Raw genomic sequence first — 80881 nt, forward strand, 5'->3', positions numbered from 1 at the left:
CTGACATCTGCTCACCCCGTCCAGCAGCGTGTCGCTGCGGACGCGATGAGGTGGAGTGCGTTATAGGGACAGAAAGCGACGTGGGCACGCGGGACGCCGCAGGCCCACAAGGATGGCGTCCCGCCGTACGCCGTCGTTACGCGTCGAGCTGATCCGGCTCCCGCTGCGAGGGTGCCCTCATCGGCTTCGTCAACCTGTGGGAGCGGGTTGGAGGTCGTAGAAGGTGCCGTCGCGGAGCATGGCGAAGAGCACGTCGGCTCGTCGTCCCGACGGCAACGGCACCACCAATGACAGCGACACGGGGAGCGACGGCGACCAGTGAACTACCCTCGTCCGGTGCTGGTCGTCACCTGCCTGAACGACCCCACCGCCGACGTGGTGATCAGCGAGCTGCACGACCGGGGCGTCCCGGTCGTGCGGTTCGACAGCGCCGACTTCCCGCACGCCCTGTCGGCGCGGCCACCATCACCACCGACGGCGTGGACGACACCCTGTCCACGCCCACCCGAACCGCCGAACTCTCGCAGACCCGCTCGCTCTACTACCGGCGGCCCTCCGGGTTCTCATACCCGCACCTCGACGAGCAGGACGCACGGTTCGCCGTCACCCAGGCCCGCTACGGACTCGGCGGCCTGCTGGCGTCCCTGCCCGGCTGCCTGTACGCCAACCACCCCTGGAGGATCGGCGACGCCGAGTTCGAACCGGCCGGCCTCACCGCGGCGGCGGCCGTGGGATTCCAAGTGCCGCCGACCCTCATCACCACGGAGCCGGACGCGGCCCGGGTGTTCATCAAGCGGTACGGCCCCATCATCTACAAACCCCTCGCGACACCTGACTACTTCGTGGACGGCGTCTCCAGCACCGTCAGGGTGGCGGAGGTGGCACTCGACGACATCGACGCGACGGTCGCCGGCACAGCGCACCTGTTCCAGCAGATGGTCGACAAGACCGCGGACGTACGCGTCACCGTCATCGGCGACCAGGTCTTCGCCGTCCGTATCGACTCCGCCCTGCTGAACTGGCGTACCGACTAAGCCAGTTGCGCTACACCCCCGTCACACCACCGCCGGCGGTCACCGACGCCCTGTACGCGTATCTGGCCCGGTTCGGCCTCGTCTTCGGCGCATGCGACTTCGCCGTCGACCGCGAGGGCCGTCCGGCCAGTGGTACCGGCTCGAACCGGAGACCGACCTGCCCATGCTCGCGGCCATGGCCGACCTCCTGGAGAGGAAACCCCGATGAGCGACCCGCACACCGCCGCCCTGCGCCGCGCGCTCGCCGACCAACTGGCCGACGGCGGCCACCTGCACACCCAGCAGTGGCGCACGGCCGTCGAGTCAGTGCCGCGGCACTAGTTCCTCCGCGCCGGGTTCTTCGAGCGGGTGATCGGACCGGGTCCTACCGCGTGGCGGCCGGTACTGGCGGAGACCCCTGACTGGCTGGTGCGCTGCTACAACGACGAGTCGTTCGTGACCCAGGTGGCCGGCACGATCACCCCGGCGGACATCCGCGGCGAGATCCTGCGCGAGCCCACGTCGTCAAGCACGCTGCCCAGTCTGGTCGTCCGGATGCTGGAGGACCTCCAGGTCGAGGGCGGTCACCGCGTGCTGGAGATCGGCACCGGCACGGGGTACTCCACCGGCCTGCTGTGCCACCGCCTCGGCGACGACCTGGTGACCTCGGTGGAGGTCGACCCCGAGGTGTCCGCCCGGGCAGCAGCGAGCCTCGGCGCGTGCGACTACTTCCCGGACCTCGTCGTGGGTGACGGTCTCGCCGGCCACAAGGACCGCGCTCCGTACGACCGGGTCATCGCCACGTGCAGCGTCCTGAACGTTCCATCCGCCTGGGTTGAACAGACCCGGCCGGGCGGGATCATCCTGGCCACGGTGACCGGCTGGATGCACGCCTCCGGCCTGGCCCGCCTCACCGTCCGCGACGACGGCACGGCACGCGGCCAGATCGAGGACGAGTCGGTGTCGTTCATGCTCGCCCGCCCGCAGGCGCCCCCGCCATTGGGCATGCTGCCGGACTTCGGCTCCGGTGAGGAGCGCCCGGCCCGGCTCGCTCCGACCATCCTGACCGAGCCGGCAGCCCGCTTCGTCGCGCAGCTCGCGGCGCCGCGCGCGCAGCGCCTCACGCTTCCCGGCCCGGACGGCACGGAACACATCCTGCTGGACGTGGACGCCGGCGCATGGGCTGCTCTCCGTCAGGAAGAAGAGCAGCGCTGGAGTGTCCGCCAGGGCGGTCCCGGCCGCCTGTGGGACGACGTCGAGGAGCACCTGCTGCGCTGGCAGACGGACGAGGCACCGTCGCTGGAGCAGTTCCGGATAGAGGTATCGCCCCGGGGACAGCGGGTCGACTGGACAGGAGCGGGAGCCTGACGCGCACGCCGCACCGACTGGCTTCCTGCCGTCAGGGCGCTCTCGTTCCGGCGGCAGGTTGCTCAGCGGACGAGGTCGGCGAGTGGCACGCCCAAGGCGTCAGCGATGAGGAGTACGAACGCGGTCGAGGACCCTGACGCGTACGCCGGTCTGCGACATCGAGCGTCATCGAAACGGCCTGTTCGTCCCGGTTCATCGCCCCGTACGGCAGCGTCGGCGCTGTTCGTCGACGCGTTCCGTGTACCCGCGGGCGTCCAGGAACTCCAGCAGCGGTACGGCGACCCGGCGGGTGGTGTCGAGGGCGCGCCGGGCCTCGCTGAGCGTGAACGGCTGGGGCAGCGCGCGCAGGACGGCGGCGGCGTCGGCGTCCGCGCCGGGCAGCAGCACGATCCCGTCGGCGATCCGGAGCAGGGCTCCCGCTGCCGCCGCCGCGGCCAGCGCGCGGCGGTCGAGGCCCAGTTCGGCGAGCCGCCCGGCCTCGGGGGCGCGGAACGGGGTACGGGCGAGGTCCCGGCGCAGGGCGTCCACGGCGGCGCGGACGGGTGCGGGCAGGGCGGGCCCGGGGCTGTCCGCGGGGTACAGCCGGCCCTGCCGCGCCCGGAGCCGGGGCTGTGCCGCCGCCAGCGCGTCGACCAGGGCGCGGTCGGGCAGGCCGAGCAGCCGGCGGGCCGCCTCGGTGGGCAGGCCGGGGTCCAGCGGGTGGGCGCGGGCGTGTTCCAGGACGTGGCCGGCCAGCCGGTCCTTGAGGTGGCTCCAGTGCGCCGCGTCGGCGAGCCAGTCCCCGGCGACGGGGTCGCCGGGTGCCGGGACGCCCATCGCCCGCAGGTCGGCGCGGCGGACGAGCTTGCGGCGGCGCAGTTCGGCGGCGCCGTCCGGACGGCCGGCCATCGTCTCCAGCTCGGCCGCGCGGGCCCGGCCGGCGCCGCGCCGGGCCAGCCGGGGCGGCCGTACGTCGAGGACGGTGACGCCGCAGGGCGGGCGGGTGCCGCCGGGTTCGCGGAGCACCGCGCGGTCGCCGACCCGGAGGGGCAGCCCCCGGCGCAGGGTGAGCCGGGCGGTGTCCGGGCCGAGCGGGCGGACGGTCACCGGTACGGCGGCCGTTCCGAGGTGCAGGGTGACGCACCGGGGCAGCTCGGCCACCGGCTCTCCGGTGACCCGTACGTCGGCGACCTCGGTGTTCAGCCAGCGGTCCGGGGTGAGCAGCACCTGGCCGCGGCCCAGGGTGGTGTCCCCCTGGCCGTGGACGTTGACGGCGACGCGGGCCACCGCGCCGACGGCCGTCCGCTCCTCGTGGAGGCTCTGGAGGCCGCGCACCCGCAGGACGGCCGATCCGTCCGGGGTGACCAGCCGGTCGCCGACGCGCAGGGTGCCGGCGCCGAGGGTGCCGGTCACCACGGTGCCGTGGCCCCGCACGGTGAAGGCCCGGTCGAGCCACAGGCGTACGTCGGCCTCGGTGTCGGGCGCGGGCAACTCGGCGGCCATCCGCGCCAGTTCGGCGCGCAGGTCGTCCAGTCCCGCGCCGGTGACCGCGCTGACCGCGACCTGGGGCACCTTGCCGAGGGAGGTGGCGGCCAGCCGCTCGACGGCGTCGGCGCGGACCGGCTCGGGGTCGGCGAGGTCGCTGCGGGTCACCGCGAGGACGGCGTGCCGGACACCGAGCGCGTCGAGGATGGCCAGGTGCTCCTGCGACTGGGGCTGCCAGCCCTGGTCGGCGGCGACCACGAACAGCACGGCGGGTACGGGGCCGACACCGGCCAGCATGGTCGGCACGAACCGCTCGTGACCGGGTACGTCGACGAACGCGAGGTGGTCTCCGCCGAGGCTGGTCCAGACGAAGCCCAGGTCCAGCGTGAGCCCCCGGCGCCGCTCCTCCTCGTACCGGTCGGGCTCCATCCCCGTGAGGGCCCGGACCAGCGCGGACTTACCGTGATCGACATGCCCGGCGGTCGCGAGAACGCGCATCACGCCTCCCTTCCGCAGGGGGCCGGCATCGTGCCCCTCGCTTCGCAGGGCGCCGGCATCGGGCCGTCGGCCGTGCCGCGGGGGCTCGGCAAGGAGCCGCCCGTGCCGCCACCGGGGGACGGCGTCGTACCACTCCCTTTGCCACGGGGCCTGGACGTGCCGTGCGCCCCGCCGTACCGACACCGCATCAGGCCGTCGGCCGTGCCACGGGCCTCCGGCAGCACGCCGCCCACTCCGCCACCGGGCCGTCGCAGGGTGTCACCCGTCGTTCCCCGCGGATCGCGCATCATGCCCGCCCTTCCACCAGGACCAGCATCACACCGTCCGCCCTTCCACGGGGACCGCGAACCGTGCCGTCCACGCCGGCCCGCTCTTGTGGGGGCGCCCCGGGTGCCGTGCGCCGCCGCGCGCCTCCCCCATCACCTCCCCCGTCACCTCCCCCGCCCTTCCGCCACCGGCCGCGCCGACCGCACGGCCTCGGCCAGCCGGTCGTCGTCCTCCGGGGGTACCGCCCTCAGGTCCAGCAGGCAGCGGCCCGTCTCCAGGCGGCCGACGACGGGGACACGGCCGGTGCGCAGCGCGGCGGCGTACGGTTCGGGCAGGGAGAGGGCGGCGCTGGGCAGGGTGACGCCGGGGGCACCTCCGCCGCCGACTGTCGCGGCGCTCTCGACGGCCAGGACGTCGATCCCGTCCGCGGCCAGCCCGGCGGCGAGCCGGCCGGCGCGGGCCCGGAGCCGGGCCGGGTCGGCGGTGAGGGCGAGGGCGGTGGGGGTGGGCGGGCCGGTGAGGGTGGCCTCCAGGGCGGCCAGGGTCAGCTTGTCGACGCGCAGGGCGCGGGCCAGCGGGTGCCGGGCGAGGGTGCGGACCAGGTCCTCCCGGCCGAGCAGCAGCCCGCACTGGGGTCCGCCGAGCAGTTTGTCGCCGCTCGCGGTGACGAGCGCGGCGCCGGCGCGCAGCTGGGTGTCGGCGTCGGGCTCCTCGGGCAGGGCCGGGTGGGGCGTGAGCAGTCCGGAGCCGATGTCGACGACGACCGGCACGCCGAGGCCCGTGAGGTCGGCGACCTCGGCGGACCGGGTGAAGCCGGTGATCCGGAAGTTGGACGGGTGCACCTTCAGCACGAACCCGGTGTCCGGTCCGATGACGGCCGCGTAGTCGGCGGGGGCCGTGCGGTTGGTCGTACCGACCTCGCGGAGCCGTGCGCCGGTCGAGACGAGCAGGTCGGGCAGGCGGAAGCCGTCGCCGATCTCCACCATCTCCCCGCGGCTGACGACGATCTCCTTGCCGGCCGCGAGGGCGGTGGCGGCGAGGGCGAGCGCGGCGGCGCCGTTGTTGACGACGTGCGCGGCGCCGGCGGCCGGCACCCCGGCGCGCAGTGCGGCGAGCGCGGAGCGTCCTCTGCGGGCCCGGACGCCGGTCGCCAGGTCGAGTTCGACGTCCGTGGGACCGGCCGCCTCCTGGACGGCCCGTCGTGCGGCGGCGGACAGCGGGGCCCGGCCGAGGTTGGTGTGCAGCAGCACCCCGGTGGCGTTGAGCACCGGGCGCAGGCCGCTCGCGGCGCTGGGCAGCAGGTCCAGGGCCGTCTGCGGGACCTGTTCCGGCGGGATGCCGCCCGCGCGGGCCCGCTCCTGCGCCTGCCGTACGGCGGCCTTCACCCGGTGCGCGCCGAGCCGCTCCACCGCCTCGGCGAGCCGGGGGTCGCGCAGGAGGGCGTCGGTGCGCGGGATGCGGCGGCGTGCGTCGTCGGCCGCGTCCCCCTGCCGGGGCGGGTCCGTGGTCACGGGCGCGCCGAGCGTGCCGTCCTCGGCTGTCCCTCCTGGTACCGGCCGCTGTTCCATGCCGCCCCTGTCCTCCCGGTCCGGCCCTGTGCCCGTACGGACTGGGCCCATCGTCTCCCAGTGCCCCCGGCGGGCCGTCCGACACGCCGGGACGGACGTTGGCGGTGGCCACCGCCCGGGTACTAGGCGCCGCATGGAGGACCACGAGCGCAAGCGACAGGACGAGAACGCGACGGCGGCCGAGCGGGCCGCGCGCCGGCAGCGCGAGGCGGACCGCGAGCGCGCCGGATCCGAGCCGTTCGACTACCCGTACCCGGAGCGCCGGGCGAACGTCCGGGCCCGGCGGCACATCAGCGAGGCACAGGCCGCCGCGGACACACCGCCGGGGATTCCCGGCGGATACGGCACGACCGGCGGCGGCCAGGTGGGCGCCACCGGTGCCGCCCACCCGCCGTCCCGCGAGCACCGCGCCACGTCGGCGGGGACGCCGGCCGCGGAACCGGGCGGTGACGACGAGGGGCCGGTGAACCGCTCCGGGCGGTGACACGCCACGGCGGCGAGGGGCCCGCGGAAGGCTCACCGGGGCCATGGGAGGTTCAGGGTGTCCCGGTGGGCCGCGGCCGGTCGTCGACGTCGTCGGCCCCGGTCGGCGGCCGGGGCGGCGGCGCCTCGCCCGCGGTGAGGTGTTCCAGCACCTCCACCAGTTCCTGGCATGCCTTCTCCACCGAGCTCCGGGTGTTGCGCTGCTCGATGATCACGGCGGACAGCAGCAGCGCGGTCAGGGCCATGGCCCCGTTGAACGCCTGGAGCTTCACCATGACCTCGATCCGGCTCAGCCCGGCGAACGCGCCGACGCCGTCCGCGGCGGCGACGGCGGCCACCACGGAGGTCAGCAGCGCGCAGAGCACACTGCCGATGAGCTGGAACCGCAGGGCCGCCCAGATGATGAGCGGGTAGACGAGGAAGAGCAGGCTGAGTGAGCTGTGCACGGCCAGCGGTACGAGGGCGCAGGCGACGACGGCCAGCGCGGTCGCCTCCTTCCAGCGGCGCAGGGGCAGCGGCCTGCGGGCGCCGTGCAGCAACAGCAGCAGCGGGGTGACCAGCAGGACACCCATCGCGTCGCCCACCCACCAGGCGAGCCAGACGGGCCAGAAACTGTGCGGGGGCACGCTGCCCGTGAGGGCGAGGACGCCGACGCCGACGGACGCGCTGACCAGCATGGCGCCCAGCGCACCCAGGAACACGAGGGCGAGGCCGTCGCGCAGCCGGCTGAGGTCGGTGCGGAAGCCGGCCCGGCGCAGCAGCAGTGCCGCGCACAGGGGTGCGGCGGTGTTCCCGAGGAGGATGCCGAGCACGGCGGGTTCGGGTGTGGTGAGGGACAGGACGGCGAAGAAGGCGCCGAGCGTGATGCCGGGCCAGCAGCCCGGGCCGAGGATGAGCAGCGCGGCGAGGGCGACGCCGGTCGGTGGCCAGATGGGGGTGACGACGGCGCCCTCGACGGTCAGCTGGCGCAGCAGGCCGAGCCGGGCCGCCGCGTAGTAGCAGGCGGCGACGGCCAGCAGTTGGACCACCCGGACGCCCGGCCGGCGCAGCTCCTCGAAACCCACCACAGCAGCAATCTCACACCGATGGCCGCCGGTCGGCGAGGCGAGGCGGTCGACGGCCCGGCCCTCTGGCCGATGGTGGCCGGGTAGGGAGCCGCTCAGGCCGGTGCGGCGGGGCCGTCCAGGCCGACCACCAGGACGGCGGCGTCGTCCTCGTGCCCGACGCTCTCGGCGCCCTTGATCACGGCCGCGGCGAGCGCGCGGGCCTCCAGGCCGGCGACGGCGGCGATACCGGCGAGCCGTACCACCTGGTCGAGGCCGTCCTCGATGTTCAGCGACGGGCCCTCCACGACGCCGTCGGTGAGCAGGACGAAGACCCCGCCGGTGGTGAGCCGGTGCCGGGTGACCGGGAACTCGATGCCCTGTCCGATGCCGAGCGGCGGTCCGCCCTCGTCGTCGACGACGCCGGACTTCCCGTCCGCCGTGGCCCAGACGGAGGGGATGTGACCGGCCCGGGCGCTCTCCAGCACCCCGGTGGCCGGGTCCAGCCGCATGAAGGTGCAGGTGGCGAACAGATCGCTGCCCAGGGAGAGCAACAGGTCGTTGGTACGGGCCAGCAGGTCCCCGGGATCGCCGGTGACCGAGGCGAGCGCCCGCAGCCCGGCCCTGACCTGGCCCATGAAGGACGCGGCCTCGATGTTGTGGCCCTGTACGTCGCCGATGGACAGCCCGATCCGGCCGTCGGGCATGGTGAAGGCGTCGTACCAGTCGCCGCCCACGTTGAGACCGAGGTTGGCGGGCGCGTACCGCACCGCGAGATGGAGGCCGGGCGCGGCCGGCAGGTCCCGGGGGAGCATGCCGCGTTGCAGGGCGATGGCCAGCTCGACCTGGGTGCGTTGCAGCTCCGCGCGCCGGCGCGCCTGGGCGGTGAGCGAGCCGAGTCTGGCCAGCAGCTCGTCGCCTTCGTCCATGGTGCGCTTGCGGGGCATCGATCACTTCCGGCGGGACGGGTGACCCTCGGAGGGCCGGTCGCCTGAATTCTCGGCAAACGTCTAGATTTTACCTAAATAGGATGATCACGCCTCGGGGATGGCCGGCCGGGCCCGGACCCCGGCCCGCCCGGTGTCCCGGCCGTGCTCGCCGTCAGCGGACCTCGGAGTCGATGCCGGTGATCACCGCGGGCCCGAGCGGTGCCGTCCGCTCGTCCAGTCCCGCCTGCTGGAGCGCGGAGTCCGCGAGCCTGCGGGCCTCCTCCTCGGCGTGCCGGCCGGTGTCCGCCTCCACGGTCAGGCGCAGGGTGAAGGTGTTGTCGTCGTTGACGCTGAGCGCGTCCAGGTCCTCGGCGCTGCCCATGTGCGTGCCGTGCGGATCGGCGGGCCTGAGCGCCCTGGCCAGCCGGGAGCGGGTGTCGGCCTCGATCCCGGTGGTGAAGGTGCCGGGGACGCTGATCACGTAGGTCGTCATGAGACGGGTCCTTTCCTCGGGCGTCCCCCGTCTACCCCGAATCGCGGGCTTCGCACAGCGGACAGCGGGGCGTCCTGCCGGGTCGGGCGTCGTCCCCCGGACGGCGGACGTGCCCGTGTCGGCTCCGGGGCCCGGTCCGGCGGGGGTGGGAGATTACGGCTGCGGCCCCTCGGTCCGCCTCTTCCCCACCCCGCCCGACGAAGGACTCCCCCAATGTCAAAGGACTCGCCCACGCCAAGGAAGGCCGCGCCCATGCGCCTGTGCCGTCCGCTCGCCGCCGTACTCGGCGGTCTCGCCCTCGCCCTGACCACCACGGGTTCCGCGCTCGCCGCCGACGGCACGTTCGTCTGGATCGGGCCCCAGGGCACGGCGTACGCCATCGACAACCCCCCGGACGGCAAGTGCCTCGCCATGGCCCAGGAGGCGCGCGGCGCCCGCAACGGGACGAAGAAGCCGCTCGTCGTCTACACGAAGAAGAGGTGCAAGGGGTCGGCGTCGCGGCTCGCCCCCGGCCGCTCGGCGCCCGCGAACGCCCGCTTCGCCAGCGTGGTCTTCGACCCGCGCTGACCGATCCCCACGGCGCCGGCGGCCTGAGCCCCCCTCAGACCCAGCCGTCGAGCGCGCCCATGAAGCCGTCGAAGTCGTCACGGTAGACGCAGTGCCCGGCTCCCTCGACCGTCCGGACCTCGAAGCCCCGTCGCACCAACTCCTCGTCCAGGCCGGGCCGTACGAGTTCGCCGACGCCGGCCAGTACCACCAGGGAGGGCACCACCGGGCGCGCCGGGGTGCGGCTGACCGCGTAGATGCCCGGCAGGACGCGGGCCGAGGCGGGGTCCCAGTCGGCGAGCGTGGCCAGTTCCACGTCCACGTCGGCTTCGTCCCAGCGCGGGTTGAGGCTCTTGACCATGGCACGGTTCGCGGACTTGAAGGCGGCGAAGTACGCGGACGCCTCGACCAGTTTCCGGCGCAGGTCCCAGGCGGGGTCGCAGTAGACGGCCCGGGCGGGCGCCAGCCGTTCGACGGCGCCGGCCAGGGCCATGGCCCCGAGCGAGTGACCGATGACCAGTTCCGGCCGTTCCGGGAGGGTTTCGACGAGGTCGCCCGCCCAGGTCTCGGGGCTGTACTCGCCCCGGCCGCTCGCGCCGTGCCCGCGCAGGTCCACGCCGACGACCCGGTAGCCCTTGCCGGCGAGGACCGGTGCGACCCGGTGCCAGGTGCGGTGGTCGGACATGATTCCGTGCACGAGGACGGCGACCCGGTCGCCGGTCCCCCACTCGTGCGTGTGCAGCCTCATCGGCGGCGCCTCCCCCGTCGTACTCCGGCTGATCATGTCATCACGGCCGGCGCGGGATCCACACCCGGCGGACGGCCGGCGTCCATCGTCCCGCGCGCGACGCGGAAATCCGGGCGGTCCGCGCGCGTGTCGGCCGGCTCCGGGGATCGGTGATCCTCTGCGAGGCCGGCACACCACGCCCCACGGCGCCTCCGTGACGACGTCCTCCTGGCCGGTCGCATGACGGCCGACGTGCGGTTGGTGCCCTCAGACTGTCATCGCGCCGGTCGCATCGGGCTGCCCCGAACGCTGCGCCTCGTCCTGGACGAGCATCGACAGGAGCGAGGCCACCGTGAGGCCGATTCCCGCTTCGGCCGGATGCCGCAGGGTCCTGCTGGGATCGATCCGGTAGGTGTTGCCGCGCCCCTCCCGGGTGTGAGACAGGTAACCATCCTGCTCCAGGTCCACGATGATCTTCTGCACAGCGCGATCGGTGAGCCGACAGCGCGCGGCGATGTCCCGGATGCGCGCATGTGGGTTGTCCGCGACGGCCGCAAGCACGCGGGCATGGTTCGTCAGGAAGGTCCACCCGCTGTGCGACTCAGGCACTCCATCCATGCCCCGAGTCTAGCGACTGGACATTCATGCACTCAAAAACACGTATTGAGATTCGTGTATTAGTTGACGTACATCCGGGTGAGGGGGCAGCGTTGAGTCAGCCCCCTGCGCACACATGCGGGAGAAAGCCATGTACCACCGCATCCACCAGGCCCAGCTCGCCGGCGGGCCCGGCCTGCCCTGCCCGGGAAGCCGGGAGAACCCGGACAGGCCCCTGCCGACCGGCTTGGCGACCGCCTCCTGCACACCGCGCGGGGGCCGGATCCGCGTCCAGGTCCTGGGTGAGCTGGACCTCGACTCCGCGAACCGGCTCCGCCCCGGCCTGCACCAAGCACTCGCCGCGTCGGAGCACGGCCTCGACCTGGACCTGGGCGGGCTCGATTTCTGCGACTGCGCCGGCCTGGGTGTGCTGATGGAGCTTCGGCAGCGAGCCGACAGCCAGGGCAAAACGGTCGTCATCCGCGTCGGCAGCCGCATGGTCGACCGGCTGCTCGCCCTCCTCGGAGCCCAGGAGCTGTTCACGCCGCCGGACCCGCCGCCCATCGAACTGCGTCACCCAGCCCCGGCCGGCGCCTCCGCACCGAAAGCAGGGACATCACCAGGCGCCATGTCCTCCCGCACCCGCACGGACGGGGCGGGTCGCCGCCAGGCCCCGCGCTGCTGAGACACGGTCCGCGACCCGCCGGGGCCGGGTTCCGCGGTTGTTTCGGCGAACAGCCCCATGGCGATCGACGACTGAGACATACTTCCGGTGGGTCCAACTCCTTCTCTCGGACGACTGGTTATCAACGAGAGAAAGGGGGAGCTATGCGACTCGCATGGTTGCACCTCGCTGAGGTGCTGCGATCCACGGGGGCGAAGGTACATCGGCGATGTGCCCGAGCCGTCCGAGCCGTTCATGCGTGGTACCGGTCCGCCAGGCCCAGCAACCGCGCGTGGACCTGGTTCGACCAGTTTTCGGCGTCGGTGGCTGCAACCACCTTGCACGACCTCCTGGTCTGGATCACGCGCGGTCGCTGACCCGTCGAAGGCGGCCCCCGCAGATGCCGTCACCATGGCGCGGGGGTCGTCCGGGTCGGACCACTGGCCGACCTCACCCTGACGCATCCATAGATGCGTTCGGATGTCTCTACCCTAGCCCTCGAGTTCAATCTGAGACGGCCGAATCCGCAAATCCCGTGTCTCCCCCCCCGTCCGAGCGGCTCACAGCGGGGAGTGGGCCACCGCCGTCACATAGGCGCCGCACAGCAGGGAGACCAGGGTGAGGGCGCCGTAGACGACCATCGCCGCCGGCGGGCGCAGCCACCACGTGCGGGCGAGTGCGCGTGCCACCGGGACGAGCAGCGGGAAGGCCGGCAGCAGGAACCGCGGCTTGGAGGAGAAGGAGCCGGAGCCGCCCACCGCGAGGAGGACCAGGAGGCCGGCGAAGACCACCAGGGCCGGCGGGGGGCGCTCCAGGCAGAGCAGGGCGAACAGCAGGACGCCCGACGCGACGACCAGGAGGGCCACCGGGTAGACGACGCCCCCGCCGTGCAGGAACAGGGCCTTGAGGAAGCGCACCGAGCCGGCGCCGAAGTCGAAGCGGGAGTCCCAGGCGCGCTGGACGGCGAAGTAGCCGCCGAGGAGGTCTCCCGTACGGCTCCCCACCCACAGCACATAGCCCAGCCAGCCCAGGGGGGCCAGCACGGCTCCGGCCCACAGCCGCGCGGGGGCCCGGCCGCGCTGCCGCACCGCCTGGTGCCCGGCGGCCAGGGTGACGGCCACCGCCACCGCGAATCCGCTGGGCCGCGCCAGGCCCGCCAGCGCGGCCAGGGTTCCGGCCCACAGCCAGCGGCCCCTGAGTACGCAGTACAGCGCCCACGCGGCGAGCGCGGCGAACAGCGACTCCGTGTAGGCGATGGTCAGTTCGACGGCGTGCGGCAGGGCGGCCCACAGGGCGACCAGTGTGGTGGCGACGCCCCGGCCGTACAGGTGGTGGCCGACGAGGTAGACGCCGTACGCGGCCACGCCCGCGGCCGTCCAGGCGATGAGCAGGGCCGACCGGCCCGGGGTGAGGGGCAGGACGGCGGTCAGTGCTCGGATGAGCGCCGGATAGAGCGGGAAGAAGGCCCAGTCGGTCTGGACGGCGCCCTGCGGGGAGATCCAGACGAGGTGGCCGTAGCCGTGGGTGGCGATGTGCAGGTACCAGCGGGAGTCCCAGGCGTGGGCCAGGTTCCTGACCAGCGGTTGTCCCCGGAGTTCGTTCGTGAGGATCACCGTGAGGATCCCGGCGAGACGGACGGCCGCGAACAGGGCGAGCGCCGGCAGGGCACCCTGCGGCCGGCCGGGCCCGGTCGGCCGGGGCAGCCGGGGGCGCCTCAGGGGTCCGGAGGGGGCCGTCGGTTCGGGCCGGGGGACGGAGGAGGTGCTCACGGCGTCGACCTTGGGCACGCCGGTGGGCAGGTGCAACGCGCGACCCGGGTTTCCGCCGCCCCTCCCCCGGTTTTCACGCGTCCGGACGCGTCACCGGCCCCGATCGCCCCCTCAAAGGGGCCCACAAGGGTGTGGTTATCATATGAGCGCTGCCTAGCTCGAAAGATGGATCTGTGACTGTCAACGACGACTCGTTCACCAACTGGAAGATCCGCGAGGAGATCGCGGAGTCGATGATCCCGCTCATCGGGAAGCTGCACCGCGAGCGGGACGTGACCGTCCTGCTGCACAGCCGCTCCCTGGTGAACAAGTCGGTGGTCAGCATCCTGAAGACGCACCGCTTCGCCCGGCAGATCGCCGGCGCCGAGCTGTCGGTCACCGAGACCATGCCGTTCCTCCAGGCCCTGACCGCCCTCGACCTCGGGCCGTCGCAGATCGACCTCGGCATGCTGGCCACCACCTACAAGGCCGACGACCGCGGCCTGAGCGTGGCGGAGTTCACCGCCGAGGCGGTCGCGGGCGCCACCGGGGCCGACAAGACCGAGCGCCGCGAGCCGCGTGACGTCGTGCTGTACGGCTTCGGCCGCATCGGCCGGCTCGTCGCCCGCCTGCTGATCGAGAAGGCCGGCTCCGGCAACGGTCTGAGGCTGCGCGCCATCGTCGTGCGCGGCGGTGGCGGCCGGGCCGCCGAAGACCTCGTCAAGCGCGCCTCGCTGCTGCGCCGCGACTCCATCCACGGCCAGTTCCAGGGCACGATCACCGTGGACGAGGGCAGCAGCACGATCGTCGCCAACGGCAACGCCATCAAGGTGATCTACGCCGACGACCCGTCGCACGTGGACTACACCGAGCACGGCATCCGGGACGCCATCCTCATCGACAACACCGGCAAGTGGCGCGACCGCGAGGGCCTGTCCCAGCACCTGCGCCCCGGCATCGAGAAGGTCGTGCTGACCGCGCCGGGCAAGGGCGACGTCCCGAACGTCGTGCACGGCGTCAACCACGACACCATCAAGCCGGACGAGCAGATCCTGTCCTGCGCCTCCTGCACCACCAACGCGATCGTGCCGCCGCTGAAGGCCATGGACGACGAGTACGGCGTGCTGCGCGGCCACGTCGAGACCGTCCACTCGTTCACCAACGACCAGAACCTGCTGGACAACTACCACAAGTCCGAGCGCCGGGGCCGCTCCGCGCCGCTCAACATGGTCATCACCGAGACCGGTGCCGCATCCGCCGTCGCCAAGGCGCTGCCCGACCTCAAGGCGAAGATCAGCGGCAGCTCCATCCGCGTCCCGGTGCCGGACGTGTCGATCGCGATCCTCAACCTCCAACTGGCCCGCGAGACCACCCGCGAGGAGGTCCACGACTACCTGCGCGAGGTGTCGCTGACCTCGCCGCTGAAGCGCCAGATCGACTTCATCACGGCGCCCGACGCGGTCTCCAGCGACTTCATCGGCTCGCGCCACGCCTCGATCGTGGACGCCGGCGCGCTGAAGGTGGACGGGGACAACGCGATCCTCTACCTCTGGTACGACAACGAGTTCGGCTACTCCTGCCAGGTCGTCCGGGTCGTCCAGCACGTGTCCGGCGTGGAGTACCCGACGTACCCGGCGCCGGCGGTCTGACCGCCCGGGTCGCGCGCACCCGTACGGCCGCCGACCGTGGTGTGCGGTCGGCGGCCGTCCCGCGGGGCGGGTGCGGTCAGGCCGGGGCGGGCCCGGCGCACGCGCCCGCGGCGCACGCCGTGAGCCACTGGTCGAAGTCGGCGTCGTAGCGGGTGCCGATGCCGTCGTGGTAGACGGCGTATCCGCCGGCGTAGTCACCGACGCGGAAGCGGGCGAGCATGCGCCGGACGTCGTCGGGGTGCCGCTCGGCCATGTAGCGCACGGCGAGGTAGCCCCACGGGTAGGTGCGGGTCACGTCGCTGTTGTCGTAGGTGTTCTCGAACAGGGTGCTCAGCCTGTACGTGTGCCGGCCGGCCTCCTGGACCGCCTGGTCGTCGGCGAGACCGCGGTAGCCGTAGGAGACGTACTCGGCGACGCCCTCGATCCACCACACGTCCGGCACGGAGATCTGCCGCGCGAAGTCGCCCTTCATGTCGTCGCGGGCGTCCAGGAAGTGCGTGTACTCGTGGTTGAGGTTCCAGATCCGGGCCGGGAATCCGTCGTCCTGGTTCTTCTGGTACATGATCGACGTCGGCTTGTTCGCCGGGTCCGACGGATCGCCGCCCAGCGTGATACCGCCGTTGTCGGTGCTGATGCCGTACATCGCGCCGGCGTACGTCTGGTAGTCGGCGCGGCTCGCGAACACCACGAGTTGGACCGTGGAGGCGTACTGGCCGGGTATCGCGCCCTCGGCCCCCACGACCGACCGGAAGTAGGCGTCCTGGCGGAGCACACTGGTGCAGGCGGCGTCGAGGTCGGCGGCGGTGAGCGCCTGGGCGCGGAGGGTGACGTTCGCGTCGCAGTGCCGTGTGACGGGCAGGACGGCCCTGTCGAGCTTCTCCGGCAGGCCGCAGACGTCGTAGTAGGAGCAGTCGGCCTTGTCGTAGTAGTCCGCCTGGGTGGCCACGGCCACCCAGAGCGCGGCCGTCGGGCCGGTGATCCCCGTCCGGTCCAGCAGGTCCTTGGCCAACGGGCGCACGGTGTCCCGCAGTCCGGGGTGCTCGGTGTAACGGGCCAGGTTCATCCCGGCGTTGGAGTCCAGGAAGGCCAGGTCGGTGCCGAGCCGGCCGATGTGGGCCAGCGCGAAGTCGTACAGGGCGCCGGTGATGCTCGGGTCGGTCTCGACCGCGCGTACGTAGTCCGGGTTCCAGTTGCCGCGCCACAGCGGTGTGTAGACGTCGTTGACGGCCCTGACCATGCTGTCGATCGAGTCGTACGAGCTGTCGTAGCCGTTCAGCAGCCGCCGGTAGACGTCCAGGTAACGGCCTTGCTGGTCGGCGCTGTCGGTGAGGACGACGGTCTCGCCGAGGATGTCGCCGTTGGCCGCCGTGACGTCGCGGGAGTGGGGGCGGGCGAAGAAGGTGTCCATGCCGCTCGTGACGGCGGTGGTGAGGCGGGAGGTGTACGCGCCCACGTCGCCGGGGTGGTTGAACTGCACGTAGTAGCCGGCCCGCAGGAAGAGGACCAGTTGCAGCAGGCTGCCGGAGTTGTCGCCGAGGTACTGCCCGGCGGTGCGGGTGAACGCGTGGGCGACGGTGAGCATCTGGGCCTGGCGGAAGATGTCGCGCGCGTCCGTGCCGGTGACCGAGAAGAGGGTGTTGACGCAGTCCGGGGTCGCGGCCCTGACGTAGGAGACGAGGGCGGAGCCGGTACGGCTGCCGAAGTCGGCCGGGGCGCAGGAGGCCGCCTTCGCCGCGCGTGGTCCGGCGTAACTCGTGAACGGGGGCCGCTGCGGCGGGAGGTGGACCGGGCTGAGCCCTCGGGCCCGGGTCGCGGGGCGCTCGGTCGCGACGGTGGACGCGGCGGCGGGCGACGGCACGGAGAGGTGCGCCCGGGGTGCGGTGACCGTGGCGGTGTGCGGCCGGGGGGCGGCGAGTGCCGGGGTGGACAGCAGACCGGCCAGGGTGACGCAGACGGCGGCGGTGCCGGCGATGCGGCCGGCCGTGCTTCTCGGCACGCGTCCGGGCAGCGCGAAGCGATAGCGCATCGGGATTCCTCCACGAAGGGATGCGCCTCTGTGGGGTGTCGAGGCGTATGAGGCACTGTCCCAGCGCACCGCACACCCAACAATGGCGTGTGACATAGCACATGGCATTGGCTGCTCATAACACCGCGGCGCATCCGTGACCCGCCACTACGCCCCGGCGACGCTCCAGGTGCGCGAGGCCCAGGTACGCAGGTGCGGGGCCTGCGCGACGAGGTCGCGGTACGCGTCCGTGGCGGACCGGAAGAGGGTCTCCACGGTGTCGTCGGTGACGGTGTCCGGCCGCCAGGCCAGCACATAGCGGCACCAGAGCGGGGAGCCCACCAGCGGTTTGACCGTGACGTGCGGGATCGGCCGCAGCGTCGGCTGCACCAGGGACACCCCGAGGCCGTCGGCGATCATGCTCTGTAGCTGGGTCTGGTCGCCGAGCCACTCGTGGACGGTCACCGGTGTGAACCCGGCGGCGGCGCAGGCGTCGTAGAACACCCCCGGCCAGCCGGCGCCGTCGTCCGGGGTCACGAACCAGGCGTCCTCGGCGAGGTCGGCGAGCTGGACCTGGGCGCTCTGCCGGAGCCGGTGGCGGGCGGGCAGGGCGACGAAGGTGGGCTCGGTGACGATGCCGCGGTGCCGTACGGCGGTCGAGTGCCGTAGCTCCATGCCCGGGTAGTCGGCGGCGATGGCCGCGTCCACCGCGCCCTCCTCCAGCAGTTCGACGATCCGCGTGGACGCGTAGACGCTGGTGACCGAGAGGGAGAGTTCCGGCAGTCGCGCACGGACCCGGGAGACGGTGCCGGACAGCATGGGCGAGTTCGTCGCGGCCACGCGCAGGGTGCCGCGGGGGCGGGTGGCGGGCGGGCGGTGCCCGATCGCGGCGGCCCGCGCGAGGACGTCCCGGGCCTGTTCGACGACCTCGGCGCCGTACCGGGTCGGCCGGACCCCGCCGGGCCCGCGCGCGAAGAGGGGCTCGCCGAGGTGGCGTTCGATGCGCCGCAGCTGGGTGCTGACGGCCGGCTGCGAGTAGCCGAGCTGTGCGGCGGCACGGCCCACGCTGCCCGCGTCGGCGATCGCGCACAGCACCCGCAGGTGCCGCAACTCCAACTCCATCGCTCCACTCCCCGCCCCTCGCGGCCCTCCGTACGCTCGCGCACCGGGGGCCGACCACGCCGGTCCGCCACGGCCGTCGCCTGCCGTGCTCACGACCGGCGGACCGAAGCGTTCCATTGTGCCCTCCCAGGCACAAGCCGCAGGACGGGCGGCTGAGCCGGCCTAAGCGAAGTTCCTACTTGCCTAAAGCTTTTAGGCAATTGCATAATGGCTTTCGACAGACGGGAGAGACAGTGATGGCGCGTGCGGGGCTGACCACCGAACGCCTGGTGCGGGCCGGCGCGGAGCTGGCCGACGAGGTCGGCTTCGACCAGGTGACGGTGTCCGCGGTGGCCCGGCGGTTCGACGTCAAGGTCGCGAGCCTGTACTCGCACCTGAGGAACTCGCAGGACCTCAAGACCCGGATCGCGCTGCTCGCCCTCGCGGAGCTGGCCGACCGTGCCGCCGAGGCCCTGGCCGGCCGGTCCGGCAAGGACGCCCTCGGCGCCTTCGCGAACGTCTACCGCGACTACGCCCGCGCGCACCCCGGCCGCTACGCGGCGGCCCGCCACCCGCTGGACGCCGAGACGGCGGCCGGCAGCGCGGGCGTGCGGATCGCACAGCTCACCCGGGCGATCCTGCGCGGTTACGACCTGACCGAGCCGGACCAGACCCACGCGGTCCGCCTCCTCGGCAGCGTCTTCCACGGCTACGTCAGCCTGGAGACGGCCGGCGGCTTCAGCCACAGCGCGCCCGACTCGCAGGAGTCGTGGACCCGGATCCTGGACGCCCTCGACTCCCTGCTGCGCACCTGGCCCGCCCAGCCCTGAACCGCACGGCTTCCCCACGGCGCTCCCCTCCAAACACAGGCAGACACGATGCTCACCATCCCCCTCACCGCCGGCCTGATACGCGGTGCCCTCGAACTGGAGCGCACCGCGCACGGCCTGCTGCCGCACCGGCTGCCCGCCCGGGCCCGGGCCCAGTGCGCCGACCCGCAGCTGGCCCTGGTGGAGTCCCAGCCCTCCGGCGTACGGCTGGCCCTGCGCACCCGCGCCACCACCGTCGAGCTGGACACCCTGCCGACCAAGCGGGTCTACGTCGGCGCACCGCCGCGCCCGGACGGCGTGTACGACCTGCTCGTCGACGGACGCCCGGCCGGCAGCGCCTCCCTCACCGAGGGCAACAGCCTCACCATCGACCTGGGCACCGGCACCGCCCGGCACCGGCCCGGCCCGGTGGGCACCGTGCGCTTCACCGGCCTCCCGGACACCGTCAAGGACGTGGAGATCTGGCTGCCGCACAACGAGACGACCGAGCTGGTCGCGCTGCGCGCCGACGCCCCCGTCGAGCCCGTGCCGGACCGGGGCCGCCGGGTGTGGCTGCACCACGGCAGCTCGATCAGCCACGGCTCGGACGCGGCGAGCCCCACCACCACCTGGCCGGCGCTCGCCGCGTCCCTGGGCGCAGTGGAGCTGATCAACCTCGGGCTCGGCGGCAGCGCGCTGCTCGACCCGTTCACCGCCCGGACGCTGCGCGACACGCCCGCCGATCTGATCAGCGTCAAACTGGGCATCAACCTGGTCAACACCGACCTGATGCGGCTGCGCGCCTTCGGCCCCGCCGTGCACGGATTCCTCGACACCGTCCGCGAGGGCCACCCCGACACCCCGCTGCTCGTCGTGTCGCCGGTCCTGTGCCCGCTGCACGAGGACACGCCCGGTCCCACCGTCATGGACCTGACCGCCCTGGCCGAGGGGCGCCTGCGGTACCAGGCCGCCGGGGATCCGGCCGAGCGGGCGGCCGGGAAGCTCACCCTGGGGGTCGTCCGGCAGGAGCTGGCCCGGATCGTGCACGAGCGGGCGGCCGGGGACCCGGCCCTGCACCACCTGGACGGCCGCGAGCTGTACGGGGAGGCCGACTTCGCCGAGCTGCCGCTGCCCGACGGCCTCCACCCCGACGCCGCCGGACACCGCCGCATCGGCGAGCGGTTCGCGGCGCTGGCGTTCGCCGGGGACGGGCCCTTCGCGGAGCGCACCGCCTGACCGGAGGGGGCCGGTGCCCCGGCTCGCGCCCGGAACCCCCTCACACCAGGTGCGCGAAGACCACCAGGTTGTCGGTGTAGTCCCGCACCGTCCGGTCGTAGTCCCCGGCGCAGGTGATGAGCCGGGCCTCGGGGCGCGACGCGTCGGCGTACACCCGTTCGCTGGGGAAGTCGTCCTTGGCGAAGGTCTCGGCGCTGTCCACGACGAAGTCCGCCGTGCGCCCGTCGGCCCGCTGCACCGAGAACCGGTCGCCGGGCTCCAGCTCGTCGAGGTTGGCGAAGACGGCCGGCGAGGTCACCGTGTCGACGTGTCCGGCGATGATCGCGGTGCCCCGCTCGCCGGGCGCGGCACCCTCGGCGTACCAGCCGACGAGATTGGTGTCGGCGGCGGGCGGCGGCTCCAACTGGCCCGAGTCGCCGAGCGCCAGGGAGGTGAAGGGGGCGTCCACGGAGATCTTCGGGATGCGCAGCCGGGTCGGTGCGGACCTCGGCAGCGCGTCGTCGGCCTGCCAGGAGTCGGTCGCCGGCGGGGCACCGGTGCCCGAGGCCCGGTGCGCCTCCGGCTTGTCGTCCGGCTGCTGGTGACCGCCGAACATGCTGACGGCGAGGAAGACGGCCGCCACACCCCACAGCGTCAGCCGCCCGCCGTAGCCGGCGCGCTGCTCGTCCGCCGCCGGTCCTGACGGGGTCGGGGAAGAGGGATCTGCTGCCATCGGACACCACCTCACTCGGGCACGGCAGCACGGGGATCAGGGCGGGGAAGACGGCGCCGGGACCGGCGTCCCGGGCGGGGCGCAGGGGGCGCGGGCCGCCGGCGCGGGGGCGCGCCGGCGGCGTCCGCAGCCCCTGGGACGTACGGCCCGTCAGGACGCCGGCTGGGCGGCCTTCTTGCGGCGCAGTGCGTAGGCACCGGTGGCGCCTACGGCCAGGACGGCGAGGCCGCCCGCGGTGGTACCGGGCGTGGCGAGCGCGCCGCCGCCGGTGTGCATGCCACCGCGCGGCTTGTCGCGGTCGCCACCCCAGTCGCCCTTCTCGCCCTTCTCGCCCCGGTCGCCCTTCTCACCTCGGTCGCCCTTGTCGCCGTTGTCGCCCTTGTCGCCGTTGTCGCCCCCGCCCTCGTCCTCGTCCTTGTCGCGGTAGCTCTCGGGGTCGAACCGGCTGTCGCCGCTGGAGCCCCAGTCCTGGCTGCGCACCGTGGCGAGGGCTCCGCCACCCGTGTGCATTCCGCCGCGCGGCCCGTCGTGTTCCCCACCGCCGCCGCGCCTGTTGCCGTAGTCCTTGTCCTGTTCGTTGCCGGATCCCTCGTCCTCGTCGGACTCGCTGTCCTGCTCCTTGCTGTACGAGGAGCCGCCCCGGCCGCCGCCGTCGTGCCCGGCCGCTACCGCGAACGCGGCGCCGGGTGTGGCGAAGGATAGGGCGGCGGCGGCAGCCGCCGTTGCCAGGAGCATGCGGGCAGAGCGCATAGTGATGTCCTTCCGCCGTGACCGGGCAGCGGATACCTCATCAGCTGGATGGACCCGGCCCCGACATGAACCACCGTCAGTGAGGCCCCTGGCTCCCACCATCCGGGCCGCCCAGCCGGGTCACCACGCCACCCGTCTGCCCCAGCGCACCGGCTCCGGGGCCCCTCGTCCGGGTCAATCGCCGACGCGGTCCACGCCTGCCGGGGTGGGCGCGTCGTACGGCAGCCGGGAACGCCCTCACCCCCTCCCTGTGCAGCGCCGCCCGAAGGAGGCACTCCATGCCGACGAACCCCCGGTACGGGCGACGGGTCCGGTGGCCGGCCGCCGCGTGGGCCGGTGCTCTGCTCGCCGTCACCGCCGCCGCCGCGCCCGCCCGCGCGGGGGCGGACACCGTGACGGAGTATCCGGTGACCACGACGGCCGGTGCCGCTCCCGTCGGCATCACCGCCGGTCCGGACGGCGCGCTGTGGTTCGCGGAGCACGGCGCCGGACGGATCGGGCGGATGGCGGCCGACGGCACGGTCACCGACATCCCGACCTCGGGCCCGGACACCGGCCCGGCCGAGATCGTCCAGGGACCGGACCGCGCCCTGTGGTTCACCGAGACCACCGCCGGGCGGATCGGCCGCGTCACCCCCGCCGGACGGCTCACCGAGTTCCCGCTGCCGGCGGCCGGCAGCGGCCCGGACGGGATCGCGCCCGGCCCGGACGGGGCGCTGTGGTTCACCGAGGCGACCGGGAACCGGATCGGCCGCATCACGACCGCGGGGCGGATCACCGAGTACCCGGTGCCCACGCCGGACGCCTCCCCCCACTCCATCGCGGCGGGCGGCGACGGCGCGCTGTGGTTCACCGAGCTGAGCGGCGGCAAGGTCGGGCGGATCACCCCGGCCGGACAGCTGACCGAGTTCCCGCTGCCCGGCGGGGCCTCCGGTTTCCCGGGCGGCATCGTCGCCGGGCCGGGCGGCATGTGGCTCACCGCGTCCGGCGGGCATGCGGTGGTCCGCGTCGACCACACCGGGCACGTCACCCGGTTCCCGCTGCCCGGCCCGGACAGCCTGCCCGGCGGCATCACGCGCGGGCCGGACGGACAGGTCTGGTACGCCGACCAGGCCGGCCGCGTCGGCCGGATCACCGCGACCGGCACCGTCACCACCTTCCCGGTGCCGGACGGCGGCGAGAAGGTGCCGCTGCGGCTGACGGCCGGACCCGGCGGGGCCGTGTGGTTCACCGAGCTGCTCGGCAACGCCATCGGCCGGATCCGGGTGCCCGCCCGGTGAGCCGTCCCGGCCGCCCTCCTCCCTCCCGGCCCGCCGCCCTCTTGTTATGACCGCTGTCATAACGCAGGCTGGTGCCGACAGCACGTCGAGGCCGACGGCGGTGGGAGGAAGCAGTGGCGGACGGGATGGCGCGGGCCCTGTGGGAGCGGTACGAGCCGGTGCACAGTCTCGTGTACTTCGCACCGGAGGCACGCCGGGCCGCGGAGGGGCTCGGGCTGCGCGGGTTCTGGATGGGCTACTTCGCGCTGCGCGCCGCCCCGCTCGGCGCCGCGGCCCCAGCCGTGGTGACGAGCTGCTTCTACGTCTTCCACCCGGCCCGGGTGACCCGGGCGCTGCCGGACGCCTGGTCGTACACCACCCCGGCGGAGGCGCTGACGGCCCGGCTGGAGGCGATGGACGCGGCGATGACCCGCCTGTTCGGGGCGGACACCGTCGGCTCCGCCGCGTTCACGCAGGCCGCGGACCTCGCCTGGGAGGCCGCCGCGGGCGCGGACACCGCGGGCCGGGTGCTGGGCGCCGCCAATCAGGCGCTGGAACGGCCGGCCAAGCCGACCGCCCGTCTGTGGCAGGCCCTGACGACCCTGCGCGAGCAGCGGGGCGACTCCCATGTGGCGGTGCTGGTCGGCCTGGGGCTCGGACCGGTGGAGGCCATGGTGCTCAAGGCGGCGGCCGGCGAGTCCGACGGGGCCTTCCTGCGCGAGACCCGGAAGTGGCCGCAGGACGAGTGGGCGGCGGCCGTGGGCAGGCTGCGCGCGGACGGCCGGCTCACGGCGGACGGCACGCTGACGCCGGCGGGCGCGGCCCTGCGTGCCCAGGCCGAGGCGCTCACCGACGCGGCGGCCGAGGGACCGTGGGCCGCGCTGGGCGCCGAACGGAGCGGGCGGCTGGCCGCGCTGCTGGAGCCGCTGGCCCGCACGGTCGGGGACTCGGGCCTGCTGCCGGCCGGGAATCCGGTGGGGCTGACCCGGGTGACGTACCCCGTCGGCCGCTGAGGGGGCTCCGGGCGCCGGGCCGGGGACGCGCCCCGGCGGGAGGGCGAGCGGAAACCGCGGGGCGATGCGGGTGCGGATTCGGCCTCGGCACCCGCGAGCCCCCGGCGTGGCGCCGCGGCACCCGCACGGCGGCCGTGCCGGACCAGCACGGGCAGCGACCGCCTGAGTGTGACTGAGAACAGTCGTGTCGACGGTTGAAGTGCCAGGTGAGCGGCCTGGATCACGGGTCGTACGCTGGGGACCGTGGTCAACCGGGACGAGGATCCAGGACAGGTGGCGGCCCGGCTCACCGGGCGCCCGGTGAGCCGGGCCCGGCGGTCGTCGGGCTCGCCCGCCGAAGTGCTGCTGGACGGCGGGACCCCGGTGATGGTCAAGCGTGGCGACGGCCCCGGGGCGGTGCGCGCCGAGGTGGCGGGGCTGCGCTGGCTGGCCGCGGCGGACGCGGTCCGGGTGCCGGCGGTGCTCGGGCACGACGAGCACTGGATGGTGACCGAGCGGGTGCCCACCGGCGCTCCGGATCCCGGGGCGGCGCTGCGTTTCGGCCGGGCCCTCGCCGCGCTGCACGCGGCCGGCGCACCCCACTTCGGGGCACCGCCGCCCGACGGGCCCGAGGACGCCTGCATCGGCCTCGCCCCCCTGCGCAACGCACCGGGTACCGACTGGCCCCGCTGGTACGCCGAGCACCGCGTGCTGCCGTATGTGCGCGGCGCGGTCGACCGCGGCACGCTCCGGCCGGACGAGGCGGCGGTGTTCGAGCGGGTCTGCGCACGGCTGCCGGAGCTGGCGGGGCCGGCCGAGCCGCCCGCCCGGCTGCACGGCGACCTGTGGAACGGGAACGTGCTGTGGGGCGCCGACGGCGAGGTCCGGCTGATCGACCCGGCCGCGCACGGCGGGCACCGGGAGACCGACCTGGCGATGCTCCATCTGTTCGGCTGCCCGTACCTGGACCGGGTGCTCGCCGGCTATCGGCGGGCGGCACCCCTGGCCGACGGCTGGCGGGACCGGGTCGGCCTGCACCAGCTCTTTCCGCTGCTGGTGCACGCGGTGCTGTTCGGGCGGGGATACGCCGAACAGGCGCTGGCGGCGGCACGCGGCGCGCTCGCGCGATGACCCGGAAGGAACCCCTCCGAAGGGTGCTCACTCACCGTAAGGAAACCAATCACCCGTTCGACTCGTATAAGGACGTGAAAGCCGAATCAGGGAGAGACCATGCAACCGTTCACGCTCAACTACGCGCGGCCCGCAGTGCAGTTGGACGTCATCGCTCCGTATGCGTACGACTCCGGACTGCAATTGAACGTCCTCCCGGACGGGCGGATCGCCGCCACCGACCACGCGACCCTCAGAGCACTCGGGACCACGACCTCGACCGCCGGTTCCAAGACGCACTTCGACGACTGAACCGCGGGCTTCCACAGATGACCGTGCTCATCCTGACCAGTGAAGAAGACGTGACGGCGGACATGGTGGTCCTCCGGCTGGGCGAGGCGGGCGTTCCCGTCGTCCGGCTCGACCCCGCCGACCTCACCAACGGGGTGGCGCTGTCGGGCGAGTACGTACGAGGCGCCTGCCGGGGACATCTGTCCGTCGGCGGGCGCCTGGTGAGCATGAACGGCCTGCGCTCCGTCTGGGTGCGCAGGCCGGGCGACCCGGCCGCCCGCGCCGCCCATCCGTCCGCCTGGCTGACCGAGGAGTCGTCGCAGGCGCTGTACGGCATGCTGCGCTGCACCGACGCCCGCTGGATGAACCACCCGGACGCCGCGCGCCGGGCCCGGCACAAGCCCTGGCAGCTGCATCTGGCCCAGCACAGCGGCCTCGCGGTGCCGGCCACCCTCATCACGACGTTCCCCCAGGCGGCGCGGGAGTTCGCGGAGCGCTTCCCGGACCTGGTGGTCAAGCCGGTCTCCGGGGCGCACCCGCAGGAGCCGCCCAGGGCGGTGCCGACCAGCCGGGTCGCGCCGGACGCCGACTTCACGGCGGTCGCCTTCGGCCCGACCCTGCTGCAACGGCGGATCGCCAAGCGGGCCGACATCCGGCTCACCGTCGTCGGCGACACACTGCTGGCCGCGCGCAAGCCCGCCGACCCGGACGCCCATCCGGACGACGTGGACGTCCGCTTCGCCCCGTCGGTCTCCCCCTGGCTGCCCGCCGAGGTGCCGCCGCGGGTCGCCGAGGGCGTGCTGCGTTACATGGCGGGCGCGGAACTGGCGTACGGCGCCTTCGACTTCGCCGAGGACGCCGACGGGATCTGGTGGTTCCTGGAGTGCAACCAGTCCGGCCAGTTCGGCTTCGTGGAGATGGACACCGGTCAGCCCATCGCCGCGACCATCGCCCAGTGGCTGGCCGAAGAAGGCGGTGCCGGCCGCGGGAGCGCGGACGGCGACCGGAGCACGGCATCGTGAGGGTGCCGGGATCGGCTCGGAGAAAGGAACGCGACATGCGCATCGGACTGCTGGGAACGGGCCCGTGGGCCAAGGCGGCTTACGCCCCCGCCCTCGCCGGGCACACCGGCCTGGAGTTCGCCGGGGTGTGGGGGCGCCGGCCGGAGGCGGCCACGGAGCTCGCGGAGCAGTACGGCGTCGCCGCGTACGCCGACGTGGACGCGCTGCTGGCCGACGTGGACGCGGTGGCGGTTGCCCTGCCGCCGTCCGTGCAGGCCGAGTTGGCGGTGCGGGCGGCACAGGCGGGCCGCCATCTGCTGCTGGACAAGCCGCTGGCGGTGACGGTCGCCGAGGGGCGGGCCGTCGTGGAGGCGGTGGAGAAGGCCGGGGTGGCGTCGGTGGTGTTCTTCACCGCGCGCTTCCAGAAGGAGCCGGAGGCCTGGATCGACGAACAGGCGGCCGTGGCGGGCTGGTTCACGGCGCGGGCGCAGTGGCTGGGGGCGGTGTTCACGAGCGACAGCCCGTTCGCGGCCTCGCCGTGGCGGCGGGAGAAGGGCGCGCTGTGGGACGTCGGCCCGCACGCCCTGTCGGTGCTGCTGCCGGTCCTCGGCGACGTACGGCAGGTCGTGGCGGCGGCGCACGGCCCCGCGGACACCGTGCACCTGGTGCTCGACCACTCCACCGGCGCGTCGAGCACCCTCACGCTGAGCCTGACCGCCCCGCCGGCGGCGGCCGGGGCCGACGTGGAACTGCGCGGCGAGGCGGGTGTGACGCTCCTGCCGGGGAGTTCCGAGGGAGCGGTCCCCGCGCTCTCCCGGGCCGCCGACGCGCTGGTGCGGGCGGCCGGCACGGGCCGGCCGCACCCCTGCGACGCCGCGTTCGGCCTCCGGGTCACCGAGATCCTGGCCACGGCGGAGGCACGGCTGGCGGACGGCGGGGAATGACCGGCCGCGGCGCCGGGCAGGGGGCCGGTCCCGCTCCCCGGCGCCGCGGGTCACCGCGCCCTCAGCGCGTCACCCGGCCGTGGCCTCGTGGTCGCTCCAGTAGTTGACGCGTTCCCGTACGACGGGATAGCCGGCCTTGGTGAAGTGCGCGGCCATCGGGACGTTGCCCTGGTCGGTGGCGGCGGCGACGAACTCGGCGCCCTGTCCGACCAGGAAGTGGGTGCACTCGACGAGCAGGTCGTAGGCGTAGCCGTGGCCCCGGTGCTCCGGCACCACGCCGATGAAGGCCACGCACGGCCCGCCGGGGTTGCGCGCCGGGATGTGGATGCCGACCGGGTCGCCCTCCGGGGTGCGCGCGATCTGCCACCACTCGCGCGGTGACGGGAACCAGCGCAGGATCTCCAGGTCCTCCCGGGCCGCCTGGTCCACGCCTCCCCGCTCGATGGCCCGGCGGGCGTGCGCGTCGAGCGTGCCGGAGTTGATGCGGCGCAGCAGGTCGAGGAACACGTCGTCGTCCGGTTCGGCGGTGAACAGGAGTCGTCCGGGCCGCTCGGGCAGTCCCCGGTCCGGGGTCCAGCGGTAGAGGAAGCGCTGCACCAGGGGGGTGTAGCCGGCCTGGCGCGCTGCACTCTCCCGGACGGCCACCGCGCCCCGTCGCAGCGGGTCGTCGCTCCAGCCGGCGGGCAGGTCGAGTTCGAGTTCGGGTGTTGTCCAGGGCGCCGTCCGCAGCAGCTCGGCACCCGCCTCCTCCTCGCCCTCGGCGACGTCGAACCAGTTGATCACGAGTGGCTCGGGGTCCTCGGGGCGGCCCCACCAGGCGGCGCGCGCCACGGTACGGCCGTCACGCAGGGCGATGCGCTGCCAGTCGGGGCGGTAGTGGGTGCCGCGGTGCTTCTCGCTCAGCGCGAGCGGGTCGGGCATGGTGCGGAAAAGGTGGGCACTGCTCTCGTCGAGCGTGCGGATGACCACGTCGGTCAAGGAATCCTCCGGGATGCGTACGGTGTGCGCGCTCCCGGTCGGATCAGACGTGACACGCCCGCGGCACGGGGAGGGGGGAGCGCTGGATGGTGGTGGTCCACATGACACTCGCCTCCTTCGTCCGTCCGTCTCGGGCGTGATGATCACAGGCTAGGGGTTCGGCCGACCGGGGTCCACCCCTTTTCGAGGGGCGTCCCCGCGCGGCCTGCCGCGGGTTCGTCCGCGCGGCGCGGTGCGCCGGGAGCGGCGTAACTTGGGGATGTGGAATCGGTGCGCGGCCGGTCGCCGCGCGGGGACCGGGAGGATCGGGGCTGGCTGCGGGGTGCGCCGCCGCCGTGGTGGGTCCGCGTGCTGCCCGTGCTGCTGCTCGCGGCCGTCGGCTCGGCCACGCTGGTCACGTCGCACGCGCGCGATCTCGGCTTCCTGCTGGGCGCCATCCCGCCGCTGGCGGTCCTGTCCTACGGCCCGGTGATGACCGGTCTGCTCGGTGTGGGCGCGATCGTGGTGCTGAACGTCCCGGCCACCCATCTGAACCTCCCCGGCAACACGGATGTGCTCACCATCGCGTTCGTGGCCGCGCTGAGCGTGTTCGTGTCGTATGTGCGCAGCCACCGGGACGCCCAGCTCGACACCGAGCGGGCGATCGGCGAGGCGGTGCAGCGGGCCGTGCTGCCCCCGCTGCCGGACCGGGTCGGGCGGGTCGGGTGCGTGTCCTTCTACCGGGCCGCGCAGGACGGGACGCTGGTGGGCGGCGACTTCTTCGACGTGCGGAAGGGGCCGTGCGGCGTGCGCGCGGTGATGGGTGACGTGCGGGGGCACGGGCTGGCCGCGGTCGCGACGGTGGTGTCGCTGCTGGGGGCGTTCCGGGAGGCCGCCCTGGACCAGCCGGACCTGGAGTCGGTGGCCGCCCGGCTGGACCGCCGGCTCGCGGCGGACACGGCGGACGTCCGGGACGGGGAGCTGTTCGCGACGGCCCTGCTGCTGGAGTTCGCGGCGGACACGGCCGCGGTCCGGCTGGTGGCCTGCGGTCATCCGGTGCCGGTCCTGCTGCACGAGGGACAGGCCCGGGAGGTGACCGTCGCGCCCGGTCCGCCGCTGGGCATCGGGCTCCTGGGGGTCGATCCGCCGAAGGAGGCCACCGAGGCGCTCGGACCGGGCGACCGGCTGTTCCTGGCCTCCGACGGCGTGTGGGAGGCGCGGGACGGCACCGGCGCCTTCTACCCGCTGCCGGAGCGGCTGGCCGCCCTGTCCGGCACCCCGTCCGCCGAGCTGCCCGGCGCGGTGTGGGCGGACCTGGCCCGGCGGCGCTACGCGATCCGCGACGACGTCACCATGCTGGTGCTGATGCCCGGGCTGCCCGCCGCCTGACCTCGTCGTCCCCGCCGGTCAGCCCACGTCCCACAGGAAGCGGTGGGTGTGGATGCCGAAGTACGGGAAGGACCGGATCTCGCGGACGCCCTCGATGGGGCGCACCACGTCGTTGACGAAGTCGAGCAGCGCCTTCGGGCCGGGCGCGACCACCTCGGCGAAGAGGTCGAAACCGCCGGAGGTGAGCACCGAGTAGACGACCTCGGGGCGCTCGGCGAGGGTGTCGGCGACGGTCCGGGGGTCGCCGTCGACGCCGATGCCGAGCAGGGCCATGGCCTGTCCGCCCATGGCCATCGGGTCGGTGACGCCGACCACCTGGACCGTCCTGGAGTCCAGCAGCCGTTGCAGCCGCTGCCGGGCCGCCGAGGCGGACAGCCCGACCTTGGGGCCGAGGTCGGCGTAGGCGATACGGCCGTCGGTCTGGAGTTCGCGCAGGATGGCCCGGTCGATGTCGTCCATGTCCTTCATCCCGTCCGGCTCCCTTCCTCAGGCGGCCAGTTCGGCGAGCGCGGCGGCGAACACCTCGGTGTGGGTGTCGACGTCCCGCTCGGTGGTGTCCGGGCACATCAGCGCCATGTTGTGGAACGGGGTCAGCAGGATGCCCCGGTTGGCGAGGTAGAGGTGCAGGAAGTCCTCCAGCTCCGGGTCGGAGGCCGCCGCGGACTCGGTGCCGGTGCGGGGGGCCGGGGAGGTGAAGCGGTACTCGGTGCGGGCGCCGAGCCGGCTGACCGACCAGGGCAGCCGGTGGGCCTCGATCCCCGCCCGGACACCCGCCTCGAACCGCTCGGCGAGGGTCGCCATCCGGGCGAACGCCTCGTCGGTCAGCACGTGCTCCAGGGTGGCGCGGGTGGCCGCGACCGACAGCGCGTTGCCCGCGAGGGTGCCGCCGACGCCGCCCATGTCGACGAGATCCAGGTCGGTGCGGCCGAGCAGCCGGTCGGCGAGTTCGGCGGAGAGCCCGTAGGCGCCGGCCGGGATGCCGCCGCCGATCGCCTTGCCGATGGTGAGCAGGTCGGGTTCCAGGTCCCAGGCGGCCGTGCAGCCGCCGGGCCCGGCGGAGAAGGTGTGCGTCTCGTCGTTGATGAGCAGGGCACCGTACCGCCGGGTCAGCTCGCGGACGCCGGTGAGGTAGCCGGGTTCGGGCAGCACGATGCCGATGTTGGTGAGGGCGGGCTCCATCAGTACGGCGGCGACGTCACCGTGGGCCAGCTCGCGCTCCAGCCCGGCGAGGTCGTTGAACTCGGCGACCCTGCTGGTCAGCGTCACGTCGCAGGGCGCGCCGACGTTGCCGGGGCGGGCGGTGCCGGTGCCGTCCGGGCCGGTGACGATCAGCGACTCGTCCACGCTGCCGTGGTAGCAGTAGCTGTTGACGAGGATCTTCGGCCGGCCGGTGACCGCCCGGGCGAGCCGGATCGCCCAGCGGTTGGCGTCGGTGGCGGTGAGCGAGAAGCTCCAGCGGGCCAGGCCGAAGCGCCGGGTCAGTTCGGCGCCGACCCACTCGGCGTCCTCGGTGGGCAGCATGGCGGTGGCCCCGCCCAGTTCGGCGTACCGGTGGTGCACCGCCTCGGTGACGGGGGCGGGTGAGTGGCCGGCCATCGCGCCGGTGTCGCCGAGGCAGAAGTCGATGTACGCGTGCCCGTCGACGTCGGTGACCCGGGCGCCGCGCGCCCCGGCCAGGTAGCGCGGAAAGGCACCGGCGGTCTTGTTCATCCAGGTCATCGGCACCCGGCCGAAGAGGTGGTCGGCGCGCGCGTACGCCGCCCGGGAGCGCGGGTTGCGGCGTTCGGCCTCGGCGCTCTCGCGGGCCAGGAGGGCGGGCAGACGGGTGCGGTCCATGGGACACCTCGAACAGAGACGGGGAAGGAATGCCGTGAACGTACGACGGAAACGATGCAGATCTCAAGAGGTGACGCTCGATTCAATTGCGATGACGCACGAATTGTGCGCAGCGAGTCCGCTCCGTCCCCCGGACGGGTGACGCGTCCCCGTGTCTCGACTGACGAACCGGCGCGCGGGGTTCGAACGTCCCGCCTCAAACGCCAGGGCGCGCCACCCCTTCCGCCACATAGAAATATCTACAACCATGCATATGCCGGGTTGGCGTGCGAACGCACGATGTGCCCGGTCACGGCCGTTCCCTGCGCTCGGGCAGGCGAGCGAGGACATCCGGAGCAGTGCATGACGAACACGATGTGGACGCGGGGCGTGGAGTGGCTGGCGGCGGCGTCGGCCGACCCGCGCGCCTGCAAATGGGAATGGGACCACGGCGAGGGCATCGCACTGCTGGAGGCGGGCCGCTTCTGGGACGTGCTGAGCGTCCCCGACCGGCTGGGACTGCTCACCCTGGACCTGCTGTGGCGGCCCGGCCTGCCGGTGCCGGGGCCGACGCTGGTGGACACGGCGGCGGGGCGGGTCGGGTTCTTCCTCCCCCCGGACCCGTCCGGCGGCTGGATCGGCGCCGGGCTGCGGTACGCGACCAAGGGCTCCTGGGTCACCGCGCCGCCGCCCTACCGGCCCGCGCGCTCCTTGGAGTGGCTCGTGCCGCCCGACGGCACCGGCACGCTGCACGCGCCCGGCGCCCTGGAGGAGGCACTGCAACAGGCCAACGGCACGCTGGCGGTGCTCACGCCGCTGTGCGGGCAGTACCGGTAGCGGCTCAGAGGTGCCGGGCCTCGCGCCGGGCGCCGCGGGTGCGGCCGGAGAGGGCCGCCCACAGCGCGTCGGGCTCGGCGGGGACGGTCCGCCCCTGCGCCCGCCACTCCGCGACGAGCCCGGCGTAGATCGGTTCCCCGGTACGGTCCATCTGGCGCAGCCGGCGCATCCGGTCCATGCGCTCCATCCGGTCCATCCAGTCCAAGCGGTTCATGCCGGGGCAACGCCCGGGACCCGCCACCGGTACGCCCCGCACCGTCCGCTCACCGGGTCGGGTGACTCCATCGCCCGAACGAGGCCTTCCGCCCGTCGGACAAGCATGACGTCGGTCCGGGGTGTCCTGGGCGGCCGGGCGGTGCGACGGACATGGCTCCGCCGGCGGCCTGGGGGGGTGGCCGCCGGCGGAGACGCCGCGCCCCGGGCGGGGGGAAGGCCCTGGGCGACTCAGAGGTCGGATGCCCCGGAATCCGCGACGTACGCAGACGAACTCCGGCTGATTCCCAGGGCCGGTCCGGCCAGGCCCGGCACACCCGGGCCCACCGCCGGAACTCCCCCGGTGCCCGGCCGCCCGGCGCGACCCCGTTCGCCCCCTTCGTCGCCGTACCGCCCCTCACTCCGCCTCGGCGGTCCCCCCGCGCCCCATCCCGGCCGCCGCCAGGGCCGCGCCCAGGACGCAGAGCGTGCCGGTGAGGACCGCGGCGGTGTGCAGGCCGTTCAGGAAAGCCCGTGCGCTGCCCTCGGTCACGGCCGCCCGGAGGGGGTTCGGCAGGGCGCCGGAGACGGGGGCCACCCCCATCGCCACCGCGTCCTTGGCCTCGGCCAGCCTTCCGGCCAGGGCCTGCGGCACGCCCGCGCCGGTCAGCTCGGTCCGCAGCGTGGCGCCGACACGGGCGCTGATGACGGAGACCAGCACGGAGGTGCCGAGGGCGCCGCCGATCTGGAGGGTGGTGGCCTGGAGTCCGCCGGCCACACCGCCGTCCCGTACCGGCGCGTTGCCGACGATCGCGTCGGAGGAGGCGGAGAGCACCATGCCGACGCCGAGGCCGAGCGCGACGAACGGCGGCCACATGGTGGCGTACGAGGAGTCGCCGGACCAGCTGAGCATGGTGAAGCAGGCCGCCGCCTGGAGCAGCATGCCGAGCGGCATGCAGAAACGGGCGCCGAAGCGCTCGGTCAGGGCGGCGCCGAGCGGGGAGGCGACGAGCGAGGCGAGGCTCAACGGGAGGGTGTGGACCCCTGCCTGCACAGGCGTCAGGCCGCGCACGTTCTGCAAGTAGAGCATGACGAAGAAGATCACGCCCAGCATGACGAAGAAGTTGAGGGCGGTGATGACCGTACCGACCGTCAGGTCCCGGCTGCGGAAGAGCCGCATCGGCAGCAGCGGGTGCTCGACACGGGTCTCGTGGCGGCCGAAGACGACGAGGAGGAGCAGACCCGCGAGGATCGCGCCCCACGTGCCGGCCGACGCCCAGCCCCAGGTCTCGCCCTTGACGACACCGAACACGACGCTCAGCAGGCCGAGGGCGAGCAGGACGACCCCGGTGACGTCGAAGCGGTGGTGTCCGGTCGGATTCTTCGACTGCGGCAGCACGAACGCGCTGAAGGCGCAGGCGAGTACGCCGATGGGCAGGTTGATGTAGAACACGGACTCCCAGCTCACGTTCTCCACCAGCAGACCGCCGGCGATCGGGCCGAGGGCCGTGGAGACGGCCGAGACCATCGCCCAGATGCCCACCGCCATGCCGAACCTGCGCGGCGGGAACACCGCCCGCAGCAGGCCGAGGGTGTTGGGCATGAGCAGGCCGCCGAAGACTCCCTGGAGCGCGCGGAAGGCGACGACGCCCGTGATGGAGCCGGACAGGCCGATGGCGACGGAGGAGAGCGCGAATCCGGCGACTCCGGCGAGGTAGAAGGTACGCCGGCCGAACCGGTCGCCGAGCTTGCCGCCGAGGATGAGGGTGGCGGCGAGGGCGAGCAGGTAGGCGTTGGTCACCCACTGCAACTGGGCGGTGGACGCGTGCAGTTCGCGGCCGATCTCGGGGTTGGCGATGGCGACGACGGAGCCGTCGAGCTGGACCATGAACAGGCCGAAGGCGACCGCGCAGAGGGTGAGCCAGGGGTTGGAGCGCCGCCGGGCGGCGGCGGTGTCCGGCGCCGTGGGCGGCGCGGAAGGCGCCGGCGACGCGGGCACGGCGGAGTGATCCACGGAGGTGGACGGCATGGAGAAGCCTCGTCTGGTGCGGGGGTGTGGTGGTGACGGCGGAGAACACCCACGACGGCCCGCGCCCCGGGGACCGGCGACGGCACGCACGGGCGCCGGCGCCGCAGGGGGCTACGGCTCAGTGGGCAGCGGAACGGAGCCCGCGCGTCAGTGAATGCAGAGCGCCGAGGGCCGAGCCCAGGGCGTCCATCTCGCCCTCGGTCAGCGAGAGCAGTGCCTCCGTGAGATGGGAGACCTGGAGGGCGCGCACCTCACCGAGGCGGCGCCGGGCCACGGCCGTCGGATGCAGGCGGACGACGCGCTTGTCGGTGCCGTCCTGCCGGCGCTCCAGCAGTCCCTGCTCGGTGAGCTGGGAGACCAGCGCGCTGACGTTGTTGGGCTTCATCAGCAGGGCGTCGGCGGCCTCGCGGACCGTGGCGCCCTCGTGCTCGGCGACGTGGCGCAGCAGGTTGAGGTGGCCCTCGGGCGGCTTGGGGAGGGCGTAGTCGCGGGCGACCAGCCGGTCCAGGGCCCGGTGCAGCGCGGGCAGGGCGTCGGCGAGCGCCGGGGCGACGCGGTCGACGTCCCGCTGGGGAGCGCTGGATCCGGGCAGGGAGGACACGACCGCAACGATAGGTATGATTTCATACCCATGTCAAACAGGTATGAGGCCATAGGTATCCGTCCGGCGCCCGGGGACGGCATAAGCTCGGCAGATGGCGAAGTACTTCGACGTGCACCCCGAGAACCCGCAGCCGCGCAGCATCGGCCAGGTCGCCGACGCGGTCCGCTCGGGGGCGCTCATCGCATACCCGACCGACTCCTGTTACGCGCTCGGCTGCCGGCTGGGCAGCCGGGACGGCATCGACCGGATCCGCTCCATCCGCCGGCTGGACCACCGGCACCACTTCACCCTGATGTGCCGGGACTTCGCGCAGCTCGGACAGTTCGTCCGGGTGGACAACGACGTGTTCCGGGCCGTGAAGGCGTCGACGCCCGGCAGCTACACGTTCATCCTGCCGGCCACCCGCGAGGTGCCGCGGATGCTCCAGCACCCGAAGAAGAAGACCGTGGGCGTGCGCATCCCCGACCACGTGGTCACCCAGGCGCTGCTGGCCGAGCTGGGCGAGCCGCTGCTGTCCAGCACGCTGCTGCTGCCGGACGAGGAGGAGCCGCTGACCCAGGGCTGGGAGATCAAGGACCGGCTCGACCATGTGGTGGACGCCGTGGTCGACTCGGGTGACTGCGGCACCGAGCCGACGACGGTGGTCGACTTCTCCAGCGGCGAGGCGGAGATCGTCCGACGGGGCGCCGGGGACACCAGCCGCTTCGAGTGAGCCCGGGGGCACCGGGCGGAGCCGGTGAGCGCCTTGGGCGGTACGCGAGCGCCGGGGACATCCGCCCGGCCGGGTGAGCACGGGCCGCCGTATGCGAGCGACGCGGACTCACAGGAGCCGCGCGAGCGCGGGCTCCGGCCCCGGCACCACAGGCACCACAGGCACCACAGGCACCACAGGCACCACAGGCACCACAGGCACCACAGGCACCAAGCGAGCACTACCCACCGCACACAAGCACCTCCGGCACCACGCCAAGCCACGTGAGCGCCGGCCACCCACGCCTGCCCCGCGGACATCGTGCGGAGCCGCGCGAGCTCCGGCTCCGACACCGCGCGAGCCGACACCGTCCCGCACGCGAGCGCCCGGGGCACCGGGTGCGCCGTACCTGATCTTGCGTGGCAGCATGGCCGTAGCCGCGGCGCCGGGCGGGCACCCGCCGCCCGCGCCATCCCCGAGGGAGGGCCTTCTCACCATGACCGATGTCCAGGCGACCGCCGTCGACATCCCCACCGAGGACGGCGTCGCCGACGCCTACCTCGTCCATCCGGCCGACGGCCGCCCCCGTCCGGCCGTGCTCTTCTACCAGGACGCCTACGGTCTGCGGCCGTACCTGCGGTCGATGGCCGACCGGCTCGCCGGCGCCGGTTACACGGTGCTGGTGCCGAACGTGTTCTACCGCCTGGGCCGGGCGCCGGTCCTTCGGCTGCCCGAGTTCATCGACCCGGGCGCCGACCCGACCCTCTGGGAGCGGCTCGGTCCGATCGTGGCCGGGCTGACGCCGGACCAGGTCAGGCGGGACGCCGACGCCTACCTGCGGTGGCTGGCCGACAGCCCGGTCGCGGCCGACGGCCCGGCCGCGCTGACCGGCTACTGCATGGGCGCCCGGCTCGTGCTGTGGACCGCGGGCGCCCACCCGGACCGCGTCGCGGCGGGCGCCGGCTTCCACGGCGGGCGCCTCGCCACCGACGACCCGGACAGCCCGCACCTCCAGGCCCCGGACATCACCGCGGAGCTCTACTTCGGGCACGCCGACGAGGACCCGTCGCTGCCCCCGGAGCAGGTGGCGCGCTTCGAGGAGGCGTTGACCGCCGCCGGAGTGCGGCACACCTGCGAGGTGTACGCCGGTGCCCACCACGGCTACACCCAGGCGGACACCCCGGCCTACGACCAGGAGGCCGACGAGCGGCACTGGGCGGCGCTGCTCGGTCTGCTCAAGCGCACGTTCTGACGCTGGACGCGCGCACGTTCTGACGCCGGGCCCGGCGTCCGCCCGGTGGCGGGCGCCGGGCCGATCTTGTCCCTGTCATTGACATGCTCCCGTCTGAGCATGAGTCTGAGAGCGCTCTCAGAGCGGTACGGACCAAGTCCGTACGACCCCGACCCCACACGGAGGTGGAGAGTGCCTCACAGGCTCACCCGCAGCGCGCTTCCCCGGCGCGCGCTCCCCCTGGCCGCCGCCGCGACACTGCTCGGCGGACTGCTCGCCCTCGGCGCACCGCAGCGTGCCGACGCCGCCGTCCCCGACACCATCCCGCTGAAGATCACCAACAACTCGGGCCGTTCCGAGCCGCTGTACCTCTACGACCTCGGTACCCAGCTGTCCTCGGGACGGCAGGGCTGGGCCGACGCGAGCGGCGCCTTCCACGCCTGGCCGACGGGCGGCAATCCGCCGACTCCCGCACCGGACGCGGCGATACCCGGCCCGGCCGCCGGGCAGTCCACGACCATCCGCATCCCCAAGTTCTCCGGCCGCATCTACTTCTCGTACGGCCAGAAGCTCGACTTCAGGCTCACCACCGGCGGCTTGGTGCAGCCGGCCGTCCAGAACCCGTCCGACCCCAACCGGAACATCCTCTTCAACTGGTCGGAGTACACGCTCAACGACTCCGGGCTGTGGCTCAACAGCACCCAGGTGGACATGTTCTCGGCACCGTACGCGGTCGGGGTGCAGCGGGCCGACGGCAGCGTCAGCAGCACCGGGCATCTGAAGTCCGGCGGCTGGAACGGCTTCTTCGACGCGCTCCGCGCGCAGCCGGGCGGCTGGGCCGGCCTGATCCAGACCCGCTCCGACGGCACCGTGCTGCGCGCGCTGTCCCCGCTGTACGGCGTGGAGACCGGCGCGCTGCCGGCGAACGCGATGGACGACTACGTGGGCCGGGTCTGGCAGAAGTACACGACGTCGACGCTGACCGTCACGCCGTTCGCGGACCAGCCGAACACCAAGTACTACGGCCGTGTCTCCGGGAACGTCATGAACTTCACCAACGCTTCCGGCGCGGTCGTCACCAGCTTCCAGAAGCCCGACGCGGCCAGCATCTTCGGCTGCCACAAGCTGCTGGACGCCCCCAACGACCAGGTCCGCGGCCCCATCTCCCGTACGCTGTGCGCCGGTTTCAACCGGTCGACCCTGCTGGTGAACCCCAGCCAGCCGGACACCACGACGGCGAACTTCTACCGGGACGCGGTGACCAATCACTACGCGCGCGCGATCCACGCGCAGACGGCCGACGGGAAGGCGTACGCGTTCGCCTTCGACGACGTCGGCAACCAGGAGTCCCTGGTGCACGACGGCAGCCCGCAGCAGGCGTATCTGACGCTGGATCCGCTGAGCTGACACGCGAGCGGTCCCGCACCCGGACGGCCGGGTGCGGGACCGCTGTCACCAGCGCCGGCTCAGCCGGTCGTCAGGGCCGTGTCGTCCACGACGAAGCTGGTCTGGAGGGAGGAGTCCTCCACGCCGTTGAACTTCAGCGTGACCGTGGAGCCCGCCAGCGAGGACAGGTCGAAGGTCTTCTGGGCGTAGCCGGAGGCCGCGTTCAGGTTCGAGTAGGTCGCGAGGGTCTGCGCACCGGCGGTCACCGTCAGCTTGTCGTACTGGGTGCTGGTGCTGGTCTCGGCGGTGTCGACGTGCAGGTAGAAGGTCAGGGTCGCCTTGCAGCCCGCGGGGATCGTCACCGACTGGGAGACGCTGTCGGTGTGCGAGGAGCCGTACCCGTCCAGCCACGCCTTGTAGGAGCCGCTGTGGGCCGCCTCACCGCTGTCGGTGGTGATGACGCCGCTCGTCGCGGTCCAGCCGGTGCTGCCCGACTCGAAGCCGGGGTTGCTCAGCAGCTGGGTGGAGGTGCAGCCGCCGCCGGTCGCGCTGACCGTCCAGCCGAAGGTGGCGGTGCCGGTCGCGCCGGTGGAGTCGGTCACCGTGACGGTGGTGCTGGACGTGCCCGCCGTGGTGGGCGTCCCCGAGATCAGACCGGTCGAGCTGTTGATCGACAGGCCGGCGGGCAGACCGGAGGCGCTGTAGGTCAGCGCGCCGCTGTTGGTGCTGCTCGCCTGGATCTGGAGGTTCACGGCGGTGCCGACGGTGGCGGACTGGCTGCCCGGGTTGGTGACCGTCACCCCGCTGCTCGGCGGGTTGATGTGGCTGCCGACGTTGATGCCGGCGAACGCGTTGCCCACCCCGGCGTACTGTGTGGAGTTGGTGCCGTACAGCGCGGCTGCCGCGTTGAGGGCGGCGGTGCGGGCCCCGGCGTAGTTGGTGCTGGACGTCATGTACGTCGTCAGCGCCTTGTACCAGATCTTCAGCGCGGCGTCGCGGCCGATGCCGGTGACGGCGACGCCGTCGGAGGTCGGGCTGTTGTAGGTCACGCCGTTGACGACCTTGGTGCCGCTGCCCTCGGAGAGCAGGTAGAACATGTGGTTCGCCGGGCCCGAGGAGTAGTGCACGTCCAGGTTGCCGACGCCGGAGTACCAGCTGTCCGCCGAACCGCCGTCCTTGCTCGGCTTGTCCATGTACCGCAGCGGCGAGCCGTCGCCGTTGATGTCGATCTTCTCGCCGATGAGGTAGTCGCCGACGTCCTTGGAGTTGTTCGCGTAGAACTCCACGCCGGTGCCGAAGATGTCGCTGGTCGCCTCGTTCAGGCCACCCGACTCACCGCTGTACTCTAGGCCGGCGGTGTTGGAGGTGACACCGTGGCTCATCTCGTGGCCGGCCACGTCCAGCGAGGTCAGGGCGTGGGTGTTGCCCGAGCCGTCGCCGTAGGTCATGCAGAAGCAGCTGTCGTCCCAGAAGGCGTTGACGTAGCCGCTGCTGTAGTGGACGCGGCTGTAGGCGGCGACGCCGTCGTTGCGGATGCCGCTGCGCCCGAAGGTGTTCTTGTAGAAGTCCCAGGTCTCCTGCGCGCCGTAGGCGGCGTCGGCGCCGGCGGTCTGGGTGTTGGAGCCGGTCCCGTCGCCCCAGACGTCGTCGGTGTCGGTCATCAGGGTGCCGGTGCCGGAGGTGCCCCGGTTGAGGTTGTACGTCTTGTGACCGCCGCGCGTGGTGTCGTACAGCTGGTACGTCGAGCCCGACAGCGTGGTGTTCAGGGTGACGGTGCCGCTGTACTGGGTGTTGCCGGTGCCGGTCTTGACCGCCTGGTACCGGTACAGCTCCTTGCCGGTGGTGGCGTCGGTGATGACGTGCAACTGGCTGGGCGTGCCGTCGTCCTGGAGTCCGCCGATCACGGTCTCCCAGGCGAGCTTCGGGGTGCCGTCGCCGGCCCAGATCACCTTGCGGGCGCTGTCGGTGGTGGGCTTCTCGGCGCGCAGGGTCTTCGCGGCCTTCAGGGCCGTGGTCGCGGCGGCGGCCTTGCTGACGGTCGCGGTGGTGGAACGCACCTTGATCGTGCGCTTGTTGTTGAAGGTGGTGCTCACGGTCCCCTTGGCCAGCGAGGCGGGCGGGGTGTGCACGACGAGATCGCCGCCGAGGACGGGCAGTCCGGCGTACGTGCGCTCGTAGCGCGTGTGCAGGGTGCCGTCGTTGTCCTTGACGACGTCCCTGACGACCAGCTTCTCCTGGGCGCCGAGGCCGAGGGCGCGGGCGGTCGTGGTGGTCTGCTGCCGGGCGCTCTTGATCAGCGCCTGGTGCTGGGCCGGGCTGAGCTTGGCCTCCAAACCGCCGGCGCGCAGCGGGCTGGGGTGGACAGCGGCCGGCGCGGCGGTCGCCGGGACCGCCTGGAGGCCGACGGCGAGGAAGGCCGCGGTGGAGACCAGGGCGGCTCCGACCGTGGCCCGCTTGTGGGGAAGGGGTCTGTGGGGTCTCACTCGTACTCCTCCTGCTGCGACCGCCGGTCGGCGGCCGGTGACAGACGGGCAGACGGGTCTGCTGCCCGGGGTGAGCTGAGCTGTGCGGGGCCGTGATCCAGGAACGGGTGGGGTGGATCAGCGTGCTGAGGGAGAATGACAGCATTGACCGAGCCATGTCACCTCACGGCGGGTCAATCGAGGGTTTTCCCTATCGGCCCGAAAGCGCGAACAGGGAGGCGGGAGCGTGGCTTTGGGGCATGGTTGGGGGTGGCGGAATCCGTGCCTTGGCGGAGACGAGGGGCACGATCATGGCCGAGTCGGCCACGACGCCCGCGTCGGCGGCGCACCCGCGGACCGACACGTCGGTGCCGCACTCGGCCCGCATCGGGAACCACTGGCTCGGCGGCGAGGACAACCACCCGGTCGACGCGCGGGCCGGCGACGCGTACGCCGCCGTCTTCCCCGGCATCGTCACCCTCGCCCGCGGCAGCCGCGCCCTCCTGCGCCGCACCGTCACCTACCTGGTCCGCGAGGCGGGCGTCCGGCAGTTCCTGGACGTCGGCACCGGCCCGACCCGTCGTTGACGCAGAGGTGGCTGCCCGGTGGCAGGGCGGCCATCAGCCGGTCGACTATGGAGCGGGCCTGGTCGTGGTCGGCGACGTGGCCCAGGATGTTGCTGAGGACGAGCCCGGTCGGCCGGGTCGGGTCCAGCGTCTTTGCGGCGGCGGCGAGGATGCGGTCCGGGTCGGTGGCGTCGGCGTCGATGTAGGCGGTCGCGCCCTCGGGGAGGAGCGGAGCAGCGTCCGGACGTGGGCCAGGACCATCGGGTCGTTGTCGACGTACACGATCCGCGACTCGGGTGCGAGCCGCTGGGTGACCTCATCCTGCGGGCCGTGGAGGAGATCACCTCGTTCTTCGACGGGCTGCACCTCGTCGGCCCCGGCGTCGTGCCGGTCACCCGGTGGCGCCCGGAGCCCGGTTCGCCCGCCCCGGAGGTCGTCGCGGAGCACGGGGGTCTCGCCCGCAAGCCGTGACCGCCCGGCACCGGCGCCGTCACAGGAGCACGGTCAGCTCCACGGCCACCTCGTCGCCCACCGCGAGCCCTTCCGGCGTGCGCACCGCCTTCTTCAGCGGGAGCAGGTACGTGCCGTCCTTCGGGAAGAGCGAGGTGGCGAAGCCGGTTCCGCCGATCCTGGCCGTGACGGGGATCGCGCCCCAGCCGTAGGTGGCCTGGGCGGCCACCTCGCCGATGTCCGCGGATTCCTGGTCGGGCACGGCGACGAAGTAGTACGGCGACGGTCCCCGCCATTCGACGACCCGGCCGGCGAAGGAGAGTTCCATGCGATCCGTTTCCTTTCGAAAGGAGGGTGCGCGCCGTCGCGCAGAGCGTAGCGTGCCCCGAACCGGCCCAGGCGCCCGGCCCGTTGGGCAGGACCCCGGCAACTCATCGCTGACCGGCACGTTGTTACCGTGCACCGCGTGTCTGACTCCTCACGCGATACCGCACAGGGCGCCGGCTGGGGCGCGGCCGAACCCGGCACCTACAAGCGGCTGATGCCCGACCACGTCGAGAAGCTGTCGTGGCTGAACCCGCGCGTTCTGTGGGCCGCCCGCAACGGCGTGCTGGCGTCCTGGTTCGGCGACCCGACCGGCCGTACCCGCAGCCGCTGGGTGGCCGCGCGGGCGACGGCGGGAGCGCCCGCGGACAAGGTGGTCCGGCGGGACGTACCGGAACGGTTCTCCTTCCTGGTCATCGGGGACACGGGCGAGGGGGGCGACTCCCAGTACGCCGTCGTGCCGGGGTTGCTGAAGGCGGGCCGGGACACCGACTTCGCGGTGATCGCCAGCGATGTCATCTATCCCGTCGGCAGCGCCGACGACTACGGCGACAAGTTCTTCCGGCCGTACCAGGACTACCCCGCGCCGATCTACGCGATCCCCGGCAACCACGACTGGTACGAGGACCTCGGCGCCTTCATGCGGGTCTTCTGCGCCGACACCCCGCCGCCCGGCCCGGAGCCCCGGCCCCGCCCCCTCACCCGCGCCTGGTGGCGTTCCCTGCTGTGGCACCGGGCGCGCCCCGCCGACGAGCAACGGCTGGCCTCGGCACGCGAGTTGCGCTCGGCGCCGGGCCAACAGGCCGTACAGCCGGGCCCGTACTGGGCGATCGACGCGGGACCGGTGCGGATCGTCGGCATCGACACCGGTCTGCTCGGCACGGTCGACGCCGAACAGGGCGCCTGGCTGCGGGAGATATCCCGGGGGCCCCGGCCGAAGATCCTCGTCACCGGATCGCCGTTGTACGTCGACGGGCAGCACCACCCCTGCCCCATCGAGGGCGGCGGCACGGTGGACGAGATCGTCCGGGCTCCCGAGCACCGCTACGTGGCCGCGATCGGCGGTGACATCCACAACTACCAGCGGTATCCGGTCGACGTGGACGGCCGCACGATCCAGTACGTCGTCGCGGGCGGCGGCGGGGCGTTCATGCACGCCACGCACACCGTCCCGCGCGTCTCGGTCGGTGGTGTCACCGAGGACGCGTTCCGCTGCTACCCGCTGCGCGGCGACTCGCTCGCCTTCTACAGCCGCCTGTACGGCCGCAGGCTCCGGCTGCGCCGCTTCTTCACCCTCACCGAGGCGGAGGCGACGGCCGTGGTCGCCGAACGGCTCGGCATCGAGCCGGCCCGCGCACCCGGCCCGGACGTCCGGGTCACCCGCCGTGCCCGCCTGGTCGCGAGCCTCCTCGGGGCCGGCCGTCGCCCCGGCCGGCCCGCCCGGTTCCGGCTGCCCGTCCGGAAGATCTACACCCAGCTGTTCTCGCCGTCCTCCGCCACCTACAGCCCGCCCTTCTTCAAGTGCTTCCTGCGCCTGGACGTCGGTCCGGACGCGGTCCGGCTGCGCTGCTTCGCCGCGACCGGCAACCGCCCGCAGGAAGTCGACCCGCCGGTCGAGGACGAGGTCGTCATCCCGCTGACCCCGCCGGCGTGATCAAGGGGCCGGGCGAACTGATCACACGGTTGTCACACTCGCCTGCGAGAATCGGTGCGGAGCCGACGTACGACCGCTGGAGGAGCCCGTGCCGTCCACCCCCCGCCCGTTGCGCAAGCTGGGCTTCCTCACCATCGGCCTGTTCGACCCGGCGGACCCGGGCCGGGGTCACGAGTCCACCCTGGAGATCATCGAGCTGGGCGAGCGGCTCGGCTTCGACAGCGCCTGGGTCCGCCACCGGCATCTCCAGTACGGCATATCGTCCCCGGTCGCCGTGCTGGCCGCCGCCTCGCAGCGCACCCGCCGGATCGCGCTGGGCACCGCGGTGACACCGCTCGGCTGGGAGAACCCGCTGCGGCTCGCCGAGGACCTCGCGACGGTGGACGTGCTGTCCGGCGGCCGGCTGAACCCAGGCGTCAGCGTGGGCCCGCCCCTGCACTACGACCAGGTCAAGGACGCCCTTTACCCGGACACCGCCGACACGGAGGACTTCAGCTACGAGCGCGTGCGGCGGCTGCTGGACCTGGTGCGCGGCAAGCCCGCCACCGACTTCAGCGGGGTGGAGGGGATCGAGGTCTTCAGCGATGTCGTCCAGCCGCACTCCCCCGGCCTCGGCCGGCGGCTGTGGTACGGCGGCGGCAGCCTCGGCTCGGCGCGCTGGGCCGGCGAGCACGGCATGAACTTCCTGACGAGCAGCGTCGTCAAGGCGGAGAACCCCGAGGCCCCGCTGGACTTCGCGGAGATCCAGCTCTCCCACATCCGCGCGTTCCGCGCCCACCACCCGGACGGGGAGACGGCCCGCGTCTCCCAGGGGCTGGTGGTGATCCCCACCGACTCGGCGACACCCCGGCAGCGCGCCAGGTACGAGTCCTACGCCGCCGGGCGCCTGCCCCGCACGACCTCCCCGCAGGGCCCGGCGCGACTGCTGTTCGCGCCGGACCTGGTCGGCACCTCCGCGGAGCTGGCCGAACGGCTGCACGCGCACGCCGCGTTCCGCGAGGTCGACGAGGTGGCGTTCGCGCTGCCGTTCGCGTTCGAGCACGAGGACTACGTGCAGATCCTCACCGACATGGCGACGCGGCTGGGTCCGGCGCTGGGGTGGCGGCCCGCCGGCTGAGTCACCAGCGGCCCGCTTCCGTGCCGGTGACCGGTTCGGAGGGCCGCCCGTCCACCCCGACCGGCACCTCGCCGTGGAGCATCACCCGGTGCATGACCCGCGGGGAGCCCACGTGCGCGTGGTCGCTCGGGGCCAGGTGCATGGTGGCCCGGTTGTCCCAGAAGGCGACGCTGCCGGGCTCCCAGCGGAAGCGCACCGTGTACTCGGGGCGCACGGCCTGCTCCACCAGCATCTCCAGCAGCGCCGCGCTCTCCGGCCGGGAGACGTCCGTGATCCGCTCGACGTAGTAGCCGTTCACGAACAGCACCCGCTCCCCGGTCTCCGGATGCACCCGGACCAGCGGGTGCACGGAGGCGACCTGGTGGTCCAGCAGGTGGCGGACGTAGGCGTCGTCGCCGGGCCGGGACTGGTAGCCGACACCGAGCCGGTGCTCGGCGCGCAGGCCGTCGACGAAGGCGCGGACCGGTGCGGACAGTCCCGCGTAGGCGGCGGCCAGGTTGGCCCAGGTGGTGTCGCCGCCGTAGGGCGGGACGGCCTCGGCGCGCAGGATGGTCGCGGCCGGCGGATCGACGCGGGCCCCGTGGTCGCAGTGCCAGCCGCGCAGCAGGGTGTGCCGGCGCCGGTCCAGCCACTCGTCGTGGTCCATGCCGTACCGCCCGCCCAGTTCCAGCCGGTCGGTGGTGGTCTCGATCTCGGGGAAGCCGGGCGGCGAGTGCGGTCCGCGGCGCGGGAGCACCACCGGCTCGCCGAAGCGGCGCGCGAACGCGATGTGCCCGACGTGGTCGAGCCGCTGGCCGCGGAAGAACACCACCTTCCAGCGCAGCACCGCGTCCCTGATGAGCGCGGTCACCGCGTCGTCCAGCGGCTCGGCGAGGTCGACGCCGGTGATCTCGGCGCCGATGTGCCCGGCGACCGGCCGCACCTCCACGCCCGGGACGTGCCCCGTTCCGTCCGCGGTCGCCCTGTCCGTCGTCATGCGCCCTCCGGTGCTCGTCCGTATCCGCTACCGGGGAGATCGTGGCACTCCCCGCCCCGGCACGGCGAACTCCCGTATCACCGTGTTCCGGAACACGGCCGTGCCGCCGACGCTGAACAGGGCCAGCCGGTCGTCGACCAGATAGGGGAACACCTCGGCGGAGTGCACGTACCGGCCGTCGTCCACGAACATCTCGACGGACGTGCGGTCCACGAGGATCCGCAGCCGCACCCGGCCGGCGGACCGGTCGAACGGGGTGCGGCTCTCCTGCCGGGTACCGCCGGTGTCGGGGTTGACCGTGCCGCGCCGGTTGAGGAAGGCGTAGTCGCCGTACACCCCGGCGTCGATGTGCCGTACGCCGTCCGGGGAACGGCGCACCTGGACGCCGGCGCCCGTGAGGTCGGACCAGGTGATCTCGGTGGTCAGTTCGTACGAGATGCCGGTGTGGTCGAGCGTGCGGGTGCCGTCGACCGTCAGGTCGCCGAGGCGCACGGTCCGGGAGACGTAGGCGTCGAGCGCGGGGACCGGGCGGGAGGCCAGGTGGTAGCCGCCCGAGGCGGCCTTCTTCAGGGTGATCTCGCGGACGATCGAGTCGGTGCCGTTGAAGCCGTCGCCGTCGATGGTGGGTGTGGTGTGCGCGTAGGCCCAGTTGTTCAGCCAGCCGAGGGCGTGGCGGGTGGCCGGGTCCACCGTGCCGTCCGGGTTCCGCTTCTCGAAGGTGACGGCCGCGTACCAGTCCCAGCCGTGGTCGAGCCACTGCGGGTCGGCGGAGTCGGCGGTGAACGCCGCGCCGTCGAACGAACCGGTCCAGTAGGCGTAGGTGCTGGGCTGCCCGGAGCCGGTGCCGTCCGCGCTCACGCCCAGCACCCACTTCACGGCGCCGTCGTCGGCGGTGATGCGGAACAGGTCGGGGCATTCGAGGACGCCGAGGCCGTCCTTGACGAAAGCGCCCGCGTACGTCCAGGACCTGAGGTCCGACGAGTGGTAGAAGCCGACCTTGTTCCGTTCGGCGAGGGCCATCACCCAGCGGTCGTGGTCGTCGTCGCGGATCACCTTGGGGTCGCGGAAGTCGAGGACGCCCGGGTTGGCGAGAACGGGGTCGGTGCCGTGGTTGGTGAACGTACGGCCGCCGTCCGTCGAGTAGTACAGGAACTGCTCCTGGTGGTCGGTGCCGCCGCCGGGTGACATCGTGACGACGGCGACGACCGCGCCCGCGCCGAAGCCGGCCGTGCCCGCGGTGTCGACCACCGCCGAGCCCGACCACACGTCGCCGTTGACGGTCGTGTCCTTGGGGACGGCGATGCCCCGGTCGGTGAAGGAGACGAGGTCGGTGCTGGTGGCCAGGCGCCACGCGGTGCCCTCCAGGCCGTCCAGGTAGTCGGCGTTGTAGAGGTAGTAGCAGTGGTACTCGCCGTCGATCCAGACCGGGCGCTGCGGGTCGTTCTTCCACTGGTCGGGCACGGTGAAGTGGTAGTCGGCGCGGTACCGCGCGCATCCGGCCGCCGGCCCGGACCGCGGCCTCGCCCCGGCGGGCGCCGCGGGCAACAGTGCCGCGCCGGCTCCGGCGGCCGTGGAGGCGAACAGGGCCCTTCTGCTCAGACCACGCATCGTTCGGTGTCCCCTTCCTGACGGTTCATCGGCTGAAGGGACTGTAGACCTAACTCGTTAAAGGTCAAGTGTTCCCGCACCTTGACACGGATGTGACGCGCTTTTCATCATCGGGGGCATCACTCCTCGACTAACACGAGTTAGGCACGCTTGGATGACCGACTCGCTCTTCTCCCGCCGCGCCCTGCTGCGGTACGGCGCCTACGGCGCGGGAGCCGCCGCGCTCGCCGGCACCGCCGCGAGCTGGGACCGGCTCACCGGAGCCGACATCCCCGGCCGCGACGACGGCTCCCTGGTCGTCGCCACCCTGGGTTCCGCGTTCTCCCCGGGCGGGGTCCGCGCCCTGGTCGACGGCTTCCGCCGGCTGCACCCCGACATCAAGGTCCGCGTCAACGCCGTGCAGGCCGTGGACTGGTCGGACTTCTTCGCCAAGATCCTCACGCAGATCGCGGCGGGCACCGCGCCCGACCTGGTCTACGTGGCCACCGAGGGCGTGCAGTTGTTCGCCCGCCACCTGGGCGTCCCCCTGGACCGCTGGGTGCGGCGGGACGCGGCCGAACTGCGGGAGTACTTCGCCGACGTCCACCCCTCACTGGTGGAGTCGATGATGTACGAGGGCAGCCTGTACCAGCTCCCGATCGAGTTCAACGCCGCCGACATGTACCTCAACACCCAGGTGCTGCGGCGCGCCGGCGCGGAGTTCCCGGCCGGCGACTGGACCCGGGACGACTTCACCGCGCTGCTGCGCCGGATGAAGAAGGCGAGCGACTCCCACTTCACGCCGTACTTCTGGACCAACCGGCTGTGGGGCGGGGTGGTCCCCTGGCTGTTCGCGAACGGCACCAACCTGCTCGCCGAGTCCAAGGCGCCGGGCGGCTCCTGGCTGTGGGACGCCTTCTACCCGGCGGACCGGCGGCGGGGCCGCGGGGGCGGCTTCCGCTGGACGACCCCGCAGGCGACGGACGACCGGGTGGTGGAGGCGTACGACTATCTCGCCGCCCTGGTCCACGACGGGCTGTGCACCCGGCCCGAGGGCGGCAACGGCCAGAACCTCATCGGCGTGTTCTCCACCGGCCGGGTCGGGGTCACCCCGGCCGGCGGCTTCTGGGCGGGCGGTCTGCATCTGGCCGGGATGCGCGCCGACGGCTTCGACGTGCAGTACTTCCCGCGCCGGCACACCCAGCGGCACCAGTTCGGCGCGGCCGGTTACGCGCTGCTGCGCACCTCGAAGAAGCAGGACGCGGCCTGGGAGTTCATCAAGTACTCGGCCCGCCGCGACACCCTGGGCAAGCTGTTCACCACCAACCAGACCACCCCGGCCCGCCGTTCGATGCTGACCGCGGACCGCTACCGGGAGACCGGCCCGGCGCACTGGCGGGTCTTCTACGACACCCTCGACCGGTTCCCCGACACCGGGCCCGTCCCGGCCCCGCCGCAGGTCGCCGAGGTGACCCAGGTGCTGCTGAAGCACACCGGGACGGCGCTGTCGAGCCCGGGTTCGGTCGGGCCGGCGCTGCGCCGGATGCAGGGCGATCTGGAGAAGGCCATGGAGCGTGACGTATGACGGACACCCGGATCTCCTCCGTGCGACCGCGGGCCGCGAGCCGGGCCGCGCGGGCCGTGCGCCCGGGAGCGCGTGAGCGGGGGACGCGGCTGCTGGCGGCGGTGTTCCTGGCGCCGACCGTGGTCGGGATCGTGATCTTCACGGTCGTACCGATCGTCGGTTCGGTCGTGCTGAGCCTCTTCCACTGGAACGTGATCGACTCGCCCCGTTTTGCCGGTACGGCCAACTACCGGGAGGTGTTCGGCGACACGACCGTTCTGGTGTCCTTCCGCAACACCCTCGTCTTCATGGTCTTCGCGGTCGCCGCGCAGCTCCTGATCGCGCTGGCGCTCGCGCTGACGCTCAACGGCCGGATGCCGACGTGGCTGCGGTCGGTGTTCCGCTCGGCGTTCTTCTTCCCGCTCGTGCTGTCCGCCGCGTCCATCTCGGTGGTGATGAAGTACCTGTTCAACCAGGACTTCGGAGTGGTCAACTGGCTGATCGGCCTGTTCGGGATCGCTCCCGTGCCGTGGCTGACCTCCGAGCACGGCGCGATGGCCACGGTGGTCGTCGTCTACGTGTGGCAGCAGTTCGGGTTCTCCTTCCTGCTGTTCGTCGGCGGACTGAACAACATCCCCAAGGAGATCCACGAGGCCGCCGCGCTCGACGGCGCGACCGGCCCGCGCAAGCACCTCGCCATCACCCTGCCGCTGCTCTCCCCCACCCTGCTGGTGGCCTCGGTGGTCGGCATCATCAACGCGCTCCAGGTCTTCGAGCAGCCGTACGTCCTCACCGACGGCGGGCCCGGCGACTCCACCCGCACGGTCGTGATGGTCATCTACGAGAAGGCCTTCGAACAACTGCGGTTCGGCGAGGCGTCCGCGGTGGGCGTGCTGCTGTTCGTGCTGATCATGGCGGTCACCGCCCTCCAGTTCCGGCTCAGCCGGCGTTTCGTCCACTACCAGTGAGCCGGGTGAGTCCCATGAGCCAAGCAATTCCGACCCTCAGCCGTGCCCGGTACGCGCTCGGACCGTGGGCGCGGATCGCCGGGCTGACGGTGTGCGCGCTGCTGACCCTCGGGCCGGTCGTGTGGACCGTGTCCACCTCGCTGCGCACTCCGGCGGAGTCGTTCGACCTGCCGCCGCAGATCATTCCCGCGCATCCCAGCGCCGCCGCCTACCACGGTGTGTTCGAGCAGATCGACGTGTGGCTGCTCGCGCTGAACTCGACGCTCGTGACCGCGTTGATCGCGGTCGGCCAGATGATCACCGCGGGGCTCGCCGGTTACGCGTTCGCCCGGCTCGACTTCCGTTTCAAGAAGCCGCTGTTCGGTCTGGTCCTGGCGACCATGATGGTCCCCTTGCAGGTCACGATCGTCCCGGTGTTCCTGGTGCTCAAGTCGATGGGCCTGACCGACACCCTGCTCGGTCTGATCGTTCCGGCGTTCCCGACGGCGTTCGGCACCTTCCTGATGCGCCAGTACTTCCTCGGTATGCCGAAGGACCTGGGCGAGGCGGCGATGCTGGACGGCGCCGGGCCCTGGCGGATCTTCCGGTCCGTCTACGCCCCGCTGGCCCGGCCGGGCCTCGCGATCGTCGGCGTGCTCGCCTTCAACTACCACTGGAACGAGTTCTTCCGCCCGCTCATCCTGGAGACCTCCGGCCAGAACTACACCCTTCCGCTGGGGCTGGTCTCGCTCCAGGGCAACCTCGGCACCGGTTCCATCTCGGTGGTCCTCGCGGGTGTGGTCCTCTCCATGATCCCCGCCGTCGCCGTGTTCGTCGTCGGCCAGCGCCCTCTCCGCGAGGGCATCACCTCCGCAGGAGTCAACCGTTGAGCCCCGCCGCTCCCGCCCCGGACCCGGACGCCCCCCGCTTCCGGGTCCGCCCGCCCGCCCACTGGATCAACGACCCCAACGGCCCCTTCCGCTGGCGTGGCCGTCACCACCTCTTCTACCAGCACAACCCGGCCGCCCCGGTGCACGCCGACATCCACTGGGGCCACGCCTCCAGTCCCGACCTGGTCCACTGGGAGCACCACCCGATCGCCCTCACCCCGACGCCCGGCGGCCCCGACGAGGCCGGCTGCTGGTCGGGGTGTGTCGTGGACGACGACGGTGTGCCCACGGCGGTGTACACCGGCGTCGACCACGCCCACACCGGGCTCGGCACCATCTGCCTGGCCCGCGCCGCCGACCCGGCCGACGACCGGCTCCTGACCTGGCGGCACCTGCCCGTCCCGGTGGTCCCGGGGCCGCCCCCCGGACTCGACGTGGTGATGTTCCGCGACCCGTTCGTCTTCCGGCACGCCGGCCGCCGCTGGGCCCTGGTCGGGGCCGGCCACGCCGACGGCACCCCGTCGGTGCTGCTGTACGGCTGCGACGAGCTGACCGACTGGCGGTTCGCGGGTGTCCTGCTGGACGGCCACGACCCCGTCGCGGCCGGCGCGTTCGGCGACAAGGCGGTCGGCTGGGAGTGCCCGCAGCTCTTCGAGACGTCCGGCGGCGACCACGTCCTGGTGGTGTCCCTGTGGGACGGGGACCCCCGGACCACCGGCTACCTGACCGGCCGGCTGACGCCGGGAACGCAGCCCCGGTTCGTGCCCCGCACCGGCGGCCGGCTCGACCACGGCCGGGACTTCTACGCTCCCGCCGTCCTCCAGGAACCGGGCCGGGCGCTGATGTGGGGCTGGTCGTGGGAGGCCCGGGACGAGGCGGCGGTGCTGGCGGCGGGCTGGGCGGGCACGCTCACCGCGCCGCGGGTCGTCGACGCCGGTCCCGACGGCACCCTGCGGGTCGTACCGGCCCCGGAGCTGGAACTCCTGCGCGCCGACGCGCCGTTCGCGACCGGGCCGGGCCGGGCGGTGCCGCTTCCGCCGGCGTACGACCTGACGGTGAGGGCGTACGGCGCCACCACCGTCACGCTGCTGCGGTCGGCGGACCGTGCGCTGACGCTCCGGCTGGACCCGGACGCCGGCACCGTCGTCCTGGACCGCTCCGGGTGGCCCCGCGAGGGCGTCGGGGGATCGGCTCCGGTGACGGTGGGAGTGCCGCCGGGGCCGGGCCTCTCCGTGCGCGTGCTGGCCGACGGCTCGCTGCTCGAACTGTTCGTGGCGGACCGGGCGACGGTGACCGAGCGGGTCTACCACCGGCCGGGCGATGTCGCCGAGCTGCTGGTCGAGGGGGACGCCGGGGTCAGCGCGTGGGAGCAGGTCCCACCGAGGCGCGGCTGACCACGGGACAGGCCAGCCGCCGCACGGTGGCGGGCGGGGTGCGGCCGGTGTCGATGGCGTCGAGCAGCAGCCGGGCCGCGGCCTCGCCCATCGACCGGTGCGGCAGCGCGACGGTGGTGAGGGCCGGGGTGAGGAAGGCGGCCATGTGTTCCTGGTCGTCGTAGCCGACCACCGACAGCTCGCCGGGTACGGCGATCCCGAGCCGGGTCGCGGCGTGCAGCACGCCCGCCGCGACCCGGTCGTTGTAGCAGAAGATCCCGGTGGGCCGGTGGTGCGGGGCGGTGCCATCGAGCAGCCGGGTGGCTCCCTCGTAGCCGCCGGTGATCTCGCCGCCGGTGCGCACGACCCACTCCTTGGGCACGGTGATGCCCTCGGCGCGCAGCGCGTCCCGGAAGCCGCGCAGCCGTTCCACCGAGGCGATGTCGTCCTGCCCGCCGACCAGGGCCACCCTGCGGTGTCCGGCCTCCAGGAGCAGGCGTGCGGCGGTCCGGCCGCCGGCCCGTTCGGCGGGGATGACGGCGGGCAGCGAGTCGTCCTCGGGCAGGCAGTTGGCGAGCACGGAGTGGGTGCGGTGCAGGCCCTCGGGAACCCGGACCCGGCGCAGGGACATCGCGGCGTAGATGATGCCGTCCACGCGCCGGTCGAGGAGTTCGGCGACGGCCGCGTCCTCCTTGGCCCGGTCGCCGCCGGAGTCCACGGTGAGGACGAGGTGGTCGCTGTCCCAGGCGGTCTCCATGGCCCCGCGCAACAGCCGGCCGGCGAACGGGGACGTGGCGATCTCGTCGGTGACCAGCCCGATCACGGCCGTACGGCGGCGGCGCAGGCCGCGGGCGACGGGGTCGGGCCGGTAGCCGAGCTGTGCGGCGGCCTGCCGGATGCGTTCCTGGGTGGCGGGTGAGAGGTTGCCCTCGGCGCGGCCGTTGAAGACGAAGGAGACGGCGGTGTGGGAGACGCCGGCGAGCCGGGCGACGTCCCGTGAGGTGGGCCGCCCGCCGCCCACGCCGTTCCTGTCCGCGCCGCCGCCCATGCCGTCCGCTGCCCTCTTCCCACCCGTCCGGTTGATCACCGCTCACCCTATCCGTGAGGCTGGGGACAGACACAGGGGGAGACGATCGAGGGAAGGTCATCGTGAACGGTGTTCCGCAGTACACGCTCGACGACGGTACGACGGTCCCGGCCATCGGCCTGGGCACCTGGCCCCTGGACGACACGCAGGCCGAGCGGGCCGTGCGCACGGCGCTGGAGGCGGGCTACCGGCTGGTCGACACCGCGGCGAACTACCGCAACGAGACCGGTGTCGGCCGGGGCGTGGCGGCCAGCGGGGTGCCCCGCGAGGAGGTGGTGGTGACGACGAAGCTGCCGGGCCGCCACCACGGGTACGAGGAGACCCTCGCGTCCTTCGAGGAGTCCCGGCGGCGGCTGGGCCTGGAGTACGTGGACCTGTATCTGATCCACTGGCCGAACCCGCGGGTGGGCAGGTACGTCGACGCGTGGAAGGCGATGATCCGGCTGCGCGAGGACGGTCTGGTCCGCTCCATCGGCGTCTCCAACTTCACGCCCGAGCACCTCACGCGGCTGGAGAAGGAGACCGGGGTGCTGCCGTCGGTGAACCAGATCGAGCTGCACCCGCTGTTCCCGCAGGAGGAGATGCGCGCCTTCCACGCGGTGAAGGGGATCGTCACCGAGAGCTGGAGCCCGCTGGGCCGGAGCGGCGTTCTGCTGGACGACCCGGCGGTCGCCGAGGTCGCGCGGGCGCACGGGGTCACGCCCGCGCAGGTGCTGCTGCGCTGGCACGTACAGCTCGGCGCGCTGCCGGTTCCGAAGTCGGCCGACCCCGGACGGCAGCGCGCCAACCTGGACGTCTTCGGCTTCGAGCTGGACGAGGACCAGATGGCGGCCGTCGCCCGCCGCTCCCCGCGCCGGCTCGGCGGGGACCCCGGGACGCACGAGGAGTTCTGAGCTCACGAGGAGTTCCGGGTTACGGCTCCTCGACGGGCTCTTCCTTCCGTTCCTCGCCGTGCGCGCTCGTCCGTCCGGGCGCGGTGAGGCTGCCGAGGATGTCCAGCAGTTCGGCGCTGCGGCTGCCGGGCTCGGCGTGGAAGACGACCAGGGTGAGTCCGTCGGTGCCGTCCACGGACAGCTTGTGGGAGTGCAGGTCGAGGTCGCCGACCTGGGGATGGCTGAGGTGGCTCACCCGGCCGCGCCGGGGACGCACCTCGTGGCGGGCCCACAGGGTGCGGAAGCGTTCGCTGCGCAGGGACAGCTCGCCGACCAGGTCGCGCAGCCGGGGGTCGTCCGGGTCGGTCCCGGCCTCGGACCGCAGGGCGGCCACGCCTTCCGCGGTCAGGTCCGTCCAGTCCCGGCGCAGGGCGCGCTCGGCGGGGTCGAGGAACACGGCCCGCAGCAGGTTGACGCCGGGCGCGTAGTTCGGGGTGAGCGCGGTGGCGAGGGCGTTGGCGGCCAGGCAGTCGGTGTAGCGGTTCTGGAGGTAGGCGGGGTTGCGCGGCCAGCCGTCGATGAGCTGGAGCAGGCTCGCCGGGACCTGCCGCGCCCGCCGCCCCGGGCGCACGCCGGGCGCGGGCCGCTCCTGGGCGAGCCCGACGAGGTGGGCGGTGGCGTCCATGTCCAGCCGCAGCACCCGGGCGATGGCCTCCAGCACCTGCACGGAGGGGTTGCGGTCGCGGCCCTGCTCCAGGCGAAGGTAGTAGTCGGAGCTGATGCCGGCCAGCATCGCGACCTCCTCGCGGCGCAGCCCCGGCACCCGGCGCAGGCCGCCGCCGGGCAACCCCACGTCCTCGGGCCGTACCAGCGCCCGGCGGGCGCGCAGAAACTCACCGAGCGCGTTCGATCCGTCCACGCCCCCACCGTACGGCCGGCCCGGCCGGCGGTGACTGGCCCTGTCACTCCCAGGATCGTCGGGGCACTGCCGTACCGGGCGGATCGGGCGGACGGTGGAGTGCGAAACGAGCGAGGCCACGGGGAACGTCCGGTGGCCGGAACATCCTGAGAGGTACGACATGTCTGCACAGCTCGGTGGCACCGTCACCCCGGCCGACGGCCTGACCCTGACCCGCGTCGGGTACGGCGCCATGCAGCTGGCCGGGCCGCACGTCTTCGGCCCGCCGCGCGACCGGGACCGGGCGGTGGCGGTGCTGCGCGCGGTGGTGGAGGCGGGCATCACCCACATCGACACGGCCGACTTCTACGGGCCCGTCGTCGTCAACCGGATCATCAAGGAGGCCCTGCACCCCTACCCGGACGAGCTGCGCATCGTCACCAAGGTCGGGGCCCGGCGGGGAGCCGACGGCAGCTGGATCGTGTCCCGGCACCCCGAGGACCTGAAGGCACAGGTGTACGACAACCTGCGCAACCTCGGTGTGGACACGCTGGACGTGGTCAATCTGCGGCTCGGCGACATGGACACCCCGAACGAGGACCCGGTCGCCGACCAGTTCGGCGCCCTGGCCGAGCTGCGCGAGCGCGGGCTGATCCGGCACCTGGGGCTGAGCGCCGCGTCCGCCGCGCAGCTGGACGAGGCCCGGACGATCGCGCCCGTGGTGAGCGTGCAGAACCTCTACAACCTGGCGAACCGGCAGGACGACGCGCTGCTGGAGCGCACGGCGGCGGAGAACATCGCCTTCGTGCCGTACTTCCCGCTCGGCGGGTTCACCCCGCTCCAGTCGGACACGCTGGCGAAGGTGGCCGCCCGGCTGGAGGCGTCGCCGCAGCAGGTGGCGCTGGCCTGGCTGCTGCGCCGCTCGCCGAACATCGCGCTCATCCCCGGCACATCCTCCCCCGGCCACCTGCGGGAGAACATCGCCGCGGCGGACCTGGTGCTGCCGGACGACGCGATGGCCGAGCTGGACGGCATCGCGGGCTGACCGGACCGGGGCGGGGTACCCGGGGCCGCGTGAGGCGGTCGGAGGCGTCGCGGGAAGGAGCCGGAGGTGGCGGCGGAGGACCGGCTGCGGACGTACCGCGGCAAGCGCGACTTCGAGCGCACCCGTGAGCCGTCGGGGCAGGCGCGGCGGACGCGGGGTGAGCAGCCCCGGTTCGTGGTGCAGATCCACGACGCGCGGCGGATGCACTTCGACTTCCGGCTCCAGGTCGACGACGTCCTCAAGTCCTGGTCGGTGCCCAAGGGCCCGTCCACCGACCCCGGGGACAAGCGGCTGGCGGTGCCGACCGAGGACCACCCGCTGGAGTACGAGGACTTCGAGGGGGTCATCCCGAAGGGCGAGTACGGCGGCGGCACCGTGATCGTCTGGGACCGCGGGTCGTACGAGCCGCTCAGCCACGACGGCCGGGGGCGTCCGGTGGACTTCGCGGAGTCCCTGGAGCGCGGGCACGCCACCTTCCGGCTGCACGGCGCGAAGCTGCACGGCGAGTACGCCCTCACCCGCTTCCGCGGCGGCACGGACGGGGAGGAGGCCTGGCTGCTGGTCCGCAAGGGGCCGGCGCGGCCGGACGGGCACGGCACCCCCGATCCCCGGCGGGCCCGCTCGGTGCGCAGCGGGCGCACCCTGGCCCAGGTCGCCGCCGCTGCCGGGCGGGAGTGACACCGGCTCGGCGGCGCGCGGGCGGAAGGATGCGGATCGCCGGGTTCCGGCCCCGGCCCGCCTCCTCGGCCTCTATGTTCGGGCGGTGTCCGCCCTCGCCCCTGGAGGCCCCGCATGCGCACCGCACTCCGTACCGCCGTCGCCGGCGTGGTGACCGCCGCCGCCCTCGCGCTCTGCGGCCCCGCCGGGGCGACCCCGGCCGGGCCCGGTGTGACGGCCCGGATCCTCGCGCAGACCACCGTCGACGGCACCGACTACACCCTGCGGGAGATCACGGTCCCGCCCGGCCAGAGCACCGGCTGGCACTACCACGACGGCCCGCTGTACGGCGTCGTCGAGCAGGGCACCCTCAGCCACTTCGACGCCACGTGCGGCTCGGACGGCGTGTACCGGACGGGCGCGACGATCCGGGAGCCGTCCGGCAGCGACCACGTACACATCGGCCGCAACCTGGGGGACACGCCGCTCGTCCTCGACGTGCTGTACGTGCTGCCGCACGGCTCCCCGTTCTCGCAGGACGCGCCGAACCCCGGCTGCGCGTTCCACTGATCAGTCCCCGGGCAGCGGCTGTTCGGCCCAGATGGTCTTGCCGGCGCCGGTCTGCCGGCTGCCCCAGCGCTGGGTGAGCTGGGCCACGAGCAGCAGTCCCCGGCCGCCCTCGTCGTAGGCGTGCGCCCGGCGCAGGTGCGGGGAGGTGGAACTGGCGTCGGAGACCTCGCAGATGAGAGCGCGGTCGCGGATCAGCCGGAGCTGGATGGGCGGTTCGCCGTAGCGGATGGCGTTGGTGACGAGTTCGCTGACGACGAGTTCGGTGACGAAGGCGGTCTCCGCCAGCCCCCAGGCGGTCAGTTGCCCGCTGGCCGCCTGCCGCAGGACGGCGACCTGGGCGGGGTCGGGCGGCACGTCCCAGGTGGCGACCCGGTCGGCGCCCAGGGCCCGGGTGCGCACGAGGAGCAGGGCGACGTCGTCGCCGGGCTGGTCGGGCAGGACGGCCTTCAGGACGTTGTCGGCGAGGGCTTCGAGGGAGGCGGCGGGTGCGGTGAGGGCGCGCCGCAGTTCCTCGGTGGCGCCGTCCAGGTCGCGCTCGCGGTCCTCGATCAGGCCGTCGGTGTAGAGGGCGACGACCGAGCCCTCGGGCAGTTCCCGTTCCGTCGCCTCGAACGGCAGTCCGCCGACGCCGAGCGGTGGCCCGGCGGTGACGGGGAGGAACTCCGCGGTGCCGCCGGGCAGGACGACGGCCGGGGCGGGGTGGCCGGCGGCGGCCAGGGCGAGCCGGCGGGAGACCGGGTCGTAGACGGCGTACAGGCAGGTCGCGCCGAGTTCGGCGACCTCTTCCCCGCTGTCGTCGGCGGCGAGGTGGGTGACCAGGTCGTCGAGGTGGGTGAGGAGTTCGTCGGGCGGCAGGTCGACGTCGGCGAGGGTGCGGACGGCCGTGCGCAGCCGGCCCATGGTGGCGGAGGACTGGATGCCGTGGCCGACCACGTCGCCCACGACCAGGCCGACCCGGCCGCCGGAGAGCGGGATGACGTCGAACCAGTCGCCGCCGATGCCGGCCAGGGATCCGCTCGGCAGGTAGCGGTGGGCGACGTCGACCGCGGCCTGCCCGGGCAGGCCGCGCGGGAGCAGGCTGTGCTGGAGGGTGAGAGCGGTGGCGCGTTCGCGGGTGAAGCGGCGGGCGTTGTCGATGCAGACGGCGGCGCGGCTGGCGAGTTCCTCCGCGAAGACGGCGTCGTCGGGGCCGTAGTCGTCGGGGTGGCCGATGCGGACGCAGACCGCGACGCCCAGCGTGGTGCCGCGGGCCCGGAGCGGCACCGCGATCATGGAGTGGGCGCCCTGCCGGAAGGGGCGGCCCCCGGGCGAGCGTGCGTTGCGTTCCGCCACCCACTGGACGAACTCGGGCTCGCCGGCCTGGCTGAGCACCGCGCGGCTCTCGTGCAGCGCGCGGGCGGGCGGGGAGGTCGGCTGGTAGACGTCGGTCTCGCCGAGGTACAGGGCCGCCGCGGGGTGGCCGGGGTGGTGGGAGCCGTGGGCGACGCGGCGCAGGACGACCCCGCCGTCCGGCAGCGTCGGCGGTTCGTCGGCGCCGAGCACCCAGTCGAGCAGGTCGACGCTGGCGAAGTCCGCGTACTGCGGGACCAGCACCGCGATCATCTCCTCGGCGGTGCCGATCACGTCCAGGGTGGTGCCGACGCGGGTCGCGGCCTCGTTCAGCAGGGCGAGGCGGCGCCGGGCCCAGTACTGCTCGCTGCTGTCGGACGCGGCGAGCGCGACCGCGGCCGGTTCGCCGGAGGCGTCGCGCACCGGCCACATCTCGATGCTCCATGCCTGCTCCTGGTCGAGGGCGGGGGCGTCGGTGTAGCTCTCGTAGCGGACCGGCCGACCGGTCCCGGCGACCTCGCGCAGCTGGGCCAGGAAGCCACGGCTGTGCTCGGTGTCCGCGACGGTGTCCGGGAAGAACCGGCCGAGCAGCGCTTCCTCGGGGACGCCCATCGCATGGCAGGCGGCGGCGTTGACGCGCAGGTAGCGCTGGCGGAGGTCGAACACCGACATGGACATGGACGCCTGCTCGAAGGCCCGGGCGGCCAGGGTGGTGCCCGGGGGCAGGGCCGTGACGACGTAGCCGGCGGGCTGTCCGGCGGCGCCGGTGAGCGGGCAGACGGTCAGGGGCAGCACGAGGCGGTGGCCGTCGTGGTGGCGCAGGGCGACCGGGCCGGCGGGGCCGGTGAGGATGTCGCCGGGGACATCCTCGGCCAGCAGGTCCGTGGCGGGTCGGCCCACGACCTCGTCGGCCGGGTGGCCGGTGAGCAGCTCCGCTCCCTCGGTCCATCCGGTCACCGTGCCGTGCGCGTCGATGACCGCCACGGCGGCGACATCTTTCATACGCCCCAGAATGATCCGATTGTCCCGGCGCATCAAGCGGCGGGGTGTCCGCTTCAGCCCCGGTGGGCGCGGAGGGCGGCGAGGGCCCGGTCGGCGTGGGTGTTCATGCGCAGTTCGCTGCGGACGACCTCCAGGACGGTACGGTCCTCGGCGATCACGAAGGTGACCCGCTTGGTCGGTGCCAGGGAGAAGCCTCGCTTGACGCCGAACCGCTCGCGGACCGTGCCGTCGGCGTCGGAGAGCAGGGGCATCCCGAGACGGTGCCGGCCGGCGAACTCCTGCTGCTTGTCGACAGGGTCTCCGCTGATCCCGACGGGCCGGGCGCCGACGGCGGCGAACTCGGCGGCGAGGTCGCGGAAGTGGCAGGCCTCGGCGGTGCAGCCGGGGGTGAGGGCGGCGGGGTAGAAGAAGAGGACGACCGGGCCGTCGGCCAGCAGCTCGCTGAGCCGGCGGGTGGTGCCGGTCTCGTCGGGCAGGGCGAAGTCCTCGGCCTTGGCCCCGATCTCGACGCGCTCGGTCATGACCGCGCCTCCCCGCCCCGGGCGACCGCACGCGCCCACAGCACCAGCGGCACCTGGAGGGGCAGCCGGGTGAGGGCCGCCGCCCTGAGTGGCGCGGGCCGGTGACGCCAGTCCACGGCCATCTGGACGTTGGCCGGGAACACGCCGACGAAGAAGGCGGCTGCCGCCTTCGCGGCGAGCGCGCGGGTGCGGGGCGCCGCGATCCCGGCCGCGAGGGCCAGCTCGACGGCCCCGCTCCCGTACGTCCAGGCCCTGGGCGAGCCCGGTAGCGCACGGGGCACGGTCGCGTCGAACTGCCGTGGAACGGCGAAGTGGGCCACTCCGGCGGTCGCCAGCAGACCGGCGAGCAGCAGGGGTGAGCGTGGGGACCGGGGCACGGTACCTCCTTTGGTGTCCTGCCGCCGGATATTACTCGACGGTAGGCGCGGGCGTGGCCGTTCCCGGCAGACGGACACGGGTTGCGCACTCGGCCGACGGCGGGAGCGGAGGTGACCGCTCCGCACCGGACACGCACCGGGCCGCCGGCCCGCCCCGGCGACGGTGAGGACCCGCCGCCGGGGCATGCCCGGAAGGACCGCGGGTCAGGGCGTGCCGTGCGGGCGCGGTGGTACGACCCCGCAGCTGCGCGAGCGCGTGCTGTCTGGCCTGCCCTCCGGTGGTCGGACGGGCTTCCTTCGGCACGTGCCCTCCCTGAGTGAGTGCCTGTCGAACCCAAATCCAGCCAGACAAGATTGCCAACAATTTCGTCTGCAAGGACTCGGCCCCGGCGTCCCGGCTCATCCGGCCCGGTAGAGCTCGGTGAGCAGCTCCAGCACCACCTGGAGGGCCGGGTGCGGATCGTCGCGCCACCAGGCCAGCCGGACGGCGACGGGCTCGGCGTCGCGCACCGGCCGGTAGACGATCCCGGGCCTCGGGTACTGGTGCGCGGTGGACTCGGCGGTCACCCCGATCCCGCGTCCGGCGGCGATGACGGTGAGCCAGTCGTCGACGTCGTGGGTCTCCTCGGTGGCCGGCCGGGAGTCCGGCGGCCACAGGTCGGGGGTGGCCGTGCCGGTACGGCGGTCCACCAGCAGGAGCCGGTCGGCGAGGTCGGCCAGCCGCACGGAGCGGCGCCGGGCGAGCGGGTCGTCGGCGGCGAGCGCGCACAGCCGCCGCTCCAGCCCGACGAGGGCGGTGCCGAAGCGCCGGTCGTCCAGCGGTCTGCGGACGACGGCGAGGTCGCAGGCGCCCTCGGCGAGCCCGGCGGAGGGCGAGTTGACGCGGACCAGGTGCAGGTCGGTGTCGCGGTGGGCCGCGCTCCAGCGCCGCTGGAAGGCGACCGTGTGGCGGCCCAGCGCCGACCACGCGTAGCCGACGCGCAGCCGGGTGTGCCCCGAGGTGGCCTCCCGGACCAGGTCGGAGACGTCGGCGAGGACGCGCCGGGCCTGGGCCACCACGCGCACGCCGGTGGCGGTGGGGGTCACCTCGCGGGAGGTGCGCCTCAGGAGCCGTACGCCCAGGGCGCGTTCGAGGGAGGCGACGGCGCGGGAGACGGCGGCCTGGGAGACGCCCAGGGCGATCGCCGCGTCCGTGAACGTACCTTCGTCCACGATGGCCACGAGACAACGCAACTGGCGCAGATCGATGTCCTGCATACGCTCAGCGTATAGATCGAAAGACGCATGCATTTTGCGCAAGCGTGCCCCGCGCGCACGATCCCGGGCATGGGATCAGCTCTCGAACACCCCGTCGCCGCCGGGCCCCTGACCACGTCCGCGCCCTCGCCCCGGCCGCTGGCCGCAGTGGCCGCCATGGCCGGCAGCGGGCTGTCCAACCAGACCGGCGCCGCCGTCGGCGCGCTCGCCTTCCCCGTCCTCGGTCCCCTCGGCGTGGTGGCGGTACGGCAGTACGTCGCCGCGCTCGTCCTGCTCGCCGTGGCCCGCCCCCGGCTGCGCGGGTTCGGCTGGCCGCAGTGGTGGCCGGTGCTGCTGCTGGGCGGGGTGTTCGGCACGATGAACCTCAGCCTGTACAGCGCCGTCGACCGGATCGGGCTGGGCCTCGCCGTGACCCTGGAGTTCCTGGGACCGCTCACCGTCGCGCTCGCCGCGTCCCGGCGGCGGCTGGACGCCGGGTGCGCGGTGCTGGCCGGGGCCGGGGTCGTGGTCCTGATGCGTCCGCGCGCGTCCGCCGACTACACCGGCATGGCCCTCGGCCTGGCCGCCGCGTGCTGCTGGGCGTCGTACATCCTGCTCAACCGGGTCGTCGGGCGGCGCATCCCCGGGGCGCAGGGCGCGGCGGCGGCCTCGGCCGTGTCCGCCCTGGCCTTCCTTCCCGTCGGCATCGCCGTAGTGATCGGCCGGCCGCCGACAGCCGGGGCCGTGCTGTGCGCCGTCGCCGCCGGGGTCCTCTCCTCCGCCGTGCCGTACCTGAGCGACCTGCTCACGCTGCGCCGCGTACCGGCACAGACATTCGGCCTGTTCATGAGCGTCAACCCGGTCCTGGCGGCCGTGGTCGGCCGGGTGATCCTGGACCAGGGCCTCGGCGCCGTGGAGTGGGCGGGCATCGGCGCGGTGGTGACGGCCAACGCCTTGAGCCTCGCCACGCGGCACCGGCCCGGCACGGCACGTACCTGACCGACGCCCGCGCCGTGCCGGGGGGAGGGAGGAGGGGCTTCGGCGACACCTACAGCGGCACCACCTGCACCGGCCGCGAGCACCCGCGCGACAAGCGGTGGACCGGTCCGGCGGCACACCGGTGCCGGGCCCATCGGGGTGGCGGCCTGGCCCCGGTCCGATCGTGGCCGCGCGTGGGGCCGGGGGCCCCGCCCCTCAGGAGGCGTCCCCCATACGCACGGGCCCTACGACCGAGCGGCCACCCCCTGATCCCGGCCTCGCTCGGACCAGGTGGCCGGGCGGGCGGCTGCACGACGCCGCGCTCCTCCCGCCGCGGAGGACGTCCGCGCGGGGAGCCGGTCTCCGTGCCGGCCGGACCGCGGGCCGCGCCTCAGACGCCGCGGACCGCGACGAGCTCCGCCCACCGGGTGACCCCGCCACGGCGGACCCGTATGCCGTGACGTGTCGCCAGGGCGTGCACGATCGCCTCGCCCCGGCCGTGTTCGTCCGGGTCCAGCCAGCCGAGCCGCTGCCCCGCCGGGCGCGCGGGTCCCGTGTCGGTGACCTCCACGCGCAGCGTGCCGCCGCCGTCGCCCGGCTCCCAGGACAGCCGCAGCTCAGCCGGGGGCCGGGCGTGGATGATCGCGTTGGTGACAAGCTCCGACACCACCAGCAGCGCGTCCTCGACGATCTCCTCGGACACGTTCCAGTCGGCGAGGGCCGCCGCCGCGCACCGGCGCACGGCCGAGACGGCGCCGGGGGCGGGCGGCACCGGACACACGAGTTCGTGTGCCGCCGCCCGTAGCAGCGTATTGAGCTGTGCCGCCATGTTCTCTCCCGATGGTGTGGGCCGGCCGGGCGCGTGAGTCGACGCCTTGCCGGACTTCAAGGAAACCTAGGGAGACAAATCGGGCTGGTCAATGAACGGCGGTCGGCATTACCGAACGCACCGGCCCGGGACCCGTGTCCCGTCCGCGCGGCGAAGGTTCCGCAGCGGTAATAGGCTCGCTTCATGGCCGGCCCAGTCCAGTCGATCGAAAGGGCGGCGGCGATCCTGCGTCTGCTCGCCGGCGGCCCCCGCCGACTCGGTCTCGGCGAGGTGGCGGCGTCGCTCGGGCTGGCGAAGGGCACCGCCCACGGCATCCTGCGCACGCTCCAGCACGTCGACTTCGTGGAGCAGGACGCGACCACCGGGAAGTACCAGCTCGGAGCCGCCCTGCTGCACCTCGGCACCAGCTACCTCGACGTCAACGAACTGCGCTCGCGCTCCCTGAACTGGGCCGACGCCCTGGCCGCCCGCAGTGGGGAGGCGGTGCGCCTCGGGACCCCCCTGGAGGGCAGCGTCCTCATCGTCCACCACGTGTTCCGGCCGGACGACACCTTCCAGACCCTGGACGTGGGCGCGCTGCTGCCCCTGCACGCCTCCTCCCTCGGCAAGGTCCTGCTGGCCTTCGGGACCGCGACCGTCGAGCCGGTCCGGCCACCGGGGCTGGAGGCGTACACCCGGCACACACTGGTCGATCCCGAGCGGCTCGCCCGGGCGCTCGCCGAGGTCAGGGAGCTCGGCTGGGCCGCCGAGATCCAGGAGATGAGCATGGGCGAGGCCGGGCTCTCGGCGCCCATCCGGGGGCACGGCGGGCTCGTCGTCGGCGCCATCGGGCTGTCCGGGCCGGTGGAGCGGATCTGCGACAGCCAGGGACGGCCCCGCCCGCATCTGGTCAGCCTGATCCGGGAAGCCGCGCGGGCGATCTCCAGGGACCTGGGAGCCGCCCGCTGGTAGGCCGGGACAGCCGCCCCTCGATCCGTCGGAAGGACAGACCCGATCATGGTGGAACGGTACGTGATGTCCGTCGATCAGGGCACCAACTCGACCCGCTGCATCCTGTTCGACCACCGTGGGCGGCTGGTCTCGGTCGCGCAGAAGGAGCACCAGCAGCACTTCCCGAAGCCCGGATGGGTCGAGCACGACGCCGTCGAGATCTGGCAGAACCTGCGGCGCGTGGTGCCCGAGGCCCTGTCGGACGCCGGGGTGGACCAGGGCCAGATCGCGGCGATCGGCCTGGCCAACCAGCGGGAGACGACGGTGCTCTGGGACCGGCGGACCGGCGCGCCGCTCGGCCGGGCACTGGTCTGGCAGGACACCCGCACGGCGCCGCTCGTCGACGCCCTCGGAGAAGACCCCGGGGAGGCGTTCTTCCTCGACCGGTGCGGCCTGCCGCCGTCGACCTACTTCTCCGCGCTGCGCATCCGGTGGCTGTTCGACCACGTCAAGGGGGTCGAACAGCGCGCCCGGGACGGCGAGGTGCTGTTCGGCACGATGGAGAGCTGGCTGATCTGGAACCTCACCGGCGGAACCGACGGCGGTCTGCACATCACCGACGTCACCAACGCCAGCCGCACGATGCTGATGAACATCCGCGAGCTCGCCTGGGACGACGAGCTGCTGGACTTCTTCCGGGTGCCCCGCTCGATGCTGCCCGAGATCAGGTCGTCCGCCGAGCCGTACGGCGAGGCCCGCTCACTGCTGCCGGGCGTCTCCATCACGGCCGCGCTCGGCGACCAGCAGGCCGCCCTGTTCGGCCAGACCTGCTTCTCCCCGGGCGATGCCAAGTGCACCTACGGAACGGGCAGTTTCCTGCTGCTCAACACCGGGGCCGACCTGGTGCGGTCCCGGCACGGGCTCCTCACGACGGTCGCCTACAAGATCGGGGACCAGCAGCCTGCCTACGCCCTGGAAGGGTCGATCGCCGTCACCGGCGCGCTCGTCCAGTGGTTCCGTGACCGTCTGGGACTGATCAGCAGCGCGCCGGAGATCGAGACCCTCGCCCGGACGGTCGAGGACAACGGCGGCTGCTACATCGTCCCGGCCTTCTCGGGCCTGTTCGCGCCGCGCTGGCGCAGCGACGCGCGCGGGGTCATCGTCGGGCTCACCTCGTACATCACCAAGGGACACCTGGCGCGGGCCGTCCTGGAGGCCACCGGGTGGCAGACCCGGGAGGTCGTCGACGCCATGAACGCCGACTCCTCGGTCGCCCTCCAGCAGCTCAAGGTGGACGGGGGCATGACCGCGGACAACCTGCTCATGCAGTTCGTGGCCGACGTGCTCGACGTGCCGGTGGTACGGCCGATGGTCGCCGAGACGGTCTCGCTGGGCGCCGCCTACGCGGCTGGGCTCGCCGCCGGCTACTGGCCCGACCTGGAGGTGCTGCGCCGCAACTGGCACAAGGCCGGCCAGTGGCTGCCCGCCATGGACCCCGAGCGGCGGGAGGCGGAGTACGACAACTGGCTGCGGGCCGTCGAGCGCTCCCTGGACTGGGTCCGGCCACCCCGGTCCTCCTGACGCGGGCGGCGGCCCCGGCCCGCCGCCCGGGTTCAGCGGCTCGCGGTCCGGGCGGTGCCCACGGGGGCCAGCCACAGGCCCACGATCGCGTCCGCGAGGCCCGTGGCCACCTCGTCCCAGGTGGCGCGCGGGGTCGGGGTGCCCTCCGCCAGGGCCCGCTCCCGCTCGGCGCAGGTGTGCAGGATCAGCAGCCGGACCATCTGGCCGCGCTCGGCGCGCACCTCGGGCGGCAGCTCCCCGAGGGTGCGGTTCAGGCCCTCGACCGCCTCGCGCAGCGCCGGCGAGGCCAAGGACTCCTCGACCATGATCTCGTGCAGGGCCGGGTCGGTCATGACCTGGGCGCAGAACCGGGCGTACCAGGTGGGGCTGCCGAGGCTCGCCAGGTGCTCGGTCACCGGCCGGACCAGGCAGTCGACCCAGTCGCGTACGTCCGTGGAGTCACCGGCCGCCGCCAGGGCCCGCTCCCGCAGTGTCTCGATGTGCTCGGCGTGCCGCCGGGCGACCGCGCGGACCAGGTCGGCCTTCGTGCCGAAGTGGTAGCCGACCGCGGCGTTGTTGCCCTGTCCCGCGGCCTCGCTGACCTGGCGGTTGGAGACGGCGTACACGCCGTGCTCGGCGAACAGCCGCTCCGCCGCGATCAGGATCGCCTCCCGGGTCGCGCTCACCTGCTCGGCCCGCGCCGTCCTGCGCGCCATGCTCACCACCGCTCCGGGACTGCGCACCGCCCTGGGCCGGCCCGTCCCGCGCTCCGTCCCAGGTCCTCGACCGGGGCGGCGAGGTCCAGCGAGGGCAGCCTACGGGCCCGCCCGCACCGGCGGGGACGGGCCCCCGCGGGCCGCCGCTCCATGCCGCTACAGTAAGTCAAGCAGTTGACTTAAACGAAGCCCCGGTCACCCCGTCCGGTCCTTCGGCTCGCCCTCGTTCCCCGCCCCGCTGTCCCCTGTTCCCTGTTTTTTGTTCCCTGTTTCTTGTTCCCTGGAAGGTCCTCCTATGTCCGACGCCCCCGCCCGGCCCGCCGAGGCCGGCCGTTCCGCTCCGGCACGGCCGGGTGCCGTGGTCGCGGTGCTGGCCCTGGCCGGTATCACCGTGTCGCTGATGCAGACCCTGGTGATCCCGATCGTCCCGGAGCTGCCCGGCTATCTGCACGCCTCGGCGTCCGACGCCGCCTGGGCGGTCACGGCCACGCTGCTGGCCGCCGCCGTCGCCACCCCGGTGGCCGGCCGGCTCGGCGACATGTTCGGCAAGCGGCGCCTGCTGATGGTCAGCCTCGTGCTGCTGGTGGCCGGCTCGGTGGTGTGCGCGCTCAGCGACACGCTCGTCCCGATGATCGTCGGCCGTGCGCTCCAGGGGCTCGCCGCCGCCGTGGTCCCGCTGGGCATCAGCATCATGCGCGACGAGCTGCCGCCGGAGAAGCTGGCCGGTTCGACCGCGCTGATGAGCGCCTCGCTGGGCGTCGGCGGCGCGCTCGGGCTGCCCGCGGCGGCCTTCATCGCCGACCACTTCGACTGGCACGTGCTGTTCTGGACCTCCGCGAGCCTCGGCGTCGTCGCGTTCGTGTGCGTGCTGGGCCTGGTGCCGGAGTCGCGTGTGCGTACGGGTGGGCGCTTCGACGTGGCCGGTGCGCTGGGCATGGCCGTCGGCCTGGTCTCCCTGCTGCTGGCCATCTCCAAGGGCGCCGACTGGGGCTGGGGCAGCGGCACCACGCTGGGCCTGCTCGCGCTCGCCGTCGTCGTCCTGCTGGGCTGGGGCCTCTTCGAGCTGCGCACCGCGCAGCCGCTGGTCGACCTGCGCACCACCGTCCGCCGCCAGGTGCTGTTCACCAACCTGGCCTCCATCGCGTTCGGCTTCTCGATGTTCGCGATGTCCCTGGTCCTGCCGCAGCTCCTCCAGCTGCCGACCCAGACCGGCTACGGCCTCGGCAGGTCCATGCTCACCGTCGGTCTGGTGATGGCGCCGCAGGGCCTGGTGATGATGGCCATGGCCCCGGTCTCCGCCATGATCACCAAGTCCCGGGGGCCGAAGATCACCCTCATGATCGGAGCGGTCATCGTCGCCGCCGGGTACGCGCTCAACATCGTGCTGATGAGCGAGGTCTGGCACCTGGTCCTGGTCTCCTGCGTCATCGGCGCGGGTGTCGGCTTCGCCTACGGCGCCATGCCCGCGCTGATCATGGGCGCGGTCCCGGCGTCGGAGACGGCCGCCGCGAACAGCCTCAACACGCTGATGCGGTCCATCGGCACGTCGGTGGCCAGCGCGGTCGCGGGCGTGATCCTGGCCCAGCTGACGATCAGCCTCGGCGGCCACGCGCTGCCGTCCGAGAACGGCTTCAAGGCGGTCATGGCACTCGGCGCGGGTGCGGCGGCCCTCGCCTTCGTCCTCGCCTCCTTCCTCCCCCGCCACCGCCCCGACACCCCGGCCCCGACCCCGACCCCGGAACCGACGACCGAACGGGTCGCCTGAGCGGGGCGCCACCGGCCGAGGGGGGCGGCTGAGGGGCCCCTGCCGCCGGAACGGGTCGCCCGACCGAACGGACCTCCGCCGCCGGAAAAGGGGCGCCCGAGCAGCACTCGGCCGGCCGGGCGGGGCGACCGAGCGGACCCTCCCGCCGCAACAGGTCGCCTGGGCGGGGCGCCACCGGCCGAGGGGGGCGGCTGAGGGGCCCCTGCCGCCGGAACGGGTCGCCCGACCGAACGGACCTCCGCCGCCGGAAAAGGGGCGCCCGAGCAGCACTCGGCCGGCCGGGCGGGGCGACCGAGCGGACCCTGCCGCCGGAACGGGTCAGCTGAGGGGACTCGTCGGCCCGCCGGCTGCCCCGTCCGGGACGGCCCTCGGTGGTTCCTCCCGCCGCACCGGGCCGGTCCGGTGCCGTGGCCGCCCACCCAGGCGGCAACGGGTCGGTGTCAGGCGGGCCCGGTACGGCGCGCCGGCCCATCCCGGCCACCACTCCCCCACGGCGTCGGCCCAGCCTCCGCGCCCAGCCGGCACCCGCAACACACGGCGCCCGCCCAGCGCCCCGTAGCCCCCCGCACCGACCCGGCGCCCGCGCACAGTCCGTCCCCACCGGCAGCCCCGAGCGCCCCACACCGGCCACGGTCCGTCCTCGCCGCCACGCCCCACGCCGGCCCCGCCCCGTGCCGCTCCAGCCCGGCCGGCGTGCGCCAGTGCCCGTGCCCGTGTCCGTGTCCGTCGCGGGACCGTTCAGGGGAACCCGGTGGGAAAGGGGCGTGACGGCGTCGGGGGTGGTCGAGATCTCTGCCGTGACCGCCGTGCCCCTGCCGCTCATTCCGCCCATGCTCGCGACGCCCGGCAGCCTGCCGCCCGCCGCGCAGGACGCGCGGTGGGCGTACGAGACCAAGCAGGACGGCCAGCGGGTGATGGTGTACCTGCCCGGCGACGGAAGTGTGCTGCTGCGTGCCCGCTCGGGCGAGGACATCACCGGTGCCTACCCCGAGCTCCGGCCGCTCGGCGGGGCGCTGGGCACCACCCCCGCGGTGCTGGACGGGGAGGTGCTGGCCCTGGACGCGCGGGGCCGGGCCGACTTCCAGCTCCTCCAGAGCCGGATGGGCCTCGCGCACGCCCCCGCGCGGGCGGCGCGCCGGGCCGCGCAGGTCCCGGTGCACCTGGTGCTGTTCGACGTGCCCCATCTGGAGGAGTCCCTGGTACGACTGCCGTACGTCCGGCGGCGGGCGCGGCTGGAGGAACTGGGGCTCGCGGGGCCGTACTGGTCGACGCCGGGAGCGGTGACCGGGCACGGCGCCGAGGCACTCGCGGCGACCAGGGCACACGGCCTGGAGGGCCTGGTGTGCAAGCGGCTGGACTCGGTGTACGAACCCGGCGTGCGCTCCCGCGCCTGGATCAAGATCCGGAACATGCGGGCCGAGGACGTGATCGTCGGCGGCTGGCTGCCCGGCAAGGGGCGGCTGACCGGACTGCCCGGCGCGGTGCTGGCCGGCCAGCGCGACCCGGAGGGCCGGCTGCGGTACGTCGGCGGGGTGGGCACCGGCTGGAGCGAGGCCGAGCGCGTCCGGCTGGCGGACCTGCTGCGGGACACGGCGAGCGACCGGTGCCCCTTCGAGCCCGTGCCGCGGGTGCCCGGCGCCCGCTGGGTGCTGCCCCGGCTGGTGGGCGAGGTCAGCTACAGCACCCGTACCCGCAACGGCATGCTGCGCCAGCCCTCCTGGCTGCGGCTGCGCCCGGATCTCACCCCGCAGGAGTCGGCGGCCGACCTGCCCGGGGAATCCGGCTGAGGCCGGTGGGTCTATCGTGTCCGCATGCCGGTTCCCGAACTGATCCGAATCGTCTCCCGCGACTCGCCCATGGCCCTGGCCCAAGTCGAACGGGTCCGCGCCGAGTTGGCGGTGCTGCACCCGGGCGTGCGCACCGCGGTCGTACCGGTGAAGACCACCGGTGACAAGTGGCTCGGCGATCTGTCCCAGGTCGAGGGCAAGGGGGCGTTCACCAAGGAGGTGGACGCCGCCCTGCTGGCCGGGGAGGCGGATCTCGCGGTGCACTGCGTCAAGGACGTGCCCGCCGACCGGCCGCTGCCGGCCGGGACGGTGTTCGCCGCGTTCCTGAAGCGGGACGACATCCGGGACGCGCTGGTACACCCGGACGGGCTCACCCTGGACGAGCTGCCGGCCGGCACCCGGATCGGCACCTCCGCGGTGCGTCGCATCGCCCAACTGGCCGCCACCCACCCGCACCTGGAGTGCGTGCCCTTCCGGGGCAACGCCAACCGCCGGCTGGAGAAGCTGGCCGCCGGCGAGGCGGACGCGCTGCTGCTGGCGGTGTCCGGCCTGGAGCGCATCGGGCGGACGGACGTGATCAGCGAGGTGCTGAACCCGGAGACGATGATGCCGCCGATCGGCGCGGGCATCCTCGCGTTGCAGTGCCGGGAGGACGACAGCGAGCTGATCGACGCGGTCAGCGGGCTCAGCGACCCGGCCACCCACCGGGAGGCGACGGCCGAACGGATGTTCCTGCACGTGTTGCAGGGCCACTGCAACAGCCCCATCGCCGGGTACGCGCGGGTGGACCTGAGCGGCGAACTCTCCCTGCGGGCCTGTGTCTTCACCCCGGACGGCAAGACCCGGCTGAACGCCCACGAGTGGGCGGGCCGGCTCGATCCGGCCACCCTCGGCACCTCGGTCGCGGTGGCGCTGCTGCGGCAGGGCGCGCGCGAGATCATCGACGGCATCCCGCACTGAGCGTCGTACGACGCCCCGCGCGGGTGCTCGTCAGGCGGAACCGGGCTCGGTCTGGTCCCTCAGGAACGCGCTGACCTGGTGGGCCAGGCTGCCCTGACCGGTGCCGGCGGGTGCGGCCGGCGCGGCCGGCTCCACGATGCCGATGCCGCCCGCCCACAGCCGGCGGTCGGCCCACTCGTCCTCCACCCGCAGCTGCACCTGCACGTCCACGTGCGTGAGGGCGGCCTCGGGCGCGGCGGCGTAGAGGACGGCGGTGGCCCGGCGCAGCGGGTAGACGTCGAAGCCCTCGATGAACTGGGAGTTGCGCCAGTCGATGAAGGCGCCCTCGCCGTCCGGACCGACGCGGACGTCGATCTGACCGTCCTCCAGGTGGATGCCGTAGTGCCGCGCGCCGCGGTTCTCCACGGTCACCCGGACGCTGAAGTACGTCAGCCCGGCGGCGGCGTCGTCCCGTCCGCGCGGCGGCTCGGCCGGCTCCAGGCGGTGGACGCGGACCCGCAGACCGGCATGCTCCTCGTACTCCTGCCAGTCCCCGACCACGTTCGGCTCGTACACAGTGCCCCTCTCGACCTTCGAGAGCTGCTGTCTATCTGTGCGCTCAGCGCACTGTCAAATGCGCGTAATGCGCTGTGGCCAGGGGATTCACCCGCTTTGATCGGTGATCAAGCGCTGCGCAGGAAGAATCCGTTCGCGGCGCCTCGCGGCCGGGTACGCGCGCGTGCCGCACATCACGTCCGCGGCAAGATCAGCGGGCCAGCCGGCCGAGCAGTGCGGAGGCCGCGGTGATGCCCGCCGCGGCGGCCACCGCCAGCACCCCGAAGTCGGCGGCGAGATGCGCGGGCGTACCGAGCAGCAGGCCCCGCAGGGCGTCCACTTGATAGCTCAGCGGGTTGACCTTGCTGACCGCCTGGAGCCAGCCCGGCATCACGGACGCGGGGTAGAGGGCGTTGGAGCCGAAGAACAGCGGCATGGTGATCGCCTGCCCGAAGCCCATCAGCCGGTCGCGGCTGAGCACGATCCCCGCGATGGTCATCGACAGGCAGGAGAAGAACACGGAGGCGAGGACCACCGCGAGGGCGACGCCGAGCAGCTTGAGCGGGTTCCAGGTGAGGGCGACGCCGAGCAGTGCGGCGATCACGATCACGACGACCGCCTGGACCAGCGACTTCACCCCGGCCGCGAAGGCCTTGCCGGTGATCAGGGCCGAGCGCGGGGTCGGGGTGACGAGCAGCTTGTTCAGGATGCCCGCGTCCCGCTCCCAGATGATCTGGATGCCGTAGAAGATCGCGATGAACATCGCCGACTGGGCGATGATGCCGGGCGCCAGGTAGTCGATGTACGGGACCCCACCCGTGGGTATCGCCCGGATCCGGGTGAAGGTCTGGCCGAAGATCAGCAGCCACAGGGCGGGCTGGACCGCACGGGTGTACAGCTCGGTCCGGTCGTGGCGCAGCTTCTGGAGCTCGACGGCGCACATGGCGATCACCCGGGCGGGCAGGACGCGCCAGCCCGCGCGCGGCACGGGCGGGGTGAGCAGCAGGGCGATGCCGTCTCCGGGGGTGCCGTCAGCCGACGCGGTGCGCGGTGCGGCGGGTGCTTCGGACATCGCGGAAACCTCCTCCGGAGTGGTCGTCGAGGCCACTGCCGGCGACGTCGCGGAAGACGTCCTCCAGCGTGGGCAGGCGGTCGGCGCCCCGCCGCTCGGCGAGGCCGTGGCGCAGTGCCGCCGGGGTGCCGAGGGCGCGGACCCGGCCGCGGTGCATGAGGCCGACCCGGTCGCAGTACTGGTCGGCCTCGTCCATGTAGTGGGTGGTGACCAGGACGGTCATGCCGGTGGCGGCGCGTACGGCGTTGATGTGCTCCCAGACGCCGGTGCGGGCGATCGGGTCCAGGCCGATCGTGGGCTCGTCCAGGATCAGCAGCCGGGGTGCGCTGACCAGGGCCTGGGCGAGTTCCAGGCGGCGGACCATGCCGCCGGAGTAGGTCCCGGCCAGCCGGTCGGCGGCGTCGGCGAGGCCGACGGCGGCGAGGGCCTGGGTGACGCGTGCGGCGCGCTCGCGGCGCGGCACGTCGAAGACCCGGGCGAACAGGGCGACGTTCTCCCGGCCGGTGAGTGCGCTGTCGGCGGACAGCTGCTGCGGGACGTAGCCGAGCAGCCGGCGCACCGCCATCCGTTCCTTGGCGGCGTCATGTCCGAAGACGCGGACCATGCCGGCCGGGACGGGAAGCAGTGTGGTGATGCAGCGGATGGCGGTGGTCTTGCCGGCTCCGTTGGGGCCCAGCAGCCCGAACACCTCGCCCTCCCGGACGGCCAGGTCGAGCCCGTCGACGGCGCGGGTCTCGCCGAAGGCATGGGCGAGCCCGGTGCAGGACACGGCTTCGACCCGGACACGGTCCGCGGCCACGGAGGAAGCCCCGACGGCACCGGGTACGCCCTCGGCCGGACCGGCCGGACCACCCTCGAAGGCCCCAGGGCCCTCCGAGGCCACCGGGGCACCGGCGGGGGCACCGGCCGTGCCGGGGGTCTCAGCCGTACCGGCGGCGTCGGGCGTGCCCCCCGTCCCGGATCCGTCAGGCTTGTCGCTCGTCATGTTTCCTCGGCCTCCTCGTGCAGCATGACGGCCAGCCTGCGCAGGGCCGGCAGGGCCGCGCGCAGGGCCTCGCGGTCGGCCTCGCCGAGCCGGGAGACGTGCCGGCCGACCAGTTCGGCCCGGCGGCGCTGCCAGTCCGCGAGCCGCTGCTCGGCGGCCCCGGTCAGCAGCAGCCGGGCGGCCCGCCGGTCGGCCGGGTCGGTCTCACGGACCAGATAGCCGTCCCGGACGAGCTGGTTGACCAGGGTCGAGACGGAGTTCCCGGCCAGGTGCAGCCGACGGGCCGCGTCCGAGACGCCGATGCCGGGGCGGGACTCGACCAGCCGCAGCAGTTCGACCTCGGCGCCGCGCAGCCGGGGCGCGGTGAGCCCGCCGCGCAGCCGGCGCCGGATCAGCCGCTGGATGCGCACCAGCGCGTCGGCCAGTTGCTCCGGAAAGGTGTCGGCGTCCACGCTTCGGAGATTACCTCTGCTACAGAGGTAATGCTCCCCAAGGGCTTCCGAAGGGCTCTCCAAGGGCTCCCCGAGGGGGGTCAAGAACGCTTCGTCCGAATAGCCCTGTATGCACTTATTTGTTTTGAGATGCCCCCTAGCGGGAATGGGCACACCAGTGCTTCGGACAGGAGGCACGTCCGTGGGAGCCGGCCCTCGCCGGACGCCCCGGTGTCCTATCCATGGTCCGAGCGCACCTCCCACGGTGTCTGTCATCCAGCACCTGTTGAGAGAGGTGCGCGCGATGCGTGTCACTGGCAGCACGAAACCCCATCCACACGACGACGCCCCGGACACCAGCGCCGCTTTCGAGCGGCTCGCCGGGCTGCCCGACGGTCCCGAGCGCCGGGCGCTGCGGGACGAGCTCGTCCGGTTGTGGCTGCCCATGGCCGAGCGGATCGCCGTGCGGTTCCGCGGCCGGGGCGAGGCCCTGGAGGACCTGTACCAGGTGGCCGCGCTGGGCCTGGTCAAGGCCGTCGACCACTACGATCCCGACCGCGGCCGGGCCTTCGAGGCCTACGCGGTGCCCACCATCACCGGGGAGATCAAGCGCCACTTCCGCGACCACATGTGGACCCTGCATGTGCCGCGCCGGGTGCAGGACCTGCGCAACCGGGTCCGTGCCGCCACCAAGGAGCTGGCGCAGACGACGCCGGGCCGGGCGCCCACCGTCGCCGAGATCGCCGCGCTCACGCGGCTCAGCGAGGACGAGGTGCGCACCGGGATGGAGGCGCTGGAGTGCTTCTCCGCGCTGTCCCTGGACGCCGAGGTGGCCGGCACGGACGGCTACGCGCTGGGCGACTCCCTGGGCGGCCCCGACCCGGGGTTCGACCTCGTCGTGGACCGGGCCGCGGTCAAGCCGTGTCTGGAGGCGCTGCCGGAGCGTGAGCGCACCATCCTCTACCTGCGGTTCTTCGGCGGTATGACGCAGAGCCGGATCGCCCAGCAGCTCGGTATCTCGCAGATGCACGTCTCGCGGCTGCTCAGCGGCTGCTTCGACCGGCTGCGCGACGAACTGCTCGCGGAGGCCCGGGCCCGCTGAGTCCCTGTTCCCCCGGCTCCCGGGAGCCCCCGTTCCTTCGGCGCCCGGGAGCCTACTGCCCCTCGGACCCGGGCACCTGGGTGGGGCCGTACCGGTCCAGCGCGTCCTCCAGCTCGGCCCTGATCTCGGCCGGGATGTCGCCGCGCCGCCCCCAGATCAGGATCAGCTCCGCGATGTTGCGCAGCTTGATGTTGGTGTGCTGGGAGACCTCCTTCAGCACCTGCCATCCCTGGTCCGGGGTCACCCGGCCGAGGGCCACGACCATCCCGATCGCCTGGTCGATCACCGCGTGGGAGGTCATGGCCTCCTTCAGCTGGTCGACCTCCGCCTGTAGCGCGGCGATCCGGTCCGGCTCGATCTCTCCCATCCCTCCATCGTGCGCAGGGGCCTGCACCCCCGCCACCCGGGGTACTCGACAGGCAGCCCACCCGCTTCCGGTCGGACACTGGTGTCAGACCGGTGGCCGCCCGGCCCCGAGAGCAGGACGCGACTGCCATGAACCACGACACCCGCACCGGCGGCGAGCCACGCAGAACAAGGGTCGTCTCCACCCACTCCGTCTTCGGCGCACCGTGCTGGGTGAGCCTGACCAGCCGCGATCTCCAGGCCACCCAGGACTTCTACGCGGCCGTCCTCGGCTGGCGCTGGCGCAGCGCCAAGCTCGGCGAGCACTTCCGTATCGCCCTGGCGAACGGGGTCCCGGTGGCCGGGATCGCCGCCGTCGCCTCCATGTGGCAGATGGCGGTGGCCTGGACGCCGTACTTCGCCGTACCGGACGCGGACGTGGCCGTGTCCCGGGTCCGGGAGCGCGGCGGCACGTCGGCGGTCGGACCGCTGTCCTTCCCGCCGGGCCGGGCGGCACTGCTCGCCGACCGGGACGGGGCCACGTTCGGGATCTGGCAGGGCGAACTGGTCGGCAACTGGGAGGCGTGGCGGCAGGCGGCACCGACCTTCGTCCGGCTGCACACCCGGGACGCCTTCGACGCCGCGATCTTCTACGGCGAGGTCCTGGACTGGGCGACCGGGCAGCCGGGCTGCTGCGAGGTCGAGTACGAGGGCGGCGAGGTGGTGCTGCGCAGCCAGGGCGACATCGTGGCGCGCATCGACTCGGGCGCGGTGGAGGCGGCCCCGGACCCCTCGGTACGGCCGCACTGGCAGATCCACTTCGCGGTGGCCGACGTGCCCGGCTGCGCCCGCACGGCGGAGAAGCACGGCGGCAGCGTGCTGCGCGAGGAGGACACCGAGGCGATCCTGCGCGACCCGGACGGCGCGCAGTTCACGGTGACGTCCCGCCGGAGCCGTTGAGGCCGGCGCTCGAGACGGAGGCGCCGCACCCCCGGGCGGGGTGCGGCGCCTCCGTCTCGGTCCCCTGGCCGCCTAGCCGGCGGCACGCGAGGGGCGCGACAGCAGGACCAGGCTGCGCGCCTCGACGCGCAGCTTCGTGCCCGCCTTCCGTTCGCGTTCGTCGGGGTCGCCCTCGGGGTCGGCGGTGTCGATCAGGGTGGTCCAGCGCTCGCCGAAGGAGTCGTCGGGCAGGCGGAAGACGACCGGCTCCCAGTAGCCGTTGACGAACAGCAGGAAGGAGTCGTCGACCATGCGGCGGCCGTAGGAGTCGCGTTCGGCGATGGCGTCCCCGTTGAGGAAGACCCCGACCGTGTGCGCGTCCCCGCGCTGCCAGTCGCGGTCGGTCATCTCCCGGGCGTCGGGCCGCAGCCACATCAGGTCGGGCAGCGGCTGCTTGGCGTGGGTCGCGGTCTCGCCGCGGAAGAAGCGGCGCCGGCGCAGCACCGGGTGCGCGGCGCGCAGCGCGATCAGTCGCCGGGTGAACTCGGCGAGGGCGTGCTGCTCGTCGGCCAGGTCCCAGTCCACCCAGGAGATCTCGTTGTCCTGGCAGTAGGCGTTGTTGTTGCCCCGCTGGGTGCGGCCGAGTTCGTCGCCGTGGCAGAGCATCGGGATGCCCTGCGAGAGCAGCAGCGTGGCCAGCAGGTTGCGCTGCTGGCGGGCCCGCAGTTCGAGCACGGCCGGGTCGTCGGTCTCGCCCTCCGCCCCGCAGTTCCAGGACCGGTTGTGGCTCTCGCCGTCCCGGTTCTCCTCGCCGTTCGCCTCGTTGTGCTTGTCGTTGTACGACACCAGGTCGCGCAGGGTGAAACCGTCGTGCGCGGTGACGAAGTTGACGCTCGCGCGCGGCCGGCGCCGGCTGTGCTGGTAGAGGTCGGAGGAGCCGGTGAGCCGGGAGGCGAACTCGCCGAGCGAGCCGGGCTCGGCCCGCCAGAAGTCCCGTACGGCGTCCCGGTACTTGCCGTTCCACTCCGACCACAGCGGCGGGAAGTTGCCCACCTGGTAGCCGCCCTCGCCGACGTCCCAGGGCTCGGCGATGAGCTTGACCCGGCTGATGACGGGGTCCTGCTGGATCAGGTCGAAGAACGCCGAGAGCCGGTCCACCTCGTGGAACTGCCGGGCCAGCGTGGCCGCGAGGTCGAAGCGGAAGCCGTCGACGTGCATCTCCGTGACCCAGTACCGCAGCGAGTCCATGATCAGCTGGAGCACGTAGGGGTGCCGCATCAGCAGGCTGTTGCCGGTGCCGGTGGTGTCGTAGTAGTGGGCCCAGTCGCCGTCGACCAGACGGTAGTAGGAGGCGTTGTCGATGCCCCGGAAGGACAGCGTGGGGCCCCGTTCGTTGCCCTCGGCGGTGTGGTTGTAGACCACGTCGAGGATGACTTCGAGGCCGGCCGCGTGCAGCGCCTTCACCATGGCCTTGAACTCGTTGACCTGCTGGCCGCGGGTGCCGAAGGCGGCGTAGGCGTTGTGCGGGGCGAAGAAGCCGATGGTGTTGTAGCCCCAGTAGTTGGACAGGCCGCGGTCCTGGAGCACGCCGTCCTGGACGAACTGGTGCACCGGCATCAGTTCGACGGCGGTCACCCCCAGCGAGGTGAGGTGCTCGGTCACCGCGGGGTGGGCGAGGCCGGCGTAGGTGCCGCGCAGCCGTTCCGGGACGTCCGGGTGGGTCATGGTCAGGCCGCGCACATGGGCCTCGTAGATCACCGAGTCCGCGTACGGCGTCCGGGGCGGGCGGTCGTCGCCCCAGTCGAAGAACGGGTCGGTGACCACGCCCAGCATGGAGTGGCCGGCGCTGTCGGCCGGGGCGGGTCCGTCCGGGGCGCGCTCGTACAGGGAGGGGTGGTTGTCGATCTGGCCGTCCACGGCGCGGGCGTACGGGTCGAGCAGCAGCTTGGCCGGGTTGCAGCGGTGGCCGAGCGCCGGCTGCCAGGGGCCGCGCACCCGGTAGCCGTAGCGCTGGCCGGGGCCGACGCCGGGCAGGTACGCGTGCCACACGAAGCCGTCGACCTCTTGCAGCGGGACAGCAGTGGCGGCGCCGGCGTCGTCGACGAGGATCAGTTCCACGTGCTCGGCGACCTCGCTGAACAGGGCGAAGTTGGTGCCCTGCCCGTCGAAGGCGGCACCCAACGGGTAGGGGTGCCCGCTCCACACGGGCACCCCTTTGCGGCGCTTTCGGGCGGTCACCGGCTGCCCTCCAGGGCATCGTCACCGGCGGGCGCCGGCGCGGTGAGCACGGCCACCGGCTCCTCGCGGGGCACCGTGCGGCCCTCCCGCAGCGTCGGCGCGGGGGCGGTGGGCACCAGCGGGACGCGCTGGCCGGCGCGGGCGCGCTGCGAGAACCAGATGATCTTGCTGCCGGTGTCCGAGGCGCAGCAGCCCCAGCCGTCGCTCATCGCGGCGATGTCCGCGAGGCAGGACCGCAGGTCCTGGTCCGGGCGCAGATCCGGGTCGTCGTCACCGAAGGCGGTGATGAGGTGCTGGCCGTTCCACCACATCTCGATCGAGGTGTGTTTGTCCGTCGCGTGCTCGTCGATCGCCCGCAGCAGCAGTTCGGCGCCGCGGCAGACGGGGGCCACGAGGTTGTCGAGGTCCCAGTGGCGGAGGTGGGCGGCCAGGATGCGGCTGACCTGTCCCACCCGTTCCGGGCTGACTTCCACGTCGAGGTGGTAGTAGCAGGGCACTGCGGTCTTCATCGTCGCTTGCTCCTCACCGGCGAAGCTCTCGCTCCCCTTGCCCTGTCCGGGAGGGATCCCGGACACATAGCGTGAGCGCTGATCGCTTCTGAGTCACCTCCACGGTGAGCCCGCTACGCCATTCGTGCAACACGAGGGCCCGACACCCCGAACGGTTGAAGCTCCAACAAGACGCTGCGTCGTCGCGCGTGCACCATAAGTGAAAGCCTCGATCGCCGTAACGGTGCCGCGCCCTCCCGTGCGCGGACGCCACCCGACCGTCGGGAACGCGCCCAGTCGAGAGCGTGGAAGGTGGCTGAGGGCCATGCTGCTACCCGCCAAGGCCGAAGTGGCCCGGCAGTTGCGGCGTTACCGGGCGTGGGAGCGCGTCATGCTCGCCTCGCCCCACGACCGCACGGTCCGGGCCACCTTCGAGGACTCGGGTTACACGCTGTGCGTGCTGATGGGCAAACGCTGTGCCCGCGAGGCCGCGGACGCGGCCGAACGCTATCTCCGTACGAACCTGGTGACCTACCTGCGCGAGCAGGACGGACGGCCGAAGTCACGCCGGGCGGTCAGAAGAGCGCCGCCGCCGGAGCGGCGTTCCACGGCGCCAAGCCCCTGACCTGGCACCGTACAAGGCGTTCCTCTCGGGACCGGCGCGCGCCGGCCCGACTTTCGGATCGCGGAGCCGGGCCGGGTGCCCGGCTCCGCGCACGGCGGAGGTGAGATACATGCGCAGGACCCCGGCCATCGGCCGTGTACCGGTACGTGACGTCCGGCCGGCCGTGGAGTGCGGCAGGCGCCCGGCGAAAGCGGTGGCCGGGGAGACCTTCGAGGTCACGGCCACCGTGTTCCGCGAAGGGCACGATGCCGTGGGGGCGAACGTGGTCCTGCGTGATCCCCAGGGCCGCCGGGGCCCCTGGACGCCGATGCGGGAGCTGTCCCCGGGCAGCGACCGCTGGGGTGCGGAGATCACCCCGGACACGACGGGCCGTTGGACCTTCCGGGTGGAGGCCTGGAGCCATCCGCTGGCGACGTGGCGGCACACCGCGTCCGTGAAGGTGCCGGCCGGGATCGACACCGGCCTGGTCCTGGAGGAGGGCGCCGAGCTGTACGAGCGGGCCGCCGCCGGAGTACCCAAGGGTCCCGAGCGCGCCCTGGTGCTGGCCGCCGCGCACGCCCTCGGCGACGACTCCCTGTCGGTGCACGACCGTCTGAAGGCGGCGCTGTCCCCGGAGGTGGAGTCGGTCCTCACCCGGTTCCCGCTGCGGGAGTTGGTCACCGCCTCCGACCCGATGCCGCTGCTCGTGGAACGCG

Annotated in this window: 74 protein-coding genes and 5 pseudogenes; 41 read left to right on the forward strand and 38 right to left on the reverse strand. The window is 73.4% G+C overall.

Annotated features, from left to right (window positions below):
- Positions 1-318: 318 nt before the first annotated feature.
- Together tgmB (IE294_RS36750) and tgmC are read left to right on the forward strand one after the other, a co-directional pair.
- Positions 319-1242, forward strand: a pseudogene (gene tgmB / locus IE294_RS36750) (ATP-grasp ribosomal peptide maturase).
- Positions 1239-2381 (forward strand): annotated as a pseudogene (tgmC, locus tag IE294_RS36755) (ATP-grasp peptide maturase system methyltransferase). Before tgmB (IE294_RS36750) ends, tgmC begins: the two co-directional pseudogenes overlap by 4 nt.
- 192 nt (positions 2382-2573) lie before the next feature.
- Here the strand turns inward: tgmC and IE294_RS36760 are convergent.
- Positions 2574-4343 (reverse strand): SelB domain-containing protein, encoded by a 1770-nt coding sequence (locus tag IE294_RS36760; RefSeq protein WP_189893464.1) that lies wholly within the window; start codon positions 4341-4343, stop codon positions 2574-2576.
- 431 nt (positions 4344-4774) lie between these two features.
- Positions 4775-6178, reverse strand: coding sequence for an L-seryl-tRNA(Sec) selenium transferase (gene selA, locus IE294_RS36765; protein WP_189893466.1), 1404 nt, complete (start codon positions 6176-6178; stop codon positions 4775-4777).
- A gap of 133 nt (positions 6179-6311) precedes the next feature.
- On the opposite strand from selA, the gene IE294_RS36770 reads away from it, so the two are divergent.
- A complete protein-coding gene (locus IE294_RS36770; RefSeq protein WP_189893468.1) occupies positions 6312-6662 on the forward strand; it encodes a hypothetical protein in 351 nt (116 codons plus the stop codon).
- Between the two features lie 52 nt (positions 6663-6714).
- On the opposite strand, the gene IE294_RS36775 is transcribed toward IE294_RS36770, so the two are convergent.
- The 3 genes from IE294_RS36775 to IE294_RS36785 all read right to left on the reverse strand — a co-directional run bounded on the left by IE294_RS36775 (position 6715) and on the right by IE294_RS36785 (position 9126).
- Positions 6715-7728: an MASE1 domain-containing protein gene (locus IE294_RS36775; protein ID WP_189893470.1), complete on the reverse strand. Its 1014-nt coding sequence runs from the start codon at positions 7726-7728 to the stop codon at positions 6715-6717.
- A gap of 92 nt (positions 7729-7820) precedes the next feature.
- Positions 7821-8651, reverse strand: a complete 831-nt coding sequence (locus tag IE294_RS36780) for a PP2C family protein-serine/threonine phosphatase (protein ID WP_189893472.1) — start codon at positions 8649-8651, stop codon at positions 7821-7823.
- 154 nt (positions 8652-8805) lie between these two features.
- Positions 8806-9126 carry a hypothetical protein gene (locus IE294_RS36785; protein WP_014670642.1) on the reverse strand — a complete coding sequence of 107 codons (321 nt, stop codon included), beginning with the start codon at positions 9124-9126 and terminating at the stop codon, positions 8806-8808.
- 252 nt (positions 9127-9378) lie between these two features.
- On the opposite strand from IE294_RS36785, the gene IE294_RS36790 reads away from it, so the two are divergent.
- Positions 9379-9693 carry a hypothetical protein gene (locus IE294_RS36790; protein WP_229917699.1) on the forward strand — a complete coding sequence of 105 codons (315 nt, stop codon included), beginning with the start codon at positions 9379-9381 and terminating at the stop codon, positions 9691-9693.
- 34 nt (positions 9694-9727) lie between these two features.
- Here IE294_RS36790 and IE294_RS36795 read toward each other — a convergent pair whose 3' ends face one another.
- Entirely contained in the window at positions 9728-10420 is a 693-nt protein-coding gene (locus tag IE294_RS36795) for an alpha/beta fold hydrolase (RefSeq protein WP_189893476.1), read from the reverse strand.
- 246 nt (positions 10421-10666) lie between these two features.
- Entirely contained in the window at positions 10667-11017 is a 351-nt protein-coding gene (locus IE294_RS36800; protein ID WP_189893478.1) for a helix-turn-helix transcriptional regulator, read from the reverse strand.
- Between the two features lie 130 nt (positions 11018-11147).
- Between IE294_RS36800 and IE294_RS36805 the strand changes: the two genes are divergently transcribed.
- Positions 11148-11681 (forward strand): STAS domain-containing protein, encoded by a 534-nt coding sequence (locus tag IE294_RS36805; RefSeq protein ID WP_189893480.1) that lies wholly within the window; start codon positions 11148-11150, stop codon positions 11679-11681.
- Between the two features lie 539 nt (positions 11682-12220).
- Here the strand turns inward: IE294_RS36805 and IE294_RS36810 are convergent.
- Complete coding sequence (locus IE294_RS36810; protein ID WP_189893566.1) at positions 12221-13447, reverse strand: putative hexosyltransferase; 1227 nt, start codon at positions 13445-13447, stop codon at positions 12221-12223.
- 155 nt (positions 13448-13602) lie between these two features.
- Here IE294_RS36810 and IE294_RS36815 point away from each other — a divergent pair, with 155 nt between their 5' ends.
- The gene (locus tag IE294_RS36815) at positions 13603-15057 is read left to right on the forward strand and encodes a glyceraldehyde-3-phosphate dehydrogenase (RefSeq protein WP_189893482.1); all 1455 of its coding nucleotides are present in this window, start codon (positions 13603-13605) and stop codon (positions 15055-15057) included.
- A gap of 76 nt (positions 15058-15133) precedes the next feature.
- Here IE294_RS36815 and IE294_RS36820 read toward each other — a convergent pair whose 3' ends face one another.
- A complete protein-coding gene (locus IE294_RS36820) occupies positions 15134-17083 on the reverse strand; it encodes a collagenase (protein ID WP_189893484.1) in 1950 nt (649 codons plus the stop codon).
- A gap of 147 nt (positions 17084-17230) precedes the next feature.
- Positions 17231-18184 (reverse strand): LysR family transcriptional regulator, encoded by a 954-nt coding sequence (locus tag IE294_RS36825; RefSeq protein WP_189893486.1) that lies wholly within the window; start codon positions 18182-18184, stop codon positions 17231-17233.
- Between the two features lie 236 nt (positions 18185-18420).
- Here IE294_RS36825 and IE294_RS36830 point away from each other — a divergent pair, with 236 nt between their 5' ends.
- Entirely contained in the window at positions 18421-18993 is a 573-nt protein-coding gene (locus IE294_RS36830) for a TetR/AcrR family transcriptional regulator (protein WP_189893488.1), read from the forward strand.
- A 48-nt stretch (positions 18994-19041) separates the two neighbouring features.
- Complete coding sequence (locus tag IE294_RS36835; protein ID WP_189893490.1) at positions 19042-20208, forward strand: GDSL-type esterase/lipase family protein; 1167 nt, start codon at positions 19042-19044, stop codon at positions 20206-20208.
- A 40-nt stretch (positions 20209-20248) separates the two neighbouring features.
- Here the strand turns inward: IE294_RS36835 and IE294_RS36840 are convergent, their stop codons facing one another.
- Together IE294_RS36840 and IE294_RS36845 are read right to left on the reverse strand one after the other, a co-directional pair.
- Positions 20249-20920 carry a class F sortase gene (locus tag IE294_RS36840; protein ID WP_189893492.1) on the reverse strand — a complete coding sequence of 224 codons (672 nt, stop codon included), beginning with the start codon at positions 20918-20920 and terminating at the stop codon, positions 20249-20251.
- A gap of 150 nt (positions 20921-21070) precedes the next feature.
- Entirely contained in the window at positions 21071-21670 is a 600-nt protein-coding gene (locus IE294_RS36845; protein WP_189893494.1) for a hypothetical protein, read from the reverse strand.
- A 278-nt stretch (positions 21671-21948) separates the two neighbouring features.
- Between IE294_RS36845 and IE294_RS36850 the strand changes: the two genes are divergently transcribed.
- The 6 genes from IE294_RS36850 to IE294_RS36875 all read left to right on the forward strand — a co-directional run bounded on the left by IE294_RS36850 (position 21949) and on the right by IE294_RS36875 (position 27267).
- Complete coding sequence (locus IE294_RS36850) at positions 21949-22950, forward strand: Vgb family protein (protein WP_189893496.1); 1002 nt, start codon at positions 21949-21951, stop codon at positions 22948-22950.
- 113 nt (positions 22951-23063) lie between these two features.
- A complete protein-coding gene (locus IE294_RS36855; protein ID WP_189893497.1) occupies positions 23064-23942 on the forward strand; it encodes an SCO6745 family protein in 879 nt (292 codons plus the stop codon).
- 273 nt (positions 23943-24215) lie between these two features.
- Positions 24216-25052: a fructosamine kinase family protein gene (locus tag IE294_RS36860; RefSeq protein ID WP_189893568.1), complete on the forward strand. Its 837-nt coding sequence runs from the start codon at positions 24216-24218 to the stop codon at positions 25050-25052.
- 99 nt (positions 25053-25151) lie between these two features.
- Positions 25152-25343 carry a putative ATP-grasp-modified RiPP gene (gene tgmA, locus IE294_RS36865; protein ID WP_189893498.1) on the forward strand — a complete coding sequence of 64 codons (192 nt, stop codon included), beginning with the start codon at positions 25152-25154 and terminating at the stop codon, positions 25341-25343.
- Between the two features lie 17 nt (positions 25344-25360).
- Positions 25361-26344: an ATP-grasp ribosomal peptide maturase gene (gene tgmB / locus IE294_RS36870; protein WP_189893499.1), complete on the forward strand. Its 984-nt coding sequence runs from the start codon at positions 25361-25363 to the stop codon at positions 26342-26344.
- 35 nt (positions 26345-26379) lie between these two features.
- Positions 26380-27267: a Gfo/Idh/MocA family protein gene (locus tag IE294_RS36875; protein WP_189893500.1), complete on the forward strand. Its 888-nt coding sequence runs from the start codon at positions 26380-26382 to the stop codon at positions 27265-27267.
- Between the two features lie 69 nt (positions 27268-27336).
- Here the strand turns inward: IE294_RS36875 and IE294_RS36880 are convergent, their stop codons facing one another.
- Positions 27337-28245, reverse strand: a complete 909-nt coding sequence (locus IE294_RS36880) for a GNAT family N-acetyltransferase (RefSeq protein WP_189893501.1) — start codon at positions 28243-28245, stop codon at positions 27337-27339.
- Between the two features lie 261 nt (positions 28246-28506).
- Here IE294_RS36880 and IE294_RS36885 point away from each other — a divergent pair, with 261 nt between their 5' ends.
- A complete protein-coding gene (locus tag IE294_RS36885) occupies positions 28507-29613 on the forward strand; it encodes a PP2C family protein-serine/threonine phosphatase (RefSeq protein WP_189893502.1) in 1107 nt (368 codons plus the stop codon).
- 18 nt (positions 29614-29631) lie between these two features.
- On the opposite strand, the gene IE294_RS36890 is transcribed toward IE294_RS36885, so the two are convergent.
- Positions 29632-30072, reverse strand: coding sequence for an Lrp/AsnC family transcriptional regulator (locus tag IE294_RS36890; protein ID WP_189893570.1), 441 nt, complete (start codon positions 30070-30072; stop codon positions 29632-29634).
- Positions 30073-30099: 27 nt separating this feature from the next.
- Positions 30100-31449, reverse strand: a complete 1350-nt coding sequence (locus tag IE294_RS36895) for a transaminase (RefSeq protein ID WP_189893504.1) — start codon at positions 31447-31449, stop codon at positions 30100-30102.
- Between the two features lie 342 nt (positions 31450-31791).
- Here IE294_RS36895 and IE294_RS36900 point away from each other — a divergent pair, with 342 nt between their 5' ends.
- The gene (locus IE294_RS36900) at positions 31792-32265 is read left to right on the forward strand and encodes a hypothetical protein (protein ID WP_189893506.1); all 474 of its coding nucleotides are present in this window, start codon (positions 31792-31794) and stop codon (positions 32263-32265) included.
- A gap of 4 nt (positions 32266-32269) precedes the next feature.
- Here the strand turns inward: IE294_RS36900 and IE294_RS36905 are convergent, their stop codons facing one another.
- The 3 genes from IE294_RS36905 to IE294_RS36915 form a co-directional block, all read right to left on the reverse strand.
- Entirely contained in the window at positions 32270-32479 is a 210-nt protein-coding gene (locus IE294_RS36905; RefSeq protein ID WP_229917704.1) for a hypothetical protein, read from the reverse strand.
- Between the two features lie 396 nt (positions 32480-32875).
- Positions 32876-34486 (reverse strand): MFS transporter, encoded by a 1611-nt coding sequence (locus IE294_RS36910; protein ID WP_189893508.1) that lies wholly within the window; start codon positions 34484-34486, stop codon positions 32876-32878.
- Between the two features lie 118 nt (positions 34487-34604).
- Positions 34605-35078, reverse strand: coding sequence for a MarR family winged helix-turn-helix transcriptional regulator (locus IE294_RS36915; protein ID WP_189893572.1), 474 nt, complete (start codon positions 35076-35078; stop codon positions 34605-34607).
- A gap of 103 nt (positions 35079-35181) precedes the next feature.
- Between IE294_RS36915 and IE294_RS36920 the strand changes: the two genes are divergently transcribed.
- The 3 genes from IE294_RS36920 to IE294_RS36930 all read left to right on the forward strand — a co-directional run bounded on the left by IE294_RS36920 (position 35182) and on the right by IE294_RS36930 (position 38419).
- Positions 35182-35802 carry an L-threonylcarbamoyladenylate synthase gene (locus IE294_RS36920; protein WP_189815283.1) on the forward strand — a complete coding sequence of 207 codons (621 nt, stop codon included), beginning with the start codon at positions 35182-35184 and terminating at the stop codon, positions 35800-35802.
- Between the two features lie 475 nt (positions 35803-36277).
- Complete coding sequence (locus IE294_RS36925; RefSeq protein WP_189893510.1) at positions 36278-37033, forward strand: dienelactone hydrolase family protein; 756 nt, start codon at positions 36278-36280, stop codon at positions 37031-37033.
- Positions 37034-37204: 171 nt separating this feature from the next.
- Positions 37205-38419, forward strand: a complete 1215-nt coding sequence (locus IE294_RS36930; RefSeq protein WP_189893512.1) for a glycoside hydrolase family 64 protein — start codon at positions 37205-37207, stop codon at positions 38417-38419.
- A 59-nt stretch (positions 38420-38478) separates the two neighbouring features.
- On the opposite strand, the gene IE294_RS36935 is transcribed toward IE294_RS36930, so the two are convergent.
- On the reverse strand, positions 38479-40881 hold the full coding sequence (locus tag IE294_RS36935) for a M4 family metallopeptidase (protein WP_189893514.1): 2403 nt from the start codon (positions 40879-40881) through the stop codon (positions 38479-38481).
- A gap of 290 nt (positions 40882-41171) precedes the next feature.
- Here IE294_RS36935 and IE294_RS36940 point away from each other — a divergent pair.
- Positions 41172-41432, forward strand: a pseudogene (locus IE294_RS36940) (SAM-dependent methyltransferase); the annotation flags it as partial.
- Position 41433: 1 nt separating this feature from the next.
- Here IE294_RS36940 and IE294_RS36945 read toward each other — a convergent pair.
- Positions 41434-41744, reverse strand: a pseudogene (locus IE294_RS36945) (SAM-dependent methyltransferase); the annotation flags it as partial.
- A 3-nt stretch (positions 41745-41747) separates the two neighbouring features.
- Between IE294_RS36945 and IE294_RS36950 the strand changes: the two are divergent.
- A pseudogene (locus tag IE294_RS36950) lies at positions 41748-41897 on the forward strand (SAM-dependent methyltransferase); the annotation flags it as partial.
- Between the two features lie 19 nt (positions 41898-41916).
- Here the strand turns inward: IE294_RS36950 and IE294_RS36955 are convergent.
- Positions 41917-42204, reverse strand: a complete 288-nt coding sequence (locus IE294_RS36955) for a DUF1905 domain-containing protein (RefSeq protein WP_189893516.1) — start codon at positions 42202-42204, stop codon at positions 41917-41919.
- Between the two features lie 138 nt (positions 42205-42342).
- Here IE294_RS36955 and IE294_RS36960 point away from each other — a divergent pair, with 138 nt between their 5' ends.
- Entirely contained in the window at positions 42343-43854 is a 1512-nt protein-coding gene (locus tag IE294_RS36960; protein ID WP_189893518.1) for a metallophosphoesterase family protein, read from the forward strand.
- Positions 43855-43942: 88 nt separating this feature from the next.
- A complete protein-coding gene (locus IE294_RS36965) occupies positions 43943-44971 on the forward strand; it encodes an LLM class flavin-dependent oxidoreductase (protein WP_189893520.1) in 1029 nt (342 codons plus the stop codon).
- Between the two features lies 1 nt (position 44972).
- On the opposite strand, the gene IE294_RS36970 is transcribed toward IE294_RS36965, so the two are convergent.
- Together IE294_RS36970 and IE294_RS36975 are read right to left on the reverse strand one after the other, a co-directional pair.
- Positions 44973-45947 (reverse strand): TauD/TfdA dioxygenase family protein, encoded by a 975-nt coding sequence (locus tag IE294_RS36970; RefSeq protein WP_189893522.1) that lies wholly within the window; start codon positions 45945-45947, stop codon positions 44973-44975.
- 27 nt (positions 45948-45974) lie between these two features.
- Positions 45975-47555, reverse strand: a complete 1581-nt coding sequence (locus tag IE294_RS36975; RefSeq protein ID WP_189893524.1) for a glycoside hydrolase family 32 protein — start codon at positions 47553-47555, stop codon at positions 45975-45977.
- Positions 47556-47709: 154 nt separating this feature from the next.
- Between IE294_RS36975 and IE294_RS36980 the strand changes: the two genes are divergently transcribed.
- Genes IE294_RS36980 through IE294_RS36995 form a run of 4 tightly spaced genes read left to right on the forward strand, consistent with a single transcriptional unit; the run spans position 47710 to position 52329 of the window.
- Entirely contained in the window at positions 47710-49119 is a 1410-nt protein-coding gene (locus IE294_RS36980) for an extracellular solute-binding protein (RefSeq protein ID WP_189893526.1), read from the forward strand.
- Positions 49116-50066: a carbohydrate ABC transporter permease gene (locus IE294_RS36985; protein ID WP_189893528.1), complete on the forward strand. Its 951-nt coding sequence runs from the start codon at positions 49116-49118 to the stop codon at positions 50064-50066. Before IE294_RS36980 ends, IE294_RS36985 begins: the two co-directional genes overlap by 4 nt.
- Positions 50067-50080: 14 nt before the next feature.
- On the forward strand, positions 50081-50935 hold the full coding sequence (locus tag IE294_RS36990; protein ID WP_189893530.1) for a carbohydrate ABC transporter permease: 855 nt from the start codon (positions 50081-50083) through the stop codon (positions 50933-50935).
- Positions 50932-52329 carry a glycoside hydrolase family 32 protein gene (locus IE294_RS36995; RefSeq protein WP_189893532.1) on the forward strand — a complete coding sequence of 466 codons (1398 nt, stop codon included), beginning with the start codon at positions 50932-50934 and terminating at the stop codon, positions 52327-52329. The genes IE294_RS36990 and IE294_RS36995 overlap by 4 nt, the downstream gene beginning before the upstream one ends.
- Here IE294_RS36995 and IE294_RS37000 read toward each other — a convergent pair.
- Positions 52292-53356, reverse strand: coding sequence for a LacI family DNA-binding transcriptional regulator (locus IE294_RS37000; protein WP_189893574.1), 1065 nt, complete (start codon positions 53354-53356; stop codon positions 52292-52294). The two genes, IE294_RS36995 and IE294_RS37000, sit on opposite strands and share 38 nt — an antisense overlap.
- Positions 53357-53457: 101 nt before the next feature.
- Here IE294_RS37000 and IE294_RS37005 point away from each other — a divergent pair, with 101 nt between their 5' ends.
- A complete protein-coding gene (locus IE294_RS37005) occupies positions 53458-54288 on the forward strand; it encodes an aldo/keto reductase (RefSeq protein ID WP_189893534.1) in 831 nt (276 codons plus the stop codon).
- Between the two features lie 19 nt (positions 54289-54307).
- Here the strand turns inward: IE294_RS37005 and IE294_RS37010 are convergent, their stop codons facing one another.
- Positions 54308-55186: a helix-turn-helix domain-containing protein gene (locus IE294_RS37010; RefSeq protein WP_189893536.1), complete on the reverse strand. Its 879-nt coding sequence runs from the start codon at positions 55184-55186 to the stop codon at positions 54308-54310.
- Positions 55187-55346: 160 nt separating this feature from the next.
- Here IE294_RS37010 and IE294_RS37015 point away from each other — a divergent pair, with 160 nt between their 5' ends.
- From IE294_RS37015 to IE294_RS37025, 3 genes are all read left to right on the forward strand, one after another.
- A complete protein-coding gene (locus tag IE294_RS37015; protein ID WP_189893538.1) occupies positions 55347-56210 on the forward strand; it encodes an oxidoreductase in 864 nt (287 codons plus the stop codon).
- 66 nt (positions 56211-56276) lie between these two features.
- A complete protein-coding gene (locus IE294_RS37020) occupies positions 56277-56888 on the forward strand; it encodes a DNA polymerase ligase N-terminal domain-containing protein (RefSeq protein WP_189893539.1) in 612 nt (203 codons plus the stop codon).
- 114 nt (positions 56889-57002) lie between these two features.
- On the forward strand, positions 57003-57437 hold the full coding sequence (locus IE294_RS37025) for a cupin domain-containing protein (RefSeq protein WP_189893541.1): 435 nt from the start codon (positions 57003-57005) through the stop codon (positions 57435-57437).
- Here the strand turns inward: IE294_RS37025 and IE294_RS37030 are convergent, their stop codons facing one another.
- From IE294_RS37030 to IE294_RS37045, 4 genes are all read right to left on the reverse strand, one after another.
- On the reverse strand, positions 57438-59768 hold the full coding sequence (locus IE294_RS37030; RefSeq protein ID WP_189893543.1) for an ATP-binding SpoIIE family protein phosphatase: 2331 nt from the start codon (positions 59766-59768) through the stop codon (positions 57438-57440).
- A 53-nt stretch (positions 59769-59821) separates the two neighbouring features.
- Positions 59822-60289, reverse strand: coding sequence for a peroxiredoxin (locus IE294_RS37035; protein WP_189893544.1), 468 nt, complete (start codon positions 60287-60289; stop codon positions 59822-59824).
- Complete coding sequence (locus IE294_RS37040; protein WP_189815303.1) at positions 60286-60666, reverse strand: DoxX family protein; 381 nt, start codon at positions 60664-60666, stop codon at positions 60286-60288. Before IE294_RS37040 ends, IE294_RS37035 begins: the two co-directional genes overlap by 4 nt.
- Before the next feature lie 399 nt (positions 60667-61065).
- Complete coding sequence (locus tag IE294_RS37045; RefSeq protein WP_189893545.1) at positions 61066-61923, reverse strand: LysR family transcriptional regulator; 858 nt, start codon at positions 61921-61923, stop codon at positions 61066-61068.
- 147 nt (positions 61924-62070) lie between these two features.
- Here IE294_RS37045 and IE294_RS37050 point away from each other — a divergent pair, with 147 nt between their 5' ends.
- Positions 62071-62901, forward strand: a complete 831-nt coding sequence (locus IE294_RS37050; RefSeq protein ID WP_189893576.1) for an EamA family transporter — start codon at positions 62071-62073, stop codon at positions 62899-62901.
- Positions 62902-63271: 370 nt separating this feature from the next.
- On the opposite strand, the gene IE294_RS37055 is transcribed toward IE294_RS37050, so the two are convergent.
- A complete protein-coding gene (locus IE294_RS37055) occupies positions 63272-63709 on the reverse strand; it encodes an ATP-binding protein (RefSeq protein ID WP_189893546.1) in 438 nt (145 codons plus the stop codon).
- A gap of 183 nt (positions 63710-63892) precedes the next feature.
- Between IE294_RS37055 and IE294_RS37060 the strand changes: the two genes are divergently transcribed.
- The gene (locus tag IE294_RS37060) at positions 63893-64660 is read left to right on the forward strand and encodes an IclR family transcriptional regulator (RefSeq protein WP_189815306.1); all 768 of its coding nucleotides are present in this window, start codon (positions 63893-63895) and stop codon (positions 64658-64660) included.
- Between the two features lie 45 nt (positions 64661-64705).
- Positions 64706-66220 carry a glycerol kinase GlpK gene (glpK, locus tag IE294_RS37065; protein ID WP_189893547.1) on the forward strand — a complete coding sequence of 505 codons (1515 nt, stop codon included), beginning with the start codon at positions 64706-64708 and terminating at the stop codon, positions 66218-66220.
- A gap of 32 nt (positions 66221-66252) precedes the next feature.
- Here glpK and IE294_RS37070 read toward each other — a convergent pair whose 3' ends face one another.
- On the reverse strand, positions 66253-66915 hold the full coding sequence (locus IE294_RS37070) for a TetR/AcrR family transcriptional regulator (RefSeq protein ID WP_189893548.1): 663 nt from the start codon (positions 66913-66915) through the stop codon (positions 66253-66255).
- A gap of 295 nt (positions 66916-67210) precedes the next feature.
- Here IE294_RS37070 and IE294_RS37075 point away from each other — a divergent pair, with 295 nt between their 5' ends.
- From IE294_RS37075 to hemC, 3 genes are all read left to right on the forward strand, one after another.
- Complete coding sequence (locus tag IE294_RS37075) at positions 67211-68680, forward strand: MFS transporter (protein ID WP_189893549.1); 1470 nt, start codon at positions 67211-67213, stop codon at positions 68678-68680.
- 806 nt (positions 68681-69486) lie between these two features.
- Positions 69487-70467 carry an ATP-dependent DNA ligase gene (locus IE294_RS37080; RefSeq protein ID WP_189893578.1) on the forward strand — a complete coding sequence of 327 codons (981 nt, stop codon included), beginning with the start codon at positions 69487-69489 and terminating at the stop codon, positions 70465-70467.
- A 24-nt stretch (positions 70468-70491) separates the two neighbouring features.
- Positions 70492-71427, forward strand: a complete 936-nt coding sequence (gene hemC / locus IE294_RS37085; protein WP_189893550.1) for a hydroxymethylbilane synthase — start codon at positions 70492-70494, stop codon at positions 71425-71427.
- A 30-nt stretch (positions 71428-71457) separates the two neighbouring features.
- On the opposite strand, the gene IE294_RS37090 is transcribed toward hemC, so the two are convergent.
- From IE294_RS37090 to IE294_RS37105, 4 genes are all read right to left on the reverse strand, one after another.
- Entirely contained in the window at positions 71458-71982 is a 525-nt protein-coding gene (locus IE294_RS37090; RefSeq protein WP_189815311.1) for a hypothetical protein, read from the reverse strand.
- 190 nt (positions 71983-72172) lie between these two features.
- The gene (locus tag IE294_RS37095; RefSeq protein WP_189893551.1) at positions 72173-73033 is read right to left on the reverse strand and encodes an ABC transporter permease; all 861 of its coding nucleotides are present in this window, start codon (positions 73031-73033) and stop codon (positions 72173-72175) included.
- On the reverse strand, positions 72993-73832 hold the full coding sequence (locus tag IE294_RS37100; protein WP_189893580.1) for an ABC transporter ATP-binding protein: 840 nt from the start codon (positions 73830-73832) through the stop codon (positions 72993-72995). The genes IE294_RS37095 and IE294_RS37100 overlap by 41 nt, the downstream gene beginning before the upstream one ends.
- A 182-nt stretch (positions 73833-74014) precedes the next feature.
- Entirely contained in the window at positions 74015-74470 is a 456-nt protein-coding gene (locus IE294_RS37105; protein ID WP_189815313.1) for a MarR family winged helix-turn-helix transcriptional regulator, read from the reverse strand.
- Positions 74471-74753: 283 nt separating this feature from the next.
- Here IE294_RS37105 and IE294_RS37110 point away from each other — a divergent pair, with 283 nt between their 5' ends.
- On the forward strand, positions 74754-75551 hold the full coding sequence (locus IE294_RS37110; RefSeq protein ID WP_189893553.1) for an RNA polymerase sigma factor SigF: 798 nt from the start codon (positions 74754-74756) through the stop codon (positions 75549-75551).
- A gap of 52 nt (positions 75552-75603) precedes the next feature.
- Here IE294_RS37110 and IE294_RS37115 read toward each other — a convergent pair whose 3' ends face one another.
- The gene (locus tag IE294_RS37115; protein WP_103816627.1) at positions 75604-75918 is read right to left on the reverse strand and encodes an ANTAR domain-containing protein; all 315 of its coding nucleotides are present in this window, start codon (positions 75916-75918) and stop codon (positions 75604-75606) included.
- 128 nt (positions 75919-76046) lie between these two features.
- Between IE294_RS37115 and IE294_RS37120 the strand changes: the two genes are divergently transcribed.
- On the forward strand, positions 76047-76856 hold the full coding sequence (locus IE294_RS37120) for a VOC family protein (RefSeq protein WP_189893555.1): 810 nt from the start codon (positions 76047-76049) through the stop codon (positions 76854-76856).
- A gap of 72 nt (positions 76857-76928) precedes the next feature.
- Here the strand turns inward: IE294_RS37120 and glgX are convergent, their stop codons facing one another.
- Together glgX and IE294_RS37130 are read right to left on the reverse strand one after the other, a co-directional pair.
- Positions 76929-79073, reverse strand: a complete 2145-nt coding sequence (glgX, locus tag IE294_RS37125; RefSeq protein WP_189893558.1) for a glycogen debranching protein GlgX — start codon at positions 79071-79073, stop codon at positions 76929-76931.
- Positions 79070-79582 carry a pep a2 gene (locus IE294_RS37130; RefSeq protein ID WP_189893560.1) on the reverse strand — a complete coding sequence of 171 codons (513 nt, stop codon included), beginning with the start codon at positions 79580-79582 and terminating at the stop codon, positions 79070-79072. The genes glgX and IE294_RS37130 overlap by 4 nt, the downstream gene beginning before the upstream one ends.
- Before the next feature lie 304 nt (positions 79583-79886).
- On the opposite strand from IE294_RS37130, the gene IE294_RS37135 reads away from it, so the two are divergent.
- Together IE294_RS37135 and IE294_RS37140 are read left to right on the forward strand one after the other, a co-directional pair.
- Entirely contained in the window at positions 79887-80186 is a 300-nt protein-coding gene (locus tag IE294_RS37135; RefSeq protein WP_189893562.1) for a DUF5133 domain-containing protein, read from the forward strand.
- Between the two features lie 109 nt (positions 80187-80295).
- Positions 80296-80881, forward strand: a 586-nt coding sequence (locus IE294_RS37140) for a maltotransferase domain-containing protein (protein WP_189893564.1), incomplete at its 3' end; no start/stop codon positions are given.

It is taken from the genome of Streptomyces canarius, assembly GCF_014650735.1.
Lineage (GTDB): Bacteria > Actinomycetota > Actinomycetes > Streptomycetales > Streptomycetaceae > Streptomyces > Streptomyces olivaceoviridis.

Coding starts and splice junctions, on each gene's coding strand:
- IE294_RS36790 (WP_229917699.1), top strand. CDS start 9,379: ATGCGCCTGTGCCGTCCGCTCGCCGCCGTACTCGGCGGTCTCGCCCTC.
- IE294_RS37070 (WP_189893548.1), bottom strand. CDS start 66,915: ATGGCGCGCAGGACGGCGCGGGCCGAGCAGGTGAGCGCGACCCGGGAG.
- IE294_RS36820 (WP_189893484.1), bottom strand. CDS start 17,083: ATGCGCTATCGCTTCGCGCTGCCCGGACGCGTGCCGAGAAGCACGGCC.
- tgmB (WP_189893499.1), top strand. CDS start 25,361: ATGACCGTGCTCATCCTGACCAGTGAAGAAGACGTGACGGCGGACATG.
- IE294_RS36920 (WP_189815283.1), top strand. CDS start 35,182: ATGGCGAAGTACTTCGACGTGCACCCCGAGAACCCGCAGCCGCGCAGC.
- IE294_RS36985 (WP_189893528.1), top strand. CDS start 49,116: ATGACGGACACCCGGATCTCCTCCGTGCGACCGCGGGCCGCGAGCCGG.
- IE294_RS37015 (WP_189893538.1), top strand. CDS start 55,347: ATGTCTGCACAGCTCGGTGGCACCGTCACCCCGGCCGACGGCCTGACC.
- IE294_RS36910 (WP_189893508.1), bottom strand. CDS start 34,486: ATGCCGTCCACCTCCGTGGATCACTCCGCCGTGCCCGCGTCGCCGGCG.
- IE294_RS37135 (WP_189893562.1), top strand. CDS start 79,887: ATGCTGCTACCCGCCAAGGCCGAAGTGGCCCGGCAGTTGCGGCGTTAC.
- IE294_RS36825 (WP_189893486.1), bottom strand. CDS start 18,184: ATGGAGTTGGAGTTGCGGCACCTGCGGGTGCTGTGCGCGATCGCCGAC.
- IE294_RS37045 (WP_189893545.1), bottom strand. CDS start 61,923: ATGCAGGACATCGATCTGCGCCAGTTGCGTTGTCTCGTGGCCATCGTG.
- IE294_RS36900 (WP_189893506.1), top strand. CDS start 31,792: ATGACGAACACGATGTGGACGCGGGGCGTGGAGTGGCTGGCGGCGGCG.
- IE294_RS36925 (WP_189893510.1), top strand. CDS start 36,278: ATGACCGATGTCCAGGCGACCGCCGTCGACATCCCCACCGAGGACGGC.
- IE294_RS37030 (WP_189893543.1), bottom strand. CDS start 59,768: ATGAAAGATGTCGCCGCCGTGGCGGTCATCGACGCGCACGGCACGGTG.
- IE294_RS36800 (WP_189893478.1), bottom strand. CDS start 11,017: ATGGATGGAGTGCCTGAGTCGCACAGCGGGTGGACCTTCCTGACGAAC.
- IE294_RS37130 (WP_189893560.1), bottom strand. CDS start 79,582: ATGAAGACCGCAGTGCCCTGCTACTACCACCTCGACGTGGAAGTCAGC.
- IE294_RS37060 (WP_189815306.1), top strand. CDS start 63,893: ATGGCCGGCCCAGTCCAGTCGATCGAAAGGGCGGCGGCGATCCTGCGT.
- IE294_RS36905 (WP_229917704.1), bottom strand. CDS start 32,479: ATGAACCGCTTGGACTGGATGGACCGGATGGAGCGCATGGACCGGATG.
- IE294_RS36830 (WP_189893488.1), top strand. CDS start 18,421: ATGGCGCGTGCGGGGCTGACCACCGAACGCCTGGTGCGGGCCGGCGCG.
- IE294_RS36805 (WP_189893480.1), top strand. CDS start 11,148: ATGTACCACCGCATCCACCAGGCCCAGCTCGCCGGCGGGCCCGGCCTG.
- IE294_RS37075 (WP_189893549.1), top strand. CDS start 67,211: ATGTCCGACGCCCCCGCCCGGCCCGCCGAGGCCGGCCGTTCCGCTCCG.
- IE294_RS36970 (WP_189893522.1), bottom strand. CDS start 45,947: ATGACGACGGACAGGGCGACCGCGGACGGAACGGGGCACGTCCCGGGC.
- IE294_RS37055 (WP_189893546.1), bottom strand. CDS start 63,709: ATGGCGGCACAGCTCAATACGCTGCTACGGGCGGCGGCACACGAACTC.
- selA (WP_189893466.1), bottom strand. CDS start 6,178: ATGGAACAGCGGCCGGTACCAGGAGGGACAGCCGAGGACGGCACGCTC.
- IE294_RS36875 (WP_189893500.1), top strand. CDS start 26,380: ATGCGCATCGGACTGCTGGGAACGGGCCCGTGGGCCAAGGCGGCTTAC.
- IE294_RS37095 (WP_189893551.1), bottom strand. CDS start 73,033: ATGTCCGAAGCACCCGCCGCACCGCGCACCGCGTCGGCTGACGGCACC.
- IE294_RS36770 (WP_189893468.1), top strand. CDS start 6,312: ATGGAGGACCACGAGCGCAAGCGACAGGACGAGAACGCGACGGCGGCC.
- IE294_RS36980 (WP_189893526.1), top strand. CDS start 47,710: ATGACCGACTCGCTCTTCTCCCGCCGCGCCCTGCTGCGGTACGGCGCC.
- IE294_RS36895 (WP_189893504.1), bottom strand. CDS start 31,449: ATGGACCGCACCCGTCTGCCCGCCCTCCTGGCCCGCGAGAGCGCCGAG.
- IE294_RS37025 (WP_189893541.1), top strand. CDS start 57,003: ATGCGCACCGCACTCCGTACCGCCGTCGCCGGCGTGGTGACCGCCGCC.
- IE294_RS37110 (WP_189893553.1), top strand. CDS start 74,754: ATGCGTGTCACTGGCAGCACGAAACCCCATCCACACGACGACGCCCCG.
- IE294_RS36850 (WP_189893496.1), top strand. CDS start 21,949: ATGCCGACGAACCCCCGGTACGGGCGACGGGTCCGGTGGCCGGCCGCC.
- hemC (WP_189893550.1), top strand. CDS start 70,492: ATGCCGGTTCCCGAACTGATCCGAATCGTCTCCCGCGACTCGCCCATG.
- IE294_RS37120 (WP_189893555.1), top strand. CDS start 76,047: ATGAACCACGACACCCGCACCGGCGGCGAGCCACGCAGAACAAGGGTC.
- glpK (WP_189893547.1), top strand. CDS start 64,706: ATGGTGGAACGGTACGTGATGTCCGTCGATCAGGGCACCAACTCGACC.
- IE294_RS37000 (WP_189893574.1), bottom strand. CDS start 53,356: ATGGGCGGCGGCGCGGACAGGAACGGCGTGGGCGGCGGGCGGCCCACC.
- IE294_RS36845 (WP_189893494.1), bottom strand. CDS start 21,670: ATGCGCTCTGCCCGCATGCTCCTGGCAACGGCGGCTGCCGCCGCCGCC.
- IE294_RS36780 (WP_189893472.1), bottom strand. CDS start 8,651: ATGCCCCGCAAGCGCACCATGGACGAAGGCGACGAGCTGCTGGCCAGA.
- IE294_RS36955 (WP_189893516.1), bottom strand. CDS start 42,204: ATGGAACTCTCCTTCGCCGGCCGGGTCGTCGAATGGCGGGGACCGTCG.
- IE294_RS36785 (WP_014670642.1), bottom strand. CDS start 9,126: ATGACGACCTACGTGATCAGCGTCCCCGGCACCTTCACCACCGGGATC.
- IE294_RS36890 (WP_189893570.1), bottom strand. CDS start 30,072: ATGGACGACATCGACCGGGCCATCCTGCGCGAACTCCAGACCGACGGC.
- tgmA (WP_189893498.1), top strand. CDS start 25,152: ATGCAACCGTTCACGCTCAACTACGCGCGGCCCGCAGTGCAGTTGGAC.
- IE294_RS36760 (WP_189893464.1), bottom strand. CDS start 4,343: ATGCGCGTTCTCGCGACCGCCGGGCATGTCGATCACGGTAAGTCCGCG.
- IE294_RS37035 (WP_189893544.1), bottom strand. CDS start 60,289: ATGACCGAGCGCGTCGAGATCGGGGCCAAGGCCGAGGACTTCGCCCTG.
- IE294_RS37115 (WP_103816627.1), bottom strand. CDS start 75,918: ATGGGAGAGATCGAGCCGGACCGGATCGCCGCGCTACAGGCGGAGGTC.
- IE294_RS36795 (WP_189893476.1), bottom strand. CDS start 10,420: ATGAGGCTGCACACGCACGAGTGGGGGACCGGCGACCGGGTCGCCGTC.
- IE294_RS36835 (WP_189893490.1), top strand. CDS start 19,042: ATGCTCACCATCCCCCTCACCGCCGGCCTGATACGCGGTGCCCTCGAA.
- IE294_RS36975 (WP_189893524.1), bottom strand. CDS start 47,555: ATGCGTGGTCTGAGCAGAAGGGCCCTGTTCGCCTCCACGGCCGCCGGA.
- IE294_RS36990 (WP_189893530.1), top strand. CDS start 50,081: ATGAGCCAAGCAATTCCGACCCTCAGCCGTGCCCGGTACGCGCTCGGA.
- IE294_RS36840 (WP_189893492.1), bottom strand. CDS start 20,920: ATGGCAGCAGATCCCTCTTCCCCGACCCCGTCAGGACCGGCGGCGGAC.